The sequence below is a fragment of the Pontibacter burrus genome, assembly GCF_010686685.1.
GTDB classification, from domain to species: Bacteria; Bacteroidota; Bacteroidia; order Cytophagales; family Hymenobacteraceae; genus Pontibacter; species Pontibacter burrus.
This window is the reverse complement of the sequence record NZ_JAAGWD010000004.1, coordinates 173,014-287,345: the sequence shown is the minus strand read 5'-3', so window position 1 is coordinate 287,345 and position 114,332 is coordinate 173,014. Positions and strand designations below refer to the sequence as shown.

Sequence of the window (114,332 nt, the reverse complement as noted above, 5' to 3'; positions counted from 1 at the left end):
GATAGCCAGCGAGGCCAACGTAAAGCTCATAAAAAAGAGCCCTTTGTTACGAACACCCAGGTGCTCGCTGAAGTCGGGAACTACGGTAAGGATAATGCCAAAAGAGAAAACAGTAAAGAACAGTACGACTGATGGCGCTATCACACGCGGCTCAAATAACTCGCTCCGCGATATGCGCAGCAGCCCCATCCGGAAACGGTGCGTATCCTGCACGGTTTCCTTCATGCGCGCCACCACCGCCACCGATAAAAAAGCAGCCAGCGACGAAGTGTAGAACATCACATCCAGGGAGAACTGATTCGCGATAGCGCCGCCCACTGCCGGACCAGCCGCCATGCCCAGACTACCGCACAACCCTAGCAAACCGGTAGCTTCGCCGCGCCTTTGTACCGGTATAATATCGGCCACATAGGCGGCTGTGCCAGTAGGCGTAAACCCCGTAGAGAAGCCATGCACAAAACGCAGCAGCAGAAAAGCAGCTACCGAGCCGGTTACAGGATACAGGAAACCGCAGAGGATGCATACTGCCCCGCCTACTACCATTACCGGTATGCGGCCTACTTTATCGGCCAGTTGCCCGCTGAAAGGCCTGGAGAGCCCTGCTGTAAGGGTAAAAAGTGAAATGATAAGGCCTTTGTATTCTGCGCCGCCCAGGCTGGTGAGGTAATCGGGCAGCTCCGGAATGATCATATTAAAGCTGGCGAAGAACAGGAACGAACTCAGGCAAAGCAGCCCGAATTGCAACCCATAAACTTTAGTCTCCTGCTTTTCCATCCAGATTCAGATTCAGGACGCAAAGTTGGCAAACTATAGTATAGGAAACTATAGCAGGACAGGAAATGATACGGTGCAGCGTGCTAATATAAGATCGTATAAATGACGTTTAGATGTGGTTATAGTTGTTTTATTTCTTGCTTTTCCACTTTCTATATCCTACTACATCCTTCCTTACTTTTCTTTTCCATTCATTCCCGTAAGTCCTTTGTAGGTAGTCAAGGATAACGAAGTTATACTCTTCCGTTAAACTATAGTCGGGACCTGTACAGCCATCTTCAAAGTAGAAGACATTATACTTACTTTCAAAACTGCTGTCTTTATCATACACAACAGGTGCTATTCCACTTCGGAGCAATAGAAATGGCATCTCATTCTTAATATCTTTATCTGCAAGTTCCCGAGCTTCATTAACCGTAGTAACAAATACCAACTTAATGGCACCACTATTATTGATGTCAGCATCGGTAAACTTTCTTGATTGACTAAATACGACAAAAGGGATTAGGATTAATAAACCTGTTAGACCGAGGTATTTCATAATTTACATACGCTATAACTTATGCCATTTATAAGATGACCAGCCTCGGGATAATACAGGCTGATAAAGTCAGCTTCAGCAACTATAGCTATAGTTATGGCAGGGATATTAAGCTTGCTGCAACCGGGCTTTTCCTTGTGCCAGCACGCCGTTTACCTTTATGTTTTGCTCCATAGCTGCCAGGCTGATACTTGCCTGTATGTGGCGGGCTATTTTAGAATCCGGGATATGATGGAGCGGCATCACCAGTTCTTTCTCGTTGCGAAGCTCGAACACTACTTTCTCGTCGGTTAACATTACTGCCCGGATCTGTGTCCAGAACAGTTCCTGTTTGCGGCCAAAAAAGGTAAGCCGGTAGCCCAGCCTCGACGAGTTCATGGAAAAGTAAGTTTCCCGTAGCGGAATCAGGTTTGCACATATGGCCAGGCCTGCAGCGCCAGCCAGCACCAGCAAGGTTGCCGCTACCAGCCATCCCGGCCGCATTGCATCAAGCCACAGCATTTCCCGAACTATAGCAAATCCGCCACCGCCCAGCAAAAACAGACTGAGCAAAAACAGATTTCGCTTTATTTGGGCAAGTTGTCGCCTGCTATGTAGGGATACAAACATTTACAAAGCGCTCCGGGTAATGGAAATATTTTTATGAAAGGCTATTGCTTCAAGCTTTTGTTTTGCCTTTTTAAGTGCGGCCTCGTCGCGCAGTTTAGACAGTCGCACCAGGTGTTGCTCTTCGTTTTTAAGTATGAACAGCACATTGGTAGGCTCCAGGCGCATTACATCTACTTCGGCCCAGTCAAACTCCTGCTCCTTTTTAAAAAGACCTGTGCGGTAGCGCACGCCCTGGCCTGTAACCGTCACATGTCCTCGGAACTCCGGATGCCGGTAAAACCAGATACGCACCAACAGCAGTAAAAAAACTACCAGGTGTAATAAGTATAAACCAAGAAAACTATAGGTAAAGCCTTTTGTGATAACCAGGTAAGCAAATAAACCGAGCTGCAGCAGTAACAACAATACCGCCATTAAGGTAGTGCGCTGCTTTGCTTTCAGTTCGTCAGCGTGATTTACTTTAAATAATCTAAAATGTACTTCTTGCATAAATGATATGTAATCACGTTAAATATAGCTATTTTATAGTTTAGTACAAAATCGAAACCGCATTTAGAAGCATCGGTTACGAGCAGTTTCCGCTGATTTTAGTATATTCAGGCACTCAACAACAACACACATGAAAAGACTCTATGCGTTGAGCCTGGGCCTCTTACTGCTCAGCTCCTGCCAGTACCTGCCACAAAAAAGTGCTGAGCCTGCAGCCGGCCTGAATAAATTTGCTGACCCGCAACTGCAGCAACTGTATACCTTACAGGACGAACGCAAAACCGCCGACCTATTGCCTTACCTGCAACACGGCAAGTATACTTACCGACAGGAGGCAGCCCTTGCATTCGCATCGGTGCAGGACTCGCTGGCCCTTCCGCAACTGCTGAGCCTGCTTACCGATACATCTACTGCTGTGCGCTCTGCGGCTGCTTATGCCATTGGCCAAACCGGGAATTCGAAAGCGGAGCACGCACTTATAAGCCACATAGAACACGAACCAAAGCCAAAAGTGCAGGCCAGCATGCTGGAGGCACTCGGCAAAATAGCTACTCCGCCCGGCGTTTACTTTCTGGCAACGTACAAGGCAAACAACCCGATCGCCCAAAGCGGGCAGGCCTGGGGACTTTTCCGGGCCGGCATACGCCAGCAACACTCCGAACAGAGCCTTGCGCTGGGAGCAAAATTTCTATCTGAAGCATACCCTTACGAAACCCGCCTGGCCGCAGCAAACTTTCTGGCCCGTACCCCACGCGTTGACCTTACTTCGTTCCGCGACGAACTTCTGAATGCCGCTACTTCCGATTCGTCGGCAGATGTACGGATGGCTGCCACACAGGCACTGGCAAAGGTACGCGCCCTTGGCAAGGCCGGTCTTTTAAGTGGCATAGCCCAGAGCGATCCGGATTACCGTGTGCGGTTAAGCGCCATCCGTTCCATGACAGGCCTGGATTATGCCGACATCAAAACTGCCCTTCTTGCCGGGCTGCAGGATAAAAACATAAACACAGCAGTGGCAACATCGGAGTTTCTGGTAGCTAATTATGCGGGCATCAACACAACGGATATGCAGCAGATACTGCCAAAGCTGACTAATGCCCGTGTGCGTGGCAACGTGATCTGGGTGATTCTGCGCAACAGCCCGGCGCGGGGTATGCTGAGTGAGCGCTACAAGAGCTACTTCCAGAACGCAACCGACCCTTACGATAAAGCCCAGTTCCTGAAAGCGCTGGCAGGTGATTTCAACAACTATAAGTTTATTTCTGAGGCTATGTTTGCGGCTAAACAACCGGTTATCTCTACCACCGGCATGGATGCCCTGCTGCTGATGCGCACGCAGTCCGACTTCCCAACAGCGCTGGAAGCGGATTTTGCACAGATCTTCCGGAAGGCGGTAGGTTCGGGCGATGTGGCCCTGGTAGGTATGGCCGCCGGCGCTATCCGCGATCCGAAGCTGAACCTGCGCAGCCACTACAGCAACTATAGTTTCCTGACGGAGGCACAGCAAAAACTACAGCTGCCCCGCGACATGGAGACCAACATAGAACTGCAGCGAACCATAGATTTCCTGAACGATAAGGAAACCGCAACTCCTGAAAACCCTTTCACCCACCCTATTAACTGGGCACTGGTAACCAGCATACCAAAAGACCAGCAGGTAGAGATCCGTACAAGCAAAGGCGTGATCGTGTTGCAGCTGTTTGTAGAAGATGCCCCGGGCTCGGTGGCTAACTTTGTAGAGCTGCTTAACAAGAATTTCTTTGATGGCTTATTCTTCCACCGGGTAGTGCCAAACTTTGTGGCGCAGGGTGGTGATAAACGCGGCGACGGCTGGGGAAGCTCCGAATATTCTATCCGGTCTGAGTTTGCTCCTTTAAATTACCGCGAAGGCTATGTAGGCATGGCATCGGCAGGGAAAGATACCGAGAGCAACCAATGGTTTATTACGCACTCACCTACTCCGCACCTGGATGGCCGTTACACCATTTTTGCTAAAGTTGTGGAAGGCATGGATGTTGTGCACCAACTACAAATCGGTGACCGGATGGACTATGTAAAATTACGTACTCCGCTACTAGCAGCACCCGTTCAGTAACCGGGCATAAACAACTATAAAACAAAAAGGCGACACCAGTGTGTCGCCTTTTTGTTTTATAGTTGTGCGGTATTCTAGCTGTTTGCTATAGTTTCATCGGCTGTAGCCCAGGCTTTTATCAATGGAATAAACTCCTGCTGCAGTGTGCGGCTACGATCTTTGCCATACCAGCCATGCAGCTTTTCAGCCATTTCCTTAAAATCCATTTTCTGCTCCTTGGCATCCAGCACCAGTTGTTGTGCCGGTTCTGGTCGCGGCCCCCAGGTACCCAGTTCTTCCAGGGTCTCTGCATCCAGCGCGATTAGTTTTGGTATGGAGCGGCCACCGTTGGTCAGGTAGGCATCCATTACATCCAGGTGCTCATCGCGAAGCAGCAGTTTTACTTCTATCAGCGGGCTGGCATCGGCAATTTTAACAAGACCGGGCAGGTTTTGCGCGGCATCGCCACACCAGGCTTCGGTTATCACCAGCCACACCATTTTGCGGTTTACATTTTTCAGGGCATCCAGCATTTCGTCTGTCAGCACAGCGGTTTTTTCGCCGCGGCGCATGCGGTGTAGGTTCATGCGGGTATACTCTACCAGGTCGGGAGAATGGTTGGTACCTGTTGTTTTATTTTCGGCCAGCAGTTGTTCTGTTAAGGCTACGTAGGCACTATAGTCCATGGCCTGGGCCAGGTGTGCCGGCGTAATTACATTGGGTGTGTTTTCTGTTGTCATGTTTCTAATTCGTTCTGCACTGCCCGGTATTGCAGGCTAGCTGCAATACCGGGCTCACATACGAAACACGTATTTACCGGAAATGTTTCAACTGCACCATCGGGCGCGCCAACTATAGTTTAGTACCCGCTTTCGCTTTCAAAGGACTTCTCTCCGGCAGGCACTTCTACCTGCAGAAAGTTCTGTTTCGGAGGCAGCGGGCAGGTAGCATAGGTTACAAAGGCGCAGGGCGGGTTATAGGCCTTGTTAAAATCCACCATCACGTTTCCATTTTCGTCGGGCAGGTCGGTGTACAGGTAGCGGCCTGCGCCGTAGGTTTCGTGGCCGTTGGTTTTATCGGCAAAGATCACGAAAAGCTGATTACCTTCCTGCAGCACATCCAGTCTTTGCTCTTTTCCGTCAATTTTAAATACCAGTGTGCCCGGTGTTTCCTCCTGACTGGTCTGGCCAACTATGTTGGTAATGGTAATGGTACGACCGGTGTTATTCGGCTCTAGCTTGGCCTGTATGTTGTAAGCCGGGTTCACCTCATAACGGTTAATCCCTGCAAAGTTTTTCCGGATATCGCTTTCAGTATCGAGCAGGCGCACGCCGTATTTGTCGCCGCGTTTTATGACAAACCAGGTCAGCGAACCGTGTTTCAGCTTTGGAGCCTCTACAGTATCCGAACTATAAACTATAGCTTCCTGCACTGGTTTTCCGTCCAGCTGTACATCCACACCTTCCTTTAGTTTAACTTTTACCTGGTTATCGGCCAGCACAAAAGTACCTGCCTGCTCGGCTATCTTGCCTTCCGGAAAAACAAGGTCGTTGCCGGGTCCGCTACCAAAGGTATTCTCGCCGGGCTCCAGCCAGAACAAACCAACCAGTGCCAGCCAGCCATCTTCTTTCTTCAGGTTACCGATGCGCTGCTCATGCCACGCTTCTATAGTTGCTTTGTAAGCGGCCGCATCTTCGGTAGTGGCAGTTGCTTCGGATTCGGGCGAGCTGGTACAGCTGCTTATAGTTGCCACGCCAAACACAAGCGCCGCAGCGGTTATCAGGTTCTTGAGCATCCCTTATTATCTGCTTTTTTTACTAAGCCTGCAAGTTAACATGTTTTACCTGAACCACAGCTTTCAGTCTACTCCTGCAATGGCACTGGTAGCAACCAATAACCCGGCTTATCTTTTATTAAACGATGGCAACTCTTAAAAAGCATAAAAAACACAAACTATAGTTTGACTTTTACCATATTATTTAGATATTTGTCTAAATACCTAATCTTGATTGTGAACAAAGTTTTTAAAGCCCTGAACGATAATACCCGCCGCGAGATCCTGAACCTGCTAAAGCAAAAGGATATGACCGCCGGCGAGATTGCAGAGGCTTTTAATATTACCAAGCCCAGCATTTCGCACCACCTGGACATTCTGCACCAGGCCGAACTGGTAACTTCGGAAAAGCAGGGGCAGTTTGTTATTTACTCGCTCAACACCACCGTGCTTGATGATATTTTATCCTGGATGATAACGCTTAAGAAATAACCCGATGAAGCAAAGAAGCAACTTACTGGAGTTCCTGATCTGGGGCATGATGCTTGTGCCGCTCGCTTACCTGTTCCTTAACTGGGCTGAGTTGCCCGACCGCGTGCCCATCCATTTCAACTTTAAGGGCGAAGCAGATGACTGGGGAAGCAAAAATTTCCTGGCAGGGCTGATTCTTTTCATCACGCTGGGTGTAAACCTGCTGTTGCTGGCCATTCCCGCCATCGACCCGAAAGATAAGATTGCCAACATGGGTAGCAAGTACCACCAACTGCGGCTGATGATGGCTATTTTTATGGCGGCGCTGTCTGTGTTTATAGTTTACAGCGCAAAAGCAGGCAGCCTGGAGAACTCTAATTTTGTAAACCTGCTGGTAGGGTTCCTGTTCGTTTCGTTCGGCAATTACTTTCAGGCCATTAAACCAAATTACTTTATCGGCATCCGTACGCCCTGGACTTTGGAGAGCGAAACCGTGTGGCGCAAAACACACCGCATGGGCGGCAGGCTCTGGATAATTGGCGGTATTCTGGTATGCCTCACAGCGCTCCTGCCCGATCCTACATTCCGTTATGTGTCGTTCCTGGTGGTGGCAGCCCTGCTGGTACTGATTCCGGTGGTATATTCTTTTTTGCTGTCTCGCAGAGAGCGACAGGCAGCCCATTAACAAAAACATCAACTATAAACCCTCTGCTCAAATGAAAAAGTACCTGCTGTTTATATTTGCCCTTGTACTTACCGCCAGCCACGTGATAGCGCAGCAACGCGCCCAAACTATAGATGGCTCCTGGAACGGTGCCTTAACTGTAGGTGGTACCAAACTTAGGCTGGTCTTCAACATCAGCAATACCAACGGCACCCTCACCGCCACTATGGACAGCCCCGACCAGGGCGCGAAAGGCATTGCGGTCAGTTCGGTAAAACTGGTGCAGGACAGTGTGTTTCTGGATATCCCGATGATACGCGGGTCGTATGCCGGCAAAATAACCGGCGCCGAAACAATTGACGGACATATGAAGCAGGCTGGCCAATCCATGCACATTCCGCTTACAAAAGGGGAAGCCGCTGAAGCCAAACGCCCGCAGACTCCGGTAAAGCCATACCCTTACCAGGAGACCGAAGTAACTATAGCTAACAAAGCAGCTGGTTTTAACCTGGCAGGCACACTTACCCTGCCACAAGGCAAAGGTCCGTTTCCGGCTGTTATTCTGATCACCGGCTCAGGCCCCCAAGACCGCGACCAGACCATTATGGGGCACAAGCCGTTCCTGGTTATAGCCGATCACCTTACCCGCCAGGGCTTTGCTGTGCTTCGGCTTGATGACCGTGGTGTAGGTAAATCGGGCGGGAACTTTGCTACTGCCACCACCGCCGATTTTGCCACCGACCTGGAAGCAGCCTATAGTTACCTGAAAAACTATAAAGGCATCAACCCTAAAAAAGTGGGCCTGATCGGGCATTCGGAAGGTGCGCTGGTTGCCGCTAAAGTAGCTGCTAAATATCCTGATGTGGCTTTCGTAGTATTGATGGCCGGTAGTGCCGTGCCAGGTACAGAATTGCTGGTAGCCCAGAACGAGGCTTTACTTAAGACCGCCGGCATGCCGGAACCACAACTGCAAAAGTACCTGCAGCTACGCAAGGCGCAATTTGAGGTAACTACTACCGAAAAAGATGTATTCAGAGCAGCAACCGCTATCCGCGAACTGGAGCAGCAGGCTAAAAAAGACATGACGGAGCAGGAACAGCAACAACTGGGCCTTACCTCGCAAAACGAGCAGGCCATAGTAGCTCAGCTAAGCTCTCCCTGGATGCGCAATTTCCTAGCTTACAACCCGGCCCCTACCCTGCAGAAACTGAAAATGCCGGTACTGGCCCTGAACGGAACCAAAGACCTGCAGGTGCCTTATCAGCAAAACCTGCCAGCCACCGAAAAAGCCCTGACAGCTGCCGGAAATAAAAACTATACGATAAAAGAACTGCCCAACCTGAACCACCTTTTCCAGACGGCCACTACCGGTATGGTAAACGAATACGGGCTGCTGGAAGAAACGATAGCACCGGTAGCACTGGAAACTATAAATTCCTGGATGAAGCAGGTAGTAAAGTAAAGCCAAAGTATATTTTATAATCGGAGGAAAGGAATCAGCACAGGTGGTAGTTACCCCAACTATAATTGAAATACTTTGAAACCGGTAAATAAAAATCGGCGCTATAGTTTCAGAAACTATAGCGCCGATTTTTATTTAGATCGTTTGCTGTTTTATTTTAACTCAGCTGTCCATGGCAGGTCGCTCGGGCCGTGTGTAAACGTTCCGCTCATTTTATCTGCATTAAATGTACCCGTTAACACATAGTTTCTTGGATTGTCATCAGCAGCGTCCATGTCATAAGTCAATTGGTTTCCGGTCACTTTCCAGGTGCCATAAGTCAGGTACACGCCCGGCGCATCCGGCTCATCGTATACTGTGGTTCCATCAGCCTTAAAGGCAACATCAGCATACCATTCGATAGTTGCTGAGTATTTAAAAAGCATAGACCACGTGGTGCCTGCCAGACTTTTTGTTTTAAGCTGAACCTCATCGCTGTAATAAGTACCAGTGGGGGTTGTGGCATATACCTTTACAAAGTAGGTAGTGTTCGGGTGCAGCTCTTCGATGGTGGCAGAAAAGGAATTACTGCTTTCTGTTGTCTTAGAATTTGCGGTAGTGGGGTTGCTTGTCAGGCTCCATACAATACCACGTGCCGTAACATCTTTCCCAAGGTCATTTACTTCGCCTTTCACCTCAAGTGTTGTAAAGGTAGCCTTTACATTGCTTTGTGTGGTTGTCAGCGAGAGGGCTGGATTTGGCTTGGCTTCTTCTTCGTCGTCGCCCAGGCAACTAACGCACAAAAACAAAATAGAAAGAAGCGAAAAGAATTTAAGTACTCCTGATACTGTCATGCATTGAATGGTTATAGTTTTGCTTACTATAGTTTTAAGTCTTATTTCAGCTTGCTCCGACTACCCTAGCATTAAATCTGCACAAGTATAGTCAAAACAATCATATATATATGCATTAACCCATATATAGTTTAAATTATACTAGTTTTTGAGTGTCTTTTTCGGCTTACAGGTTGTGTGCGTGTACAATTTAGTTTTTCTCTGTGCCTGCCTGATTAGTGTATATTTGCCTGGCAAAGTAGAAGAAACGATTGCTTACCGGGTGAAACAGGTAGTGAAGTAAAGCTGCTTTATTTTGCCGGGCTCGCTATAGTTTGTTGCTGATGTTCGGATGGAAATGTGTAAGTTTATCAACACATTTATTTTTAAAACACATTTAATCTATCCAACAAACTTTTACAGAATGAAGAAGCTTTTTACCCTGCTCTTTTTGCTTACTTTTTCGGTTTCGGCTTTTGCTCAGAAATCCGGCTTAAGCCTGAACCTGCAGAAAGATCAGGTTTACAAACAAACTACTACCTCCAGCAGCACTATTGTGCAGGACATTAATGGCCAAAAGCTGAATATGGTCATGACCATGAACGGCACGATGTCTTACCGTGTGAAGGCTGTGAATGCAAACGGCTTCAACATGGAAGCCAGCTTCGATAACCTGAGTATGGCGATGCAGCTGCCGCAGGGTGCTGTAGAGTTTAGCTCAGAAAAGAATGACCCGAACGATGTCTTTTCAAGAATACTTGGCTCTATGAAGAATAAACCGTTCAGGTTGGTAATGAGCAAGAGCGGTAAGGTTACAGAGATACAGGATATAGATGCGCTTTGGGGTACGGCCATCAACCAGTTTAGCGAGCTGTCGGAGGCAGAGAAAGCCCAGATACAGGAGCAGATCATGAAATCGTATGGCGAAGCGGCCATGAAGGGAAGTATAGAATCGGCAACTGCTATTTACCCCGAAAAGCTTGTTAACAAAGGCGATAAATGGACAGTAAGCACAAAACTGGAAGCTGGCATGGCTGCTGATCTCACTACTGATTTCCAGTATGCCGAGAACAACGCAGATCATGCGCTTATCAAGGGAAATGCCACCATCGCGACGGCCAATAAAGATGCTTATATTGAGACCAACGGTATGCCGATGAAATATAACATGGCTGGATCGCAGGTTTCAGAAATAAAAGTAGATAAAAAGACCGGCTGGATTCTGGAAGCAACAATTAACCAGAACATGAAAGGCGATGCGCATATTAAAGATAATCCGCAAGTGCCAGGCGGCCTGACCATACCCATGACGGTCGCAACTGAGATGACCATCTCCGGTAAATAACTACCACTTTATAGTAGAACTATCTACTGCGCCTGATAATGTTATAGCTTTGTCAGGCGCGGTTTCAATTACGCATCTTCAAAAAAATATACCCCATTCATTCCAGGTCAATAACTATACTTTCGGGCGTATTGCCTTTATATTACGGATGTTATAAAACTACGGGGCACTATAAAAACAACGGTATGAGATATCTCAAATTATTAACGATACTTTCTGTTCTGGCAATAACCTTAACCGGATGCACCATTCTGACAAACTCTTTCGGTTACAAAGAAACTGCTGAAAATTTTGTGAATGCCATTATGGAGGAGAACTATGACGAAGCCGTCTCGCTTATGGCTATGGAACATGAGCTGGCAAAAGGGACAGACATAGAGAACCTGAAGCAGGGGCTCGGTAGTTTGCGTGAGATGGTAGCGAAGAATTTTGGCACGCAGCTTACCTATACCTTTGTTAAAACAGAGAAAACCTTTACAACAGGCGATAACAAGCAAATACCCAATACAACTGTACTTCACCTGCAGCTTGAAAACGAAAAGGAATTCGGTTATTTCATGGTGCTGTTCGACGACCATTCTCAGAAAATACTGAACATACAACTACAGGATGTAAAGCACGCCATACCAGGCATGGCTACCTTCTGGTTGTTTGGTGTATTGGTATTAGCGGTACTGGCTTTTAATATCTACATGGTGGTTAAAGTGAAGAAAAGCAACGTTACCAAAAAGTGGCGAAAGTACCTTGCTATCATCCTGCTCAATGTTCCAACTATAGGCTGGTCTGCTGTGGGCGGTTTCTTTTTTAAATTACTCAACTTCCAGTTCATGTTCGGTATAAGCTTTTCAATGATGGGATACCTGAACTCGGCGCTGGCATTCGGAATTCCGTTGGGATCGCTATATGAACTCTGGAAATTTAAGAACGGCCTTTACGAAACTACAGACTACACTGCAACAGAGGCGATTAGCTAAAAGACCGAAATACAATAGCCACCTTATTCAACTATAGCCTGAGTAATAGTTTATGCCAGCACAAACCCACACCATCCGAAACGCCAGGCCTGAAGAGTTTGCCGAACTTGGTAAACTGATGGTACAAGTATATGAGGCGCTCGAGGGTTTTCCGAAGCCACACGAGCAGCCTAACTACTATAGTATGTTAAGCAACATCGGAGACTTTACTCAAAAGCCGGGTGCAGAGCTTTTAGTAGCTATCGGTGATGATGGAAGGTTAGCAGGTGGCGTAGTATACTTCCGGGATATGCAATACTATGGCTCAGGCGGTACGGCTACGCAGGAGCAACAGGCATCCGGTTTCAGGTTACTGGCTGTTGCCCCCGGCATGCAGGGTTCGGGTATCGGGAAATTGTTAACGCAAGCCTGTATTGCCAAAGCCAAAGCACATGGAAACCGACAGGTCATTATCCACAGCACCAAAGCCATGCAAACTGCCTGGGGCATGTATGAGCGGCTGGGCTTTAAACGCTCCCTGGACCTGGATTTTATGCAGGGCGAGTTACCGGTTTTCGGCTTCAGGCTTATGTTATAACAACCCAACTATAGTTTTTAAAAGACTGGCTTTTAGCGCGGCATGATTATAGTTTCCAGCTTACATGCCAGGCTGTACTTTACCCGGTTTCTCAGGATTTTTACAGAACAAACTATAGTTGAACCAACAAATTAAGCCTCGGTTTACTTATCTTGGGCTGATAAACTATAGCCTGTAACTATAAACTGCTTCCAAAGCCTGAAACGCTTCCTGCTATAGTTGAGCGAACCACTTTACAACACATGAAAACAAAACTACCGGCAATTCTTATGATCGGCCTGCTTCTGTTGGCAGGCTGCAAAACACCAGTTCCTACCCTCTCCAAAAGCTACCAGCGCACGATAGAGCACAGTACCCAGGTGGATGTGCCTATCGTTTATGAGGCCATGCAGATAGCCTTAAGCCTGACAGACACCTACCAATCAGATCCGAACCTTGTAAGAAAGAACACGCCGTATTACCAGGCCATGATCAGCCATTTCGGGGCGCACAAATCTCACCAGCTTGTTCTGGAGCTGGAGAAAACACTGAAGAAGGCCGGCGCTTATGGCGAAATAAACACGCTGATCAGGCTGCAGGCGCTGAACTATGAGCTGCAAAACGGAAAGCTGCACAACAACCGCAACTATAGCATACCACTGGTTTACAACATAGCACCTTATCCTTTATTCCTGCTCCATAATAACAAACGACTGATTAACTCCTTTATTAAGGAAACTGGTTTCGAGGCTTTTTACCAGCAGCACAAAAACCAGTACGCCTCGCTTGTGCGCATCAACTATGCCCTCTGCAATTATGCCGGCATGCAACAGTGGCTGGCGCAGGAATTCCCTAATGTGCCGCATGAGTCTTTGCGCGTCGTTTTCTCGCCGCTAACAGGCGGGTTACATAATGTACGGGAGCTACGCAGCAGGAATGGAGCTACAAAGCAGACGATCATGTTTGTAAGCGCCCCGGACTACGAGATGAGCAGAACGGACTGGACATTCCCTGAAAAATCGGCTTACGCCAGCAGGGTTGTGTTTACCGAGATCAACCACACCTACATTAACCCGGTTACAGACCAGTATAAGGCACAACTAGCGGCAGCCATGCAAAATCTCAGCTACTGGAAAGCAGACAAAGTTACCGGCGGCTACAATTCCTTTATCCTCACCTTTAACGAGTACATGACCTGGGCCGCCTTTACTTTATATGCGCACGACACCTACCCTACCGATGTGTTTGAACGCGTAACAGCACAACAAGAGGTTTTTATGGTTAAGAGAGGATTCACCAGGTTCAAGGAGTTTAATCGTGAACTGCTGCATTTGTATAAGCAGCAACCCAAAGAAGGTAAAGTAGAAGACCTGTATCCCGCTATCATCAAATGGATGAAGACACACTATAACACGGCGCAACAGCAAAATACAGCATCCTGAGCGATACCCGGCTATAGGTGCCAACCTGCCTTTTGCTGTTCCGGATTTGTAATCCGGAACTTATTAACTGCGGATTTGCAATCCGCTTATTTGCCCGCTGCAAAGGCTGTGTAGTTCTCAAACTATAGTTACCAGCTATAAAACAAAAACTCCCGCTACAATACTGCAACGAGAGTTTTTGATATGAAACTATAGTTTATAGTTACTTCACATTGTTCAGTTTGGCGCGAACAGCTTCTACGGCTTTCTCCATTTCCTGCACCTGCTGTTTACTTAGCTCCTGCTGCTTCAGGTTGGTCTGTACATTCTGCTCCAGTTGCTTCAGTTCTTCAGCGTTCTTCACCAGTTCGGCTTCCAGTTGCAGTTTGCGCTGGCGGTTCTTTTCTATAGTTGTCTGTATGTCGTTTGCTTGCTTTACCACGCGTTCCTGCTCCAGTTTGGTGGCTCTCAGAACATCTTCGGCCTGATTTATCTGCCTGAAGATGTCTTCGCGGTAGGCTTTGCGGGCAAAAGCCATCAGGTAACCCTCGGCAGCGGCATACTCTTTTGGCGTTGCAGTTTTATCTACATATGCTACCCCCATGTCCAGCGACCACCAAACCTGGCTACCTTCCGGAGTTGTGTTTATAGTTGAGATAATGCGCATCGGGTTGCTGGAAATCGTATCGAGCACCACACCATCCAGGGTGTAAACGCCTTTGGTGTATTTAACTTTCAGCTTGCCGGCTTTCTCTGATAGTTGGTTCTTCCAGAGTTTTTCTACCATAGCCGGGTCCAGCTGAACGGTTAGTTGCTGGCCCCGCCTGTTTACCCCGTTCACGGTTTGCTCTTTCTCCTCTACCCGCCCGGTCTGGGCATAACTCAAACCTGCTGCAAAGCATAGCAGCACCAGTAGTAAAGCTTTCAGTCTCATAAAATAATGTTGGATTAGATAATTGGCTCGCTACAAAATGTAACGCTACGAAAATAAATAAATCAAATGAAAAACAGGACCGTGCCGATGAGTAATTTAGTTAAAATTTTAAACCGCATTATCAAATACTCCCTACCTTTGCAGGTTAATAGTAAAGAATACTGGTTCGGTATAGTTTAAAGTATAACATTTGCTTATAAAGGTTGTTAGGGAACTATGGAAGTAACAGTTTGCCGGAAAGAACATTTTAATGCAGCGCACCGCCTCTACAACGCTAACTGGAGCGATGAGCAGAACGCGGCCGTGTTTGATAAGTGCAGCAACCCGAACTACCATGGGCATAACTACGAAGTGATTGTAAAGTTAACGGGCCCTGTTGACCCTGACACCGGTTATGTTTACGACCTGAAGAAACTGAGTGAGCTGCTTAAATCAGAAGTGATAGAGCGCTTTGACCACAAGAACCTGAACCTGGATACCGAAGAATTTAAAAATTTGAACCCTACCGCCGAGAATATTGCTATAGTTATCTGGAACAAGCTCCGGGCAAAAATCAGCGATACTTACGCATTGGGCATTACCCTATATGAAACTGAACGAAACTTTGTTGAATATAATGGATAACCAGGACTTGGAGAACGACTTTGAAGCGATGGATGACCATATGATGAGCTCGCTGGATACGCCGCTCCGCCCTGATGCTTTTGACCTGACCGACCAGGAGAAGATTAAGATTATTGAAGGCCACTTCCGTGAAATAATGCATACCCTGGGCCTGGACCTGACAGACGACAGCCTGAAAGGGACGCCGCACCGTGTGGCTAAAATGTACGTGAAAGAGATTTTTCATGGGCTGAACCCAGACAACAAGCCGGCCATTCGCCGTTTCGAGAACAAGTATAACTATAACCGCATGCTGGTAGAGCGCGATATTACGCTATACTCTTCCTGCGAGCACCACTTTGTGCCGATCATTGGCAAAGCCCACGTAGCTTATATTCCGGGCGAGCATGTGATCGGTTTATCTAAACTGAACCGCATTGTGCAGTACTACGCCCGCCGCCCGCAGGTGCAGGAACGCATGACCATGCAGATTGCCAACGAACTGAAGCAGGCGCTTCAGACAGATGACGTTGCCGTACTGATTGAAGCCGACCACCTGTGCGTGATGAGCCGCGGCGTGAACGACGTGACCAGCAGCACCATTACGGCCGAGTACAGCGGCCTGTTTGAGCAGGACCAGTACCGCAACGAGTTTTTGAGCCACATCCGTAAAAAATAGAAAATCAGCGTATAAAACTGTAACTCTTAAGGTTAGCACAACGAAACTATACCCAGTTTACGTATAGGGTATCTTCTATATTGCAGCTATCTTAACAACGCACTATGCCCGAAAAAATACTCATTACAGGTGGTTCCGGTATGATTGGTACCCGCCTTTCCGAGATGCTCATTGACCAGGGTTATGAAGTGGCGCACCTTAGCAGGACCCCCAGCAAATTCTCGAAATACAAGACCTTCCGCTGGGATCTGAGAGAAAGCTACATTGATGAAAATGCCATTACCTACGCCGATTACATCATTCACCTGGCCGGTGCCGGTGTAGCCGACGAGAAATGGACCGAAGAGCGCAAGCGCGAGATCCTGAAAAGCCGCGTAGACAGCGCCCGGCTGCTATACGATTGCCTGCAAAAATCAGAGCACCACGTTAAAGGTTTTATCTCGGCCTCTGCCATCGGTATTTACGGCGACTCCGGCGACCAGCTAGTTTCTGAAGAAAGCATACTGGCCGATGATTTTCTGGCCGAAGTTTGCAAAGCCTGGGAAGCCTCGTCGTGGCAGGTAAGAGAGCTTGGCCTACGTACCGTTATTTTCAGGCTTGGTATTGTGCTCAGCAACCTGGGTGGTGCCTTACCACAACTCGCCCGACCAGTAAAACTGATGGCTGGCGCTCCTCTTGGTTCCGGTAAACAGTACATGTCCTGGATCCATATTGACGATGCCTGCCGTTTGTTTATAAAAGCCATAGAAGACACCCAGTTTGAAGGTGTATACAACGCTGTAGCGCCACACCCGGTAACTAACAAAGAATTTACCAGGGAGCTGGCCGATGTGATGCACAGACCGCTGGTGCTGCCTAAAGTACCTGAGTTTGCTTTAAACTTAATGCTAGGCCAGAAAAGCGGCGTAGTGCTGGATAGTCAGCGGGTAAGCGCCAACAAAGTACTGCAAACCGGCTTTACCTTCGAATACAACTACCTGGACGAAGCCTTGGAATCGTTTTACGACAAAAACCATAGTTAAACTATAGTTTATAAAAACAGAAAGGCCAGCTATAGTTGTAGCTGGCCTTTCTGTTTTTATAGTTTGCCGTTATTTAATCCGAACTATCGCCTGTTCCGGAGTTGAGCTGCTCCAGAATATCGAAGAGCTGCAGGTTCGGGTCCAGCATGGTAGAGTCGGTTTCTACTTTGCGTGGCAGTACAGTAGTACAGTTATACTTCTTGTTAATTTTCACGGTTGGCCCCGGGAAGCGTCCCATCGTATAACCCAGCTCCTTGTCTTTATAAATCCGCTCCATGTACAGGCCAAACACCGGCAATGCTGTCTTAGAGCCTTCGCCGAGGTTAGATGTACGGAAGTGTATGCTGCGGTCTTCGCCACCAACCCAAACACCTGTAACCAGGTCTTTGGTTACGCCCATAAACCAGCCATCGGAGTGGTTTGATGTGGTTCCTGTTTTACCGCCAATCTCGTTCCCTTTCCAGAGGTCGTATTCCCACAGCGCCTGCGATGTTCCGCCTGGCTCCTCAATACCACCTTTCAGCATGTGCATCATCAGGAATGCAGTTTCCTCGCTCAGCACTTTTTTCTGTTTCGGCACAAACTGGTGAATCAGGTTGCCATTGCGGTCTTCGATGCGGGTAATAAACATCGGCTTGGTATGGAAACCGTGGTTCGGGAACGTACTATAGGCGCCCACCATCTCATAAACAGAGACATCGCTCGGCCCCAGGCCAATAGAAGGCACCGACTCCAGCGGGCTGGTAATACCTAAACGGTGTGCGTATTTCACTACAGTCTCCCAGCCAATTTTTTCGGTTAGCTGCACCGTAACAGAGTTTACAGATTTACCCATACCCCGGCGTAAAGTCATTGGTGCACCGGTATACTGCCAGTCGGCGTTGGTTGGTGACCAGCTTTTCTTTTCGCCTTTCTCTACATAGTTTACGGTAATGCGCGTGTCTACAATCTTATCGCAGGGCGAGTAACCGTTATCGATTGCGGCCACATACACAAAAGGCTTGAAGGTAGAGCCCGGCTGACGGCGCGCCTGTTTTACGTGGTCGTATTTAAAATATTTATAGTTGATACCACCTACCCAGGCTTTAATATGACCTGTGAACGGGTCCATGGTCATCATCCCGCCGTGCAGAAAACGCTTATAGTAGCGCAGCGAGTCCATCGGACTCATGGTTACTTTTTTCTCCAGCGAGTCATTGTCCCAGGTAAATACCATCATCTCGCGCGGGGTGTTCAGTTCGCGGTTAATGGCCTCTGTATCATTGCCGTATTTCTGCTTCAGGCGCTGGTAGTAAGCGGTCCGCTTTATAGTTGTCTCAATAAAACCCGGAATCTCTTTGTTGTTTTCGTCTACCCACGGGTTTTTGCCCTGCCAGTGGTTGTTAAAACGACGCTGCAGCGTGCGCACGTGCTCTTCCATGGCATCCTCGGCGTGCTGCTGCATCCTAGAATCTATCGTGGTGTAGATCTTGAGGCCATCGCGGTACAGGTCGTAGCCATTCTGCTTACACCACTCCTTCAGGTAATCGGCTACGGCACCTCTGAAGTATGTGGCAGGTCCATCGTAATGATTTTCTACACTATAGTTCAGCGTTAGCGGCGTTTTGCTCAGCGAATCGGCCTCGGCTTGGGAAATATAGTTGTACTTGGCCATCTGCTCCAGCACTGTGTTGCGGCGACGTGTGGCGTTTTCAGGGTTAAAGCGTGGGCTATAGTATGTCGGGGCTTTCAGCAAACCAACCAGCACGGCTGCTTCTTCGGTCTTTAAACTATCCGGCGAAGTGGCAAAAAACGTCTTGGAAGCTACTTTTATACCGAACGAGTTACTACCGAAATCCACCGTGTTCAGGTACATGGCCAGGATCTCCTTTTTGGTATAACGCTGCTCCAGTTTTATAGCCGTAAGCCACTCTTTTGTTTTAGAAATAACCAGGTTAAGTCCAGGAATGTGGCCTAATACGCCTTTAGAGTCGTCGGTTCGGGTTTTGTACAGGTTTTTGGCCAGCTGCTGGGTTATGGTACTGGCTCCGCGCGGCGAGCCGGTTAAGCTACCGTATGCTGCCGAAACTATAGCCTGCGGGTCGATGCCGGCATGTTCGTAAAAGCGTACGTCTTCTGTCGCAATAAGTGCATTTAGCAGCACTGGCGACATTTTTTCGTACCCCACCGGGCTGCGGTTTTCCCTGAAGTATTTCCCGATCAGTTTTCCATCAGCCGTGTATAATTCAGATGCCTGATCGCTGCGCGGGTTCTCCAGTTTATCCAGACTCGGCGAAGAACCGAATAGGTAAAACAGGTTAAACTCTACGCTCAGCAAGTATAGCACCAGCACGGTTAACCCTATAAAAAAGCTTTTCCAGGCAAACCGGATAATTTTTCGGTATATAGATGGAGACTTAGGTTGTTCGATTTTGTCTTGCTCTTTCAGCATTGTATGCAAACAGGGCGTAAACCCATAAAATTCCAGTTGGCAGCTTCTCCCGAAACTACTGCAAATATACTTTATGCGCTTAACATACCTGTTAATTATGTATAAAACTTAGTAAAGTGATTTTTATACACTACTTAATAGGCCAGGCTGCCTATATTTGCCATTACTAACTGCTAATTACCTGTATCATATGCAAACTTCAGTTTCGGATGCTCTGAATAAGATCATCGGCCTGCCGCTCACTAAAACTACCCGCCACGATGTGGTACAATACCTGCACTTTGGAAAAACACATTACCGTACGCCGCAGGGCCTGGTTTTAGATGTGGGCGAGCTTACCCTTACCCTGAACTGCCCGTGGCAACTTTTATTGCCCAACGGCGACAGCATTAAGCATGATGAAGTTTTTATGCGCAGACGTGAAGCAGGTTTGCCAACTCCAAAGTTCGACTGGAAAGTGCCGGGTGCCAACCTGCGCGACCAGCGCCTGCAGGAGCTTGTAAACGCCGGCGGTACCATGTCGCCGCAAAGTTTTGAACTTACCGAGAACAACGGTTTCATTTTATCTTTTGAGTACGGTGCCAAACTCATAGTTACCCCGGACCCGGCAAAAGAGTTTGATGTTTACTGGCAGGTTTTCAGCAACACCGGCGATGGCTATACTGTAAGTGTGGCCAAAGACGGAGCTGAAGCGTTTTAACCGATACCGTTTTAAACTATAGTTGCTTCATTTTTTCAGAGCAGTAAAGCAACTATAGTTTAGCCTTCGCTCTTTCGGATTTGCCATCCGAAAGGCATACTAGCTGCGGATTTGTAATCCGCAACAAGCGGCTGGTTTGCCATAAACTATAGTTTATAGGTCGGGCCTGATACAACCAAACCAACCCCTGCAGAGTATGTGCTGAAAAAAAGCACGTGAACATAAGGCTACAACTTTTTGAGCTTGAAGACCAGCGTTGGTTTCCGCACGTAATCCGGCAGGGCATGCTGGATTTTCTACGTTTTATGATCACGAAGCTGCATGCCTACGAAGCAGCCGTTCCCCTGCTACAGGAGTTACTCACGCGTACAAACCAGCACCATATTACCGACCTTTGCTCCGGAGCAGGCGGCGGCATCGAGACCATACAACAGGACCTGAGCCACCGCATGGGGCAAACAATAGGCGTCACACTCACCGACCTGTATCCTAACCTGGCATCTTACCAATTCCTAAAAGCACAAACACACGGCACTATAGATTTTATTTCTGAGCCTATAGATGCTACAGCCGTACCAGAAACTATAGCTGGCGTGCGCACCATCTTCTCGTCTTTTCACCATTTTCCACCAACTATAGCCCGGCAAATTCTTCAGGATGCGGCTAGTAATCGCGCACCAATCGGCATTTTTGAAGGGTCCAAGAAAAGCTGGCTCGAGATGCTGCTGTTATGGCTGGTCTTCCCGTTTATTATATTGCTGGTCACACCCTTCATCAGACCATTTAAGCTAAGCAGACTCTTCTTTACCTACATCATTCCACTGATTCCGATTGGCATTATCTGGGATGGTACTGTATCCTTACTGCGCATCTATACACCCGGGCAACTACAGCAAATGCTGCAAACGATAGACGCACCCAACTATAGCTGGCGAACCGGCCGCGCCGGCGACAAACCCGGAAAACACATCATTTACCTGCTAGGATATCCGAGTTAGAAAGTTAAAAAAGTATAAGTTAGAAAGGTGTGAGTGCAGAGACGTAATATTTTGTGTCTTAAACTATAGGAGAGTCAACCATCAACAATTTAACAATCAGCAATTAACAATGAACAGCTACCGCGATTCGCTTACTTTAATGCGGATACCGTTTTCGGTTTATCTGATGCCGGTATTCTGGTTTGCGCTGAGCGTGCTGCAGCAGGTTGATGTGGGCCAGGCTATAGTTGTTTTTCTGATTCTGCATTTACTGGTTTACCCGGCCAGCAACGGCTACAACTCGTATTACGACCGCGACGAAGGCAGCATTGGAGGCCTTAAAAATCCACCTAAAGTAAACCGCCAGCTCATGCACCTTGTATTGTTGTTTGATACATTGGCTGTACTGCTGGCTATAGTTATTTCTCCACTCTTTGCGGCATTGGTAGCCTTATATCTGCTTGTCTCAAAAGCTTATAGTTATGAGGGCATCCGGTTAAAGAGATACCCGGTTATCAGTACTGTAGTTGTTACTTTTTTTCAGGGTGCTTTTACGTTTGCCATGGTGCAGGTAGGTGTTGGTTTAACTATAACTGAAGTGCTGCAGTGGCCTAATGTTGGCTTTGCTATAGTTAGTACGTTGTTTCTGTGTGGCTCCTATCCGCTTACACAGATCTACCAGCACGAAGAAGACAGCCGCCGTGGCGACAAAACCCTGAGCCTGCTGCTTGGCATTACGGGCACATATATTTTTGCAGCTATCAGTTTGCTGACAGGCACTGCTATTTTACTGTGGTTATACTTTGCTACAGGCCAGCTCATTAGTAGCCTGATTTTTCTGGTAGCCACTGCACCGGTGCTTTATTTTTTTACCAGTTGGGTGATTCGTGTCCGCCGGAACAGTGCCGAAGTTAACTATGACAACACCATGCGCATGAACAAAATATCTTCGGTTTGCATTAGCGTAGCCTTCATTATAATACTTGTGATCCACCACCTGCACTATAGTTAAACTACACTATATAACTATCTGGCAGTATTGCGTATAAGGTGTAAAAAACAGCTGCATTTTGTGAAACTTCTCTATGCGATTTTGGCGGGACTAGCCGGCACAGCCGCTATGAACCTGATTTTATACCTGCTCTCACTTGTTACGCACCGGGTACTTAATGTTCCACAGTTGTTGGGCACTATGTTACTTGGCCGCACCCACCCCGATGGTAGCCTTTCAAGATCATTCAGCACGAAGCTTTTTGGCAATGTGGCGCACTTTTTAGTGGGCATTTTATATATTATTGGTTACCTGGCGCTTTGGGAATCCGGTGTAGGCACTGTTACCGCATCATGGAGTCTGCTCATCGGTTTTGACAACGGCATCCTGGCCATGATCATCTGGTATTTTTTCTTCATGATCCACCCCAAACCACCGATCATCCAACTCGAAAAGTACCTTATTACCCTTGTGTTCAGCCATATCTTTTTCGGGTTCGCAGCCACCTATGTTTACTACCGCCTCAACCAGCCAGAGCATAGTTTCTGGCAATGAGCTATAGTTTAAGAGTTTGTGAGTTAGAAAGTTGGGAAGTTAGAAAGTTAGAAGGTTACATCGAATCCTGTCAATCCTTTAATCCTGAAAATCCTGATTCAGACAACCATTTAACAATTCAACAATATAGCAATCAAAAAGAACGGCCTGCAACTATAGCTGCAGGCCGTTCTTTTATAATTGGTGCTAAACTATAGTTTAGCCGTTCATCGAGATCAGGAACTCTTCGTTGCTCTTGGTGCCTACCATTCTGTCTTTCAGGAACTCCATAGCTTCTACCGAGTTCATATCCGACATAAACTTGCGCAGGATCCAAACACGGTTCAACTCGTCTCTGTCCATCAGCAGGTCTTCGCGGCGCGTACCAGATGCAGGCACGTCGATAGCCGGGTAGATACGCTTGTTAGCCAGCTTACGATCCAGCTGAAGTTCCATGTTACCGGTACCTTTAAATTCTTCAAAGATAACCTCGTCCATTTTAGAACCAGTGTCGATAAGCGCAGTAGCGATGATGGTAAGTGAACCACCGTTCTCTACGTTACGGGCAGCACCAAAGAAACGCTTCGGCTTGTGCAGCGCGTTGGCATCCACACCACCCGACAGGATCTTACCAGATGATGGAACTACGGTGTTATAAGCACGTGCCAGACGTGTGATAGAATCCAGTAGAATAACCACATCGTGGCCGCACTCTACCATACGCTTCGCTTTGTCCAGTACAATGCTCGATACCTTTACGTGGCGCTCGGCAGTCTCATCAAACGTAGAGGCAATTACTTCTGCCTTTACGCTGCGGGCCATGTCGGTTACCTCTTCAGGGCGCTCGTCAATCAGCAGGATCATCAGGTAAACTTCCGGGTGGTTTTCAGAAATAGCGTTGGCTATCTCTTTTAATAACACAGTTTTACCTGTTTTAGGCTGCGCCACAATCATACCACGCTGGCCTTTACCGATCGGGGCAAAAAGGTCCAATATACGGGTTGATAACTGGCTTGGCCTGGTAGTTAATTTTAAACGCTCTTCCGGGAAAAGCGGCGTTAAATGTTGGAACGGGATACGGTCACGGATTTCCTCAGTAGTACGGCCGTTTACAGAATCTACTTTAAGTAGTGCAAAATATTTCTCGCCTTCTTTTGGTGGGCGGATCTGGCCTTTTACAGTATCACCTGTTTTTAATCCAAATAGCTTTATCTGAGATGGCGATACATAAATATCATCCGGAGATGCCAGGTAGTTGTAGTGCGTAGAGCGCAGGAAACCATACCCGTCCTGCATCAGCTCCAGAACACCCTCGTTTAGGATAATTCCGTCAAACTCCTTGAAATTGCTGGTAGATGCATTAACCTGCTGTTGCTGCTGCTGATTGCGACGCTGGTTATTATCGTGGCGGTTGTCGTTTCTGTTTGACTGATCGCGGTTGTCAGGGCGTTGCTCACGGTTGTCCTGGCGTTGTTCGCGGTTGTCGTTGCGCTCAGGGCGCTGCTCTCTTGCCTGGTTCTCAACGCGTTCCGGTCTTGGCTCGCGGTTCTGATTCTCAGTACGCTCCGGTCTCGGTTCGCGTACTTCGGCGCGTGGCTCAGCTACGGCTTGCTCGCGGTTGTCGCGGCGTGGCTGTATGCGTTCGCGTTGCTGCTGCGGGCCATGGTCTTTGGCGGGCGCAGGGGCAGGTCGCGGTGCACGCTCCGGCCTTTCGGCACGAACTACAGGTTTGCTTTCTTCTAAAGCTGGTGCCTCGGCTGCAACTGGGGCTTCGGCAACTTCAGTAGTGATTTCAGAAGATGACTCTGGCGCTGGGGTCGCTGCGCCTACAGGCGTTTTGTATTTTTTAGGCAATTTTTCAGGCGGGGTTATAGCTTGCTGGTCCAGGATTTTGTAGATAAGATCCTGTTTGCTAAGCTTTTTAAAGTTTTTAACACCCAGGTCTTCTGCAATTTCCTTGAGTTCTGAAAGAAGCCGGTCTTTCAATTCTTCAATATTGTACATAAATGTGGTATGGTGGTTAATATATTGCCGGAAGCGTGTTGATACGCGAACGCAGCGAGAGTCTAAGTCTTAATTATAAAATCAGGAAACTGAATAGATAGCGTAGAATTTGTGAGGCTCAGGAAGGGCCTTCTATAAAATGCACTGCAATGTTATTGCAATAGCACCTAATTAACAAATATTACGGGTCATTTTATCTAAAATGTTTCATAAAAGATGTAAAAGATTCTGGAATTGCCACGTACTACGCAAAAAAGTATATTTTTGTACCTATACTTAACACTCTATTATGCTACAACTATCCGTTTTAAGAGAGCAGACAGACCTGGTAGTGGCAGGCCTAAACAAAAGAAACTATAAGAACGCAGCCCAGGAAGTTGCTGCCGTTCTGGACCTTGACCAGCGTCGCCGGCAGGTACAGAGCGAGCACGATGAGCTGCAGGCCAGGTCGAACAGCATCTCCAAAGAGATCGGAATTCTGATGAAGAACGGCGAGCGCGAAAAAGCCGAATCTTATAAAACACAGACTACAGAATTAAAGCAGCAGGCCAAGACACTTGCCGAGCAGCTAACCACGCTGGAAGAAGAACTACAGGCTGCCTTATATAAACTGCCTAACATACCACACGAAAGTGTGCCGCAGGGCAGGTCGGCTGAAGATAATGAAGTGGTGCTGCAGCACGGCGAAATACCAACGCTTCATGCAGGTGCGCTGCCTCACTGGGAGCTTATCCAGAAATACGACATCATTGATTTTGACCTGGGCAATAAGATAACAGGTGCCGGTTTCCCGGTTTATAAAAAGCAGGGAGCCCGTTTACAGCGCGCGCTTATCAACTTCTTTTTAGATGAAGCTCTGAAAGCCGGTTATGTGGAAGTGCAGCCGCCAATTCTGGTAAACGAGGCATCGGGTTACGGCACAGGCCAGTTGCCAGATAAAGATGGCCAGATGTACCACGCTACGGAAGATAACTATTACCTGATCCCAACAGCTGAGGTACCGATCACAAACCTGTACCGCGACGAAATTGTACCGGTTGAGAAACTGCCGATCAAAAATGCGGGCCATACACCATGCTTCAGAAGAGAAGCTGGCTCATGGGGTGCTGATGTACGCGGTCTGAACCGTCTGCACCAGTTTGATAAAGTAGAAATTGTACAGGTTACGCTGCCGGAGAAGTCGTATGAAACGCTGGAGGAAATGAGCAGCTACATACAGGGCCTGTTGCAGAAACTGGAACTGCCTTACCGTGTGCTGCGCCTGTGCGGTGGCGACATGGGCTTTACCTCTGCCCTTACCTACGACATGGAAGTGTACTCTACAGCGCAAGGTCGCTGGCTGGAAGTAAGCTCTTGCAGTAATTTTGAAACGTACCAGGCTAACCGCCTTAAGCTGCGCTACAAAAACGAGAGCGGTAAAACGCAGCTGCTGCACACGTTAAATGGTAGCGCCCTTGCCTTGCCGCGTATCGTTGCTGCTATTCTGGAAAATAACCAGACACCAGAAGGTATTAACATGCCAAAAGTGCTGCACCCATATTTAGGGTTTGAGAAGATTAGTTGATTTGGAGATTTGAGAATTTGAAGATGTGGAGATGAAGCTCCGCTGAAATATAAAAGCCGCTGATGTTCTCAGCGGCTTTTCTTTTATAGTTCGACACTCACAGGTCTGGAATACACTGTGAGGTCTATGCGGCTCAACTCTTTCTGGGATTTCCTGATCCTCAAATTACTACAAACGCGGATTAGTAAATCCGCTTCAGTTTTAGTCCCAGATTAAGAAATCCGGAACAGCGATCCTTTACTCATCTTCAAATTTCCAAGTTTATAACTACCCACCAAACTGCTCCTGGTATGCCTGGTAGTGGTTCTTGAGCTTATATTTCTTCAACTCGCCTTCTTTGGCGGTTTTTATAGTTTCTTCGGTTATAGTTTGCTGCTCCAACAGATGTAACAACACGCTGTTATTTTCGGTTAAGCCCTGCTGCAGGGTAGCAGCCTCGTAGCGTTGCAGGAACTCTGCAACTATAGCCAACTTATTTTTCTGTACCGTTATTACCTGCGCTGCCACCAGTTTTTCCAGCGCTTGCTCTACTTCTTTTAAGGTAAATACTGTACCATCTATAGCATCGGCCATAAGTAGTACTTCCTGCAGAGGCGCAGCACCTTCACCTCCGGTTGCCAGCAGCAGCGCTTCTAAAAATTGGGTTTCGGTTGGCTGCCAGGCCAGATTATAGTTGTGCATCTTATTTGTTATTCGGATTTTTACAGCGCAACGGCTGCTATAGTTTCGGCCTCAAAGTTCTGAATACTTTACCTTACTATCTATACTATTATTCATCTTTATCCTTACTAATGAATAACAAAAACAAAATTGCCTGCCTGTTCCTGATCGTTATTGCCTTCCTGTTTAACCCAGTAATTGGCGAGGCTCAGAAAGTAAAATCGCGCCAGTCAAAAACAAAAACAGCAGAAAAGAATGTTGCAGCCAAATCATTGCTCTGGGAAGTGAGCGGCAACGGGCTTAAACAACCTTCTTACCTGTATGGTACTTACCACCTGCTAAACGACAGCTACCTGAACACCGTGCCTGAAGTAAAAGCACGCTTTGAACAGAGCAAAGGGGTTGTGGTGGAAGTGGAATTAGACTCCGCTAAAATGATGCAGATGGGCGCCAAAATGGTTATGCCTGACAATAAAATTTCGTCTCTGCTAAGCGCTGAAGATTTTGCCCTGGTGGGCCAGGAAGTAAAGCAAACCCTGGGCTACGACCTGAGAATGCTCGACCAGATGAAACCGGTGACACTGATGCTGATGCTGAGCATGACCGAATATCAGAAACAGGAAGTGGTGAAGCAGTACACGGGCCAGGCGCTTGATGCTTACTTTGCTAATACCGGCCGCAAGAATGGCAAAAAAATCACATCGCTGGAAACACTGGAGCAGCAGTTTAACATTTTGTACGACCACTACCCTATAGACAAGCAGGCTACCCAACTGGTAGAATATGTGAAGAACAAAGAGAAAGTGATAGAAGCATCTAAAAACCTGTCTGCTTTGTACCTTGAGAAAGACCTGGCTGGCATGTGGGATGTATCAGTAGAATACAACAAACTGACAGGCGGAGAAGATATGGCCTACATAGTAGACGACCGTAACAAAAACTGGATGACACAGTTACCTGCTATCATGAAGGAGCAGTCGATGTTTATAGCGGTGGGGGCGATGCACTTACCAGGCCAGAACGGTTTGATAGAGTTGCTGCGTAGCGCTGGCTATACAGTAAAGCCATTGCAGTAGAAACTACTATAGTTAATAACCAGATCGGCCCCGCAGGAACTATAAACCTGCGGGGCCGATTTTTATGGGTTATAGCTTATAGTTGATGACCGACAAAACTATAGCTGACGCCAGATCAATTATTCACAAACCCAACTATAGCCTGCTCATCAATATCGCGCATGCATTTAAAGTGCCCGAGTGGACATTCTGATCTTCCGAACTTGGTGCATGGTCGGCATGGCAGCTCCACTCCAGCCTCGTAATGTTTGGTAACCTGGTATGGCTGCACGCCCAGTAACTCCGGCACGGTGCTTCCCCAGATCGTTACCAAGTTTTTATCAAAGGCTTCAGAAATGTGTGTAAGCCCGGTATCGAACCCGACTACTTTAGCTGCCTGTTTCACCACGTACACCGACTCGTTCATGTTCAGTTTGCCGCAGGCATTGTAAACGTTAGAGCCAGCCGCTTCGGCTATAATGGCACCGTTTTCTTCCACATCTTTGCCGCCCAGCAACACAACCGGCTTGTTCAGTGAGTTGCAGATACTAACTACCTGCTCGTTCGGCATGCGTTTGGTAAAGTGTGTGGCGCCAATTATAAAAGCGACATAATCCTGCTGGTGCGTTTCCGGTAGAAGCGTCCTCAAACTATAGTTGCCAGGCAGGAAGTAGTCTACCGGTTTCTGGTCGTTTACTACTCCCAGGAACTTTACCGTTTCGAGGTAGCGGTCTACCAGGTGGGTTGGCTTTACGGTATTTAGCTTAAACTTAAGCGCCAGAATTTTGCGGATGCGCTGCTTCTTGAACGTAGAGAATTTTACACCCAGCTTATACTTCACCAGCACAGAGCGCAGGCTGTTGTGCAGGTCTATTACATAGTCGTACTTTTCCGCGCGCAGGTCCTGAATGGTGTCGTTTAGTTTTTCCTTTAGCAGGTGGAGTTTATCCACGTAAGGGTTGTTGTCCAGTATAAACCGGAAACCGGGTTTGGTCAGGTAATGGATTTCCACGCCCGGAACCTGCTGCTTCAGGCAACGGACTACCGGCGTGGTGTAAATTATATCCCCGATCGAACTGAACCGGATGATGAGTATTTTAAGCTTCTTCTGTTGCAATGTGGGCTATATGATTTAAAGGATAACTAGATCGGGAAAACTATAGTTTATTTTCTCCTGCTGTAAACCCACCCCTACCCCTCCCAAGAGGGGATTTTCAGCCAAAGTATAATTCCCCTCTTGGGAGGGGCTAGGGGTGGGTTTATACTTTGGCCAAAGCTTTATAAAGTAAATTTAAACTATAGCCGAGTTAACAATCAGCAATTAACAACCAACAATTAAATCCCAGCCTTGCGCTTGTTAAAGTAAGCTTCTACTTCCTCAACTGGCTTGGCATTAAAGGTCATTTCTTTGGTTAATCCGCCTTTGCGGCCTACCAGCACGCCGTACTTCATATCGTCGTAGCCGCTGGTGTGATGGGCGTCTGGGTTTATGCTGAGCATTACTCCTTTTTCGAGAGCATATTGCACGTGACGCCAGTCCAGGTCTAAGCGCCAGGGGTTTGCGTTTATTTCGATGATGACGTTGTTGGCAGCGCAGGCATCAATGACCATTTTATGATTGATAGGATAGCCTTCGCGGCGCAGCAGCAGCCTGCCAGTCGGGTGACCGAGCATGGTGGTGTATGGGTTCTCGATGGCTGTGATCAGGCGCTGGGTTGCCTTTTTCTCATCCATGTTCAGCACACTATGGACGCTGGCAACTATAAAATCAAAGGTCTTCAGGATGTCTTCTTCATAGTCCAGCGAACCATCGGTCAGGATATCTGATTCAATGCCTTTGAAAATTTTGAATGGAGCCAGTTTCTGGTTCAGCTCATCTATCTCTTTTTGCTGGCGTAGCACATCGCCTTCACGCAAACCGCCGGCATACGAGGCTGTTTTGCTGTGATCGGAAATGCCCAAATACTGGTAGCCCATGTCACGGCAGAAAGTGGCCATTTGCTCTAAGGTATGCGCACCGTCGGAATAGGTACTGTGGTTGTGCAGAATACCTTTCAGGTCGGAGAGCTCAAGCAGTTTTGGTAGCTTGTTATCCATGGCCAGCTGCAGCTCATTGGTGCCTTCACGCAGTTCCGGAACTATAAAAGCCATACCAGCTGCGTTATACACATCTTCTTCGGTTTTGTGGTTCTCTTCGCGGAGCACGTTCAGCATGCATTTACCGGCAGCAAACACCTGCGTCAGATGGGCTTCCGAGGCTGATCGCAGTACTACTTCGTTGGCAAAGCAGGCATCATCTACCAGTCTAATTTCGACCGTCAGGCCATTTAAGCTATAGTTGCCGCGCCATACACGGGGACCGGAGTTGCGCACATCCTGCTCCAGCACGTCAATTTTGCTTAGCTTTTCGCAGGCGTCGGTATAGTTATCGGTGGCCACAACAAACTGCAGGCTTTCCACAATCTCCATGCGGCGGCGCACATCACCAACTACTTCTACTTTAGCATCGGGCAAAGCCTGTTTTATAGTTTGTAGCAGTTCTTCGGCAGCGGGCTCGGCTTCGGCATAAAGCAGCTTGCCGCGGTTTTGCTGGGTGAAGAGCAGCGCCTGTTTTATGTTTTCCTGGGTTTTAGCGCCAAAGCCTTTCAGTTTGCTCAGTTTGTCCTGCTCGCAGGCTTCCAGCAACTCTTCCACGGTTTCGGTGCCCAGTTCTTTCCAGATGGTACGTACTTTTTTAGGGCCAATGCCTTTAATGCGCAGCATCTCAACTACGCCGGGCGGAGTGGCCGCCAGCATCTGGTCCAGCTCGGCAAAAGAACCGGCCTCGTTTATCTCGATTATTTTAGCGGCAATGCCTTTACCAACCCCCTGTATACTTTCCAGTGTGGCCTGGCTCATGCCTGCGAGCGGTTCTTCTACCAGCTCCAGGGTAGCGGCGCCATTCACGTAAGAGCGTACCTTAAACGGGTTCTCATCGTGCAGCTCCATCAGCTCGGCAGCCAGCTTAAACAGTCGTATGATCTTTTTATTTTCCACGGCGCTATCTCGTATAGTTACAAAGATAGGAAAACCGCTTGAACCTTTCTTGCGGTCGTTTTATATTCATTTGTTTCTATATAAAACCAGAAATCCCTATCTTGGCTAAGTTAACAAACTGCCTTTGCAGCAATTTATAGTTTATGAGATACGCATCGTTTCTTTGTTTGGTATGCCTGTTGTTGCTTGCCAATACCTGTAAAAGAGCCAGTAAAGTGGAACAGCAACTTATTGGCAAAACCTGGCTGCACGCTTTTGAAGAAGATCAGGAAGACATCACCACCTATCGTCCCAACACCTACGACTTCCCTCCATCGCGCGGCCGCACAGGCTTTATGCTGGAGAAAGGCGGCATCCTGAAGAACTATAGCATTGCCCCTGCCGACGGGCTGGAAGAGCAACCCGGCACCTGGCAGTTTATGCAGGACGACGAAATTCTGATAACTATAAAGCCGGAAGGGCAGCCACAGCAACAGTACCTGATCAAGATCGTGTCGCTGGACCATGACCTGCTGAAGGTAAAACGCGAAGAAGTAGCCGAAAGCCCGATCAGGTAGTATGAAAAAGTATAACGAGTTCAGCCCTAAAACCCGACTACTGGTGCTTTTTATAGTTGCAGTGTCATTGGTTTCTGTCGTGATTTATAACGAAGACAATGAGCTTTTAAACTTTGCACAAGGTTTTATGGGTGGTCTTCTGTCCGTTTTTGTAATTGCCGAGATCGTATTCTTTTTAACAAACCGTAGCAAAGCAGATTAAACTATAGTTACAACTTTATGCAACAGCTTACACCTAAAACTAAAGCCATCTTATTTGCCATATTGCTTACATTTTCATTGGTCATGATATTCGCTGATCTAGACCTTCCTATCTGGCAAGGCATTTTTTATGCACTTTTCGGCGCCAGTGGTATGGGTCTGCTCATCGAAACAACCCGGCTAATTATAATGTCACGGGCCAAAAAATAAACCAACTATAAACAGCAGAAACTATGTTCAGATACGAAAACTTACCCCGGAGCAAGCGTTGGCTTATCTTCTCGGCTTTTTTCCTGGTATCAACAGTACTGAATGTTTTTGATGTTGCCCCTGATTTTGTGAAGGGAGTTTTGTTTGGCCTTACACTGGCTTTATTGCTACAGGAAGCCCTTATCTCGTTAAGTAAAAAGCAGTCTTAAATGCTGCAACACACCTGCATTAATTCTTTTTATAATACTTATACACTTACAAATTTCAAATGCATTACTGGTTAGTAAAATCGGAGCCTGAAACGTTTTCGTGGGCAGACTTAGTGAGAGACGGACGCACTTGTTGGGATGGAGTGCGCAATTTTCAGGCACGTAACAACCTGCAGCAGATGCAACCCGGCGACATGGTGCTGTTTTACCACAGCGTATCAGAAAAAGCTATAGTTGGCATTGCCAAAGTAGATAAAGCCGCTTACCCCGACCCGACCACCGACGATGCTAAATGGGTAGCTGTAGACCTGGTACCATTCCGCGACTTTAAAGACCCAGTAACACTGGAGCAGATTAAGAAAGACGAGCGCCTGCAGAACATTGCTTTGCTGCGTCAGTCGCGGTTATCTGTAATGCCATTACAAGCCGAAGAGTTTGACATACTGCTTGCCCTCGGCAACTAACTATAGCTATAGTTTAAATTTAGGGGCAACAAAACAACGATTGGCGGCTAAACTCAGTACAAAGCTTTAGCCGCCAATCCTCTATACTTTACCTGTACTGTTCTACACCTTGCCGATATGTACAAAGTATGCCTGTTGTTCCTGCTTGTACTTGTGCTTTTTGTTACACCCCTTTTTGCACAAGAGCCCGCTCAGCCTTACCGCATAGAGCTGGAGCTGGATATTTATAAAACCAACGCCGAGCTGATTACTGCCCCCGACAGCAGCCTGTTGCTATTTACCAAAACCGACGGTTCCTGGACAAGTGCCCCAACTTTTGAGTTTACGCGCTACAACTATCAGCTAAAGCCAACCTGGAAACAGAAAGTAGAGCTCCCAGCCCTTAGCAGGTACATGACGCATTACACCGATCTGCCGCATACCTATATCGCCATACAAGGCAAAGATCAGCATGATTTTCAATTTCTGAAGTTTCATTTGCAAAGCGGAAAAGTTACCAAACACGCTTTCAGGATTGAGAGCATTGATTCGGTTTATGTATTTAAGGTGATCGACAACAATTACTTCCTGGTATCTCGCTCAGATAAAGATGGTACCCCTATTCTGCTACACCTGAACGAGAAAACCGGTGAAACAAGGCCCTTGCCTGCTGTTTATGGGTCGGAGTCTACCTTCTCGGATATACTGGTGCACCAACCCGAAAAACAGGTAAGCGTGGTCATGTCGGAATCGAACGGGAGAATGTCGCGTCTGCAGACCAAACTTTTTGATACCCAGGGCAACCTGATCGACAACTACTTTATACTTCCACAACCCGACAAGCGCCCCCTGGCGGCAGAAATAACACCCGGCGACACGACCACCCGGCTCTTATTGGGCACTTATGCCAGCCGCAGCCAGCGCTATGCTGCCGGTTTTTTTTCGATGCCGATGGCAGAGGGCACCGATAACGCCCGCTACTATAGTTTCCAGGATTTGAAGAACTTCTTTAAATACTTAAAGCCAAATCGCGAAGAGCGCCTGCGCAAACGCGAAGCCGGCCGCATTTCATCAGGGAAGGAATCAGGTTTACAATACCGTGTCCTGCTCCACGACGTTTATCCTACCGAAAATGGTTATATACTGAGCGGCGAGGTATATTTTGCTGAGTCAGGTGGCGGCAATTTAGGGCGGATTTATAGTACAACAGGCACGTCGGGCACAAAAAAACTATACCATCGCACACAGGCCATTGCGCTAGGTTTCGATTATAACGGTGCACTGCTCTGGGACAATAGTTTTCCGCTGAAGGAAGTACAAAGCAACGAGTTGCGTCCAACTGTAGAAGTTGTTGCAAACCGGCATGGCAAGGTAGTTATCGCATATCCTATCAAGAGCAACGAAATTTACTACCAGTACATGGATCAGGATAAATACATTGAAGAAGAAACCAAATTTGAGATTCAGCCCGCCACAGATGGTGCAAAAATCACTTCTACCAGCCTTTCCGGTATCCTGAGTTGGTACGGGCTAAATTTTGTGGCCTATGGCTGGCACAACGTAAAAGCCCCCGGCTCCGATAGCCGCACCGTATTTTACATCAACAGGGTCTCGTTTTAAGGTTTAATTGCTGAATAGCTAAATTGTTGCGTGTCCTGGAGGCTCGATCTAACTATAGCTGATACATAAAACACTGATAAAACAGGAAACTATAGTTTAAATCTCATCAGTTAACAATTAAGCCACCAAACCATTTAGCAATTAAAAAGAACTCTCCTATATTTGCACCTATACTTCCGGTTATGCAGAAAAGACTCATTGTAAACCAACAGTTGCTCGATATTATGGTGATGCGCCTTTGCCACCAGCTAATTGAGAACCATGGCGACTTTTCTGATTCTGTTATACTAGGGCTGCAGCCACGCGGCAAATATGTAGCAGAGCGCATTCAACAAACGCTGGCCACCATTCTGGGCAAACAAGTACCAACCGGCTACCTCGACACCACTTTTCACCGCGATGATTTCCGCAGACGCGACACACCGCTTGCCGCCAATGCCACTAAAATCGATTTCCTGATTGAGGGCAAAAAGGTAATATTGGTGGATGATGTGCTGTATACTGGCCGTTCGGTAAGAGCCGCCATGGATGCCATGATTGCCTATGGCCGCCCTGCCAATGTGGAGCTGCTGGTTTTGATAGACCGCCTTTACACACGCCACCTGCCTATACAGGCTACTTATGTTGGCCGCAGAGTCAATTCGCTGCAAAGCCAGCGCGTGCTGGTAGAGTGGAAAGAGCATGATGCCCCGGAAGACAATATCTGGCTGATTACTAAATCCGAAGAATAACTTTTACCATGCAAGAGCTCAGTGTTAGGCACCTGTTAGGCATCAAAGACATTACCCCGCAAGATATTCAGCTTATTTTCGAGACGGCGGATAATTTTAAAGATGTTCTGAACAGGCCCATTAAAAAAGTGCCTTCGCTACGCGATATCACCATTGCTAACGTTTTCTTCGAGAACTCTACCCGCACCCGTTTATCATTTGAGCTGGCTGAGAAACGCCTTTCTGCCGATGTAATCAACTTCAGCAGCAGCGGCAGTTCCGTTAAAAAAGGTGAAACGCTGCTTGATACGGTAAACAACATCCTGGCCATGAAAGTGGACATGATCGTGATGCGCCACTCAAGCCCGGGTGCGCCGCACTTCCTGAGCCGCCACATCAATGCCAACATCGTAAACGCCGGCGACGGAACCCATGAACACCCAACCCAGGCATTGCTGGATAGCTTCTCTATAAGAGAAAAATATGGTGAAGTAGCCGGCAAAAAAGTAGTGATCATCGGCGACATTCTGCACTCGCGTGTGGCCTTGTCCAATATTTTTGCCTTACAGAAATTAGGTGCTGAGGTAATGGTTTGCGGCCCGATAACGCTGTTGCCAAAATATATTAAGGAGCTGGGCGTGAAAGTGGAATTGGATGTGCGCAAGGCTCTGCAATGGTGCGATGTAGCCAATGTGCTCCGCATACAGCTTGAGCGTCAGCAAATGAAGTACTTCCCATCTTTGCGCGAGTACACGCTATACTATGGCATCGACAAGAAAATGCTTGATAGCCTGGATAAAGAGATCACGCTGATGCACCCCGGCCCGATCAACCGCGGTGTAGAACTAAGCTCCGACGCTGCCGATTCACATCATTCTATTATTTTAAATCAGGTGGAGAATGGTGTTGCGATTCGTATGGCAGTGTTGTATCTACTTGCTTCTAAAACAGCGTAACAACTATAATTCTCGTTCTTCACCTCGTCACGAGTAATAGCCCAGGGATCTTATCTATCGGATAATTTCCCTTCTGTCATTTCGAACACAGTGAGAAATCTATCTTAGCTTATAGTTGTTTCTTTGCCATCCTGAGCGTTAGTCGAAGGATCTTATATGTTCTATAGCTAACTATAGTTGCCATTGGACACAAGCAGTCTGTTTCATAGTTACTACTGATCCTGGAAGCTCTACTTGCCTACTGTTTTATAGTTTGCTTTGGTGCGCTCACGGCCGCGGGGCCCCGTCTTTGGGATGAGCGCCTTGTACATTTCTTCTGCTCCTACGTCGCAATGGCTACGCCACCAGAAATCTACAAGGCGCTCATCCCAAAGACTGAGAACGCTCGATAGCTATAGTTATTATAGATAGAGATGTTATAGTTGCATCGCCTTTTCATGGTCATAATTCCTTGTGTCAGGCTGCGCCTGCCTGTTCATGGTCTGTAACTATAGATTGATGACTCAACTATAGTAAAGACTGAAATTCCCCTCTTGGGAGGGGCAGGGGTGGGTTAAAACGTCAACTATAGAACTTTTGTCTAAACTATAGCGAAGGCAGAAAAGTCCCCCTTTGAAGGGGGTAGGGGGATGACTAACAGGAGCTATAGAACTATAGCTTCCAACTATGGTAAAGGCAGAGATTATCCCCCTTGAGAGCAAGTGAGAACAGTTGTTTGAAGCTTGCGAGCACAGCTCACAGGGGTGTTAAATCAGTGGCTGCTAACTATAGCTCCAACTATAGCAAAAGCATAAAAGCTCCCTCTCCTGTTTTGGGGGTAGGGGCCCTCGATAAAAGGAGAGGGCTGGGGTGAGGTAAAACAAAAGCGCAAATCCTGAAAATCCTTTAATCCTGTAAATCCTGATTCAGACAAACTGAGCACGCCAACTATATTTAACAACCTCAATTCCACCAATCAATCAAATCCTCCTTAATCTGCGGTTCAGACATGAACCTATACCTGTATCAGCTCTTTCTCCTTTTTCCCGATCAAACGCTGCAGTATAAGCCCAAACAGGATGACAGCTACGCAGCCGATCACGTTGAACCACAGGAAAGCAATATCGGTGAAGTAGAAACAGTAGAGTACCACCAACTCAGCGAGTATAGCAGCAAAGAAAACTGCATTGCCTTTGATGCGCTTAAAGTAGAAGGCCACCAGGAAAATACCGAGTATAGTTCCGTAGAAAATAGACCCTATAATGTTTACGGCTTGTATCAGGTTATCGAGGAGCGAAGCGAATGTAGCAAACAGGATCGCTATAATTCCCCAGGCAACCGTGAATAACTTGGAGGCATTCAGGTAATGCGTATCGCTGCCATTGGGGTTAACTGAGCGTTTGTATATATCCACAACTGTAGTTGAGGCCAGCGCATTCAGCTCAGAGGCTACCGACGACATGGCTGCTGAAAAAATTACTGCCAGCAGCAAACCAACCAGGCCGGCCGGTAAATACTTCATCACAAAAGAGATAAACACGTAATCTGTGTCGCGGGTTTCTGCATCCGGAACGGCTGTTTTTATTAGGGTCTTTACTTCTTCGCGCACTTCCTTACCGGCGGCGCTTAGGTTCTCTACCCGCGCCTCGGCAGTGGCTATGGCAGTGGCATCGTCTGTTTTCAGGGCAGAGACAAGCCCCTGCATGGCCTGCTGTTTTTCCTCAAAAATAGAACTATAGTTTGCCTCCAAAGTGCGAAGCTCGTCGCCGTGTTCGGTGGCGTATACCTTGGTTTTGGTGCCTTCGTTAAAGAACACCGGCGGCTGGTTAAACTGGTAAAACACGAATACCATTACGCCTATAAACAGGATCAGGAACTGCATCGGTATCTTCAGTAAGCCATTAAATAACAAACCTAACCGGCTTTCGGCAATAGATTTACCACCTAAGTAACGGGCCACCTGGCTTTGGTCGGTCCCGAAATACGACAGCGCCAGAAACAAACCACCCGTCATCCCCGACCAGAAATTATAACGATCGTCCCAGCTGGTTTTCCAATCCCAGGAGAAGTCTACTACATTCATTTTACCGAGCTTTCCGGCCACCGCCACCGCATCCCCAAAACCCACATTATCCGGCAGGTAACGTACCACCATAATTCCGGCAATAATCATCCCGCCCATCATCACGCCCATTTGCTGCTTCTGGGTTACGCTTACCGCTTTCGTGCCACCCGACATGGTATAGATGATCACTACCACGCCCATAATCAGGTTGGTTATAGTTAAACTCCAGCCTAAAACGGTTGAAAGGATAATAGATGGCGCATAAATGGTAATACCTGATGCTAGACCACGCTGTATCAGAAACAAGAAGGCCGCCAACGAACGGGTTTTCAGGTCAAAACGGTTCTCGAGGAATTCGTAGGCCGTGTATACCTTCAGCCTATAGAAGATTGGAATAACGGTGATGGAGATAATGACCATCGCGATAGGCAGACCGAAGTAGAACTGCACAAAGCGCATTCCATCTTCGTAAGCCTGACCCGGCGTGGAAAGAAAAGTGATCGCACTGGCCTGCGTCGCCATAATAGACAAGCCGATGGTCCACCACTTCATGGAGTTGTCGCCTTTCAGATAGCCTTCTATGTCTTTACTGCCGCGGGTTTTCCAGATGCCGTAAATCACAATAAAGCCCATAGTGCCCAGCAGCACGATCCAGTCTAAGGTTCTCATTCGTAGAATTTAGTGATGGCGTAGAACAGAAGAATCATAAAAGCCAGGTTGCCCAGCACCAGCCAGTACCAGCCTTTCCAGCTTTTAAAAAATGGCGGCTTCTCAATTGCCGGCTCTTCGTCTACAGGGTGATCGTCTTTCATATTTTGTTTTGACAAAGGATTATGTGACAAAAGACAAAGAACACAACTATAGCTATAGTCTTTTGTCCTTTGTCTAAAAGTCTTTTGTCAGATTACTTCATACTCGATTTAGATGCATTTCCGGAGCCATCGTGTTTGCCCAGCGAGATCAGGTTAACGAACAGACGATAAGCGCCCGGTACACCTGCCGGCAACTCCCTGAACCACGAATAACCGGTATAAATGTAGTTGCCTTTACCATATTTGGCTACCAGCAGACCGCCATCGCGGGCTGGCTCACCCGGGTCGTTTGATGATAAAATAGCTTCGTACTCGCTACTCCACTCGTTCGGGAAGTACAAGCCTCGTTCCTGTACCCAGCCTTCAAAATCTTTTTTGGTAATCTTGTTTGGCGTGTTCAGCACCGGGTGGCCTGGCTTCAGGAAACGTACTTCAGCATCTTCCACCGTAACTCTGTCGCGAGAAAGCTTTAACGGATACGGCCCTACATTTGGCAGCACCAGCGCGTGATTGGTATTGTACTGCACAATCAGGTTGCCACCGTTCTTCACATACTCCATTAAAGTTGGCTGATGATGCTTTAACCTGTCTACAGTATTGTAGGCACGCACACCTAATATAATGGCATCGAACTGCTGCAGGTAATTCAGGCGCATGTCGCTGTCGCGGAGCATGGTTACATCGTAGCCAATCTGGCGCAGGCTGGTCGGGATGTCGTCGCCGGCACCCATAATGTAACCTATCTTTTCGCCATTTTTCTTCAGATCCAACTTTACAATTTTAGCCGTTGCATCCGGGAAGGTGGTTTGCGCCGGTATGTGGCTATAGTTGATCTCATCCAGGCTATTGCTATAGTTTTTGCCATCTATAGTTGCCACTGCCTGTAATTGGGTTTCGTGCTGGCCTTTTGGTGGCGTAACAGTAAATGTCACGTTTTGCTCTGCTCCTTTGGCCTGTAAGTTAAAAGCTATAGTTGCAGGTTCTGCTTTCCAGCCTTTCGGCAGATCCAGACTTACTTTACCGGCTACGTTTGCTTTGCCGGCTTTTACCCGCACATTTACCTGCTTCGGCTCCTGGTCAGCAAACATATACACCCCTTCGGCCACATTTACAAAAACGGGCGGCGTAACTATAAACGGGCGGTACACTTCGCCATCCACCGGGTCGGTGCGTTTATAAACAACCGGAACTGTCACCTGAAGTGGCTCGCCGGCTATAGTCAGTTTAAAGGTTACCTGTGCGGCAGGATCGTTTTCGGGCTTACCAATATCCTCGAAACCATCCACAGCAAACATGCCCAGCGTGCCCGGCTTGCGCAGCCAGTAAGGTTGCGCATAAGCCATAGTTGCAGGCAGTTTTATAGTTGTGCTGTACTTCACAGGATCGTTGTTCGCCAACTGTTTCTGCAGGGTAGTGTCTTTTTTAGCAAAACTATAGTTGATGGCATTTATAGTTACCGGTGTTGCCGAGCGGTTGATAGCCTCGATGTTAAAAGCCAGCGACTGCCCGGGTGCAGCTGAGAAATCAGAAGCGGCAACTTCCAGGTACAGGCCCATCGCATCCTGTATCAGCTCATTTATGGCTTCCGTTTTCAGATTTTTCCAGTAGCTGTCAGGTAGTTTCTGTAGTTCTTTTCTGGCAGCAAGTAGCGTCGGAACTATAGCTGCAGGCTCGGTTGGTTTATAGGTATCAATAGCTTTCTGGATGTGTTTCTCAACCTTGTCGCCACCTTTTACACGAGCCCAGGTAGTGTTCACGCCCTCAAGCAGTTCCTTATCCGCTTTGTCGCCTTTAGTGTGCTGCAGGTATTCCAGCGAGGTGCCACGTGACGCACCGGCGCCAAAACCCTGGCTTTTGTGCATGCTGCGGCTAGCTGCGGCAATTTCGCCATACGACTGACCCAGCAATGGATTGTAACCACCCACATCTACTTTCAGAAGCTTATCTACATATTTATCAAACTCGGCCTGACTGCCAAAAGACCACACACCGGTGTTCCAAAGCAAGCGCTTTGGCTGCCAAACCTGCACGTACTTCAGTTGCTCCGGAAAGCGTTTTGGGTCGGCGGCTGCGGTAAAGGCTTCTTCGGCTAAAATGGCGGAGGCTGTGTGTTGTCCATGTCCGGCACGCTCGTCGGGCGGAAAGCGCGTGATCATCACATCCGGCCTGAACTTACGGATCACCCAGACCATATCGGCCAGCACCTGCTCTTTGTCCCAGATATTAAAAGTCTCGTCGGCGTTTTTAGAGTAGCCAAAGTCGTTGGCGCGGGTGAAGAACTGCACTCCCCCATCGGTACAGCGGGCCTGCAGCAGCTCTTGTGTTCTGATAATACCCAGTTCTTCGCGTATTTCCGGACCGATCAGGTTTTGTCCACCATCGCCGCGCGTAATGGAAAGGTAACCGGTATTGTATAGTTTCTCGTTGCTGAGGTACGTTATCAGGCGGGTGTTTTCATCGTCGGGGTGGGCGGCAATGTATAAAACCGAGCCAAGCACATTCAGCTTTTTAAGTTTGTGCAGTACCTCGGCAGACGATACACTGGCAGGCGTTTGTGCGTATGTAGCTGGCAACATGGCAACTGCAACAGCAAATGCCAGCAAAAGCCGCACTTTTTTACAGAAGGAGATCATAGTTTAGGTAACAGGTAGATATAAACGTAACGTGGCTTTTGAGAAAGCGCAAAGTAAAACTAAACATTTTGAGTGATTTTTTTTGCTGCTGTAAAGGTTTTACCACCCGGATAGCATAGTTTAGCAGATACTCAACACTTTAAACTATACAATTCAATTCCTCGCTGCGAACATCAGCCACGCAAATACCATGTAATTATACAATTAATACTTACTTAAACCCACTATATCTATATATGTTTTTTTAAATATTAGATGTATTAAATCCTAAAATAAAATAGTCCATAATTTTGCAAGAATATATTTCAGAATATATATTTGTAGAACGCAAAGAAGTTTTGGAATTTTTTCTACTAATTCTGCGATTTATATCTTATAAACATAGGATACCGGTTACTATATTGCATGGCAGCACCTGAAACGAAAGTGCAGTATAATCCCTTACATCCGGCTAGTTAATAATTTATGGCAAACCAGCACAGCAACAAGATAGAGGATTTTGCATTCGACTATCTTCAAAAGCATTACTCCCAGCAATGTTCTCCTGCAAACGTATTGGTTAGCCACTCCGAGAGAGCGAAACGTGGGACATCGCCCGATGGTATTCTCACCTTTAAAAGAGACCTTAACAATGTTTTTGTTGCCAGCGTGAGTATGGCGCAGGCCGCAGATCTTACACAGGTGCTGACAAACTATAAAAAGAAGGGCCTGGGTTTACTGCGTTATGTTACGCCTATTATACTAGCCATTGCCTGTTTCTTTTTAGGCAAAAGCCTCAACAACCTGCTGGTCATGCTTATTTCTCCGGTTATAATGGCACCGCTGGGTTTTATGCTGCACTCTTACCTGCTTAAAAAACATTATGTAGGTAAAGTAGAGAAAATACTGGATACTGTTAAACACATTCCGGCTGATGAGCATTGGATCGGGCTATCAATCAGCAGCCTCACTTTCCGTAAAAACCCGATGGCTAACATCATGCTCGACCTTTGCAGCAAAAAAGGAATTGGTCTGATTACCGTAGGCCAGCGTGCCAAAGTGGTATTAATGAACAAACCTGAACGCGAGAACTGCCGCCGCAACGACTTCCTGTCATATTACGTGTCTGAAGAAAATATCCGCAAAGCTACGCTTGGTGACCATGTGCTGCGCGTAGCATAAAAAATACGTCTACCATAAAAAGCCCTGTGTTTCAAACTAATCTGAAACACAGGGCTTTTTATTTAGTACAATAACTATTACTCCTCTAAATAAGATAGTTATGACATTAATGATCATCATAATACTGGCCATTGCTCTGATCATCGGTATTATCTGGTTTAAAGCAAAAACCCCTAAGTAAGCAGCAGTGCCCATGAATTATATCAGGATTTGTACCTTGCTATACCTTGCCGTGCTTTTGCTCTCCTGCCGTGGCGATGAACCGAAGCGCATACCCGATACCTTACCTGATATAATAGGCTCTGTTATAACTATAAGCCAGCCTGCTACCCAAGACCAGAAAGAGCCTCTACAGCTACTCGTAAAAGCAGACGATGAACAGGCAACTAACTATAGCCAGGCTAGCGTAACCGTAAATAAAAACACGCTGATCGAATCAAAAGACGGCAAACACCTGAAGGCCGGGGCGCTGCAGGAAGGCCAGCTAATTGAAGTATGGTTTGAAGACGAGGTGATGGAGTCGATGCCGGTACAGGCAAGAGCCAAAGCAATACGAATAAACCTGCAACCTTAGATCAGACAATCAAAATCAGCTGCCCTAGGTATTACGGTTGTTGGCCCATGCAGCCCAAAAGGTGCAGCGTAGGACTATATCTAAATTCTCCCCTCTCCCGCTGCTTATTTGTAACACTTTAACCGATCTACAAATGGAGCATGTGTTTCAAGAAAAAGTCCGGTATACAAACGACCACGATGAGCATTACCTGGCTATTTCGCATCACAAGCAGTATCAGTATGTGTATGCAAAATGGGAAGGGCATGTTAGCCCCAAAGAAGTAATTACGGCTGCAACCACTTTCCTGGAAGACCTGCGCCAGCACCACTGCCCCAGATAGCTAAACGATAAATCAGAGGTAACTGGCGACTGGCAGGAAGCCAATGACTGGCTGGAATATGACTGGTTACCAAAAGCCTATGAAGCTGGTCTGCGCTGCATCGCGCACATTTACTCGCTTAGCATGTTTAACCAGTTAGCTGCCGTCGACCTGCGGCAGCGCATATCGCCGCCGCTTAAGATGAAGAATTTTGCTGAGATTGAATCAGCCCTTACGTGGATACAGGACTGCAATACAGAAGATGAGCAGGCACCGCTCCCGGAGCTATAATTGCCTATAGTCCGGCAAGCGGAACTGGTGCTTCATAAACTACTTCAATTGTATCCAGGTGAAAAGTAGCAACTGGTTCTTCAGATTCGACATACACTATTTTGGCAGGTGTAGCCGGTGCGGTTTGTTCCAAAGCATCCTGGATGATAAAACCAAAACCAAATAAAGAAGCGGATAAAAGGACTAGGATTTTCATAGTTTTAAGTATTTAAGTGTTAATTAATGTGTCAAAGATATTATATAGTACTATGTAATGCAAGCTACTGTTGCATACTTTACTACTAAACTATACCAACAACCTATATTTATCCGTGAACAGCCGTTTTAAGCAGATAAAAAAAATCATCAAAAATAGCCTTATGATCCTACCTGAAAGTGTAGAAAAGCATACGCTTTGCATTCGGTTTCTGCAATTATGTCGGGTAAATGCTCAACCTATACATATTCTGTTATATTTGTAGGCACCAAAAAAATATATGGAGCAGCAACAAACACAACAGACCATGGAAGCAGAGCAGAAAGGCACTGGTTTCAAGCGCGAAATCACTTTATTCGATGCGATCATGATCGTAACGGGTGGTATGATAGGTTCCGGTATCTTTATCGTAACCGCTGATATTTCAAGAACTGTGGTTTCGCCCGCTAACATGCTGCTCGTATGGGTGGTTTCGGGTTTCTTAACTATAGTTGGCGCCATAAGCTATGGCGAGCTTTCGTCTATGTTCCCGAAAGTAGGCGGACAGTACGTATACCTGAAAGAGGCATATAACAAGCTGGTGGCCTTCCTTTATGGCTGGACCTTATTCCTGGTGATACAAACCGGTATAATTGCTGCAGTATGTGTGGCATTTGCCAAGTTTACAGGCGTGCTCTTCCCTTGGTTTTCTGATAACAACGTGCTGTTTAGCATTGGCAGCTTCAACTTTAGTACGGTGCAGCTGTTGGCTATAGTTAGTATTGTGGCGCTTACCTACAACAACACTAGGGGCGTTAAAAACGGCAAGTTTATCCAGAACATTTTCAGCAGCACCAAACTGATCGCGCTGTTCGGCCTTATCTTGTTGGGTTTACTTTTCGGCGTAAATGAAACGGCTATTCAGGCTAACTTCTCAGATTTCTGGGGAACGCAAACAGCTACAGACGGCACTTCCCTTATACCACCGGTGGGCATAGCGCTTATTACTGCCATTGGCATGGCTATGGTTGGTGCACTTTTCTCTTCTGATGCCTGGAACAATATTGGCTTCTCAGGCGATGAGATCGTAAACCCGAAACGCACAATTGTTTTAAGTATGGTGATCGGTTCGGCGCTTGTAACCGGTATTTACCTGCTCATTAACTTGGTTTACCTGCTGGTGCTGCCAATGCACGGAAGCGCAGACGCCACCGACATTATGGGCCAGGGAATTACCTTTGCCAATAACGACCGTGTTGGTACTGCAGTAGCTGAGATTATTGGTGGTTATAAAGCGACTATAGCCATTGCCTTCCTTATTATGGTTTCTACTTTTGGCTGTAGCAACGGCGCCATTCTTTCCGGTGCAAGAGTTTACTACGCTATTGCAAAAGACGGCTTATTCTTCAAAAATATGGGGCGTCTGAACAAAAATGGCGTACCGGCAGCAGCGCTTTGGTTCCAGTGTATATGGGCTTGTCTACTTTGCCTTTCAGGTTCCTACAACCAGCTGCTCGACTATGTGATCTTTGCCGTTATGCTGTTTTACATCCTGACGATTATCGGGATATTTGTACTTCGCGTTAAACGTCCGGACCTGGCGCGCCCTTACAAAGCCTACGGTTATCCGGTGTTGCCTGCCATATACATCCTTTTTGCATCGACAATCTGCGTTATTCTGCTTATTTATAAACCAATGTACACCTGGCCTGGCCTTATTATAGTTGCATTAGGTATCCCGGTTTATTATTTCTTTAAAAAACGCTTTATCGCTGAAAACCCTGAAGCATAAGACTTCGGTAAATAGATAAGCAAGAGCCTGTTCTGTACAAGAGCAGGCTCTTTTGTTTTAAGCCTTTGCAACTATAAACCGGAACACTGCCTTGTTGCTCGCGTAGGAAATACATCATAAAATTAAAACCATGAGCAACACCACCGATGATGCTATTCCACCCGGCTGGAGCTACAACCCTGCCACCTTGACGCAGCGCCTCCCGATTGTAGCCATGGCTATAGTTGGTTTTACCATTGCCATGTACCTGGGCCTGTTTCAGTTAAAAGTGATTTCTACGGTTTGGGAGCCCTTTTTTGGCAACGGAAGTCAGAAGATTCTCACCTCGCCTACTTCACAGCTACTTCCGGTACCAGATGCCATATTAGGTGCCTTTGGTTATTTTATGGATGCAGTGGCCGGTATAATTGGTAGCACACGCCGCTGGCGCACCATGCCCTGGATCGTGGTCTTGTTTGGCGTGTTTGTTGGCCCCTTGGGGATGATCAGTGTGTTGCTTGTAATATTACAGCCGGTTTTATATGATGCCTGGTGCACGCTGTGCCTGGTAACTGCCGCCATTTCGGTAATCATGATCGGTCCGGCCATGGATGAGATGCTGGCCAGTTTGCAGTACATGAAACGGGCAAAAGACGCCAATGTATCGTTGTGGAAAGTTTTCTGGGGTTATAAAGAAGTACAAGGTAAAGTAATTTAATATGTGGGCACAGGTAATAAATGCACTGCTGGGTATCTGGCTGACGGCCTCACCGGCTATACTGGGCATAGAAGATAAAACCATCTCGAACAACGCGCATATTGTTGGCCCTGTTGTCGCCTCGCTTGCCGTGATAGCCTGGTGGGAAGCTACGCGTGTGGTACGCCTTTACAATATACCGCTGGGTTTATGGTTATTGCTTGCCCCGTGGGTATTAGGTTATGATCAAACGTCTGTCATTATAAACGACATGGTTATTGGAGCAGCTATAGTTGGGCTGAGCTTTGTAGAAGGCAAAATAGAAGGCACATACGGCGGTGGCTGGTCGGCCATCTGGAAAAAAGACTCGCTGCACACCACCGAAGCCCGCCGGACACCAAGAGTATAGTTAGTTTAGGAGTTTAAGCGTTTGGGAGTTTTAGAGTTAGAAAGTTGAGAAGTGTGGAAGTTAGAAAGTTGAAATACTTATGCTTGATATTGAATAAATTAGAGTAAATTATTCACTCATTCAGTATTCAGTTATTCAAAATTCTAACCTAAACTATGAAATTAAAGACCACGCACGTAGTGGCTGCGGCTGTAGGTTTGCTTATAGTTGGCACCGCCTTTCTTATCCGCTCCGACATTCCCGCCGAAGAGCTGCAGGCCAAGTACAGTTCGCCTGCTTCCCGCTACCTGACTATAGATGGTGCTAACCTACACTACCGCGACGAAGGTCAGGGAACGCCTATTATTCTGCTGCACGGCACAGCTGCTTCGCTCAACACCTGGGATGGCTGGACCGCAGAACTCAGCAAAAATTACCGCGTGCTGCGTCTCGACCTGCCCGGCTTCGGGCTAACAGGCCGCAACCAGACTGATACCTATAGTATAGACTACTATGCCAATTTGCTTCTGCACTTCATGGATAGCTTGAATATTGAAAAGGCACATATAGCCGGCAGTTCTTTAGGCGGCCAGATTGCGTTCGATTTTGCAGCTGATCATCCGGAGCGTGTGCAGAAGCTAATCCTGATATCGCCTACCGGTGTCACCAATGCCAACGACAAAAGCATTTCCATGCCATTCCTGATGGCGCAGACACCGCTTCTGAAACATTCGCTGAAGTACATTACGCCCCGGTTTATAGTGGAAAAGAGCCTGAAAGAAGTATACGGCGACGATAACAAGCTCAGTGACCAAACTATAGATTTGAGCCATGCTATGTTGCTTCGCGAAGGTAACCGCGAAGCGTTCATCGCCCGCATGAATACTATAGATACTGACAACCTACATAAACTGGCACAGGTACAGGCGCCAACTTTTATCCTTTGGGGCGAAGCTGATGCCTGGGTACCGGCCACTGATGCCACACATTTCCAGAAAACCATTAAAGGCGCACAGCTTAAACTATACCCGGGTGCCGGACACATACCCATGGAAGAGCTACCCGAAGAAACTGTACAGGATGTCTTACAGTTCCTGAACTCCGATCTTGCGCTTACCATCTAAAATTTAAAGCCCTGCCAACTATAGTTTTGGAACAAGTTATAGCTGGCGGGGTTATAGTTTATAGATGAGCAAAATATATTTTATCAGTGGGCTGGGTGCCGACTGGCGCATGTTTCAGTTCCTGAAATTGCCGGAACACCTGCCACAACAGCAAATAAACTGGATAGAACCCCTGTCTGTAGATGAGCCGCTGCAAGCCTATGTGCACCGCCTGAAAGAACAGATAACTGAGGCAGCTCCGATACTGGTAGGGTTGTCGTTTGGCGGAGTGGTAGCTATAGAACTGAACAAGATCCTGAAACCTCAGGCTACGATCATCATCTCCAGCCTTGCTACCCACCACGACTTGCCCTGGTACTACCGGTTGCTCGGCAAAACCAGGTTGCAAAAGTGGCTGCCCTTTGGCTTAATGAAATCCGTGCACCCGCTGGCGCCGCTCTTTTTTGGGGCACATACCAGGCCGGAACGTAAACTACTGAAACAGGTAATTTTAGAAATCGATGAGAAATTTTTGCGTTGGTCGTTGAGCCGTTTACTGGACTGGAAACAGGAGCAACCGATTCCGGGACTGATACAGATCCACGGTACTTCAGACATCGTGCTGCCCTGTTGCCCACGCCCGGATATGATCATTATTCCGAAAGGAGAACATTTAATGGTGATGCACCGCGCAGATGAAATTAGTGCTATCTTGAGCAAAATTTTAGAACAGCAATGGACAAAAGCAGATATATCGCCAGAACCGCAGACGGCCAGGAAGTAGAGCTAACGCAGGCAACCATCATTAAAAGCAATAACCTTTACCCATTCGGGCAGCACAACTACGCCATTTACGAAACGCCTGATGGCCAGTTTGTAAAAGGCATGAACAACGGCGAGCGCGAAATCATGCTTACCAGCTATGAGCTGATTGAAGAAAGCGAAGCCCGTAACTATAGCCACCCTTACTACCGCGAAGACTAAGCCAATGCAGTTCAGTTTCTGGGAGCAGGATACCTATTTTAGTAACATAGATGTGCTGGTTGTGGGCAGCGGTATAGTTGGCCTGAATGCTGCTTTGCATCTGAAAACTACGCAGCCTAAGTTAAAGGTAATGGTGGTGGAACGCGGTTTGTTACCCACAGGTGCCAGCTCAAAAAATGCCGGTTTCGCCTGCTTTGGCAGCCCCACCGAATTGCTGGAAGACCTGGCCCACCACACCGAAGACGAAGTATTCAGCCTGGTGGAACGCCGCTGGAAAGGCCTGCAACGCCTGCGAAAAAACCTGGGCGATATAACGATAGACTATAACCGCTGGGGTGGGTACGAGCTGTTTGAGCCCGCGCAGCAGGAACTATACGAGCAAAGCATCGCCCAACTTCCCTACCTGAACCAGCACCTGCAAACTATAGTTGGCGAACCCAACATCTATAGAACTGCCGATGAAAAGATCAACACGTTTGGGTTTGGAGGCATCAGCCACCTGATAGAAAGCACTGCCGAAGGGCAGATAGATACTGGCAAAATGATCTTGGCACTGACGCAAAAAGTACAGTTGCTGGGTGTGATTATCCTCAACAACCTGGAAGTACTGCAGCTTCACGACGATGGCCAAACTATAGTTGCTGCCACTGATAAAGGCGTAAACTTGAAGGCCCGCGCTGCTTTAGTTGCCACCAATGGTTTTGCAAGACAGCTTTTGCCAGACCTGCCTGTCGTCCCGGCACGCGCCCAGGTGCTCATTACCAAACCTATAGTTGGCCTCAAATTAAAAGGCACCTTCCATTTCGATAAGGGCTATTATTATTTCCGGAACATCGGCAACCGCGTACTGTTCGGCGGCGCCCGCAACCTCGATTCTAAAACCGAAGAGACTACCGAATTCGCCTTAACCGACCTGATACAAAACAGGTTAGACGAACTACTGCAACAGGTTATTATTCCGGATACTGCTTACGAGGTAGAACAACGCTGGAGCGGCATTATGGGCATGGGGCCAGCCAAAACAACTATAGTTCAGCCAATTTCAAAAAGGATCAGTTGCTCGGTAAGGTTAAGCGGAATGGGCATTGCTATCGGCTCGCTAGTTGGTGAAGAAGGCGCTGAGTTGGTGCTGCAGCAAATATAGTTTGCTCAATAGTTGTTTATCGAAATTCGATAATTTTTTATTGTTTTTATAAATATACCTGTTATATTTGGTTGAACCTATATAATAGCTATGGAAAAGAACAGACTACTCGCAATTGCTTTGATTACAGGCAATATTACTAAAGCCTTTTTTGTACTTCTGATTGCGGTAATGACCGTGGTACTGATTCACTGGCATGTATCTCCGGAAACTTACAACGACGTGGTTATAACTATAGATAGCTCGAACGAGGTTAGGTATGTATTTAAGCACAATGATAACCCTGCCAGCCCGGAAGCTAGCATCTCAATAGCAGATACCGGAGCAGTGCTCTCTCAAATTAGCAACGCTTCTTTTTACTTTCATTTTTTCCAGACAGTAGGGCATTTTATTATCTTAATCCTGATCCTGAACCAGGTTACCAGGATTATCCGGTCTGTAAAGGTGCTTGAAACTTTTAGAGGTGCTAACAGCCAGGCTTTCCGGAAAATTGGAATCTATTGCGTAGCCATGGCTTTCCTTGGCTGCATTAAATGGTTTGAAGTGGGTACCCATACGCGCATGAGCTTCTCTTTAGGAGCGACACCACTTGCTTTTGCCCTGGGAGCTTTTATAATGTCCGAGATACTTAAAGAAGGAAATAAACTATACGAAGCTGAGCAGCTTACCATATAATGCCAATAGTTGTAAACCTGGATGTGATGATGGCCCGCCGGAAAATGTCGCTGAATGAACTGTCGGAGCGCGTGGGACTTACGCTGGCGAACTTATCTATCCTTAAAACCGGCAAAGCCAAAGCAATTCGGTTCTCTACCCTTGAAGCCATTTGCGAGGTTTTAAACTGTCAGCCCGGCGATATACTGGAATACCAACCCGAAACCGAAATTAAAGACCAATAGCCACAAAAAAGGGAAGTTAATTTTTTAACTTCCCTTTTTAATAGGTGCTGATCGAACCTGTTAAGCTGTTATCCATTGTTGTTGTGTGGTTTGGTTAAGTGGCATTCGTTTCTGAGAAATCTCTTTCTCCGCTTTGTAAAATTGCTGGTACTCTTCTTCGCTTAATTCCTCCCGAAGGGCAATGTGAAAACTGGCAAGTTCAGGGTAAAGCTTGTTTCGCTCCAATCGCTCCTGCGGACTCTCAAGGTTAAAATCATAAAAGCTTTTCATTTGGTGCTAAAGATTTAAAATGTTGATTTTTAATTTGTTGAAAGAATTAATACTCCTTTAAAAAGAGTTTTGTTCTCTATATAGCTACCAATTAGCCACCAATTGCAATCCATCCTGAGTATAGTTCTAAAATCATACAAAATAAGTTTATCATAACTTGCTTATAAGTACTCTTGAATTCATTAATCCTACCCAAAATAAAAAACCCGGCCAAGAACGGCCGGGTTTTAATATGTTAATATAATAGCTATAGTTTAGTTCAGGTTTACGACATAAAAGAAGAGGAACATAATGACTATGAGCGCAATAGAACTGTCTGTCACCAATTTAAGATACAGGCTTGTAACAACCAGTACGTCTTTCAGTTGTTCCGGCAAACTATCAGCTACCATAATCTCTCCTTTACTGAAATTGAAAGCACCTTGCTTGAAATCAATAACCCGGTTGCCAGCCTGGTCCTGAACAGAGCGGTTGTTGGAGAAATATTCGCTGGTTAAACTATAGGTTTCGCCATTGGTAAACGAAACCTGTGTTTTGCCTAACAGAGAACTGGTAGCCACCCCAACCCGCTCACCTTGCTGCAGTATTTCTACCTCCTGCTCAAACCAGCCACATTTTTTAAACTGTGTGGTGGCAGCGCCCGAAGTATAAACCGCATCATGCGAAGACCATCCTTGGAAAGTAAGCTCTCCTGCCGGTAACCCAGCCGCACTTAATGAAATCTCGCGCCCCCAGGTGTCTTTTTGTCTCCAGTTCAGAATATCCATCAGTTATTGCTTTTTATTTAAGACCAAGTACATCTACGCCCTGCTCAAACACTACATCTACTGGTATGCTTGCTTTGCTCAGGCGATCCAGGTCGGCTTGCAGGTTGGCATCTACCAGGCCTTGTTCGTTTAGCAGTTTGCCTACACCAGCATAATCGCCGTTGCCTTGCAGCGTCAGTATCTTTTCAGATAGTTTGTTCATGGCTTCGCGCATTTTGGCATAGTTTACTCTGTACTTGCCACTTTGCTCGTCGCGCTCAAAAGCGCCATGCTCTTTAAAGAAATTGAAGCGAACCATGTTGGCCTTACCATGCGCACTGGCAGCACCAAAACGCACCGAACGGAAAATACCAGCCAGGAAAGTAGTATAGTAATCTTCCAGGCTACCTTCCAACTCACCTTTCTCGTGCAGCTGCGTGATCATGTATAAACCAAGAATATCGGCTTTCCCTTCTTCCAGGGCTGATGCATGTTCTTTCAGGGCTTCGCGTACAGTGCCTTTGCCATTTATCGTGTTTTTGATGCCGAGCCCGTGCGCTACTTCGTGGAACATAGTATTGGCAAAGAACGCATCAAAAGTTACGTGCTTCTGCTGCTCATCGGCAATCAGTTCATCTGCAATCGGCACCATGATTTTATCAAACTTAGCACGCATGGCATTTTTGAGTTGCAGACGGCGGGTACCTTTTTTCAGCTGCACCTCTTCGTCGTTTGGCAGGTTAATGGCTATCGTTTTGCTGCCTGCATTGCTGTCGCCACCATAAAATACCACATCGTAGGCATTCAGGTCAGAATCGGTGCCCGGGGTTTCTTTTTTATAGTTGGCCGCTACCGGCAGACCGCGCTGGAGTTCAGGTAAAAAGGCTGCATACTTGGCCAGGCGCTTGCTCCAGTCCTGGTCTTTTATCAGAACGTAGGCTTCGTGGGCAGCTTTGTAACCAAACAGGGCATCTTCGTAGGTTTCAATCGGGCCGATCACCACATCTATCGTGTTGTTCTTCATATCCATCCATGCCAAGTCGCTTGGCTGGTAGTTGTCGGTCAGCAGGGCATCAGCGCGCAGGGTCAGGTATTTTTTCAGACCAGCGTCTTCGGCCAGGGCAGCGGCTTGCTTCAGCAGGTCCGATGCGCGTTTCACATCATCTTTAAACTGCACATGGTAAGGCACCGTAATTAGGTTACCATTGGCATCGCGGCGCACAAACGTATACAGGCTGGCTTTGTCTTTCAGGTTCGCTTTTTCAAACTCTTCCTTGGTCATATCGGCCGGGTAAAAGTTAGCGCCTGCTGGTTTCGGGCCAGCACCCTCAATAAACGGTTCGTTGTTATTTAAGCGATCCCAGGGGCCATAGTTGATCTGCACAAACTGTTTGGCAGCATCGTTATCAAGCGCAGTCAGCAGCGAATCGCCTTTACCGTAAGCTTCGTACCAGAACAGTTTGTCCATAATTTTGCCTGCCTCAATCAGCAACGGTATCATCTGCCGCTCTTTTTCAGTCAGCTGGCTTAGGTCGGAGGTCAAACGTACAGTGGTATACATATCCAGTTTCTGCTGAAGCGGATTTGTTGTTTGTGCTGTTTCGGTAGTGGTTGTAGTTTCGTCGGTGGATTGGCTGGTGCAGCCTATCGTTGCTGTAGCCAAAGCGGTGGCCAGTATCAGGTGGTGTGGTTTCATCATAGTTTATTTGTTCTGATCCTGAAGGTACTAAATTAAGTGCTATAGTTAAAATGGTATAACTCAACTATAGTTCAACAAAAAAGAGATGAAACATACTTGTTCCATCTCTTTCAGTTTAAAGTTTATGTGTGCTTACTCAGCATCTCCGCATTTTATCGAATCGCCTATATAACCGGCAGCTGTTTTTGCGGCATCGTTGCCGGTAGGCAGATCGCTCAGGTCGTAGGTAGTGAGCTTATCCAACGTACTAAGGTATGCTTCTATAGCCGCCAGTTCAGCAGCATATGCGTTGCCTGATATCCAGCCAAATTTTCTGTTCATTAGTACAGTAACACCCTGCGCAAAGGCAGCTTTAGAGTCGGCTATACCTCCTTTGTTGTTTGAACCACCTTCTTTTTTATCGCTGGTAATAAGCGTTACAGCTTCTTCGGCGGTGTAGGTGTGGCCACCTATAGTTACTGTGTTGCCCTGCCAATTTGCAGACTTATGGAAATAACCCTGCCCTTCGCCACAAAGGTCTTCTACTTCGCAGGCCGGTCCGGCTATAGTTGTGCTGGAACAGGTATTGCTGACTCTGGCCCAAACGGTTGCAGATTTCACTCTTACAGCCTGATTTAGCGTTACGGTTACCGTATAAACTTTTCCGTCGGTCAGTTTTTCGGTGAAATCAGACAGGCGCAAGTAACCTGTTACTGCAGACATATCGCAGGCGCTGCCGTTTCCTTCTTTATAAGATGGCACAAGAGCTTGTGTAGTGGCGCCGGTAACTGTTGCAGAAACCACATTGGCAGCGGAAAGCGCAATCTGCGTATCGTCGCAATCTGTTAATGTAAGCAATAAAGCACCCACGTTGCCCAAGTTACCATCAACAGCTTTCTGAAGTGTAAAGCTCCAGGTTTTGCCATCAGCAGAGCCAATGCTCGAAAACGTTAATGGGTTAGTTGTAAGAGCAGCTTTTGCAGCGTTGGTTGCAGATGCATTTAACGCAGCCGATGGAGTAACGTCTTCCATGTCTTTTGAACATGAAACCATAAGTAGCATGGCACCTAGGCCGATACTTAGTTTTTTGAAAGTGTGCAGCATGTTTTTGCTTATTCTTTATAATGGAATATTACAACTAACCAATACCACAAAGCTATAAAATAGTTTCAATAAAATATTTATTTATTTACATAAATAAATCATTATGCTAACATCTATTTCCAGTTATAACTTACTGTTACAGCGGCCCTTAAAAAAGAAAACCGCTGCCTTCCTTATCAGAAAGCAGCGGTTTTATAGTTTAATAAAACTATAGTTAAAACAGGCCAAATAATTCTACTTGTATCTTTTCTATAATCTCGCCCAGGTCTTCAGGGTTTGCTACAAAGTCCAGGTTGTTAACATCTATTACCAGCAACTTACCCAGGTCATAATTCGCCATCCAGGTGTTGTAATGCTCGTTCAGGTTGCGCAGGTAATTTATGCTGATGTTGTTTTCGTAATCACGGTTACGCTTCTCTATCTGCCCGATCAGTTTCGGCAGGTCCGCTTTCAGGTAAATCATCAGGTCAGGCGCTTTCACCATACTGATCATCGACTGGAAAAGAGAAAAGTAATTTTCATAATCGCGGGTAGTCATCAGGCCCGAGTCGTGCAGGTTTTTAGCAAAGATGTGGGCATCTTCGTAAATGGTACGGTCCTGTATTACGCTGCGATCGGTTGCCTGTATCTGCTGCACCTGCCCAAAGCGGCTGTTCAGGAAAAACACCTGCAAATGAAAAGCCCAACGCTCCATGTCTTCATAAAAATCCTTCAGGTAAGGATTGTTCTCTACGGCTTCCAGGTACAGGTCCCACTTAAAATGCTGGGATAGTTTTGTGGCCAGTGTAGTTTTGCCGGCGCCAATGTTGCCAACGATCGCAATGTGCATATAAAACTAATAATTTGGTAAAAGCTGACTACAAAAGTAAGGTATTTTGCTTAGATACCACTTGTAAAATATAGCAGATTTATAGTACAAATCCCACAGCCAACTATAGCCCCATTCAGCCTTTTATTTAACCCCGCCTGCAAGCAGGCGTACAAGCAAGTATCACTAAAATACAGAAAGCTATGACGAAGGGACACAACCAAAGCCACCACAAGCAGAGCAGCACTTCCCCAACCAATGCCATAAAACAGGACGAGAACAGGCATCTGAAAGACAAGAACAAAGACAAAAGTTCGAACCAGGGCCGCAACAAAGAAACAGACCAGTCTGGCGGCACTAAGGGGCAGAACGCTATTTAAAACAAAGCGCCCGGCAATGCTATAGTTGCCGGGCGCTTTTAACTTTGTCAGTTATAGTTGCTTATCGTTGCTCGCGTCTTTCTTTATACTTTTCAGAGGCATCCCGGCTTTTCTTGAGCGTAGCCATCTCTACCTGCAGTGCAGCAATCTTAATTTTATCCCCGTTATTTAATTCATCCAGCACTTCGGCTTTCCGGCTGTTCAGCTCTCCAAATACGAACTCGGCATATTCCCAGTCGCGGAGTGTCCAGTTACGGCGGTGTGCACGGGTGTAGTCTATCATCCGGATGTAAGCGTTACGCATGTTTGCAGGTTTTATCTGTGCAATCTGCGTGGTGCCGGTCAGGGTTCGCTCCCACCGCTCCAACTCACGGCCATCCAGATTCACGGTTTCAGCTTCGTTGCGCTCTTCCCATGTATTGTACTGGCTCTTAATTTCCGCATACTCCTGCTTCGACTCCTTTGATAGTTTATCCGTATTCCGGTCAAGTCCTGAACTCAGTCTTTTAAACTCCTGCTTTACATGCGGCCATTCTGCGCGGGTAACGCTGTCTGCCTGCGACGTTTTTTTACGCATCCAGGTTCTCAGGTCTGCCAAGTCGCGTTCTAACTGTGAGCTGCTTTGTGCCTGCGCTCCAACTATAATCCCGGTAAGTAGAAATGTAAGGAAGTATCTTTTTATAGTTCTCATATCACCAAATGTAACCAATGTAATAACACCGGTCTACTATTAAATATTATGCCAAACCTATATAACAGCCGCTAAAAATATGAATTCGGTTGAATATTGCCTTTCGGGCAGCGTAAACATTCCTTAACACAAATTGTACTATCCTTTAATCGGCAAATACGTTAAATGAAGTAAAACAAACTTACCCAGACCTGTAAAAACCTGCCAATATGGCTGTCAGGCCATTAAAAACAACTATCGCCCTATGAGCAACCCAAGGAGTAGCTTTCATGAAACCGTTGTATCCATTACCAACAAAGATGATATTATTCTGAGCACGGACAAATTTCCGTTCAGAACAACCCTTAGTCTGCACCCACTCATCGAGTACTGGGAAAACAAAGCAAACACCGACCCCAGCTGTAACATTGCGCGTGTGCAGGAACTGGCTGGCCTGTTGCGTAACAACCCTGCCCTGCTCCAGCCTGTTGAGGATAACAGCCTGATAGACGACCATATCAGCACCATCGATATCCTGATGGAGGACATTTTTCCGAGTGCGCTGTGGGAGAACGACCTGCGGGCAGCGGTACTGCCTTTCCATTTCGATAGTTTTTATGCCACTCCCCGCATGGAGGAGCTGCAGCTGCTTGGCGGCGGCAATTACCCAGAAAAGCTAAACCTGAACCCTAAAACGCTGCTCTTCCGCTTAACTTTACAGGCATATACCATCATTCTTGAGAAGTACTATAAAGCAAACTTCAGGGTAGATCAGCCCCTTATTTTTACCAGAAAAGATAAATTTACCCAGCTGGAACGTCACTACAAACTCAGCACCGATCTAAAGTTTATGGATGTGAAGGTGAAGGGAGAGCTGAAGCAACTTAAACCGCAGGAGATAAACTTCCTGATAAACCGCTACAACAACCTGGACCTGTGGATGCAAAAGCTACCACCGGATAATTTCGAATTCTCGGGCTTCGTGATCTACGATTTTACGGAAGTGACGATAGAAGAAACCATGTCGTCGTTGCGCAACGACCTGTTGGAGCAACATGCCGTTACTGCCGAAGAAAGCTTTAAAACCCTGCAACAAAAATTACGTGTCTTGTTCGAACTTCCGGGCATCCGTTTTGGTCTGGCCTCTTGCCCCGGTGTCCATGAATTTGACACCAGCTACTCCCGCAAGATCTGGTATGGACTGGTCCTGAATCAGGATGCTGAGTTCAGCATGAAAGATATAAAAGGTTCGATTTACGAACCGGTTATAAAGCACGGCTACACGATTATAGTTGAAGACCTGAAACTCTTTACTAGCCCTACTAAAGTTGAGCAGGCTTTACTTGATAAAGGCATCCAGAACCTGATCATCGCTCCGCTACAGTATGAGGGCCAGCAGATCGGGTTATTTGAGCTGGCATCTCCTATACCAGGGGAACTGAACGCCCTCTCTATGATCCGGCTTAAGGAAGTGTTGCCGTTGTTTGCGCTGGCCATGCACCGTGGACTGGAAGAGCTCCGCAGCAGCATCCAGAACATTATTAAGGAAAAATACACGGCCATACACCCTGTTGTAGAATGGCGTTTTACACAGGCCGCCATGAACTTTCTGGAACGACAGGAGCGGAATGCCAGTGCTGAAGTAGAACCTATAGTTTTCCGGGATGTATTTCCGCTTTATGGGGTGTCGGATGTGCGCAACTCTGCCATAGAACGAAACAAGGCCATACAAGGCGACCTTCTGGAACAACTGGTACTGGCAAAAGAGGTAATACTTGCTGCAAAAGATAACCTGTCTTTGCCTATTCTGGATGAGCTTATTTTTAAGATCGATAAGTTTTCTCAGAACATTGTAGCAGAACTGGCATCCGACGATGAAGCGCAGGTGCTGGACTTCCTTCGCCTGGAGGTTGAAAGTCTGTTCGATCATTTTCTGCAAAATAATCCGCAGACTGAGGGCGCGATTAAGCGGTACAAAGATGCGATTACGAACCCTCACCGGGTAGTTTATAACAAGCGCCGTGCATACGAAGAGAGCCTGTTTATGATAAACGAGACCATCTCTACCTTTCTGGACCGCGAAGAAGAAAAGGCGCAGCAAATATTTCCGCATTATTTTGAGAAGTATAAAACCGACGGGCTGGAATACAACATATACATAGGTGCATCGCTGCTGAGCAACGGCCACTTTGAACGTATTTATTTAAAGAACATGCGCCTGTGGCAACTCATGCTGACCTGCGAAATTGCGCGACGCATCCAGAACCTGCGCGCCACCTTAAAGTTGCCACTCGAGATTGCTCAGCTTATTCTGGTTCACAGCGACCCTATCTCGATCCGGTTCAGGCTGGACGAGCGCAAATTTGATGTGGAAGGCGCCAGCAACATCCGGTATGAGATCATCAAGAAAAGACTGGATAAGGCAACTGTACATGATGAAACAGAACGCCTGACCCAGCCAGGCAAAATTGCTATAGTTTACACCCAACAAAAAGAAGCGGCCGAATACATGCGGTACATTGAGTTCCTGCAGTCCGAAGGATATATTGAAAAAGAGGTGGAGATGCTGGAAGTGGATGACTTGCAGGGCGTGCAGGGCTTACGGGCCATTCGTATAACGGTAAGCTTTAAAGAGCAGCTTCGACACGATATAAACTCCGGCGACGAGCTTTTAAGCATTGCCCAAAGTGCAAGCCTGAATTAATATAACCCAAACCAAACAAATAGGTAAAATCATATATTAATTGCATTATAAAAAACTTTGCAACTTTTCATTCTTTGCATAAATAGAACTATAAACGCTATAAATCAGAACATTACACATTTATATACCATAACAAAACACCGTTCCGCAAGCTGATTTTTATTATTTTTTCTATACAAGTGCAATTATTCTTCTAAGTTTGTCGTTTTCAAACCAACACCAGCATACAGAACTGGTTATTTTTTAGTTTTTACGTTTTCAACTTTTAGCCAAATGAAATTGAAAAACAGATTTATGCCTGCCATGCTGCTTGCTGGCGTGCTGGCGTTCGCGTCTTGTGACGAAAAGGAAAAAATCGCACTTCAGCCAACTATGGAGCAGGGTGCAATCTCTCACGTAATGGCTGACTCATCAGAAGTTACATCTTACAACTACACAGGTAAGCAATTAAGCCAGGTTAACCATTACAATAAAGAAACAGGTGAACTGGAGTCTTTCGAAAAGTTTATCTACGACAGCAAAGGTAGAGTTATTAAATCAAGTACTCATGCTGGCGCTAACCACGCGCTGCTAACGGATCAGGAGCACGCCTATAACGACAAAGGTTTGCTTTCTGAAACTAAAACTGCCTACTACAACGGCAGCAAGCTGGAATACAATGCCATAACTACCTATGAGTACAACGCTCAGAAGCAGTTGGAGAAAAAATCAGTATTGGAAGGATCTGACAAAGAAGCTGCTAAGCCTAAGTCATATACAACATATGAGGCACTTCCGAATGGCAACATTGGCCAGGAAAAACAATATGTGGTAGATGGTAAGGGCACAGGTAAATTGTTCTCTACAACTACGTATTCTTACGATTCCAGCAACAACCCATTCTTTAATCATGCTGAGCCAGGTGCTGAAGCCAGCCCGAACAACATTACAGCAGCTTCTACGCTGGTACACAGCAGCGAAAAGACATACCGTTACAGCTACACTTACAAGTATGATGAGCGCGGCTACCCAACAAGCCAGACTGTAACATCGCCTTCAGGTAAGTCTGAAACATTTACGTACCTGTACGGCAACTAAGTATAGCCTTACATTAGTTTAAACAACAGCGGCTGTAAGTATAAAACTTGCAGCCGCTGTTGTTTTATAAGGGGCTACAGGGCTCAAAACCGAGTTAAATCACTATATTTGTTGATACACCTATAGTACAAACAATGTCTAAAACTAAAATTACAGTAAACAGCAACGGTTCGCTGCGCATTGAAGGCGATTTTGAAATAACCGATAAGGAAGGCAACATTTACGGACTGGGTGGACGCACCCTGGTATCGATCTGCCGCTGCGGCCTTTCCAAAAACAAACCCTTTTGCGACGGCTCCCACAAAGGTCACTTTGAGCACGATGCCACCGCTTTTGATCTGCCAGAGAAAAAGCAGTAACCTAACTTACCTTAACTACAATGGCAGAACGCTTAGTAACTATAGCCAGCTTTAACGAACCTACCGAGGCGCACATTATGAAAGGCCGCCTGGAAGCAGAAGGCATTTTGTGTTTCCTGAGCGATGAACATATTGTTGGAGCACAGCCTTTTTATTCGGTAGCAGTCGGAGGCGTAAAGCTAAAAGTAACTGAGCGTGATGCAGAAGAAGCACGCGTGGTGCTGGAGCGCATCCAAACCGGGAAAAGTGAATTCCTGCTGGATGATAACATAGAACTGGCCCCTCCTATGCAGGAGCATGTAGTTGCTTCCACCTGTCCTGTTTGTGGCTCAGACCATATTGCCGAAGAGAAATACAACAAAACGGTATTCTCGCTGAGCTACCTGCTATTTGGGTTTCCGTTGCCCTTTCTCAGCCACAAGTACAGATGCTACAACTGCGGTCACACCTGGAAAATAAAATAAAATAAAAAAGGAGCCTTAACGGCTCCTTTTTTATTTCAACTATAGCTACGTTAAAATGCTTCCTCTATAAATGGTTTCGGAAAAGTTGTCCAGACATCATCTCCTGCGCGGTCTATAGGCAATTCGCTTAATTTGTTGTATCGGCGCATATCTACCCAACGGTGCCCTTCAAAATAGAGTGAAAACCTGCGCTGCTCCAACATTTCATCAATCAGAGCAGCTTCGGATAATGAACCTGCATACGGTCCGAGGCCATGTCCTTGCCTGATAATGTTCAGTGCTCTTACAGCTTCCAGCGTATTGCCAGTCCGGATGTTAGCCTCTGCGTAAATCAGAATCAACTCCTCATTCCGGATGATCGGGATAGGGTCGGTGTTGGTCTTATATAAAGCCACATCGTACCTGCCGGTCAAACCATCCAGAGATGCCGCTTCGTCCCGTTCCAGCACTTTCGATCTTCTGTCATCATTAGGGGCAATATCCGCAATAAAACTTGGATGGGCGATGCGTATCTCACCAGAGGAGTTAGGCGCTACAAACACCGGATTAAGCACGTCTCCGGAAGAGGCACTGAATACGTAATAAACACCTTTGTTAAAGTTGGTATTTAATTCCAGGAAAGAGCCTTGCAGAAAGGTTAGTGCTTCGCCAAATTCTTCGCGGTATACAGCCACACGGGCCGCAAGCGCACGGTTAAACTGCAGAAAACCTGCCGGATTATTAAACCCGGCGAAGCCTTGAGACAATGTAAAAGGGAACGTTGCGCCGGCAGCTGCAAGGTGTGCCGCACCTTCATTCAGCAACAGCGCAATAGAATCCAGCGCAGCCCCTCTCTCTACAAAAGGACCCAGGTTATCTGGGTCATCCACATCCAGTCGTATGCCAGGCTCCCACATCATGGTCAGGTTCAGGAGTAATTGGTGCGCTTTTATAGTTTTGGCAAATCCAAGGTACCCCTGCCGTTGCTCTTCTGTAATCAGTGTGGTGTTAAATACCGAAGCGATCAGGATGTTGGTATTTTTAACAACACGGTAGCGGCCGGCCCAGGGGTTAGTGGTGTAAAATGTGTTGTTATCCAATACAGAACTACCTTTACCTAACAGATCGGCAGTGAACCGTGGGTCAGCACTGGAAAAACGGTAATGCTCACGCCCGATCACGCCCATATTATCATAATATGTTCCCAGAAAGTTGCGCATTCCAGCTTCTGTGCCCACTACCAGGTTATTCAGGTCGTCTACGGTAGCGTTGTTCAGCACCGACTCTACAGTTGGGTTATTCGGGTCCGGAATATTATCTACTTCGCAGCCCTGCAGTACAAGCCCGGTTGCCAGCAAAACCAGCACTGCCTGATACTTTATCTTATATATGTAACTTTTCATAAAAATCAGATTTAGAATTAGAAGCCGATTGTAAAGTGCAGGAAGTATCGTTTAGAGGACGGGAATGGTGTTACATCTACACCAGTGGACAACCCGTTGCCACCAAAGTTCGATACCTCCGGGTCGTAGCCATCATATTCTGTGATAGTAAACAGGTTAGTTGCCGATGCACCAATCCTGATCTGGCGTACAACTCCTTTAAATGCGCCTTCCAGCAAAGCGGTTGGGAAGGTGTAGTATAGCCCAAGCTCGCGCAGGCGCAGGTATGATGCTTCCTGCACAAATGGTTCAGCACTAACGCCCAGTGCTCCGGTTCGTTCTGCCGCATTCGACACGCCGTCTCCGTCATCGTCATCGTCATAATCAAAAGAGGTACCTCCGAGGTCTGTCAGCAATTGGGTCAGGTTTATGTTATCGCCGCCTTGCTTCCAGTGCAGCAGGAACGAGAGTGTCAGGTTATCCTTAATGGTAAAGAAGTTTTGGAAGTTCATCTGGAAATCTGGTGCAGCATCGCCCAGAACCACAACCCCTTCATCTCCTTTTATACCTTTAATCTGGGTAGCTGATTTTCCTTTCTCTATAAAAAAGGTACCGAGCGTGTTACCGAAACCACCCAGCGGGAAAGGTGGCACATCCAGTTCAGTAATCTCGGAGTTGTTTACCCAGTAGCTTGTTCTGGAATTCCACTTAAAACCTGGCAGGTCGAATGGTGTGGCGCTTAAGGCGAGTTCTACCCCACGGTTGCGGAGCTCACCACCGTTTACCACTCTGGTTGAAAAACCGGAAGAACCCGGAACGTTCTGCACAAGAATAAGATCCGACACTGTTTTTACATAGTAGGTTGCTTCCAGAATCACCTTATCTTCCAGTATGCCTATATCCAGACCGGTTTCAAACTCTTTCTGACGCTCCTGTTTTATGTCAGCGTTGCCGCGCTGGATCGGAACTATAATGCCCGGGCTGCCCCCTATGTTAAACGGCGAAAACGAGGTATACTTGGCTCCGAATGGAGGGAAACCACCTGCTTCGCCATAAGCTGCACGCAGTTTTAGCATGTTCACGCTTTCCTTGGTCCAGAAGTCGAAGTTAGCCAGGTTTACAGCCAGCGAGAATTTAGGGAAGGCTACAAATTCGTTTACATCGGCGTTATTGGAAGATTTATCGAGGCGCAGGCCGGCAGTGGCAATAATGCGGTCTCTGAAGTTTACCTCCTCCTGGAAGAACAAACCTTTATTGCGCACAGGCAGCTGGGTCTGGTCTACAGTGACGGCACTTGACTGGTCGAGGTTGGTTTGGGAGCCGATCAGCTGGGTAGCTATAGTTAGCACCTGGTCCTGATTAAAGTTCTCGCGGGTCGCGCCAATGGTAGTTGTAAAATTCAGATTATCATCGTTAAAGCTCAGGTTGTTTACCAGAAATGCAGCAAAGTTTGTGTTAAGGTTATAGTTGTTACCCTGTATAGAGGTACCCTGGTTACCATTGCGCTCAAACTGCAGTATTCTCGGAAAGATAGCAACAGTTTTCAGGTTATAGAAGTCGAGCCCTGCCCTGATTACCAGTTTTGTGCTGCTTCTATCGGTATTATACAGATTGGTATTTAAAGTTAAACCGCCCAAAAAACGGTCTACGTTTTCCTCGTTTGTCATCAGGTCGCGCGTCTGCAGGAAATTGGAGGCTGCAAATGGGTTGTCCGGATACAGGCCGCTCTCATCCCGAAACAGATCTGCAAAGCTTGGCGTGCTCGATAGTGCTACCCCAAAGGAAACACCAGCGTTATCGTTGTTGGTAAGCCCCCGTCTCGCTATGGAGTTAACATAGTTTGTGCTCAGGCTAAAATTAAAACGTTCAGATATTTCGTGGTCGAGATTAAAGCGGAGGGATTTTTTCTCATAACCGGTACGCTTCACTATACCTTCTTCGTCCTGTATCAGGCCACCTACATAAAACTGTGTTCGCTCGCTGCCGCCGCTAACATTCAGGCGGGTGTTATAGAGCATGCCCTTATTGCCATACAGTTCCTTTTCGTAATCTATCAGGCGGCCAGCATCACGGGCAGCAATAAACTGTTCAACAAGGTCAGGCCGGTCTTTATAGGTTGATCTTACACGTTCTTCCGTAAATGTGCGCACACCTAGTAAATGTGCCGCTTCAGTGAAGCCAACATCCTGCGAAATATCCACCAGCGTTTTACCAGAAGCACCGCGTTTAGTAGTGATAATTACCACACCAGCTGCGGCCAGCGAACCGTAAATGGCAGCTGCCGAAGCACCTTTCAGCACTTCTATAGTTTCAATGTCGTCGGGGTTTATATCGGCAATGCGGTTAGAGGCATTATCCTGGTTAGAAGCATTTCCCTGGTTGGCTGCAGCGGTTACCACGTTCAATCCACCTGAAATAGAAGAGTTATCAACTATAATCCCATCTATCACATACAGGGGTTGCGCATTACCAAAAACCGACGTTACACCGCGCAACCTCATGGCGATACCACCACCCGGCGCACCTGAGTTGGCTACTACGTTAGCCCCAACCAGTTTTCCACTTATAGCAGCATCCATTGTTTGCGGCGAAGTAGTTCCGGTTAGTTCGCGCGTGTTTAAAGTTGATACCGCGTTGGCAGCGTTGGTACGTTTTACCGTTGTAGCCAGACCGGTTACTACTACTTCGCTCAGGCTGGTTGTTTTTTCTGTTAGCTGTACGTCGAGGGTAGTTACAGCTGGTGTTACAGATATGGTTCTGGATTCGTAGCCAAGGAAGGAAAAAGTCAGCCTACCCTGAGCTGTGGGGAGTGTAATAGAATAGTTACCTTCTACATCGGTGCTGGTACCGGTAGTGGTACCAACTACTACAACGGCTACACCAGGCAAAGCCATACCGGAGCCGGCATCCGTTACCTTACCGCTTACAGTTGTTTGCCCATAAACAGTTACGGACATAAACCAAAACAGTAAAGCCAGAAGCTTTAATGGGTAATGTTTTTTCATAATAAATAAATTAATAGTGAAAGTTTTAAGGCAATAGGGAGAGGGAGATGCAGCGCATGCCTTATGCCAGCATAGTGATTATACGATAAGTACTGCTTAAAGTATAATTATCCTAATAATAATACACTATAATAAACTTATTTATATGATTATATATATATCCTAAACTTAATGAGTTAAGCATACACAGTAGTTGAGGCGTATAAAAAGTGCAATCAGGAATTGAAACAGAAAGTATCGGCAACAAAAAAGCCGTAACCCTGAGGTTACGGCTTCCATAGTTCGGTAAAAATTAAACTGCTTAGTTGCCTGCCAGTCCGTTTACAAGCTGTACATACTCTGCGCGGGCTTCCTCCTGGCTCTTGCCCTCCAGCTTTTTCCATGCATCCCACTTAGCTATATTCTTAAAATCGAAACCGCCTGGGCGCTCAGTATTTACATCCCCTTCAGTTGCCTGTTTAAAAAGTGAGTACAGCTTCAGGAGCACGTCATTTGATGGGCGTTCGGTTAAGGTTTTAGAGCGCTCTACTGCACTTTCAAATTCCTGTTGTGTAGCCATAAGTATAGATTTATAGTTAGTTTACAGACACAAGTTAACCAAAAGTAGTATGCAAGCATACAGCTTTTGCTATTTTATTTATTTGCGATTCTGCGTACATTTAATATTGCGCTGCACAAGCTGCGGCAGTTAACCATAAACAGATCGTAAACTATGAAAAACCTGAAACCTGCGGCTGCCTGTGTAGGCACGCTGCTATCGGCTTCGCTGGCAGTAATAGGTACGGGTTGCTCATCGGGCAACACCCCTAATGCTACCACTACGAACACCGATACCACCGAGCAAATCATCACTGCTCCGTCCACTGTTGCTACTCCGCTGCCGCCAGTTGCTAAAAAAGTACCTAAAGAGCTTACCACGCACGGCCATACCCGCACCGATAACTACTACTGGCTAAACCAGCGCGAAGATCCGGAAGTGATCAATTATCTGAATGCTGAAAATGCCTATACCAAGCAGATGCTGGCACACACCGAGGAGTTGCAGGAAAAACTCTACAACGAGATTGTAGGCCGCATCAAGCAAAACGACGAATCGGTTCCGTTTAAAGATAATGGTTACTGGTACTATACGCGCTTTGAAGCTGGCATGGAATACCCGATCTATGCTCGCAAGAAGGGCACTCTGCAGGCACCGGAAGAAGTAATGGTAGATGCGAATGAACGTGCCCAGGGACTAAACTATTATGCTGCTGCCGGCATGAACGTGAGTCCTAATAACCAGCTGCTTGCCTTTGCGGAAGATACGGTGAGTCGCCGTAAATACACGATCCGTTTTAAGGACCTGAAAACAGGCAAATTACTGCCGGACCATATTCCGAACACTACAGGCGGTGCCGTTTGGGCCAACGACAACAAAACGGTATACTATACCATGAAAGACCCTGCCCTCCGCTCTTTTAAGATCTTTAAGCACACGCTGGGCACACCTTCCTCACAGGACAAAGAAGTGTACCACGAAGCCGACGAGACCTTCAGCACGTTTGTATACAAAACCAAGTCCGATAAATATATTATTATAGGCAGCGGCAGTACAGTGGCAAACGAATACCGCTACCTGGATGCCAGTAATCCAAATGGCGCATTTAAGGTGATCCAGCCTCGCGAGCGTGGCCTGGAGTACAGCATCGATCATTTTGGCGACAAGTTTTACATTGTTACAAACAAGGATGGTGCTACCAACTTTAAGCTGATGCAGGCCCCTGTTACCAACCCGGGCAAAGCAAACTGGAAAGATGTGATTCCACACCGCCCGGATGTGTTGCTGGAAGGCATTGAAATCTTTAAAGACTACCTGGCACTACAGGAGCGCAAAAACGGCCTTACTCAAATACGGGTTACGAAATGGAATGATCCTAAAACAGATTACTATATTGATTTCGGTGAAGAGACCTACGCGGCCAGCATAGGCAATAACCCTGACTTTGACAGCAAAGAACTACGCTACGAGTATAGTTCGCTTACTACACCAAACTCTACCTACGACTTTAACATGCAGACCAAAGAGAAGGAACTGCTGAAGCGCCAGGAAGTGGTTGGTGGTTTTGACCCGACTCGCTACGAAGCACGTCGCATTTACGCTACAGCTGATGATGGCACCAAAATCCCGATCTCGCTGGTATACCGCAAAGGTTTGGAACGCCATGGCAACAACCCTACACTGCTTTACGCTTATGGTTCGTATGGCATCAGCATGAACCCGAGCTTCAGCTCTGTACGCCTCAGCCTGCTGGACCGTGGCTTTGTATATGCCATTGCGCACATACGTGGTGGTCAGGAAATGGGCCGCCAGTGGTACGAAGACGGTAAAATGCTGAAAAAGAAAAATACCTTTACCGACTTTATAGATGCATCCGAATTCCTGATCGAGCAGAAATACACCAACCCTGATAAGCTGTTCGCTATGGGAGGCAGCGCGGGCGGCCTTTTGATGGGTGCTGTGATAAACATGCGTCCGGAGCTGTACAAAGGCGTAATTGCAGGTGTTCCTTTTGTGGATGTGGTTACAACCATGCTCGATACCAGTATTCCGCTAACAACCGGAGAGTTTGACGAGTGGGGTAACCCGGCTGAAAAGCAGTACTATGATTATATGCTGTCTTACTCGCCATACGATAACATTCAGGCCAAAGCATACCCGAATATGCTGGTTACTACCGGCCTTCACGACTCGCAGGTGCAATATTGGGAGCCAGCTAAATGGGTTGCCAAACTCCGCGACATGAAGACGGATGACAACATGCTGTTGTTGCATACTAACATGGAAGCAGGTCACGGCGGTGCATCCGGTCGTTTCCAGCGTTACAGAGAGACTGCCTTACAATATGCGTTTTTGTTAAATCTGATTAACCAGCATCAATAATGACCAGTGATTAAAGGGATTTCTCTGATTAAATAAGATTATCTCCTAGTATTTAAATAGCCGCTGCCAAACTATAGCAGCGGCTGTTTTTATTACCTATAGCTTCTCTTTTGTCATGTCGAGCGTCAGCCGAGACATCTTATGTGTTCTATAGCTAACGATAGTTACTACTCGACACTTAGCAGTTCGTGCTATAGTTACCTCAAATCCTGGGAGCTCTAAGAGCCTACAGTTTCAACTCTTGCTTTGGTGCGCTCACGGCCACGGGGCCTCGTCTTCGGGCATCGCGCGGTGTACATTTCTTTTGCTCCTGCGTCGCCATGCCTGACGGCACCAGAAATCTACAAGGCGCTCAACCCAAAGACTGAAATCGCTCGATAGCTAATGTTCTTATAGCTTTGATAAGCTGTAGTTCTTGGCCTTTCCGTGGTTGTAGTTCTATGGGGCAGGCTGCGCCTGCCTGTTCATGATCTGCAACTATAGAACCATAAGCACCAATAGCTATAGCCGGAATTCCCCTCTTGGGAGGGGAAGGGGTGGGTTAATTGCCAACTATAGAAACACAGCTCAAACTATAACCATCAACTATAGCAAAGGCAGAAACTGTCCCCTTGAGGACAAGTGAGAACGGGAGTTCGAAACTTGCGAGCGTAGCTCACAGGGGTGTTAAATCAGCAACTATAAAATTATATTCCACAATTATAGCAAGAACATAAGAGCTCCCCTCCTTGGACTACCGAGAACGAGAGTTCGAAGGTAGTCCAAGGAGGGGCAGGGGTGGTTGGACCTGCACTAACTATAGAAGGATAGCGCAAACTATATCATCAGCAGAAAATCTCCCTCTCCTGTTTTGGGGGTAGGGGCCCTCGATAACAAGAGAGGGCTGGGGTGAGCCAAACAGTCCACCTTTGCTAATCCCTCAAATCACCCTTATACTGCAGTTCAGACAAACTACTGATTTACGCTAATCACGATCTTACCGAACTGTTTGCCGGCTTCCATGTAGCGCATGGCTTCTTCGGTTTGCTCTAATGTAAATACGCTGTCAACTACAGGCCTTACTTCTTTCTCGCGCACAAAGGAAATCATTTCAGCAAAGTCGTCGTTGGTGCCCATGGTGCTACCGAAAATTGCCAGCTGCTTCCAGAAAATTTCTGCCGGGTTTAGCGCTCCAATTCTGCCGGTTGTGCCGCCATACATACCAATTCTTCCACCTGGGTTAGCCAGCTTTACCAACTGAACAAAACCCTCGCCAGCAGCGCCATCAATGCTTACATCAAAACCACCGGCCAGACTCTTGAGCTCTTTGCCCCAGTTCTCGTTCTTATAGTTTACGCCCCCGGTTGCACCCAATCGTTTTGCAGCTTCAATTTTCTCATCAGAGCCGGATGTAACCCATACTTCGGCACCTGCTGCTACGGCAAACTGTACGGCAAACAGCGCTACGCCCCCACCTGCACCGGTTACCAGTACTTTCTCTCCTTGCTTTAGTCCGCACTTGGTAAACATGGCACGGTAAGCGGTTACACCCGCTAATGGCAGGGCAGCAGCTTCTTCCCAGCTCATGTGTTTTGGCTTTTCGTGCAGGTTTGTGGCACGTACTTTTACATACTCGGCAAAGGCACCGTCTTCGGGCATGCCCAGCACTTTAAAATCCAAACCCTGTGCATGTGGGTTATCGCCCCAGTCGCTCGATGGGTCCAGTATCACTTCTTTTCCTATCCAGCTTTTACCTACGCCTTCGCCCACTTCGGTAACTATACCAGCACCATCCGAGCCAAGTATTGCGGGGTAATCTTTGGTGAAATACTTGCCATACTGAATCCAAACGTCGCGGTGGTTAAGAGCGGCTGCTTTTACCTGCACTATGGCTTCGCCGGGTCCAGCAACTGGTATTTCTTTCTCTATTAATACAAACGAGGAGTTTATCGCTTCAAGGTATATCGCTTTCATGTTCAATCTACAGTTAGATGTTAATACAAAGTTATCATTTATAGGACAAGCGCAAAGTAAGGGTGAGGTTGCCATTTATAAGAGCAGCCCGTAAATTGCAACTATAGCCAAAGCACCATTATGACCAACTATACCTTCCGCACAGCCACTATAGCCGACATCTCAACTATAGAAAAACTGGCACTTGCTACCTGGGAGCCAACCTATAAACCGATACTCAGCAAAGAGCAGATCGATTATATGTTTGGCGTGATTTATACACCAGAGGCACTACAGAAACAGATGCAGGAAGACCAGACCTTTATATTACTCTTCCAGCAGGAGGAGCCACTCGGTTTTGCCAGTTATAGTTTAATAAATACCAATGAGCAGGGATATAAACTCAACAAGATTTACCTGTTGCCAGCATGCCAGGGCAAAGGTTTAGGCAGACTGTTGCTCTCGCACATTGAGGAGGAAGTACGAAAGCTTGGCGGCCGGGTGCTGGACCTGAACGTGAACAAGTACAACAAAGCGAAGGCTTTTTACGAAACCTGCGGCTATCACGTCCACCGCGAAGAAGACATTCCCATTGGCCCTTACTGGATGAATGATTATGTAATGCGGAAACAACTATAAAAGAAAAGGCAGCCATACGGCTGCCTCTCACAAACTTTAAACTTAAGCAAACAAATTCTCTCCCGTACAGCAGGCAAATTTTCAAAACCTCCTGTTTTTCATTAAGATACAAAATTTTAAACTATATACCTAAATTAAAGTACAGTAGTTATCCAGCATAAGCATTTACCAACTATAGCACGTTATAGTATTGCTCCAACAGCAAGGCATTTGTACGGCTTATACTTGGTTTAAGGGCATCTTAGTTACAAACAATGCTGGCATGGTACCAGAAGTTGCTTCTAACTAACTAAATGCTTAAATTTTATATCTTTGATCTGATCAGCAACTATAATTATACCTGAAAGTGAAGCACCTGACAACATCTTTTAGAAGTATAGCACTAGGCCTGAGCCTTTTGCTGGCAGTTGGCTGCAACAAGCAGCAGGAGCAGCAAGCCGAAACCACACCTGAAGCACCGGAAGAACCAACCCTGGAGCCACTTACTTCCGAAAATGCGGTAGAAAAATTAACCGCCTTTGGCAAGGAGAACCCTGATACGATAGCTATTATCAGTACCCGACACGGCGATATAAAAGTGCGCCTCTATAAAGACACGCCGCTTCACCGCGCTAATTTTGTACGGTTGGCTAAAGCTGGCTTTTACGACCAAGGCGAGTTCTACAGGGTAGTAAAAGATTTTGCCATACAAGGCGGCGATTCTGATAACCGCACCATGAAGCAAGGGGCCTACAAAATACCGCAGGAGTTTAACCGTAAATACATCCATAAGAAAGGCGCGCTTGCACAGGCACGATACGGCGATGAACGAAACCCGGACAAGGAATCATCATCCCACAACTTTTACATCGTGCAGGGCAACCCTGTACCGCTTGAGCAGCTCCGCTCCTGGGAGGCTACCCACGGCATAAAATACACCCCAGAAGAGATCAGAATTTATACCACAATCGGCGGAGAACCTTCGCTGGATACGGAGTACACTGTTTTCGGGGAGGTGATTGAGGGGCTGGATGTGGTAGATAAAATAGCCGATGAACCGGTAGACGGCAGCAAATGGCCAAAAAATATAGTGACGCACAAGATTAAAGTGCAATAAACAAAAAAGCTGCAGTACATATCTACTGCAGCTTTTTTGTTTATTGGTTAGCCTGTTACCAGATCTTTGCCCGCTCGTTTTCGACCCGAAACAGCTCGTCGCCTTGCTTACAGCCAAAGGCTTCGTAAAACTGCGGCATGTTTGAAACCGGCCCGTTTGTTCGGAACCTGCCCGGCGAGTGCGGGTCTGTGAGTATCTGCTGGTTCTGAGCTTCGTCGCGCATGTTGATGCGCCAGATCTGTGCCCAGGCCAGGAAGAAACGCTGCTCCGGTGTAAAGCCGGCTATCAGTCCCGGGTTTTTCTTCTTCAAAGCCTTTTGCAGGGCTGTATACGCAATGTTAAGGCCCCCAATATCGGCAATGTTCTCGCCCATAGTTAGTTTTCCGTTTACGTTCAGGTTATCGAGCACTGAGTAGGAACTATACTGCTGGTCTACCATAGAAGCGCGGGCATTAAACTTATCCAGGTCTTCTTTACTCCACCAGTCTTTCAGGTTTCCTTCAAAGTCATACTTGGCACCCTGGTCGTCGAAGCCGTGCGTTAGCTCGTGGCCAATTACGGCACCCATACCGCCATAGTTTACTGCATCATCAGCTTCCGGATCGAAGAAAGGCGGCTGCAGGATACCGGCCGGAAATACAATTTCGTTCATGCTCGGGTTATAGTAGGCGTTTACAGTTGGCGGTGACATAAACCATTCGGTGCGGTCTACGGGCTTTCCTATTTTGCCTACGTTCTCACGGAACTCAAACTGGCTGGCGCGCATCACATTTTCGGCGTAGGAGTTTCGGTTTATCTCCAGGTCTTTGTATTCCTTCCACTTCTCCGGGTAGCCGATTTTTACAGCAAAAGCATCCAGCTTCTGTAGGGCACGCTGTTTGGTTTCGTCACCCATCCAGTCCAGGTCGCGTACGTGCTCCTTAAACGACTCCTGCAGGTTGTTCACCATCTCCATAGCTCTCAGTTTTGCCTGCGGCGAGAAGGTTTTCTGCACATACAACTGGCCCAGCGCTTCGCCAAGGGCAGCATCTGTTGCACGCAGCACACGTTTCCAGCGCGGCTGCATTTCTTTTGCACCACTCAGTACTTTGCCATAAAAATTGAAATTCTCCTGCACAAATTCCTGGCTCAGGAAAGGTGCTGCGGTGCGCGCCACATGCCATTGGGTGTAGGCTTTCCAGTCGGCAACAGGTACACTCTTCAGCATTGCATTTAACTCTTTAAAGAAAGCCGGCTGACCAACTATAACTTCTTTTGCGGTATGTGCTCCCAATGCGGTGAGCAATTGCGTAGCCATCAGGTTCGGATTCTGTTTTGAGAAATCCTGAACGGTCATTTTGTTATAGTTTGCGTAGGGGTCGCGCAGCTCTACACGGGTTCGGGATGCTTTGGCAAGCCGTGTTTCCAGGTTCATTACTGTCCTGGCTTTTTTCTGAGCTGTGGTGGCATCATCTCCGATCAACTGGAACATATTCTGCAGGTGCTTCAGGTATTCAGTCCGGATGGTTTTGGAACGTTCATCTTCTTTCAGGTAAAAATCCCGATCAGGCAAACCTAAACCGCCCTGCATAGCCCAGAGTGCATACTGTGTGCTGATCTTATCGTCCTGGGTAACATACATGGAAAAATACCCGCTGATGCCTTTGGTCTTCAGGTCGGCTACTGTGCGGAGTAATTCATTGGTGGTTTTGGCAGCTGCTATGCGGTCCAACTCAGGTTTTATAGGCTTCATGCCTGCCTGGTTAACTGCTGCGGAGTCCATGCCGGAAGCATAAAAGTCGCCTACCAACTGAGCGGCTGTACCTTTTGCAGCTGTGGTGTTGGATGCAGCTTCGGTGAGAAGCTCCCGCAATATGGCATTGTTCTTTTCGGCCAGTTCGTTAAAAGAACCCCAACTGCTTTCAGATGCCGGAATCGGGTTATTCTTGAGCCAGCCACCATTAGCATACTGGTAAAAGTCTTCGCAGGGGTTTACGGTAGTATCCAGGTTTGCCAGGTTCAGGCCGTGGCCCATTTCCATTTCGGCGCTTTCTGTTGTAGTGGTCGTGGTAGCGGTATCCTCAGGCGATGTGGTAGAAGAACTGCAGCCAGACAGCAGCAGGCTGGCAATGGCAGCAGATGAAAGTAATAGATTTCTTTTTTTCATATTGCTGTTGTTTGGTTTCAGGTTCAGGCTTATGCTCAGATTATACCTTTATACTCTATAGTTGCTTTTGCAGATGCAACTATAGCCTATAGCTTTACTAATTTAATACTATAGTTTCTTTAAATTGGTGTAGTAACTTGATACCTTTAGCTAAACTTCCGGCTCGTGCTCTTAATCGTTAGACCTATTATACTGGTAACGCTGCTTTGCCTGACTTTCTCACCTGGTGTGTCGGCGGCTGACTTACTGTTTGCAGCTGTAGTGTTTTATGGACTTGATTTTCTGCTCCGGCGCTGGTTGCAGGCAAATAAGAGAAAAGAAGAAGCGGCACATATTCGTCTGGTATTACAGCTTCACCCTACGCCCTATTATAAAGCCCTTAACCAACAGCAGCAACTGGAGTTTGAGGACCGTCTGGTCCGGTTTATACAACTGAAACAGTTTGTGCCGCGTGGCAAGGGCATGGAGGTTACCACCGAAATGAAAGTAAAAATTGCGGCCTGTGCCGTGCAACTTACCTTAGGCCTGCGTGAGATTCACTTTGCACACTTTAAAACCTTCATCATTTACCCCGACCGTTACTACTCCACTATTTACAAACAGTACCATTGCGGCGAAGTAAACATGCGCGGCCTTATTGTGCTCTCCTGGCGCGACTTTGAAATAGGAAACTATAACCCAAAGGACGGTCTTAATCTCGGACTACACGAAATGGCACATGCCCTGCACCTGGAAAACAGTATCCGAAACCAAGAATATGATTTCCTGAACCGTGCGTATCTGCAACACTGGACTGTGTTATCCGAATCGGAGCGGCAGCGGATGCAACTGGAGAAGAGCATCTTCAGGAGGCTTTGCACTGCCCCCGACGAACATGAGTTTTTTGCCGTAGCGGTCGAACTCTTTTTTGAGCTGCCGCAGCTTTTAAAACAGGAACACCCCGAAATCTATAGTTCGCTGGCCAGGCTATTGAACCAGGACCCGGCAGCAAAAGTTACGCATCAGATTATACAGACAGCTTAATTACCAGAGCTCAAACTATAAACTATAGTTTAGCTATAAAGCAAAGGCCCCGGCTAAACTATAGTCGGGGCCTTTTGTAACACTACAGGGTTATAGTTATTGCACCTGTCGGTTCTTCACGTAAGTGTTCAGCCAGGTATCCATTTCCCAAAGCATGTGCAGGATAGATTCTTTAGCAGTGTAGCCATGGCTCTCGTGTGGCAGGAACACCAGACGCGTAGTGGCACCGTGGCCTTTCAGGGCGTTATAGAAACGCTCGCTCTGCATCGGGAAAGTACCGGAGTTGTTATCAGCCTCACCGTGGATCAGCAGAATTGGCTCCTTAATTTTATCTGCAAATGAGAACGGAGACATTCTGTGATACACATCCGGCGCCTGCCAGTAAGTACGCTCCTCCTGCTGGAAACCAAACGGCGTGAGCGTACGGTTATAGGCACCGCTACGGGCTATACCAGCGGCAAACAGATCAGAGTGAGCCAACAAGTTAGCCGTCATGAAAGCGCCGTATGAGTGGCCACCTACTGCTATGCGTTTCGGATCTGCAACACCCATGCCTACTACCTTGTCGATTGCGGCTTTGGCACTGGCTACCAGCTGCTCGTTGTAGGTATCGTTTGGCTGTGCATCGCCTTCGCCAACTATAGGCATATCGGTTCTGTCTAATACAGCATAGCCTTGTGTTACCCAGAACAGCGGCGAGCCCGAGCTGATACGTGTAAACTCATAAGGAGAGCTTTTGACCTGGCCTGCGGTAGCTGCATTCTTAAACTCACGCGGGTAAGCCCACATCAGCATCGGAAGCGGCGCATCACCTTTTTTATAGTCTTTTGGTAGGTATAAAACGGCATTCAACTTCACACCATCGTTACGCTCGTACTGTAACAGCTCTTTCTGCACGCCTTCCAGTTGCGGGGTTGGGTGCGGGAATGCGGTTACCTGCGTCATCTGTTTTTTGTTCAGATCGCGTACGAAGTAGTTCGGCACATCTTTCTCAGACTCTCTTCTGGTGATGATCTTTTTGCTGTTCAGGTCGATGATATCTACCGGGCGCTCATAGTAAGGTGCCTCAGAGCGGAACAGGATATTCGCTTTGCCTGATTTCAGGTTAAATTCGCTTAGGAACGGACGGTTGCCTTCCGGTGACCCACCTTCCGAGATCATGTAAATATGCTGGCCTTTTTTGTCCATCAGCAGCACACTACGGCCAAACTTGTTTCTGGTAAACACAGGTGAGCCCGGGTCGTTGTAACCGTCTTCGTAAGAGCGCTCGATCAGTACGGTTGGCTTGGCAGGTTTAGCTGTATTAACCAGGCTTACACGTTCTGTACGGTTTTTCCACCAGCGCTCGTTTACCAGTGCCACATCATTACCCCACTGCACACCACGGTATCTGTATTTGGTAGCTGCCAGCTTAGTTGGTTTTGCGGCAAAAGGAGCATCTAAGGTATAAACTACGTCACGTTCGGCTACTTCCTTGTTGGCATCACCGCCGTCCTGAGCTTCGGCCCAGTAAAGTGTAGCAGGCTTATCAGGGCGCCAGTTGTAGCTGCGCGGGCCTTTAGCCACAGCATCAAACGCGATCGGAATATCTTCGGCTAAGGGTAATTGTGCCAGTTGTTTTACTACTTTGCCTTCGCGGCTCCATACTTCTACGTTGTACGGGAAGTAGTAGTGCGGCACCAGGTAAGAGTAAGGCTTCTGTATAGTTTGCACCAGCAGGTACTGACCGTCCGGCGACAGGTCCATGCTCTTTACAATGCCCGGCTTACCAATGTTCTGTTGCTGGCCGTCTATCGTTACCAGTTTCAGTTGGGTTTGCATAAAATAATCAAACAGCTGCTCGTCGTAGCGATTCTTCAGCAGGTCCTGGTAGGTGCGCGATGGTTTTGCTTTACCTATGTTCTCCTGAATAACCGGTCCGACTGGTGCCAGTGCAGGCTTCGGCATTTCGCCTCTGTTCTCGTCAATAAACTTCACTACCAGCGACTTGCTGTCCGGTGTCCAGTCGAACGGACGGCCACTGTAGGCGTCGTTTATAGTTGCGCTGGTTAGTTTTTTTGCCTGTTTCGTGCTGATGTCGGCAATCCATAGTTCGATGCCGTTGGCAACGGTGTTTGTAAAGGCAATGTACTTTTCGTCCGGTGACCAGGTAATGTAAGACAGGCGTGCATTTTGTGGCAGACCGGCGATCTGGCTTTCCTGCCCACCATTAACCTGCTTTACCTTTATATTGCTGAACGAGGAACTACGGCTCTGCCCGTTTGTAGCCGGGTTAATACGTAGTCCGGCCAGTCGGCTTTCCGGCTGTGCCAGTTCTTCTATGCCTGCATATCCGGGGCGCTCCATCAACAGCATCAGGTTGCCGGTGGAGTTAATGCTTACCGATGGCGTTCCAGGCGCTTCAATTATATCGGCTATGGCCTGAGGTGGCCGCTGATAGGTCAGGTTCAGATCCTGGCCACCTTGCGCAAGCGCCACAGGAGCAGGAGAACCACCCAACAGCAACAAGCCCAGCAGTGCCAGGCCTGCAGTTTTGGTTTTGTAGAGGTTCATGTCAGTTTATGGGTATAAGATTAGTTTGTATTGCTTAGATGAAATATACTGAGAATAGTTTAATTTGAGGGGACGTCACTCTATAGAAATCAGAATATTCAGATTTGGCAATATTATTGCTATGAATATTACACATTTAGACCTACTCTATGAAGACAAACTCTACCCTCTCACTTCTTTGCTTCTCGTTGTTGCTCAGTGCACCAGCGCTGTCACAAAACAATAGAATCTCAAAACTGGAACTCAAAGGAAAGGAAATATTTATAGTTGGCCCTACCAACATGCTGCTGGTCGATACATTGATCATGCACGATAAATCAACTATAAAATTCTCACCAGCCACACAAAGTATACTACAGGCAAATGTGGCGTACATCGGCAATAAATGTACTTTTTCATCAAGAGGCATGAACGGTGAAGATGCCAATAAGGAGAGCTCAGGTTCTCCCGGGCAGGATGGTGGCGACCTGGTTTTAATTATGTATCTAAACGAGGTAGGTAGCTTAACAATTGACACAAGGGGTGGTAAAGGCGGAAACGGCAAAAATGGTAGTAATGGGGCCAAAGGCGAGCCTGAACGTACTGAGCAACGAGCTGTGAAAGGCCCGGACGGCAAATACACTATCGAAACAGTGTTTATTCCTCCAAAGCTTGGCACGGATGGCACAAATGCAACCACTGGTTTTGCAGGAGGCTTTGGCGGCAATATCCAGCTAATTTACAGCACTAATGGCTTCGTTCCAATCTTTAATAACTCAAAAGGGAAGAACAGGATAATGATAGAAAATAGTGCGGGCAATCCTGGGAGGAATGGTAGACCAGGTAAAGGTGGACTTGGAAGCATGGATGGCAGACTGATTGAAGTAGCTACTTATAAAACATTTGATGGGGAGTTAAGAATAGAGAAAGTAGAAAGCATTACTTTATAGAGAGCAGATTTGTCAATTTTATTACCTCACGCAAACACAGCAGCTTATGAAAACCAGGATCTCATTACCCGCTATTATTTTACTGTTTCTGAGCCTGCAGGCGGGTGCACAAACTACAAAACTTACCAGACTCGAAATTAAAGAGAAGGAGGTTTATATAGTTGGGCCTGAGAATTCGCTGATCGTTGATACACTCATTATGCAAGACAAGGCTACGATTCGGTTCTCTCCGGAGAAGGCAGGGATACTCAATGCGGATATGGCTATCATTGGTGAAAACTGCACAATATCCTCAAAAGGTGCAGATGGTTTAGATGCGAATGAAAAGATTTCCGGCAGCGCAGGGCAGAATGGAGGGGATTTAAAAATAACCATACATTTTGATAAAGTCGGAAGTCTGACTATTGACACTCGGGGTGGGCAAGGTGGAAACGGGTTACAAGGAAAGAATGGCGCAAAAGGTATAAAAGAGTATAGCAAAGTAAGTTTTATTAAAGAGCCGGACGGTAAAACAATCAGAGTTGTTGAAAATAGTCCCGAACAATTGGGCACAGATGGCACAAATGCTACCACCGGCTTTAACGGCGGCAATGGTGGGGACATCGAATTGGAATACAGCACGAATAACTTCATACCTATTTTTAATAATTCAAAGGGCAAAAACAACATCTTTATCGTTACAAAGGGCGGTATTTATGGTAGAGATGGCAAACCGGGCAAGGGAGGTATTGGTAAAAGAGATGGCAAGCTGATCCAGACCAATAAGGTAAAATCTGTAGACGGGCAGATAAAATTGAAAAATGTAGGTAGCGTGCCGGAACAGGAAAAGTAGTGCAACTGGTAAACTATAGATTTTTATCCTTTTCTGCCGTAATTGTGTATAGAGACATTACAAGAACTTAAACTACTACATGAGCAAAGACTTTCAGACACCCGAAAAAGTGATTTATGTGTGCACGGGGAGCAAATGCAAAAAGAAGGGCGGTAAAGAAAACGGAAAAGCACTGCGTGAACTTATAAAAGATATGGGCTTGAAAGGGCGCGTAGAAGTAGTTAAAACCGAATGCACCGACCGCTGCGATTTTGCTCCTGTCATGTGTTTTCAGCCAGACAACTACTGGATGCACCACACCACCGAACATATGGCCAAGCAGGCTTTTAAAGATCATATTTTAAACAATCCTGATAATCCAGCCTAAATAAAAGAAGCAGCGCCTTTGGTTTATCTCCAAAGGCGCTGCTTTTATAATTAGTTCTAAATAATGGTTTAGCCTTCGTATGTGTCTTCGTAGGTAATTTTTGGTATACGCTTATCAATTTCATACTGGCCGGTACCTTCTTCGCCAATCACATCGAACAGTTCCAGCGCGCGGCGTGCTACATATTCTTCTTCTATCTGTTCTTTCAGGAACCACTGCAGGAACGTGAACGTCACATAATCCTTCGATTTCTGACAGCGGTCGGCAATACGGTTAAACGACTGCGTTACGGCAATTTCCTGCTGCAGGGCCTGCTCAAATACGCTTCTGAACGATTCGAACTCGATCTGCACACCGGTTACGTCCGGCGACACAGCACGGCCGCCCATATCCGATACATATTTGAATAAACGTAGCATATGCTCACGCTCTTCGTCTGATTGTTTTTTAAAATATCCGGCGCTAAAGTCGAAACCATTGCGGTCGCACCAGGCACTCATGGCCAGGTACATGGCCGAGGCATCTGCTTCCATTTTGATCTGCTCGTTAAGCACTTTTTCAATTTCCTCGGTAAGTGAGGTTCTTAGTCGCAATAAGTCCTTCATAGGGTTTAGGGCTATTTATCTGATGTTATATGCACTGGGGCATCCTTTATTCATACTTAAAATAGCACAATATGTTCAGATATGGAAGCCTGCGCAGGAAATATGGAAGCAGTCTAAATAAAAAAGCACAGGTAAACCTGTGCTTATCAACTAGCTATAACTATAGCTTGTGTTATGCAACCTGTGCGTACAGGCATTCGTGCAGCATGCTATTCAATTCCAGCACAAAGCGGGCACCGCTCAGCAACTCCTTAAAATTGTAAACTTCAGGCAGGCTTAACACATACATTCTGTCGCAACCGCAAAGTGTAATCAACTCATAATCAGAGCAACGATCGGTATTGTTCGCCATAGAGCTCAGGTCGATGCTGTCTACTGCTTTTTTCAGACGAAGAAAGGCATCTATTTTATAGGCGGTAACAGATCCGGCAAAATCAACAAATATTCTGTTGCGCTTATCGCATTGGTATACAGCACCGCTTTCAGTCGTAAAAATCTCCTGCATCGTTTGTGTTTTCTGCACCGTTCCCCCTGGGTTCACTTGTGGCTGATTCATGATGACACAAATGTAATTACTATTTAGAATCAGTCCAAATAAATTTTAATGATCTTTATCATGATGTGCTGAAGGAGAGTTAAAAAGTTGTTCTGGAAAGTGATTTAGGAGGTTTTTAGATTTGTCTGGACTGCAGATTAGTAAATTATATGTGTTTTCGGGTTATGCTATAGTTGGAACTATCGTTTTATAGTAGGGGTGAGTTATCCTCCTTCGCCCCCTTCAAAGGGGGACTTTTTGCTACTACTATAGTATGAGCTGTCGTTCTATAGTTACTGAATTGACACCCCTGTAGTCCCCTCAAGGGGACAATCTTTGTCTCTGCTCATAGTATGAGCTGTCGTTCTATAGTTACAGACCACGAACAGGCGGGCGCAGCCTGCCCCTCGGAACTATGACCACGGAAAAGCAATGCAACTATAGCCACTCAACAAACTATAGATTAGCTATCGAAGGATCTCAGTCTTTGGGTTGAGCGCCTTTGACTTGTTGCGGTGGCGTCAGGCAACACGAGCACAGCGAGGGTAGCAAGAAGGCAGCAGCGCGATGCCCGAAGACGGGGCCTCGCGGCCGTGAGCGCTCCAAAGCAACTATAAAACGGTAGGCTGGTTGAGCTCCCAGGATCAGAGGTAACTATAGCACAAGCTGCTAGTGGCAAGTGGAAATTATAACCAACAATAGAACTATAGCTACAACTTTAATTTGAGATAGATTTCTTACTGCGTTCGAAATGACAATAAAGTGGAGGATATATAAGATGTCTCGACTAGGCTCGTCATGACGAAGGATGAACAATAAAAAAGGATACAACTATAGCTGTATCCCTTCCATATTCTTAAATTAAAACTTACGCTCTACCGTAAGCAGTTCTTTCAACTATACTTCGGCCTAAGGTAATCTCATCAGTATACTCCAACTCACCACCAACCGGTACACCACGAGCAATTGTTGTGATCTTCAGGTTCTGGTGATCGCGTAGTTTGCGGGTCAGGTAAAAGGCGGTGGTGTCGCCTTCCATCGTCGGACTGATCGCCATCAGCACTTCTTTTACCTCTGTGTTTGGCAGCAAGCGTTCCAGCAAACTATCTATGTGCAGATCCGATGGACCAACACCTTCTAAAGGCGAAATAACACCACCCAACACATGGTACAAACCTTTGTACTGAGCCGTATTCTCAATCGCAATCACATCCCGAATATCGCTTACCACACAAAGCAGGCTACGATCACGCAATGGATTAGAGCAGATACCGCAAACTTCGGTATCCGAGATGTTATGGCACTGCTTGCAATGTTTTACTTCAGTACGCATCTTCACCAGCGACTCGGCTAGCAGAAACGTGTCTTCCGATTCATGTTTGAGCAGGTGCAGCGCTAAGCGCAGGGCCGTTTTTTTTCCTACACCGGGCAGCTTGGCCAGCTCTTCCACGGCATTTTCTATCAGCTTCGACGGAAACTCCATTTAACCTCCTTACTGAATATCCGCAGAAAGCGATTTTTGGTGCAGCGTAGTGCACATACCTGCCAACTCCTCGTACGAGCCCATTTTAACCGTACACTTGCCTTTGTAGTGGATCAGTAGCGTACATTGCTCTGCTTGTTCCGCCGTGTGGCCGCATACTTTTATAAGGGTCTCGATCACGTGGTCGAAAGTATTCACGTCATCATTAAAAACGATCAGCTGGCGCAGGTCGGTATTTTCTTCCAGCACCGCAACATCTTCCTGATGTAAAATTTCTCTCTCCGTATTCATAGCACAAAATTACGAACTATACAGCACTTTATGAAGCAGATTCTCAAGTATAAATCCACTTATGCCGGCTGCTTAAACTATAGTTTTTAACAATCCGGAACAGTTTATAATTCCTGCAAAAGCAACAACCTGAACTATAGTTTCAGCACCTTGTTAAGCATAAAAGGCTCTATTTTTGCTCTTTAGCCAGAATACTGTTTTCTTGCATATTATTACGATTTCACAACCAACCAATTCACTCTGATGATCCTTTATAACCGCTTAAAAGGTCTGGTCTTTACCCTTCTGCTGGCTGTAGTTTCGCTGCAGTTGCAGGCCCAGGACAAAATGCTGACCATGGAAGATGCCATTATTAACCCGGCGCTTCAACCAGAAAACCTCCGTCAGCTTAACTGGGTAGCAGGCTCCGACGACTTTACCTATGTTAAAGACAATGCACTCGTACGTGGCAACGCGAAATCGACGAAGCACAACACTATACTTACTGTTGATAAGCTGAGCTCGGCAATTCAGGCGGCAGGCGGAAAAGAAGTGAAAAGCTTCCCGATGGTGCAGTGGAGCGATGCCAACACACTAGTGCTGAACATGCAAGGCAAAATCTTTAACTATAACCTGAAAACCGGCAAAGCAACTATCGTTACCACGTATGCTGCTGATGCTGAGAATGCAGAACTGGACCCAACCAAACAGCGCGTGGCTTATACCAAAGGTAACAACTTGTATATTTCGCTTCCGGGTGCTGCAGATGTAGCCGTTACAAATGAAAAGAACGAAGGGATAGTTAATGGCCAGGCAGCACACCGCTCTGAGTTTGGTATTTCAAAAGGTACGTTCTGGTCGCCTACCGGCAAGAACCTGGCATTTTACCGCATGGACCAGACCATGGTAACGGATTACCCACTGGTAGATGTTGCCCCGCTTCCTGCCAAGTTGAACAACATTAAATACCCGATGGCTGGCGGCAAAAGTCACCACGTAACAGTTGGTGTTTACAACACGGCTACCAAGCAGACTACCTTCCTGAAAACCGGCGAACCTGCCGAGCAATACCTGACTAACATTACCTGGAGCCCCGACGAAAAGCACATTTACATTGCTGTCGTTAACCGCGACCAGAACCATATGAAATTAAACCAGTACGATGCAACTACTGGCGAATTTGTGAAGACGCTGCTGGAAGAGAAACACGCCAAGTATGTGGAGCCTGAGAAAGGTTTGTACTTCGTGCCTGGCAAGCCGAACCAGTTTGTAAGAGTAAGCGAGCGAACCGGTTTCGACCACCTGTACTTATATGATGTTAATGGCAAAGAGATCAGAACGCTTACAAAAGGCGACTGGATGATTACGGATGTACTTGGTTTCAGTAAAGATGGCAAGAAACTATACTATAGCTCAACTGGCGAAGGCCCACTGGAGCGCCACTTTTATAGCGTTGACCTGAGCAATGGCAAGAGCACACGCTTATCGCAAGGAAGCGGTACCCACAATGCTACGCTTAGCCCGAACGGCAACTATATCCTGGACAACTATAGCAGCCAGGTAACGCCACGCAAGATCTGGGTGATCAGCAGCAAAGATGGGAAAGTAGCGCAAACACTGCTGAATGCCAAGAACCCGGTAGCTGATTATGCACTTGGCGAAGTTACTATTTTCCCGATTAAAGCTGAAGACGGCACCGACCTGTATACCCGCATGATTACGCCTCCAAACTTTGACAAAAACAAGAAATACCCGGTAGTGGTGTATGTGTATGGCGGTCCGCACCTGCAACTGGTAACTAACAGCTGGATGGGTGGCGCTAACCTTTGGATGCAGTTAATGGCGCAGAAAGGCTACATCGTGTTTACCTTAGACCCACGTGGAACTTCCGGTCGCGGCCTTGAATTCGAACAGGCTACGTTCCGCCAGCTGGGCACTGTAGAAATGGCAGACCAGCTGCGCGGTGTGGAGTACCTGAAATCGTTGCCGTATGTTGATGCCAACCGCTTAGGCATACATGGCTGGAGCTTCGGTGGCTTTATGACTACTACGCTGATGCTGAAATCGCCAGAGACTTTTAAAGTAGGCGTGGCCGGTGGTCCGGTTATCGACTGGAATTACTACGAAATAATGTACACCGAGCGCTACATGGACTCACCGGAGCAAAACCCGGAAGGCTATAAAAATGCCAACCTGCTGAACCACGTAAAGAACCTGAAAGGTAAACTACTGATGATACATGGTACCGTAGATGACGTAGTAGTATGGCAGCACAGCTTGGCGTTCCTGAAAAAAGCGGTGGATGAAGGTGTATTGCTGGATTACTTTGTGTATCCGGGACATGCGCATAACGTACGTGGCAAAGACCGCGTGCACCTGATGCGAAAAGTAACTCAATACCTGGAAGATAACCTGAAACCAGCTACGCAACAATAACTATAAAAAAGGCGCTGAGATCATCAGCGCCTTTTTTGTTACCTGAACTATAGTTTATTCAGATGGAGCAAGAACGCCCGCGCCATAGGTATGGTCGGCAATGTAAACTATAGATTTACCTTAACCCCCTGAATTGCGTACCTTTGCAGCACATCCATAGTTTATAGTTTTATGCCTGCACCTTCTGCATCCTTTAAGAAAGCAATTAAACAGTTAACTGATACCGAAAAGGAAGCGCTTCTTTTAAAAGCCGTTCGCCGCGATGCCGAACTATACGATATGTTCTCGTACGAGCTGGGTGAACTGACACTGGAGGAATTGCAGGAACGAAGCCAGGATGTGATACATGAGCTATTACTGAACGCTACGGGCCGCAGCCTGACCAAAGCGCTGGCCAAGGCTTTGCGTAAAGCCATAAAAGAGATTGCCCGCTTCAAGCGCATCACCAAAGACAAAAAAGCCGAAGTTGAGCTGCACCTGTATACCCTGGATATTATCTTCCGGAACTATACCGGCCAATTCGATAGCTACTATAAAGTATTTTATACTTCTACGGCTAGGCTCTTGCTTAAAACCATTCAGCTCATCCGCAAAAACCTGCACGAAGATTACCACCTGGAGTATAAGGATACTGTAGATGATTACCTGAGCCAGATCCGGAACCGCAATAAACCGCTGCCAGTAGAGCTGCCACAAGAGTTTGAAGTAGATTAATCGTCTGAACCTGGATCAGAGGATTAATAAATATTCGGAATTGGCTCTCTATGATTTATAGCTGGCGTTGGTCCAACCACCTCTAACTCCTCCTTGTCTAAGGCGGGGAGTTTTATGGCTACTACTGTAGTTGAGGTATAGTTTATAGTTAACATTTTAACCCACCCCTACCCCTCCCAAGAGGGGAATTCTGCTATTGCTATAGTTGGAGTTATAGTTTTATAGTTGATGTTAGTCCAACCACCCCTGCCCCTCCTTATCCAAGGAGGGGAACTTTGACATTGCTATAGTTACTTTGTTGTGACATAGTTACAGCATGAGAGCAGGACAGGTTTACCTGGCCCCATGGAGTTACTACCACGGAAAGGCGATGTAACTATAACCACACAACAAACTATAGCTGTAGCTATCGAGTGATTTCAGTCTTTGGGTTGAGCGCCTTTGACTTGTTGCGGTGGCGTAAGCCAATCCGAGGGACGAGGAGAGCAAGAAGGCAGCAGCGCGATGCCCGAAGACGGGGCCTCGCGGCCGGGAGCGCACCAAAGCAACTATGACAACAGTAGGCTGGTAAAGCTCCCAGGATCAGTAGTCGCTATGAAAGAAACTGCTTGTGGCATGTAGTAACTATAGTTAGCTAAAGGACATATAAGATTTCTCGACTGCGCTCGAAATGACAATAATGTAATGGACATATAAGATGTCTTGACTACGCTTACCATGATTAAAATTACTCAGGCAACTCACTTACCTGTATCTCTTCTAAATTTATTTCAGATAGTTGCTTCAGTTTGCCTGCTTCAAAAGCCTTGTCGTAGTTCTGGATCGGGAAGTTTTTGTCTGCTACGGTATAGTTGATGTAGTCCTGGAAACGAATACCGCCTATCGTTCGTGGGTTTACAGCCTCGCGGAAACGGGTGCCGCTGCCATCCACTATAAACGAGTAAGCCAGGTAATCCATCGTGTAGTTCTTTTGATGGAACCAGTATACGTACTCATCTTCGTGGTCTTCGCCGCCGCCTTCTTCGGCAAACGTAACCTTCACTTTGTAATAAGGCTCTCCTTTTATAGTTGCTTCGCCGAGGTACTCTTTCTGCACGGCAGCATCATTTAAAAAATAAGGCAGCAACGCGAAGTAGATCACAGAGTTTACAGAGTTGCTAAATGCCTGCTTACGCTCGTCCGGTAGGTCGACTACTTCATCGTTTATAGTTCGGGTAAAGCCACTGTTGCGCAGCACGTCGTGCACGTGCTGGCCCGTAGAGTCGGTAAAGGAGCGGCTGTATACAAAAGCGCCATTATCACGGAGCGAACGGTACACTTTATCGCGGAGTCTGAACTGGATGATGCCTTTATCGAACTTGCTGCCGCCGTGTGCAACTATAGCTTTGTCTACAATCTGCTGGGCAGAGGGAGCTTCGGGCTTGCAGGCTGCCAGTAAACAGATGAATAAAAGAAGGGCTAGGGAAGTACGGATCAGGCGCATGAGGTTAAACAATTTTGGTACTGAAACTATAAAGGTAGCGCATATCTTATAAAAAAACCGCCCCGGCACTACAAAGAGCACCGGGGCGGAATCAAAACCTTAATTATCTACGAGAGATTACTGCTTTGCAGTTACATTGAATGATACAGTGAAATCATCCATGATCACGTTATCACCTAAGTTATCGAAGAAGCTCTTAGAGCCATACTTCACATCATACTTAGAGCGGTCAACTTTTACATCAGCTTTAGCAGATACCACACCATTTTTAGTTGTGATAGTAGCCGGGAACTGAACTGGCTTCGTAATGCCTTTGATTGTAAGCAAGCCATTTACGTTATAGTTTGGCTTGCCGGCAGCAGCCTTCGCAATCGGAGCTAAAGACTTAATTTCGAAAGTAGCGGTTGGGTGCTTTTCTACGCCAAAGAAATCATCAGACTTCAGGTGACCTACCAGTTTGCCGTTGTACTCAGCATCTTTAATATCTTCTACAGAGATAGAGTTCATGTCAATTACGAACTTACCGCCTGTTACTTTGTTTTTATCTACAGTAAGGTTACCGCTCTTCAGGGCAATAGCGCCATAGTGCTCGCCACCAATTTTCTTACCATTCCATTTTACTTCGCTCTGCTCAACAACAGCATTATAAACACGTCCTTTAGATGAGCTTACTACTTCTGTAGTTGACGCAATCGTGTTATCAGTTTTTGTTGTATTACCAGCGTAAGCCGTTAGCATAAGGGCACCGGCAAGTGAGGCAAGAATTGCTACTTTTTTCATCGTACTTAAATTTAATTTATTGTTAGGTATTGGTTACTTTATTAGTCTCTAATCTTATCGAGCAGGGTATTAAGGGTTTCGGCTTCCTGTTCTGTCAGGTTGCGCAATCCTGATTTGGTGCCACCATCCAGTTCATCCATCTGCTTCAGCAGCGCCAGTGCCTTGTCTGTGATCAGCACATCTACTGTGCGGCGGTCTTCGGGGCACTGCTTGCGTGTTACCAGCTCTTTAGCTTCCAGCTTATCTACAATGCGCGATGCGTTGGAAGTTTTATCCAGCATGCGCTCTATAATCATGCTGATGGTTGCCGGCTTTGGGTGTTGCCCGCGCAGGATGCGCAGCACATTATATTGCGGCAACGTTACACCAAAAGGTTTGAACTGCTTGCTCTGCTCCTGCTCCAGCCAGTTAGAAGTATACAGTACATTAATGTATGCTTTGTGATACTCGCTTTTGAAGGCGCTCTGCTTTATTTCTTCTTCAATTTTCATTTACACTACTGAATGATGATGCAAATTTAGTGTACATACATTTAATGTACAAACATATTACACATTTTTTTTCGGATTGGTTTCAAAAAGGTAGAAATTAATTGCTGGTGGTTGAATTGTTGATGGTTAACAAGCTGTCAGAGCTGCTCCATTAAGCTATAGTTGCCGCATCTTTTTCAGATCATCCTGATAAAACGCTCCTGCTTTTCCCTAGCGCACCTTGCGTGAGCCTTTACGCCCTCTGCGGTTAATCTAAATCCTTCATGAACGCAAAGAAGGCGCTATAAGTCAATAGTTATGCGTAATACAAACCACAAACAATTAACCATCAACAACCAACAATTAAACCTATAGTTAGAAATAAAGTACCCCCCGCTCTTCGCGCACCAATTTAAACGGCTCATCTTCCACAATCAGAAAACCGTCCAGGTCGGCAAAATCGAAGCCGGCGCTCAGCTGCATAGCACACCAGATACCCAGGCTTGTTTCAACCATGCACCCGATCATACCAATAAGGCCATGTTTGCGCACTTCCTTCAACAATCGTACCGCATTCAGGTAGCCGCCAGCTTTCATCAGCTTTATGTTCACCCCATGGAATTCCTGTCGCAGCAAGGCAAAATCAGCATCATCGGTTACAGATTCGTCTGCTATAAGCGGCAACGGGCTGAGTGGTTTAAGGTGGGCATAAGCCGCTGCTTCGGAGGCTGGCATAGGTTGCTCTATAAATAGTACCCGTTGTTTATCTATGGTTTTCAGAAAACCCAGCAGCGTGTCAGGGTCTTTCCAGCTCTCGTTGCCATCTATTACCACCGGTTTTTGCACCACATCCAGCACTTCCTGCAGCAGATCTGGGCCTTGCTCACTGTTTACTTTGATCTTTAAACATGGGAAACGCTGTAAATTGTGCTGCAGTATAAAATCCTTAACCTGCCCCGGCTCCATTATGGGCAACGAAAAACAGGTGGCCTGCTGATGTGGCAATGGCTGGCCCAGCAACTGGTAAATTGGTATTTGTTTCACCTGACAGTAGTAATGCAGATAGGCAGCCTCTACGGCAAAGCGCAGCGAGTTTACAGGCGGGTGCTCAGTAAGCAGCTGCAGCAGGTCTTCCATCGATTTTATAGTTGCCAGCCCTGCCATCAGCAGCACCTGGTACTGCTGCAGCAACAGATCAGGAGTTTCGCCATAGCGAATGTTGGGAGCAGCTTCGCCAAAACCACTAAAAGTACCATCCGATACCTGAACCAGAAAATTCAGCTTCTCGTCGCTTGAATTGCGCGCAATACGCCAGGTGTACTTTAATTTGAGGTGCAGCGCCTCAATGCGCCATGTCAGCATATCGTTTCCTTATGTAGATATTCTCCAATATACTGATTACGATCTATATAAGATGCAGCCTCGCCATAAGTACCTAGAAGCAAAATTCTGCAACTTTTAGCCTTGGCATTAAGCTCCTTCTGATTATATTTGCTAAATATCACGTAGTGTTCCGGAAGCTGAAAACCGGTTTTGTTGCCTTTAAACACATTTAAACAGCTGGCAGGCTACCAACAGACGCTTGCTAAACTTTACTCTTTTCATGAAAAAACTCTCCTTTATTCCATTGGCTGCGCTGCTAAGCATCACGCTGGCAGCAATTGTTACGGTACTGCAGCATTATGGCATCATTAACTTATCTACCGATGTACTGCGTGCCGTGCGCTGGGCTTGTATTGGTGTAGTGCTGGTTTACGGTATCAAGAAAAAGTCGCTTACCACCTGGATCCTGATCAGTATGATCGTGGGTGCTAACATAGGATATGATTTCCCGGAAGTAGGGCAAAGTCTGAATGTACTGAGTAAAGTTTTCCTGAAGCTGATCAAAACCATTATTGCGCCGCTTATTTTCGCTACACTGGTAGTTGGTATTGCCGGACACTCTAACCTGAAACAGGTGGGCAGTATGGGCTGGAAAGCCTTGGTGTACTTTGAGGTAGTGACAACTATAGCCCTGTTTATTGGTCTGGCTGCCATTAACCTGAGCAAAGCCGGCGAAGGCGTAGACATGAACCTGGCAGAAGTAAACGAGGAAATTACAGCCCCTGAAAAGCAATCTGCCGCCGATATTATCCTGCATACATTCCCGGAAAACATTGCCAAATCGGTCGCGGAAGGTCAGGTTTTACAAATTGTAGTGTTCAGTGTGTTGTTTGCTATTGGCCTTGCTATGGTAACCGAGAAGAAGCGTAAGCCAATGCTCGATTTCTGCGAGAGCTTATCTGAGACCATGTTCAAGTTCACGAACGTCATCATGTACTTTGCGCCGGTTGGTGTGGGTGCTGCTATTGCTTATACTGTGGGGCACATGGGGCTCGGTATTCTGGTCAACCTGTTCCAGTTACTTGCTACATTGTATGTAGCGCTGCTTGCGTTTGTGTTGCTGGTACTGCTACCTGTTGCTTTAATCGCCCGCGTTCCGGTTATCCGTTTCCTGAAAGCTATCTCGGGTCCGGTTTCAATTGCCTTTGCTACTACAAGCTCAGAAGCTGCCCTACCACGTGCCATGGAAGAAATGGAGAAATTAGGTGTGCCGCGTAAGATCGTAGCTTTCGTAATGCCAACCGGCTATAGTTTTAACCTGGATGGTACAACGCTATACCTGTCGTTAGCTGCAGTGTTTGTGGCGCAGGCTGCTGGCATTCCGCTTAGCTGGGATCAGCAATTGGTAATGGTATTTACCCTGATGCTAACCAGTAAAGGGGTGGCCGGTGTACCAAGAGCCTCATTGGTAATCCTGCTAGGAACTGTAGCATCTTTCGATCTGCCTGTTTGGCCTGTGTTTGCCATCCTGGGTATAGATGAGCTGATGGACATGGCACGTACTTCGGTTAACGTAACCGGTAACTGCCTTGCTACCGCTGTAGTTGCCCGCTGGGAAGGTGAGCTGAACATACAACCAGAAACTGGTATTGTAGCAACTACAAACCCTGAGCTGGCCGCCGAACTTCCGGAAGCTGAGCAGGAAAAATCAAAAGAACTGGTATAACTATAGTTCATAAATAGCTGAAATCCCCGCCCATACCAGGCGGGGATTTTTTATGCATCTGCTCACCGATAAATCCTTCAGGTTAATAGACACAAACCTGCTTTATATCTGATAACTTGAGCAAAAAAAGGTATTCTGCTATATTTAAGCATCCGGATTACCGTACATACATAAACTTTAACCTACTAAAACTATAAAACATGAGAAACAAGATAGTAGCGATGCTGCTGCTCATGCTATGCACCATTTCGGCTGTGATAGCGCAAAACCAGCAAAGCAGTAAGATTCTGCCCTACCCTATCCACCAGAAAAAGCTAGATAATGGCCTGAACGTGGTAACAGTACCCTACAACAGTCCGGGCATTGCTGCCTTTTATATAGTTGTAAGAGCCGGCTCGCGCGAAGAAGTGGAGAAAGGCAAAACCGGTTTTGCACACTTTTTTGAGCACATGATGTTCCGGGGCACTGACAAATACAGCACTGAAGCTTATGGCGATATTATGAAGGAAATGGGCGCTGCCGCCAACGCCAACACCAGCATCGACCGCACCCTGTACCACATGACCGGTAACGCCGATATGCTGGACAAGATGTTCGAGATCGAAGCAGACCGTTTCCAGAACCTGAAATACAGCGTGCACGATTTTAAAACTGAAGCCGGCGCCGTGAAAGGCGAGTATACCAAGAACTCCGCCAGCCCATACCAGCACCTATACGAAAAACTGGTAGGCACTGCCTTTACCAAGCATACCTACGCGCATACCACCATGGGCTTTTTTGAAGACGTGGTAGATATGCCTAACCAGTACGATTACTCCCTTACCTTCTTCGACCGCTTTTACCGCCCGGAATACACCACCATACTGGTAGTAGGCGATGTAACACCGGAGCGTGTAAACAACCTGGCGCAGCAATACTTTGGCAACTGGAAGCGCGGCAACTATAAGCCTAACATTGCAACAGAGCCAAAACAAACTCAAACACGCTATGCGCACGTGCAGCAGCAAGGTTTTCCGCCATATTTAACACTGGCCTTTAAAGGACCTGCTTTCTCTGACAACAGCAAAGACCTGCCGGCACTGAGCATTCTTTCCAACATCCTTTTCTCGCAGAACTCCGACCTGTACCGCAAACTGGTAGTGCAGGAGCAGAAGGCACGTTTCATCGGTGGCGGCCCGCAGTTCTCCCGCGACCCGAACCTGATTTCTTACTCGGCATCAATAGTAAATGCAAACGATATGCAGTATGTGAAAGACGAGATGATGCGCGTGCTGAACGAAGCCAAAACCAAGCCGATAGACGCAAAGAAGATCGCCGACACCAAATCGCGCATCAAGTATAGCTTTGCCATGAGTATGGACAGCCCCGACGCCATTGCCAATTCGCTGTCGCAGTACATCTGGCTGACAGGCAACCCGGAAGCACTCAATAACATGTATGCAGTGTTCGACACCGTTACGGCCAAAGACCTGATGGATGTAGCCAAAAAGTACTTTACACCAACTACGCTCACGGTAGGTACCATTGCCCCGACAGAGAAATCGCCTGTAAAGTAATTTTATAGTTAACCAGATTTAGAAAGAGAAACGATGAAAAAGATAGCTGCTTATATATTGCCTGTTGCCCTGTTGGCTGCCTCCTGCACCAAACAGCCGCAGGCATCTCAGCAAACCACCACTACTGATACCGCCACAACCACCGAGACAGCTCCTGTAGCCTTTGATGCCAACACGGCTTTTGGTCCGGGCAAAGTAGTAGAATTACAGAATCCACAGTCGAACAAGGTTATTATTAAACTGATGTTCAAAAACGGCTCTATGGCTGACCCAAAGGGCAAAGAAGGTTTGACCTATGCTACTGCCCAGATGATCGCTAACTCCGGTACACAGGACATGACCGTTACCCAGATTCGCGACAAGATTTACCCGTGGGCGGCTGGTTATGGCGCCAGCACCGATAAAGAAGTTACTACTTTTACTTTTATAGTGCACCGCGATTTCCTGAATGATTTTTATCCGATCGTGCGTGGACTGATGCTGCAGCCAGCTTTTGCCGAAGACGACTTTAAACGTGTAAAATCGAACCAGCAGAACTTTGTTGACCAGGTGATTCGTGCTTCATCAGATGAAGAGTACAGCAAAAAAGCTCTGGAAGACCTGTTGTTCCGGGGCACCAACTACCAGCACATGGTTGAAGGCACTTCGGCCAGCGTACCAAATATTACCCTGGAGGATGTGAAGAACCACTGGCGCAGCCTGTTTACCCGCAACAACCTGATGATAGGCGTGGCCGGCAACTATAGCGCTGACTTCCTGAACAAACTGAAGGCTGATATGGCGCAGTTATCAGAAGTGAAGCCAACTATACCACTGGCTGGTCAGCCTAACAAACCGAACGGCGTACAGGTAGAGATCATTCAGAAATCTGATGCGTTGGGCTCGGCTATCTTTACTGGTACACCGATGCCGGTAACGCGCTCTGCCGATGATTTTGCTGCGCTGATGGTAGCTAACTCGTTCCTGGGTGAGCACCGTAAGAGCTACGGCAAACTATACGACAAAATCCGCTCTGTGCGCTCCATGAACTATGGCGATTACTCTTACATTGAGTGGTACGACCAGGGCGGTAGCTTCCAGTTGCCAAACCCGGGCGTGCCGCGTACATCCAACTACTTTGCCCTCTGGATTCGCCCGGTACAGATTGCCGAAGGTTTGAAGCAGCAGTATGCCGAACTAAAGGACATCAATGTAGGCCATGCACACTTTGCCCTGCGCCTGGCCATGCGCGAAGTGGATAACCTGATCAAGAATGGCATGACGGAGCAGGAGTTTGAATTGACCCGTAAGTTCCTGCGCTCTTACATGAAGCTATATGCCCAGACCGAAGAGAAGCAGTTAGGCTTTATGATGGACTCACGCTTTTATGGCCGCGAAGACTACCTGAAAGAGATGGACCAGTTATTGGCTAACCTGACGGTGCAGCAGGTGAATGATGCCGTAAAAAAGTACTGGAATGTGCAGAACATGTACGTAACTATAGTTACCGACGACAGCGAAGCTGAGCCACTGAAGCAGGCGCTACTGAACAACACGCCCTCGCCGATGAGCTACTCTAACCTGGTAAAAGAAGGCCTGCCGAAAGAAGTACTGGCCGAAGACGACATCATTGCCAACTATAAGCTGAACGTGAAAGACGTGAAGATTGTAGACAGCAAGGATACCTTTAAATAAACTATAGTTTATAGTTCCGGAAGCCGGAGTTCTGATCTGCAGGGCTCCGGCTTTTTTATAGCTGGCATTATTTTGGTTATAGCAAAATCAGAATATAGTTTTCCATTAATCTACAATTAGATACTTTTGCAGACTTTTAGATTGTAATTTATGAAACAAACTTACACCCTTCTGTTTGTGCTTGTTATGTTATGCGCGGGTTGCTCTGAGCCGGAAGATTACTCCCCGGTTTTGCGTGGCACTATTAGCGGGAAAGTAATAGCCTACAACGAGTACCAGGAACCTGAATCTGCGGAAGGTGCTACTGTAACTATAACCGGTTACAAAATAAACATGCAGGCCACTACTGATGCCGCTGGCAACTATAGCATTGAAAATGTACCGCACACAGACCTAATAATTACTGCCCAGAAGCCCGGCTTTAAAGGCAGTCAGCGTGCAGAACTCAATTTCTTTACCGAGAAAGAGGAAATAGATATCCGGATGTCGAAAGCGCCCTCTGTTTATGTAAAACAGGCTGAGCTGTTCTGGCACCAGAACGATGCCTTGAGAGCAAACTTTATATTAAGTGCTGCTGTGCCTGCTGGTAAAGATTATAAGATAGCCACATTTGTAGGTAAAACACCCGATGTATCAGACACAAACTATGCGGTTAAAAGTGTAAACGGCTTTACGTCACTTGGCGAAGATAGCAACCTGGTACTTCCATCAATCTCTGTTGAAAGCCTTAAAAACAGGCACGGCTTTAAGGCCGGCGATGTGGCATATGTAAAGATATACACAGGCGCAACTGTAATTTATGGCTACTGGGAAGGCGATAAGTATTTCGAGGGGCCGGGGCTTAACACCAGCAACGCGCAAACCTTCACGATCAGGATACCATAAAACTGCAGGCAGCATAGCCTATAGTTTAAAAGCACAAAAGCCGCAGCGTAACACCTGCGGCTTTTTTATTTCAGTCTACCAATTAAAATCATCTTTCCACAAAAAATATAGTATTAACAGTATGTTTCATTTGCATAAATCATATTTTATAATAAAATTACACAAATAAATCTATCTATATTTCCAAATCATGATCACTAACTGAACTATATGAAAAAGGTATTCAAATTTATTGGCTACGCATTGGTAGGCATCCTGGCCATTATTGCTGCCGGTATAATCTACATGCAGTATGCTTTTCCGAACGTGGATGCGGCTCCTGCCATAACAGTAAAGGCAACACCTGAGTTACTGGAAAAGGGTGAGTACCTGGCAAACCACGTAGCTGTGTGTATAGACTGCCACTCGGAACGTGACTGGACTCGGTTTGCAGGGCCTGTAGTGCCGGGCACCGAAGGCAAAGGCGGCGACCGCTTCGACCATTCAATGGGTTTTCCGGGTGTGTTTTATGCCAAAAATATTACCTCTGATAAAGAAACCGGTCTTGGCAGCTGGACCGATGGCGAAATTTACCGCGCCATTACATCCGGCGTAAACAAAGAGGGCGACCCGCTCTTCCCGGTAATGCCCTACAAATCTTTCAGCCAGATGCAGGAGCAGGATGTTTATGCCATTATTGCCTACCTGCGCACCCTTGACCCGATCAAAAACAATATCCCGAAGTCGGATGCGGACTTCCCGATGAACCTGATCCTGCGCACCATGCCATCTACTCCTGAAAACAACATGAAAGCGGTGCTCGACGACGATCAAGTCTCAAGAGGGAAATACCTTGTTACCATTGCTTCGTGCAACGAATGCCACACCCCTGCTGACAAAGGCACACCAATAGCGGGCAAAGAACTGGCTGGTGGTTTCGAGTTTAAGCTGCCGAGCGGTACACTGCGCTCAGCCAATATTACGCCAGATGAAGAAACCGGCATTGGTGCCTGGAGCGAAGAGGCTTTTGTTGCCCGCTTTAAGCAACACGAGAACCCTGAGATGGCAAACCAGAAGCTTGCTCCCAACGATTTTAATACTATTATGCCATGGGGTATGTATGCAGGTATGACGGAAAAAGACCTGCGTGCCATTTACCAGTACCTGCGCACCGTAGAGCCAAAGAAGAACAAAGTAGAAAGATATACACCGGCAACTCCTAAATCATAATCTATAGCTTTAACCTTATCTGCCAGAGAGCCTTTTGTTGTTGCAAAAGGCTCTTTTTTATATCTTTAATAGGCTCTAACAAGCTAAAACAGACACGTATAACCGATCAGAACTATAGCTCCTCACCTATGAAACTACTTATAACAATAGCCCTTGTATTTGTAACAGCACTCAGCACCACGGCGCAGAGTCAGACACACGAGCTGCATGATTTTGTAAAGCGGTTTGATTACTTCCTGAAAACCAACACGGCCAAACTGAGCTGGTCTGCCAAAGATTCTGCCAACACCATGCCCGTGCCCATGCCCAACGCTATGGACGCCAGCAGAACCCGCATCCCCGACCCCACAACCGGCCTTTGGCATTACCCGAACCTGCACAAAGTATATGACCCCAAAACCGGCTTTTACATGGATTATGAAGGTTACAAATACTATAGTTATAAAGCTGATACTATAACAGGCAGCATTTATAAAGGAAAAGAGCCTGTGCAGATTAAGCGTACCGAAAAGGTGAAGCAATAACTATAGTTCAGTTATCAGCTTCTCATATTGCGCATGGGTGAGCTGCCAAAGGTTTACTTCCTGCTCAAAATTTATAGTTCCGGGTATGGTTGTGTGCCGCTTTACAAACTCGAAACCTGTTTTAGCCAGTGTTTTATTCGGAGCAGGATTATGTGCATAAGGCTCACAGTAAAGGGTTTTAAGCTGCAGCTTCTCGAAGTAGAATGGGAGTGATTTCTTAACCAGTTCCGTACCAACTCCTCTTTGCCTGAGCGCCGGTTGCCACAAATGCAGGTGCATATAGGCTGAATCACCAAACACGATCTTGTTCACGTTGCTGTGCCCTACAGGTGTGTTATCTTCCTCCCAAATCAGGGCATAACTCTTCCGTTCGTTAACCGGCAAACTTAGCTGTTGCGTGAGCATGGCAGCCCATTCCTCCCTGTTTGGTAACTTAGCCAGGTCTACACCCATGCCAATTAAAAAGTCAGGTTCGGCGTTAAGCCAGTAATCTGCTAATAGCGGGATGTCTTTTGTCTCAAGTTCGCGTAAACTTAGGTGTGGCATAATGCTATAGTTGTTTGCTATAGTTAAGGTAACTATAATTCCGATTACTCCAGCTCCCGGATAACTTTGCAGGGATTGCCTGCCGCAAACACATCAGCAGGTATGTCTTTGGTAACTACGCTGCCTGCACCTATCACAGTCCTGTCGCCAATGGTTACGCCGGGGCAAATTACCACGCTGCCGCCTACCCAGACGTCTTCGCCTATCGTAATGGGCTTGGCAGATTCCAGTCCGGTGGCGCGTTCTTTATAGTTGAGCGGGTGCGTGGCGGTATAGATCTGTACATTCGGCCCGAAAAGCGTGCGGCTGCCAATTGTTACCGGCATCACATCCAGCACTACGCAGTTAAAATTGAAAAACACCTTTTCGCCGATAATCATATTATAGCCATAATCGCAGTAAAACGGGGGTTGCAGCCACAGGCCTTCGCCGGCATAGGGTATCAGTTCTCTTAAAATGCGGGCACGTTCGATGGGGTAATCTTCGCGGGAGTTATTAAGTTGTTGCAGCAGCAGCCTTGTCTTCGTCCGCTCTTCTGATAGTTGTGGGTCCAGTGCATCGTACAGCTCTCCAGCCAGCATTTTTTCTTTTTCGGTTTTCATCGGGTGTTAATTGGTTTATAGTTAGCAACTATAGTATGCTGGTGAATACTCTACTCACTGGCTTTAGTTATGTTAATGTTTAAATCATGTTTTGAGCAGTTTGCCATAAATCAAACAATATTTATTGTTTATCAATAAATATTGTTTATACTTACAACATAAACTATAAAACCCGACAACTATGGAAAAGCATACCAAAACCCAGACGCAGACGATCCTGACTATCATGCACGTACTGGCCTGGATTGTATTTATAGGTTTACTGATAAAAACAGGCGCTATACTTTTCACTTTTATATTCAGCTACTTTAAGCCAACTGTGGCGCAGGACCTCTACCGCGGCCTCGACCTGTATGACCTGCGTCAGGCGAGTTTTTACAACTATAGTTTACATTATTCATTTATAGTTGCTTTGTCTGCCATGAAAGCCTACATCGCTTACCTGGTTATCCAGACATTGTCTAAGGTTAATTTGCAAAACCCGTTTACAGCTGAAGTGGCCGGCAGAGTAGCAGCCATTAGTTATGTTTTGCTGGGCAGTTGGATTGTGCTGCAGCTAAGCAGTGCGCACAGCAAATGGCTGGCAAAAAGCACAGGCGAATTGCTGAGCAGCGGCAATGGAGGCGAATATTTATTTATAGCCGGGCTGGTATTTATAATTGCCCAGATCTTTAAGCGCGGCGTTGAAATTCAGTCTGAACAAGAGTTAACCGTTTAAACCATGCCTATAGTTGTGAACTTGGATGTGATGATGGCTAAACGGAAAATGTCGCTGAACGAGCTGTCGGAGAAAGTGGATATTACGCTCTCAAACCTGTCCATCCTTAAAACCGGCAAAGCCAAAGCCGTTCGTTTTAGTACCCTGGAAGCGATCTGTAAAGCCCTGGATTGCCAGCCGGGAGATTTACTGGAGTATGCCGAAGATTGATGAACGTAGCGTTCTTCTATTTAGTTTGGATTCAGGTTTTACGTCGGTTGCAGGTCTGTAACCATATCTTCAAGCATATGCGCTAATATAGGAGCACATTTTTCCTGGCATGAAGGATAAAAATGGCTGTGTTTCCAGGTAGCTGATTTAGGGGATTGCCCCCACCAGAACTCTGCCAAAGCTAAGGGCTGCATCTGGTGCCGGAAGGCGTAGTGTAATAGTTTAGGAGCAGCGCATTCACCGGCCCCGGCAGGCGGGTTATTGTTAAATTGTTTTTGAAAGATGGTGCGCAGGCTTTTTTCTTGCCCGGCCTGGTTCAGGAAATGATATTGGTCAAAAAGTTTAGCCTGTAACGCAACAGATGTCGTTTTTCGCAACTGCTGAAGCGCACCGATCATCTCCTTGTTGTCTGCCAGTTCTTCCTGTAGTTCCTTTATCTGCTTGCTTATCTGTGTAAGCTCCTGCATTCCGATGTTTAGAAAACTGCCTTCTTTAAGGGCATCATATACCGGGGGAACGAACTTTGCATGATGATAACCTCCCGCCAATTTACCCGAAAAGGCTGCCAGGTATCCGACCTCATGCTGGGCAGTTCTGACGACCAACACCCCAAACATTTTACCAATGATCCTGCCTTCACTGCTATCGTTCAGCCCGAAGTTATGCTCCCACTCCTTCTGCTCGCTTAGGTAATCCTGCAATTCTCTGGATGCCAGTAAGCTGATAGGGTGAGGTTTATAGTTAAAAGGATCGGTAAACGTATCAGGTAAAGCAAAATGCTCTATTGATTCATTAAACGGGATAAAGAAGTTATTTCGGGGAGGTAAGGAAGGCGGCAAGCTGATACTTTTACTATTAATAGGGTGCAAAAGTAGCAAGAATAGCCAAGAGTTTGTCCGGTTTAGCAGAATTGCATTATATATTCTAACCAACCAGTAAGTATAGCCTTAGAACTACTATCAGAAACACGCATTGATTTGTAAAGCATAAGCTCGCCAACTGGAATACTTGCTGATGTTTGCCGAAGAGTAACCATACCGCCAGTTTGAGCGCAGCGGTAACTGGTGGTTGTGCATGGCAGCAGTTTGCAACTGGCGAAACTATAGTTAGCTACTAGTATTAACGCCTATCAATTTCTCTCCACCATGAAAAGTTGTCAGAAATTATTATTTCATTCTTTTCATAGTGTAATGTTGTTTTCATTGGTATTGTTCTATACTGCAAATTATACTTGTCTGCAAGATGACGTATCTCTGGAGTATCATCATAAGTTAACATATACTTTCCCTTTAATAGAGACGTCAGCCTAAATAGGTTTTCGTGGTCAATGTTGTAGTGAGTATATAGTCGCTTACCCGCAATTGTGTATGGTGGATCTATAAAAAAGTAAGCATTTCCGTTATCCAAATTTTGTTCTAAAACATGAAAAGCGTCGCCTTTTAGAAATTCTATTTTATCTTTCACATAACCAATTGCTAATATTCTATCACGTAGTGTTTTAGGATACCAACGAGAAGTAATTCCTTTTCCCTTCTCTCCATTTTTAATCATTCCTGAACCTTTAGCTAATATACCACCGTGAAAAACCCTATTTTTAAGAATTGTACAGAAAGCAATATCGCGAAGCTCTTTGTTCGGATTCTCTAATTCTGCTTTTACATTTGCATGGGTCAAATCATATGTATAGATTTTATCTGCAAGCCATTTGTTACTACCATTCAAAATAACTTCCCAGACGGCAGCAACTTCTTCGTCCAATTCAACCATAGTAATTTTGTCAGCCAGTTTTTCAAATGCTGCTGTCAAACTTACGATACCGCCACCTGCAAAGGGTTCTAGTAATTCATCTACCGTTCTGTTTTCCTGTTTTAACCATTGCCTAACTGTTGGGACCAACCATGTCTTACCACCTGGGTACCTGAAAGGGCTTCGCTGGGGCACAGACGCAACATTAATAATAGATTGGGTATTACTTGCTTCGCCAATATCAAATAAGGTCATTTGATTCTTCATTCTACCACTATGCTTTCAATGTTATTAATATCAGATGTACCCGCTCTTTTATTGTCGAGTTTCTTTTGCAATATTTCGGTGAATTCATTTATTGCACCCGCTTCAAACTTAGCAATTTGTTCCAAAGCATTCGCAAACTTTGTATAAACAACCCGCTGCAGTTTAAGCGATAGTGTTTTAGCCTCTTCATCAGCTACAAGATCATAAAGAAAAAAAGCAAAATCTGACTCAGCTTTATCAAATTCAGGCAGCGCTGGGAGTGTATCATAGAAACTTGTCTGTAATGCTACGACCTGCTTTTTGCCCCATTGCTTTAAAATCGAACCTTTAGCAATTATTTGTGGAATTAAACGCTTTCTTGACGAAGAAAGATAATCTGGCTTAGGATATTTGAAAGCCTGTGTCCAAGTAAAGTCAGGCGTTGGTTGTTCCATGTATGCAGAGAACGGACCAGTTAAATTTCCTGAAATATAGACAGCCTGAACTTCAAGTGAACCAAAATCTATTATTCTGCCTTTATCATCATAAGACACTAAAACATAGTCGATATTACCTGCTGACTTTCCATGTTTATCTTTTAATCTTATCTCTCCAATATGGGTCCAGGTAGCCTTATTATTGAAAATAAAACTTGCAGCATCACTAATGATACTCCAGTCTTCTCGGAACCTTATAGGACAAATTACTACTTGCTTGCCTTTATGATTTAGACTACAAACACCTAAAGGGAACTCAATACTATTCTTAGTGCAATTGGAAACGATATTATTGAAGGGGCAAAGTTTATTACTCTGATAACGTTTAGCTCTTTCGCTTTCATTATCTATAGGAAAGCCAAAAACTTCACCTAGGGGTTGTAAATCTTTATTTGAGCTCATATTACCAAAAATAATAAAATTAGCTAACTATAGTTTATAGCTCAAAATATAAATATAACCCCTACCCCTTCAAATAATCCACCATTAATTCAGCGGCGCGTTCGGCGGTGCGGTATTCTCCTATTTTCTCACGCACCAAGGCATAACCTTCTTTCTGTCTTTTGATGAAAACCTTATCGAAGAGGATGCTTTTGAGTTCGGCGGTTACCTGTTTGCCTGTAAAGTCGTCTTGGATGAGTTCGGTAACGACAGGTTTGTTGGCGATCAGGTTTACGAGGGAGATGTAAGGCACTTTGATCACCATTTTACCAATGGTGTAAGATATTTTGCTGGTTTTGTAGCATACTACCTGCGGCACGTTAAACAGGGCTGTCTCGAGGGTGGCTGTGCCGGACGTAACCAGGGCCGCTACCGAGTGCGAGAGCAGGTCGTAGGTCTGGTCGTATACTATTTTAATGTTCTTGTCTTTGTTGTACTGCTCGTAATACTCCTTCCCGAACGTTGACACACCGGCCACTACAAATTGGTAATCGCGGAACGAAGGGAGCACGCTCAGCATCACATCCAGCATGTTCTCAATTTCCTGGGCGCGGCTGCCGGGCAGTATGGCAACGATAGGTTTGTTGTTCAGCAGCCGGTTTTTCAACCTGAAGTCCGGGTTCGCCACGTGGTCGGTTACTGAATCTGATACCGGGTTACCGATGTAATCCACGTCGTAATCAAAGCGCTTGTAGAAATCCTTCTCAAACGGCATGATCACAAACATGCGGTCTACTACTTTTTTGATTTTGTGTGCACGACCCTGGTTCCAGGCCCAGATCTTCGGGGATATGTAATAGAAAACCTTCAGCCCTTTACTTTTGGCAAACTTGGCAATGCGCATGTTAAAACCGGCATAATCCACCAGTATCACCACATCAGGTTTATAGTTGGCGATGTCGGCTTTCGCTTCTTTCAGGTAACCGAAAATCTTGCGCAGGTTCTTAATTACTTCGGCAAAGCCCATAAAAGCCATGTCCTGGTAATGGCGCACCAGCTCCATTCCGGCTTCCTGCATCATATCGCCGCCCCAGCCACGTATCTGAGCCTCGGGATCTTTCTTCCTGAGTTCTTTTATAAGATTGGAACCATGCAAATCACCTGATCGCTCGCCAGCTATAATGTAGTATTTCATGTAATGCAGAAACGTAATGGGCTACCTGAACAGGTATAAGCGCACTAAAATTAAAAAAGGAAATTATTCTCCGAAGTACTCCACGTAGTTACGCGGCGTTTCGTAAAGCTTGAGGCTGTGTAGTTTAGCGCTGGATATCTTTTCTATTTGCGGAGCCAGGATGTTCCAGAACTCTACGATCAGGTTCTCGGTGCTGGCCAGTTTGCCTTCCATAAACGCCACATCCAGGTTCAGGTTCTTGTGGTCTACCTTCTCGATGATGTGGGTACGGATAAGCGTGCTCAGTTTTTTCAGGTCGATCACGAAGCCGGTGTCAGGGTCCGGCTTGCCTTTTACGGTAACAATAAGCTCGTAATTATGCCCATGCCAGTTGGTATTCGCACACGGCCCGAAAACCTCCTTGTTCTTCGCCATCGACCAATTCGGGTTGTGCAGCTTGTGGGCTGCATTAAAATGCTCTAATCTGCTAACGTAAATCATTTAACTGCTAAACTTGTAATTTTTTCTGGACAGCAAATATACAAAGAAAGGAACACCAAAGAACGATGTAATAATTCCGATTGGCAGTCCGGTTGGCGGATAAATTATTCGGGAGAGCAGATCGCAGAGCAGCATGAACAAGCCACCCACAAAAGCACAGAAAAGCAGGTTACTTTTACCCGTGGTTCCCAGCAGCCCGCGCGTTACATGCGGCACTATCAGCCCCACAAACCCAATAGGCCCCGACGTAGCTACGGCAAAGCCCGTAACTATAGAAACAGTAGCCAATATAGCCCAGCGCGTATGCGACACCTGCACACCCAGCGCCTGCGCCCTTTCGGAGCCCAGCATCAGTATATTTAATTGCTTTTGCAGGAAGGCAAAAAGTAGAAGCGCCATGATAAGCGCCACCGCAGGGTAAGGCAGCAGGGTCCAGCTGGCCCGCTCGAAACTGCCCATACTCCAGAAAATAACCGACTTTAGTTTAGATTCGGAATCAGACAGGAAAGTTAGCAAACCCACCATAGCTGTGCAAAGTGAGCTGATCGCAATACCGGCCAATAACAATTGTGCAGGAATGAGCTGACGTTTGCGGTAGCCGAGTATCACCACCACCAGCGTAACTATAAAAGCACCTGCCATGGCCAGCACCGGCGGCATGTAAAAGCTCCCTATCGTTATCTCCACAAAGCCAAAGAAAACCAACACCGCGCCTAACGATGCTCCCGAAGCCGTACCCAGCAAATAAGGGTCTGCCAGCCCATTGTTTACCATTGCCTGCATTAAGTACCCGCAAAAAGCCAGCGATGCACCAACTACCAACGCCAGCAGCAAGCGCGGCAAACGCAGATGCACGATAGCGTAATGCGTGGTATTATCTGGGTTATAGTTGAGGAAAGCTTCGGCTATAGTTGAAAGATCCGATTCAAACGAACCGACCTGCAGGCCCAATACTATAACTATAGCTATCAGCAGCAGGGCCAATATAAAGTACAGGCTGCGCATCATGGGTACAGAAATCCTTCCAGTTCTCTGAGAGATTCCACAATTCTCGGGCCCGGCCGCTCGATCAGGTTGCCGGTTGGCGCGTAAATTCTGCCGTCTTTATAGGCTTTTATCTTGCGCAGCTCCGGGTATTGGCTGAAAAAGGTCTGCTCCAGTTTTTCTTTGGTACCACCCATCAAAATATCCGGATTCAGCTTTAGAATGTATTCGCGGGTAAGGGCCGGGTAAGGCTGGTCAAACGTTTCCTTCACAGCATTCTCTGCTCCTAAAATGCGAAGTTTATCAGTCAGCAGCGTGTTCTGGCCATACACATAGATCGGGTCGGTCCAGGTAATCGTCAGCACCTGCAGCGGATTTGGTCGGTTTCTATAGTTGGTTTCGAGCTGCTGCACTTCTTTTCTCAGCGAATCGGCCAAGTGGTTAGCTACCTGTTCGCGGCCCATAATGCGGCCAATGTCCTCTATCCCGCGCAGCACATCCTCAACGGTTCGGTATTTCTGGTAATACACCGGTATGCCCAGTTCCTGCAGGCGGGCGGCATCTTCCAGGGGCGTCATGCCTTCGCTGGTAAAGATCAGGTCGGGTTTCAGGGCGAGTACCTGTTCCAGGTCTACGGGGTAATTACTGACCAACGGTTTGGTGTAAACGGCCGCTGGGTAATCGCAGTCAGGAGTCCGGGCAATAATATTGGCGGTATCAACTATAGCAAACAGCATTTCGGCCATAGCGGATGTAAAGCCGAAAACTCGCACCGGTTGCTTTGGTAAGTGAAGTTCGCGGCCCAGGTCATCGGTTATAGTTATGCCCTGATCCTGATTTTGCGGTTCCTGCTTCTGCTGGCAGCCGGCTATAGTTGCAACTATGAAGCTCAGGAGATATAAACTATAAACTATGGCTTTGTTCTTCATCGGGGCAGGACCTGCTCTTGATATTTTCGTAAATTTAAGCAAAATCTAACATAGCCCTAATTCTATGATCGTAGTTACCGGTGCTGCCGGGTTTATTGCCAGTTGCCTGGTAAGCCGATTGAATGCAGCGAACTTTAATGACATTGTAGTGGTGGATAATTTTTCTGTCGCTAAAAAAGAAGATAACCTGAAAGGCAAAAAGATAAAGGAGTTTGTAGACCGCGACAACTTTATAAAGTGGCTGGACAAGCACTACGAAGAGGTAGAATTCATCTTCCACTTGGGCGCACGCACCGATACCACCGAGTTCAACAAAGATGTATTTGACCTGCTGAACCTGAACTATTCCAAAGCCATCTGGAACGCCTGCTGCGAATACCAGATTCCGTTGGTTTATGCATCTTCGGCTGCTACTTACGGCGCTGGTACGCTGGGTTATGACGATGACGAAGCGACTATTCCGTTACTGAAACCACTTAACCCATACGGCGAATCAAAGAACGATTTCGATATCTGGGCACTGCAACAAACGGCGAAGCCATTCTTCTGGGCTGGCCTAAAATTCTTTAACGTGTATGGCCCCAACGAGTACCACAAAGGCAAAATGGCATCGGTTATTTTCCATGCCTACAACCAGATAAAGGCCCACGGCAGCATGAAACTTTTCCGCTCGCACCACCCCGACTTTGCCGATGGCGAGCAGATGCGCGATTTTGTATATGTGAAAGATGTAGTGGAAGTGTGTATGTTCCTGATGCACCACCGCAAAAATTCCGGCATCTATAACTTAGGCTCCGGTAAAGCACGCACGTTTATGGCTTTGGCGTTAAATACCTTCGAAGCTATGGGTGTGGAACCGAATATTGACTTTATGGACACCCCCGAAAATCTGCGCGATAACTATCAGTACTTCACCGAGGCCAACATGAGCAAACTCCGCTCTATCGGTTACGACAAGCCATTCTATAGTTTGGAAGAAGGTGTGAAGGACTATGTGCAGAATTATCTGATGGAGAGGAAGTTTTACTAGGAATTAAGTATTCTGAATGCTGAATTATGAATTGAGTTTCTTGTTCAGCGGAATTACCAACAGGTACAGCTATAGTTCAGATACTATAGTTGCACCTTTACTTTGAATATGTAACTTGTTAGCCGCATTTAACGGATGATCATGAAATACTTCTTTGCCCTTGCCATACTTTGCTGCCTTAGCTTCACAGCTATTGCGCAGTCGCAGAACCCGAACTATAACAAAGCCCTCGCCGACTCGCTGGGTGCCGACGATTATGGCATGAAGCAGTATGTACTGGCTATACTGAAGACCGGATCAAACACTACTACCGATAAAGATAAACTGAACCAGTACTTCCGTGGACACATGGAGAACATCGGCAAACTGGTAAAAGAAGGAAAACTGGTTGTAGCAGGCCCACTGGGCAAAAACGACAAGAACTACCGCGGCATCTTTATTCTAAATGCTAAAACCGTTGAAGAAGCCAGGAAAATGGTAGAGACAGACCCGGCTGTACAAGCGAAGGTTTTTGATGTGGAGTTATATCCGTGGTATGGCTCTGCTGCTTTGCCTGTGTATCTGGATACGCACAGCATAATATCGAAGGAGAATCCTTAAAGCAGTAAACACTTGGTTTTGCAGGTGTAGTTGTAGGCCTGCTTCCAATGCCGTTGACTTAAAGAGTTTGATCTACTAAACTGTCATTTCGAACTTAGTGAGAAATCTATTTAAGGTAGGTTTACGAGTGTTCAAAATAAATCTTTCCTATCGTCGAGATGACAATAAACTTAAGTTGACGGCATTGGAATTGATACTATAAAGGCCCCTTACTCCCTGTCAAAAATTTCTTCGTCGTTTTTAAAGGATTTAAACTCCAGCGGATTGCCGCTATAGTCCAGCACAAACATGGTAAGCTGCTCCCCCTTTTTGCCTTCGTAGCGGGTGTATGGTTTTACCACGAACTTAACTCCGGCATTTGCCAGGTTTTCCTGTATTCTCATAAAATCTTCGTACTGCAGAATGCAACCAAAGTGCGGAATGGGTACACTGATACCATCCACCTTACCACAATAATCCAGAGGAGGTATATCTGCGCTGATGTGGGCCGACAACTGGTTACCAAAGAAATCAAAATCGATCCAGTGCTCAGTAAAGTCGCCGAGCTTGCAGCCTAAAATGCCGTTGTAAAAATCGCGGGTGCTTTGTATGTCTTTTACTTTAAAAGCGTAATGGAATGCACTCATCTTAATAGCCTAATTCAGGTGAAACAACATTTTTAAGTGGCTCCCTTCGCTGAAGCCTGTCATAGTTATCTAAAATTTGCGAAACTGCCGATGCCGGATCGGTAATGCTGGCAATGTGTGGTGTAATGTTGATCTTAGGGTGGCTCCAGAAAGGATGGTCTTCGGGCAATGGCTCCTCCCGGAATACGTCCAGGCTGGCACCTGCCAGGTGTCCGTTATCCAGTAACGCTATCAGGTCCTCGTCTACCAGATGCCGTCCTCTTGCAACATTTATCACAAAAGCATTTTTGGGCAGCTTACTCAGTGTTTGCCTGTTTAGAATATTCTCGGTTTGCGACGTTAAAGGCAGCAGGCAGATCAGGATATCAGACTTCGCCAGGAAACTATTTAACTCTTCTGCTCCCTTATATACTTTTATAGTTGCCAGCTGTTTTTCTGTGCGTGCCCAACCATTTACCTTAAAGCCTAATTTGGTGAGTTCTGCAGCGGCATGTGCACCCAGCGTCCCCATCCCCATTATGCCTATAGTTGTGTTATCGGTGGTGAGGTAGCGTTTGTGGCTCCAGTTGTGCTGCTGTTGATTCTGCTTATAGAACGTTAGGTCCCGCATGTGGTTCAGCACCAGTGCCACTACAAACAAGCCCATATCCCTGGTCAGGTTCGGGTCTTCCAGTTTGGTGATGATCGCTGAAACAGGTAGTTCCGGGTCGCGGAGAATATGATCTACGCCAGCGCCCATCGAGGCAATGCATCTGATGTTAGGATATTCTTTGAACACCCCCAACGGATGCCCCCACGTTAGGGCAAACTCTACTTTATCTTTAGCCGCTACATCCGGATGAACCAGCACTTCCAGCTCAGGCCGCTTCGCCTTCAGCGCCTTTTCCCAGCCGATTGTTTCTTTTCCTGCTGTGATGATAACTATAGACATGGTTGGTGATTGGTAATGCAGTGTTCGTTGGTTTTATAAAGGGCTTGTTTAAGGCAAGTGGCGGATTTCAAAGCAAATTCTTGTCAACTAAGACAATGAAAACTATGAGAATTGTAGCGCCTGAATAAAATGTACATCGTGCAATTTGCTATAGCTTTTGTTAGCCAATAGTGTTATTTTACTCTTGTAGCTGTAAAATTCCGTCATTAATTCGATTTAATATAGTTTCATAAACTTCCTTACCCAAAATCTTTTCAAAGACTGAATTGATATCTAAATCTATATTGTTTATTCTAAATACTTGGTCTTCCAAGAAGGGACTCTTCATTATAAAAAAACACTCTGTTTTAGACTTTACTATTCCTAAAAACTGGGGCTCATTTTTAAGATCAGATATTTTGATAATTCTAGTACTTTGTGTCTCTGTGAGCTTTTCAACAAAGCTTTTGAATTCTGAGGAATCTTTATCAATAATAATCTTATTCTTTTTTGTTAAAGTCCTCAATTCACTTGTAACGTCGCTATATTGTTCGATTTTATAAATTGTAAAGTCTTCACTATTACATTTAGATTCCTCAAAATTAGATAAGACAAAAACTGATTTTTTGATCTTAACCAATAGAATCGGTAAAACCTCATAGATATTTTGGTGAGAGATTTCTAGAACTGTATAATGCTCGCCCTTGCTATTCGTTAAATGTAGATCAAAAATTCCCGACTTGTTTCCAAATGAAAATGTATAGTGAAACCCTTTACTTAGGAATGAATATCCAAATACTAATTTATTCCCAAGGATCGTAAACCACAGGTTATTATTTAATTTTATTCTGTTAGCAATTTTATTCATGAATTCCACTTTAAGCTAACGTTACTCGTGCAGCCGATGGACGAGGCGAAGCCGAGCATAAAGGCTGCACTTTGTTGTATGATGTTTTACCTTATTTCTTTTAAATCTGTCTTTAAAATCCATAAAGAATTAGGCTTCTCATTATGGCATTCAAGTCCACGAGCTTTTACATCACAGTCAAACTGTAACAAAACTCTATTCTTGTAAGGGAAACCCAAATCGTCAGCAAAATTTACTACAGTTCCTTCTTCTTGGATTAACTTCCAATAGTTCTCTTTCTCTTCACATTCTTTACTAGGGGTTGTTGCTCCATTGAATGTTTTGAGTATGAATCTTTCCCCCTTTTCCATAATTAAAAATGACATACAACTATAGTATACAAGGAGTTACTTCGGTTATTATCCTGTTAGTTGGAAGTTCTTTCTAACTATAGGACTACAAGCAACAAACAATATAGAAATTTATAAATTAAAACAGTACCGATACTTGCGTGCGGCCTGTATGCACCGCATTTATGCCATTGGCTTTGCGGCCGTCGTAATTCAGGGAAATGTTAAGGCCATTGCTTAGGCGTTGCTGCACGTTCAGGCTCCAGGTAATGTTATTGCCGGGGCGCAGGGCGTTTAATATCTCATAGCCTACAAATGAGTTTTCTTCTCCGGTAAAGCCGATGTTTACATATTTGAGTGTAGCAGTGGCAGCTCGTTTGTTTACCTGGCTTAATCGGGTTTCCAAGCCTAGTTCATGAAAATTTGCTTGTTGCTCTCCTTCTTTTGTGTTCAGTTCATTCTCGCGGCGTGAGAATTGGTACGTTCCGGTAAAACGCAGGCGAGTGTTTGGCTGATAAGCCAGCTCCGGCATAACCTCAGCAGACCGAATTCGGAAGTTCTTTGATTCCAGGAAATTAGACTGATTCTCGCGCACATTAGTCCCAAGCGTAAGTTTAGAGCTGAGCACCTCGTTCAGGTTTACCCGCCCGATCAAACTATGGCTGCCTATATTGCGGGTTTCCGTACCGTTAGCCAGCAACGACTTCTGCTGATTCTGCTGAAAAGTATATTCCAGGCCATAAAGCGGATTGCTGCGGTTAAAGTATACCGAGTTACGCAGTGTGCGTGCCATCGAAATCAGGAATTCATCTTCGATGTCCTGGCTGAAGGGGTTGAAACGGTTCTGCAGGTCATTGTCTGTAGTCTTCTTATCGATACTGACAAAAGATAGAATAGCAAATTTGGCCGCAAAGCCTTTCACCCCATTGGCTGTGCGCCAGCTGCGCGGCGCATTGGTATTGAGCCTGTAGGTAAAGCGGTTAGTATAGGCGTTAATGTATTCGTCAGTCGGCAGAAAAATCTTGATGTAGCGTTGTTGGTCTACGGTCTGGGCTTCCAGGTAATCATTCAGGTCGTTAGGGTTACCGCCTTCGCGCAAGTAGTGCGTGCCCTGCCCCGGCAGCGTTTCGCGGAACACGAACACCTTCTTCAGCTCACGACCTGTGGCTACTTCATAAGTTAATTCTGAGCGGAGGCTTCCTTCCAGCATCGTGGCATTCCAATCGGCGCGGCTTTGGATGGTCTCTTCCAGCTTCCCATCCGACAGTTTCATTTTACGGTAAGTAGCCTGCAGGGCCAGGTCGCTTTCTACACCAATGGGTGTGCTGAGTGCGGCATTATAAGTCTGGCCTACTTCCGGTGACCCAAACTCGCCGGCTATAGTTGGACGCAGGTCGGTGCGGTGGCTATAGTCTACTCTGAAACGGGTGCGGGCAGTGTCGCTGCTTTCCACGTAAAACAGGTGCTCATCAAAATACTGTGCTGATCCTACCAAAGAGTCTGAACCTATAGTTTCAATCCGATTCTTGTCGAAGCGATACAGGTAACCCGGCGAAAAACTCCTGAACTTATAATTTGCACCTACATCGCCACGGTACCAGGTAGACTTATTCTTGTTCTGCTCGCTATTGAGCATGAAAAGGTTATTGCGGAGCTCTACTCTGCCAATCTGCTTCAACAAATCCATGTAATGTTGCACGCCCTGCAACTGGTCTTCGCGGTTACGGCTACTGATCCTATAGTTAAATAAGTTTAGCTGATCTTTTACAGCACCTACCGAGAAGTTAAAAATATGGTCTTCTGCTTTTGTATCAGGGTTCTGGAGGCTCCAGTCGCGGTCAAACTCTATAGGGCGGTAACGGTCTATTGGCTCAAAATTCTGATCGGTATACTCATAGTTAAGTGTGCTGTTCAGTTTGTATTCGCCAAGAAAAGCCACTTCCCTGTCCTGCACCTGGTATCCAACGCGCAGCGCTTTTCCATTGTCGTCGGCAGCATCTAAGGCAGAAAAACGGTTCAAGTCGTTTTGCGAAGCCGCTCCTTCAACAAAAACATTTACTCCTTTCTGCAGCTCGTAACCGGCGCCCATAGTTACCAGCTGTTTTTTGCGCGGCGTTGGTATAATGCGGAGCGGGGCATAGCTTCCCTGCTGAACTCCGTTTACCGGCGCCACCCAGCGGTACACGCGCCCATTTACAGTGGTATTCGCTACCACATAATCGCCGCGCCCCTGCCCTACTTCCGTAAACCGCACGTTAAAGTGTGCGGTAGCCGGGTCTGTAGTATACACATAAATCTCATTCGGGAAACCACCAACTATCGTATCGCGCCGGGCATATAAAACCTGGTTCGGATCAAAAGCCACGCTGTCAATACCCGGAATAACGGCACGGTTAAGGTCATCGCCTATTCCCGCCAACAGCACTTTGTCTTCGTCGCGCAAGTCCAGGTTCAGGAGGTTGTTCGGGTTGTCCTGCTCGTTATAGTAGTTGCCGTAAATGCTCAGTTTATCCAGCTGCTGGTAATGGCTGGCGTGGTAAATGGCCCGGCTATAGTTCTGTTCCGAGTATTCAAAATCAACCTTTATGCGGGAATTTCGGGTAATAACATGACGCGTAGTAAACGTGATCTCAGCCTGGTTATAGTCTATCGTATAATCGTAATCATAGCCACGCAGCAACAGCTTGCCATCTAAAAAAACTCGCTCCGAGTTAGCCAAAATTATAATGAAGCGTTCGTTATTGGGTCCGCGCAAACGGTATGGCCCCAGCACCCCTTCCTGTGGTTGTATCTCCTGCGAGGTAAATTTTCCCTTCGATGCCGACGCGGCTATAGTTGTGGTTCCCTGCCGTTCTGGTGTGTTACCGAAAGTGGTCTCGAAAGCAGCGCCCTGTACGTTTTTGTAGAACTGCAGAAAATATGAGGGTTTGTTACGCAGCACTACATCGCCGGCCGTAAGTTGCCATAGTTTGTGCTTGAGCGTAATGTATACTTTATCAAACTCCTGAAGCTGCTGCGTATTTCCTTCCGGCTGAAACGGGATGTTCTGGTCTGTAATAGCGGCGGTAATGCTTATCTCGTCGGTTAGCTTTCCATCTAATTGTAAGTTTAAGGCAGAGTTTACGAACACGTTCTGGGTATTACCAAACGAGATGCCCCGGCTTATGCTACCGGTCTTGTTCAGCCCCGGCGTTTTGAAAATCTCTTCGCGTTGGGTAATGTCTTCCTGGTAAACGCCTTTGTTGAAAGAGCTCATATCCAGCTGGTTTATATCTCTCCGGAAGGCCGGTTTGGTCAGGTTAAGTGGCAGCACCCGGTAGCAGATCAGCACCGAATCCGGTAAGGCCCTCATCGTTCCAAGTGTATCAATAGCTACCGAATCCGGGGCAGGGAAGCGGGTAAAGGTAAACTGGTTGGTGCTATAGTTGTAATCAAAGGCGTACTGATCTTTTTTTGGCCCGAAGAACTCTATAGTTGATGGCAGGATCGACATAGAGTCCAGTACTATTGGCTCTGAGGTTACGCGCAACCATTGGCAACGTTTGTTACTCAGGGGCGTTTGGGCCAGCAACGGAAGGCAAACTATAGTTAGTAATAAAGTAAGTATAAGCTTTTGGCTACGCATGGTTCGCCAGCGGTAACGTAATCTTAAAGGTAGTG

The 114,332-nt window shown here is 46.6% G+C and carries 113 protein-coding genes (2 of these 113 only partly in view); 61 read left to right on the top strand and 52 right to left on the bottom strand.

Annotated elements, in window-relative coordinates:
* The 4 genes from GXP69_RS10815 to GXP69_RS10800 form a co-directional block, all read right to left on the bottom strand.
* Positions 1 to 774, bottom strand: the 5' portion of a protein-coding gene (locus GXP69_RS10815) for an MFS transporter (RefSeq protein ID WP_163915077.1). 402 nt of this gene lie to the left of the window's left edge; only the first 774 of its 1,176 coding nucleotides appear in the window; its start codon is at positions 772 to 774; its stop codon lies off the left edge, out of view.
* Positions 775 to 904: 130 nt separating this feature from the next.
* The gene (locus GXP69_RS10810) at positions 905 to 1,315 is read right to left on the bottom strand and encodes an FEKKY domain-containing protein (protein ID WP_163915076.1); all 411 of its coding nucleotides are present in this window, start codon (positions 1,313 to 1,315) and stop codon (positions 905 to 907) included.
* A gap of 108 nt (positions 1,316 to 1,423) precedes the next feature.
* Positions 1,424 to 1,867 carry a hypothetical protein gene (locus GXP69_RS10805; protein ID WP_163915075.1) on the bottom strand — a complete coding sequence of 148 codons (444 nt, stop codon included), beginning with the start codon at positions 1,865 to 1,867 and terminating at the stop codon, positions 1,424 to 1,426.
* Between the two features lie 57 nt (positions 1,868 to 1,924).
* Complete coding sequence (locus tag GXP69_RS10800) at positions 1,925 to 2,413, bottom strand: hypothetical protein (protein ID WP_163915074.1); 489 nt, start codon at positions 2,411 to 2,413, stop codon at positions 1,925 to 1,927.
* Positions 2,414 to 2,543: 130 nt separating this feature from the next.
* Between GXP69_RS10800 and GXP69_RS10795 the strand changes: the two genes are divergently transcribed.
* Positions 2,544 to 4,508, top strand: coding sequence for a peptidylprolyl isomerase (locus GXP69_RS10795; RefSeq protein ID WP_163915073.1), 1,965 nt, complete (start codon positions 2,544 to 2,546; stop codon positions 4,506 to 4,508).
* 74 nt (positions 4,509 to 4,582) lie between these two features.
* On the opposite strand, the gene GXP69_RS10790 is transcribed toward GXP69_RS10795, so the two are convergent.
* Together GXP69_RS10790 and GXP69_RS10785 are read right to left on the bottom strand one after the other, a co-directional pair.
* A complete protein-coding gene (locus GXP69_RS10790) occupies positions 4,583 to 5,227 on the bottom strand; it encodes a thioredoxin family protein (protein WP_163915072.1) in 645 nt (214 codons plus the stop codon).
* Positions 5,228 to 5,346: 119 nt separating this feature from the next.
* Complete coding sequence (locus GXP69_RS10785; RefSeq protein ID WP_163915071.1) at positions 5,347 to 6,282, bottom strand: DUF1684 domain-containing protein; 936 nt, start codon at positions 6,280 to 6,282, stop codon at positions 5,347 to 5,349.
* A gap of 216 nt (positions 6,283 to 6,498) precedes the next feature.
* Here GXP69_RS10785 and GXP69_RS10780 point away from each other — a divergent pair, with 216 nt between their 5' ends.
* The 3 genes from GXP69_RS10780 to GXP69_RS10770 are packed head-to-tail and all read left to right on the top strand — an operon-like array spanning position 6,499 to position 8,858.
* Positions 6,499 to 6,753, top strand: coding sequence for an autorepressor SdpR family transcription factor (locus GXP69_RS10780; protein WP_163915070.1), 255 nt, complete (start codon positions 6,499 to 6,501; stop codon positions 6,751 to 6,753).
* 4 nt (positions 6,754 to 6,757) lie between these two features.
* Complete coding sequence (locus GXP69_RS10775; RefSeq protein WP_163915069.1) at positions 6,758 to 7,417, top strand: SdpI family protein; 660 nt, start codon at positions 6,758 to 6,760, stop codon at positions 7,415 to 7,417.
* Positions 7,418 to 7,448: 31 nt separating this feature from the next.
* A complete protein-coding gene (locus GXP69_RS10770; protein ID WP_163915068.1) occupies positions 7,449 to 8,858 on the top strand; it encodes an alpha/beta hydrolase family protein in 1,410 nt (469 codons plus the stop codon).
* A gap of 152 nt (positions 8,859 to 9,010) precedes the next feature.
* On the opposite strand, the gene GXP69_RS10765 is transcribed toward GXP69_RS10770, so the two are convergent.
* Positions 9,011 to 9,691: a hypothetical protein gene (locus GXP69_RS10765; protein WP_163915067.1), complete on the bottom strand. Its 681-nt coding sequence runs from the start codon at positions 9,689 to 9,691 to the stop codon at positions 9,011 to 9,013.
* A gap of 403 nt (positions 9,692 to 10,094) precedes the next feature.
* Here GXP69_RS10765 and GXP69_RS10760 point away from each other — a divergent pair, with 403 nt between their 5' ends.
* The 4 genes from GXP69_RS10760 to GXP69_RS10745 all read left to right on the top strand — a co-directional run bounded on the left by GXP69_RS10760 (position 10,095) and on the right by GXP69_RS10745 (position 13,987).
* On the top strand, positions 10,095 to 11,015 hold the full coding sequence (locus GXP69_RS10760) for a DUF6263 family protein (protein WP_163915066.1): 921 nt from the start codon (positions 10,095 to 10,097) through the stop codon (positions 11,013 to 11,015).
* A 185-nt stretch (positions 11,016 to 11,200) separates the two neighbouring features.
* On the top strand, positions 11,201 to 11,989 hold the full coding sequence (locus GXP69_RS10755) for a hypothetical protein (protein WP_163915065.1): 789 nt from the start codon (positions 11,201 to 11,203) through the stop codon (positions 11,987 to 11,989).
* Between the two features lie 52 nt (positions 11,990 to 12,041).
* On the top strand, positions 12,042 to 12,566 hold the full coding sequence (locus tag GXP69_RS10750; protein WP_163915064.1) for a GNAT family N-acetyltransferase: 525 nt from the start codon (positions 12,042 to 12,044) through the stop codon (positions 12,564 to 12,566).
* A 242-nt stretch (positions 12,567 to 12,808) separates the two neighbouring features.
* The gene (locus tag GXP69_RS10745) at positions 12,809 to 13,987 is read left to right on the top strand and encodes a DUF4932 domain-containing protein (protein ID WP_163915063.1); all 1,179 of its coding nucleotides are present in this window, start codon (positions 12,809 to 12,811) and stop codon (positions 13,985 to 13,987) included.
* A 202-nt stretch (positions 13,988 to 14,189) separates the two neighbouring features.
* Here the strand turns inward: GXP69_RS10745 and GXP69_RS10740 are convergent, their stop codons facing one another.
* Complete coding sequence (locus GXP69_RS10740; protein ID WP_204281992.1) at positions 14,190 to 14,900, bottom strand: DNA repair ATPase; 711 nt, start codon at positions 14,898 to 14,900, stop codon at positions 14,190 to 14,192.
* Between the two features lie 216 nt (positions 14,901 to 15,116).
* On the opposite strand from GXP69_RS10740, the gene GXP69_RS10735 reads away from it, so the two are divergent.
* The 3 genes from GXP69_RS10735 (at position 15,117) to GXP69_RS10725 (ending at position 17,204) form a co-directional block, all read left to right on the top strand.
* Positions 15,117 to 15,524 (top strand): 6-pyruvoyl trahydropterin synthase family protein, encoded by a 408-nt coding sequence (locus GXP69_RS10735; protein WP_163915062.1) that lies wholly within the window; start codon positions 15,117 to 15,119, stop codon positions 15,522 to 15,524.
* Complete coding sequence (folE, locus tag GXP69_RS10730) at positions 15,517 to 16,182, top strand: GTP cyclohydrolase I FolE (RefSeq protein ID WP_163915246.1); 666 nt, start codon at positions 15,517 to 15,519, stop codon at positions 16,180 to 16,182. The genes GXP69_RS10735 and folE overlap by 8 nt, the downstream gene beginning before the upstream one ends.
* Before the next feature lie 104 nt (positions 16,183 to 16,286).
* Entirely contained in the window at positions 16,287 to 17,204 is a 918-nt protein-coding gene (locus GXP69_RS10725; protein ID WP_163915061.1) for a TIGR01777 family oxidoreductase, read from the top strand.
* Positions 17,205 to 17,277: 73 nt separating this feature from the next.
* Here GXP69_RS10725 and GXP69_RS10720 read toward each other — a convergent pair whose 3' ends face one another.
* The gene (locus GXP69_RS10720; protein WP_163915060.1) at positions 17,278 to 19,635 is read right to left on the bottom strand and encodes a penicillin-binding protein 1A; all 2,358 of its coding nucleotides are present in this window, start codon (positions 19,633 to 19,635) and stop codon (positions 17,278 to 17,280) included.
* A gap of 190 nt (positions 19,636 to 19,825) precedes the next feature.
* Between GXP69_RS10720 and GXP69_RS10715 the strand changes: the two genes are divergently transcribed.
* From GXP69_RS10715 to GXP69_RS10700, 4 genes are all read left to right on the top strand, one after another.
* A complete protein-coding gene (locus GXP69_RS10715; protein WP_163915059.1) occupies positions 19,826 to 20,335 on the top strand; it encodes a hypothetical protein in 510 nt (169 codons plus the stop codon).
* Between the two features lie 215 nt (positions 20,336 to 20,550).
* Positions 20,551 to 21,333, top strand: coding sequence for a class I SAM-dependent methyltransferase (locus GXP69_RS10710; protein WP_163915058.1), 783 nt, complete (start codon positions 20,551 to 20,553; stop codon positions 21,331 to 21,333).
* 109 nt (positions 21,334 to 21,442) lie between these two features.
* Positions 21,443 to 22,324, top strand: a complete 882-nt coding sequence (locus tag GXP69_RS10705; RefSeq protein ID WP_163915057.1) for a UbiA family prenyltransferase — start codon at positions 21,443 to 21,445, stop codon at positions 22,322 to 22,324.
* 108 nt (positions 22,325 to 22,432) lie between these two features.
* Positions 22,433 to 22,858 carry a hypothetical protein gene (locus GXP69_RS10700; RefSeq protein ID WP_204281990.1) on the top strand — a complete coding sequence of 142 codons (426 nt, stop codon included), beginning with the start codon at positions 22,433 to 22,435 and terminating at the stop codon, positions 22,856 to 22,858.
* 198 nt (positions 22,859 to 23,056) lie between these two features.
* On the opposite strand, the gene rho is transcribed toward GXP69_RS10700, so the two are convergent.
* Positions 23,057 to 24,841: a transcription termination factor Rho gene (gene rho / locus GXP69_RS10690; protein ID WP_163915055.1), complete on the bottom strand. Its 1,785-nt coding sequence runs from the start codon at positions 24,839 to 24,841 to the stop codon at positions 23,057 to 23,059.
* Positions 24,842 to 25,130: 289 nt separating this feature from the next.
* On the opposite strand from rho, the gene serS reads away from it, so the two are divergent.
* A complete protein-coding gene (gene serS, locus GXP69_RS10685; protein ID WP_163915054.1) occupies positions 25,131 to 26,405 on the top strand; it encodes a serine--tRNA ligase in 1,275 nt (424 codons plus the stop codon).
* A gap of 267 nt (positions 26,406 to 26,672) precedes the next feature.
* Here the strand turns inward: serS and GXP69_RS10680 are convergent, their stop codons facing one another.
* Complete coding sequence (locus GXP69_RS10680) at positions 26,673 to 27,086, bottom strand: hypothetical protein (RefSeq protein WP_163915053.1); 414 nt, start codon at positions 27,084 to 27,086, stop codon at positions 26,673 to 26,675.
* A 110-nt stretch (positions 27,087 to 27,196) separates the two neighbouring features.
* Between GXP69_RS10680 and GXP69_RS10675 the strand changes: the two genes are divergently transcribed.
* Positions 27,197 to 28,141, top strand: a complete 945-nt coding sequence (locus GXP69_RS10675) for a TraB/GumN family protein (RefSeq protein ID WP_163915052.1) — start codon at positions 27,197 to 27,199, stop codon at positions 28,139 to 28,141.
* A gap of 115 nt (positions 28,142 to 28,256) precedes the next feature.
* On the opposite strand, the gene GXP69_RS10670 is transcribed toward GXP69_RS10675, so the two are convergent.
* Both GXP69_RS10670 and polX read right to left on the bottom strand, forming a co-directional pair.
* A complete protein-coding gene (locus tag GXP69_RS10670) occupies positions 28,257 to 29,237 on the bottom strand; it encodes a glycosyltransferase family 9 protein (RefSeq protein WP_163915051.1) in 981 nt (326 codons plus the stop codon).
* 218 nt (positions 29,238 to 29,455) lie between these two features.
* Positions 29,456 to 31,156 carry a DNA polymerase/3'-5' exonuclease PolX gene (polX, locus tag GXP69_RS10665; RefSeq protein ID WP_163915050.1) on the bottom strand — a complete coding sequence of 567 codons (1,701 nt, stop codon included), beginning with the start codon at positions 31,154 to 31,156 and terminating at the stop codon, positions 29,456 to 29,458.
* Between the two features lie 143 nt (positions 31,157 to 31,299).
* Between polX and GXP69_RS10660 the strand changes: the two genes are divergently transcribed.
* The 7 genes from GXP69_RS10660 (at position 31,300) to GXP69_RS10630 (ending at position 36,062) form a co-directional block, all read left to right on the top strand.
* Complete coding sequence (locus tag GXP69_RS10660; RefSeq protein WP_163915049.1) at positions 31,300 to 31,713, top strand: hypothetical protein; 414 nt, start codon at positions 31,300 to 31,302, stop codon at positions 31,711 to 31,713.
* A gap of 1 nt (position 31,714) precedes the next feature.
* On the top strand, positions 31,715 to 31,915 hold the full coding sequence (locus GXP69_RS10655) for a hypothetical protein (RefSeq protein ID WP_163915048.1): 201 nt from the start codon (positions 31,715 to 31,717) through the stop codon (positions 31,913 to 31,915).
* A 232-nt stretch (positions 31,916 to 32,147) separates the two neighbouring features.
* Positions 32,148 to 32,333: a hypothetical protein gene (locus GXP69_RS10650; protein WP_163915047.1), complete on the top strand. Its 186-nt coding sequence runs from the start codon at positions 32,148 to 32,150 to the stop codon at positions 32,331 to 32,333.
* 59 nt (positions 32,334 to 32,392) lie between these two features.
* Positions 32,393 to 32,797 carry an EVE domain-containing protein gene (locus GXP69_RS10645; RefSeq protein WP_163915046.1) on the top strand — a complete coding sequence of 135 codons (405 nt, stop codon included), beginning with the start codon at positions 32,393 to 32,395 and terminating at the stop codon, positions 32,795 to 32,797.
* A gap of 117 nt (positions 32,798 to 32,914) precedes the next feature.
* Positions 32,915 to 34,396: a hypothetical protein gene (locus tag GXP69_RS10640; protein WP_163915045.1), complete on the top strand. Its 1,482-nt coding sequence runs from the start codon at positions 32,915 to 32,917 to the stop codon at positions 34,394 to 34,396.
* 182 nt (positions 34,397 to 34,578) lie between these two features.
* Complete coding sequence (gene pyrR / locus GXP69_RS10635) at positions 34,579 to 35,127, top strand: bifunctional pyr operon transcriptional regulator/uracil phosphoribosyltransferase PyrR (protein ID WP_163915044.1); 549 nt, start codon at positions 34,579 to 34,581, stop codon at positions 35,125 to 35,127.
* Positions 35,128 to 35,135: 8 nt separating this feature from the next.
* Positions 35,136 to 36,062: an aspartate carbamoyltransferase catalytic subunit gene (locus GXP69_RS10630; RefSeq protein WP_163915043.1), complete on the top strand. Its 927-nt coding sequence runs from the start codon at positions 35,136 to 35,138 to the stop codon at positions 36,060 to 36,062.
* 994 nt (positions 36,063 to 37,056) lie between these two features.
* Here the strand turns inward: GXP69_RS10630 and GXP69_RS10625 are convergent.
* The 3 genes from GXP69_RS10625 to GXP69_RS10620 form a co-directional block, all read right to left on the bottom strand.
* Positions 37,057 to 38,775: a sodium:solute symporter gene (locus GXP69_RS10625; protein ID WP_163915042.1), complete on the bottom strand. Its 1,719-nt coding sequence runs from the start codon at positions 38,773 to 38,775 to the stop codon at positions 37,057 to 37,059.
* Positions 38,772 to 38,918, bottom strand: a complete 147-nt coding sequence (locus GXP69_RS18960; RefSeq protein WP_204281989.1) for a hypothetical protein — start codon at positions 38,916 to 38,918, stop codon at positions 38,772 to 38,774. The genes GXP69_RS10625 and GXP69_RS18960 overlap by 4 nt, the downstream gene beginning before the upstream one ends.
* 92 nt (positions 38,919 to 39,010) lie before the next feature.
* On the bottom strand, positions 39,011 to 41,551 hold the full coding sequence (locus tag GXP69_RS10620) for a PIG-L family deacetylase (RefSeq protein ID WP_235925665.1): 2,541 nt from the start codon (positions 41,549 to 41,551) through the stop codon (positions 39,011 to 39,013).
* Between the two features lie 465 nt (positions 41,552 to 42,016).
* Between GXP69_RS10620 and GXP69_RS10615 the strand changes: the two genes are divergently transcribed.
* From GXP69_RS10615 to GXP69_RS10600, 4 genes are all read left to right on the top strand, one after another.
* Positions 42,017 to 42,712, top strand: coding sequence for a hypothetical protein (locus GXP69_RS10615; RefSeq protein WP_163915041.1), 696 nt, complete (start codon positions 42,017 to 42,019; stop codon positions 42,710 to 42,712).
* Between the two features lie 193 nt (positions 42,713 to 42,905).
* Complete coding sequence (locus tag GXP69_RS10610; protein ID WP_163915040.1) at positions 42,906 to 43,286, top strand: DUF3221 domain-containing protein; 381 nt, start codon at positions 42,906 to 42,908, stop codon at positions 43,284 to 43,286.
* Between the two features lie 133 nt (positions 43,287 to 43,419).
* Complete coding sequence (locus GXP69_RS10605; RefSeq protein WP_163915039.1) at positions 43,420 to 43,608, top strand: hypothetical protein; 189 nt, start codon at positions 43,420 to 43,422, stop codon at positions 43,606 to 43,608.
* A gap of 123 nt (positions 43,609 to 43,731) precedes the next feature.
* Positions 43,732 to 43,878, top strand: coding sequence for a hypothetical protein (locus GXP69_RS10600; protein ID WP_163915038.1), 147 nt, complete (start codon positions 43,732 to 43,734; stop codon positions 43,876 to 43,878).
* A gap of 4 nt (positions 43,879 to 43,882) precedes the next feature.
* Here the strand turns inward: GXP69_RS10600 and GXP69_RS10595 are convergent, their stop codons facing one another.
* Positions 43,883 to 44,074 carry a hypothetical protein gene (locus GXP69_RS10595; RefSeq protein WP_163915037.1) on the bottom strand — a complete coding sequence of 64 codons (192 nt, stop codon included), beginning with the start codon at positions 44,072 to 44,074 and terminating at the stop codon, positions 43,883 to 43,885.
* Positions 44,075 to 44,354: 280 nt separating this feature from the next.
* Here GXP69_RS10595 and GXP69_RS10590 point away from each other — a divergent pair, with 280 nt between their 5' ends.
* From GXP69_RS10590 to GXP69_RS10550, 9 genes are all read left to right on the top strand, one after another.
* Positions 44,355 to 45,845 (top strand): APC family permease, encoded by a 1,491-nt coding sequence (locus GXP69_RS10590; protein WP_163915036.1) that lies wholly within the window; start codon positions 44,355 to 44,357, stop codon positions 45,843 to 45,845.
* 130 nt (positions 45,846 to 45,975) lie between these two features.
* A complete protein-coding gene (locus GXP69_RS10585; protein WP_163915035.1) occupies positions 45,976 to 46,542 on the top strand; it encodes a vitamin K epoxide reductase family protein in 567 nt (188 codons plus the stop codon).
* 1 nt (position 46,543) lies between these two features.
* Complete coding sequence (locus GXP69_RS10580) at positions 46,544 to 46,930, top strand: SPW repeat protein (protein ID WP_163915034.1); 387 nt, start codon at positions 46,544 to 46,546, stop codon at positions 46,928 to 46,930.
* Positions 46,931 to 47,085: 155 nt separating this feature from the next.
* Entirely contained in the window at positions 47,086 to 48,033 is a 948-nt protein-coding gene (locus GXP69_RS10575; RefSeq protein WP_163915033.1) for an alpha/beta fold hydrolase, read from the top strand.
* Between the two features lie 64 nt (positions 48,034 to 48,097).
* Positions 48,098 to 48,796, top strand: a complete 699-nt coding sequence (locus GXP69_RS10570) for an alpha/beta hydrolase (protein ID WP_163915032.1) — start codon at positions 48,098 to 48,100, stop codon at positions 48,794 to 48,796.
* The gene (locus tag GXP69_RS10565) at positions 48,748 to 48,996 is read left to right on the top strand and encodes a hypothetical protein (protein WP_163915031.1); all 249 of its coding nucleotides are present in this window, start codon (positions 48,748 to 48,750) and stop codon (positions 48,994 to 48,996) included. The genes GXP69_RS10570 and GXP69_RS10565 overlap by 49 nt, the downstream gene beginning before the upstream one ends.
* On the top strand, positions 48,944 to 50,140 hold the full coding sequence (locus GXP69_RS10560) for an NAD(P)/FAD-dependent oxidoreductase (protein WP_235925664.1): 1,197 nt from the start codon (positions 48,944 to 48,946) through the stop codon (positions 50,138 to 50,140). The genes GXP69_RS10565 and GXP69_RS10560 overlap by 53 nt, the downstream gene beginning before the upstream one ends.
* A 90-nt stretch (positions 50,141 to 50,230) precedes the next feature.
* Complete coding sequence (locus GXP69_RS10555; RefSeq protein WP_163915030.1) at positions 50,231 to 50,815, top strand: DUF2975 domain-containing protein; 585 nt, start codon at positions 50,231 to 50,233, stop codon at positions 50,813 to 50,815.
* Entirely contained in the window at positions 50,815 to 51,039 is a 225-nt protein-coding gene (locus tag GXP69_RS10550) for a helix-turn-helix domain-containing protein (protein WP_163915029.1), read from the top strand. Before GXP69_RS10555 ends, GXP69_RS10550 begins: the two co-directional genes overlap by 1 nt.
* A 60-nt stretch (positions 51,040 to 51,099) precedes the next feature.
* On the opposite strand, the gene GXP69_RS10545 is transcribed toward GXP69_RS10550, so the two are convergent.
* The 5 genes from GXP69_RS10545 to GXP69_RS10525 all read right to left on the bottom strand — a co-directional run bounded on the left by GXP69_RS10545 (position 51,100) and on the right by GXP69_RS10525 (position 55,666).
* Positions 51,100 to 51,309, bottom strand: coding sequence for a hypothetical protein (locus GXP69_RS10545; RefSeq protein ID WP_163915028.1), 210 nt, complete (start codon positions 51,307 to 51,309; stop codon positions 51,100 to 51,102).
* 254 nt (positions 51,310 to 51,563) lie between these two features.
* Positions 51,564 to 52,076 carry a hypothetical protein gene (locus GXP69_RS10540; protein WP_163915027.1) on the bottom strand — a complete coding sequence of 171 codons (513 nt, stop codon included), beginning with the start codon at positions 52,074 to 52,076 and terminating at the stop codon, positions 51,564 to 51,566.
* 13 nt (positions 52,077 to 52,089) lie between these two features.
* Positions 52,090 to 53,751 carry a dipeptidyl-peptidase 3 family protein gene (locus GXP69_RS10535; RefSeq protein WP_163915243.1) on the bottom strand — a complete coding sequence of 554 codons (1,662 nt, stop codon included), beginning with the start codon at positions 53,749 to 53,751 and terminating at the stop codon, positions 52,090 to 52,092.
* A gap of 135 nt (positions 53,752 to 53,886) precedes the next feature.
* A complete protein-coding gene (locus tag GXP69_RS10530; RefSeq protein WP_163915026.1) occupies positions 53,887 to 54,837 on the bottom strand; it encodes a hypothetical protein in 951 nt (316 codons plus the stop codon).
* A 214-nt stretch (positions 54,838 to 55,051) separates the two neighbouring features.
* Positions 55,052 to 55,666, bottom strand: a complete 615-nt coding sequence (locus GXP69_RS10525; RefSeq protein WP_163915025.1) for a deoxynucleoside kinase — start codon at positions 55,664 to 55,666, stop codon at positions 55,052 to 55,054.
* A gap of 182 nt (positions 55,667 to 55,848) precedes the next feature.
* Here GXP69_RS10525 and GXP69_RS18955 point away from each other — a divergent pair, with 182 nt between their 5' ends.
* Entirely contained in the window at positions 55,849 to 56,025 is a 177-nt protein-coding gene (locus GXP69_RS18955) for a hypothetical protein (RefSeq protein ID WP_204281988.1), read from the top strand.
* Between the two features lie 61 nt (positions 56,026 to 56,086).
* On the opposite strand, the gene GXP69_RS10520 is transcribed toward GXP69_RS18955, so the two are convergent.
* Complete coding sequence (locus GXP69_RS10520) at positions 56,087 to 56,716, bottom strand: hypothetical protein (protein ID WP_163915024.1); 630 nt, start codon at positions 56,714 to 56,716, stop codon at positions 56,087 to 56,089.
* Between the two features lie 244 nt (positions 56,717 to 56,960).
* Between GXP69_RS10520 and GXP69_RS10515 the strand changes: the two genes are divergently transcribed.
* From GXP69_RS10515 to GXP69_RS10500, 4 genes are all read left to right on the top strand, one after another.
* Positions 56,961 to 59,399 (top strand): GAF domain-containing protein, encoded by a 2,439-nt coding sequence (locus GXP69_RS10515; RefSeq protein WP_163915023.1) that lies wholly within the window; start codon positions 56,961 to 56,963, stop codon positions 59,397 to 59,399.
* Between the two features lie 273 nt (positions 59,400 to 59,672).
* On the top strand, positions 59,673 to 60,476 hold the full coding sequence (locus GXP69_RS10510; RefSeq protein ID WP_163915022.1) for a hypothetical protein: 804 nt from the start codon (positions 59,673 to 59,675) through the stop codon (positions 60,474 to 60,476).
* Positions 60,477 to 60,610: 134 nt separating this feature from the next.
* A complete protein-coding gene (locus GXP69_RS10505; protein ID WP_163915021.1) occupies positions 60,611 to 60,835 on the top strand; it encodes a CDGSH iron-sulfur domain-containing protein in 225 nt (74 codons plus the stop codon).
* 20 nt (positions 60,836 to 60,855) lie between these two features.
* Positions 60,856 to 61,299, top strand: a complete 444-nt coding sequence (locus GXP69_RS10500; protein ID WP_163915020.1) for a putative signal transducing protein — start codon at positions 60,856 to 60,858, stop codon at positions 61,297 to 61,299.
* A gap of 50 nt (positions 61,300 to 61,349) precedes the next feature.
* Here the strand turns inward: GXP69_RS10500 and GXP69_RS10495 are convergent, their stop codons facing one another.
* From GXP69_RS10495 to GXP69_RS10485, 3 genes are all read right to left on the bottom strand, one after another.
* Complete coding sequence (locus GXP69_RS10495) at positions 61,350 to 62,681, bottom strand: RagB/SusD family nutrient uptake outer membrane protein (RefSeq protein ID WP_163915019.1); 1,332 nt, start codon at positions 62,679 to 62,681, stop codon at positions 61,350 to 61,352.
* Positions 62,682 to 62,698: 17 nt separating this feature from the next.
* On the bottom strand, positions 62,699 to 65,665 hold the full coding sequence (locus GXP69_RS10490) for a SusC/RagA family TonB-linked outer membrane protein (protein WP_163915018.1): 2,967 nt from the start codon (positions 65,663 to 65,665) through the stop codon (positions 62,699 to 62,701).
* Positions 65,666 to 65,966: 301 nt separating this feature from the next.
* Positions 65,967 to 66,224, bottom strand: a complete 258-nt coding sequence (locus GXP69_RS10485; protein WP_163915017.1) for an acyl-CoA-binding protein — start codon at positions 66,222 to 66,224, stop codon at positions 65,967 to 65,969.
* Positions 66,225 to 66,377: 153 nt separating this feature from the next.
* On the opposite strand from GXP69_RS10485, the gene GXP69_RS10480 reads away from it, so the two are divergent.
* The gene (locus GXP69_RS10480) at positions 66,378 to 68,585 is read left to right on the top strand and encodes a S9 family peptidase (RefSeq protein ID WP_163915016.1); all 2,208 of its coding nucleotides are present in this window, start codon (positions 66,378 to 66,380) and stop codon (positions 68,583 to 68,585) included.
* Between the two features lie 951 nt (positions 68,586 to 69,536).
* Here GXP69_RS10480 and GXP69_RS10475 read toward each other — a convergent pair.
* Entirely contained in the window at positions 69,537 to 70,538 is a 1,002-nt protein-coding gene (locus GXP69_RS10475) for a quinone oxidoreductase family protein (RefSeq protein ID WP_163915015.1), read from the bottom strand.
* A gap of 120 nt (positions 70,539 to 70,658) precedes the next feature.
* Here GXP69_RS10475 and GXP69_RS10470 point away from each other — a divergent pair, with 120 nt between their 5' ends.
* Both GXP69_RS10470 and GXP69_RS10465 read left to right on the top strand, forming a co-directional pair.
* Positions 70,659 to 71,156 carry a GNAT family N-acetyltransferase gene (locus GXP69_RS10470; protein WP_204281987.1) on the top strand — a complete coding sequence of 166 codons (498 nt, stop codon included), beginning with the start codon at positions 70,659 to 70,661 and terminating at the stop codon, positions 71,154 to 71,156.
* A 346-nt stretch (positions 71,157 to 71,502) separates the two neighbouring features.
* Positions 71,503 to 72,252 (top strand): peptidylprolyl isomerase, encoded by a 750-nt coding sequence (locus GXP69_RS10465; protein ID WP_317164584.1) that lies wholly within the window; start codon positions 71,503 to 71,505, stop codon positions 72,250 to 72,252.
* Between the two features lie 55 nt (positions 72,253 to 72,307).
* Here the strand turns inward: GXP69_RS10465 and GXP69_RS10460 are convergent, their stop codons facing one another.
* Entirely contained in the window at positions 72,308 to 74,398 is a 2,091-nt protein-coding gene (locus tag GXP69_RS10460) for a M13 family metallopeptidase (protein WP_163915014.1), read from the bottom strand.
* A gap of 165 nt (positions 74,399 to 74,563) precedes the next feature.
* Between GXP69_RS10460 and GXP69_RS10455 the strand changes: the two genes are divergently transcribed.
* The gene (locus GXP69_RS10455) at positions 74,564 to 75,421 is read left to right on the top strand and encodes a zinc-dependent peptidase (protein ID WP_317164583.1); all 858 of its coding nucleotides are present in this window, start codon (positions 74,564 to 74,566) and stop codon (positions 75,419 to 75,421) included.
* A 96-nt stretch (positions 75,422 to 75,517) separates the two neighbouring features.
* Here the strand turns inward: GXP69_RS10455 and GXP69_RS10450 are convergent, their stop codons facing one another.
* The gene (locus tag GXP69_RS10450) at positions 75,518 to 77,974 is read right to left on the bottom strand and encodes an alpha/beta hydrolase family protein (RefSeq protein ID WP_163915013.1); all 2,457 of its coding nucleotides are present in this window, start codon (positions 77,972 to 77,974) and stop codon (positions 75,518 to 75,520) included.
* A gap of 149 nt (positions 77,975 to 78,123) precedes the next feature.
* Here GXP69_RS10450 and GXP69_RS10445 point away from each other — a divergent pair, with 149 nt between their 5' ends.
* From GXP69_RS10445 to GXP69_RS10435, 3 genes are all read left to right on the top strand, one after another.
* Positions 78,124 to 78,903, top strand: coding sequence for a hypothetical protein (locus tag GXP69_RS10445; RefSeq protein ID WP_163915012.1), 780 nt, complete (start codon positions 78,124 to 78,126; stop codon positions 78,901 to 78,903).
* Between the two features lie 46 nt (positions 78,904 to 78,949).
* Positions 78,950 to 79,735, top strand: a complete 786-nt coding sequence (locus GXP69_RS10440; protein ID WP_163915011.1) for a hypothetical protein — start codon at positions 78,950 to 78,952, stop codon at positions 79,733 to 79,735.
* 79 nt (positions 79,736 to 79,814) lie between these two features.
* A complete protein-coding gene (locus GXP69_RS10435; protein WP_163915010.1) occupies positions 79,815 to 80,102 on the top strand; it encodes a (2Fe-2S) ferredoxin domain-containing protein in 288 nt (95 codons plus the stop codon).
* Positions 80,103 to 80,170: 68 nt separating this feature from the next.
* On the opposite strand, the gene GXP69_RS10430 is transcribed toward GXP69_RS10435, so the two are convergent.
* The 4 genes from GXP69_RS10430 to GXP69_RS10415 form a co-directional block, all read right to left on the bottom strand.
* Entirely contained in the window at positions 80,171 to 80,707 is a 537-nt protein-coding gene (locus GXP69_RS10430; protein WP_163915009.1) for a ferritin, read from the bottom strand.
* Between the two features lie 172 nt (positions 80,708 to 80,879).
* Positions 80,880 to 81,263 carry a hypothetical protein gene (locus GXP69_RS10425; protein WP_163915008.1) on the bottom strand — a complete coding sequence of 128 codons (384 nt, stop codon included), beginning with the start codon at positions 81,261 to 81,263 and terminating at the stop codon, positions 80,880 to 80,882.
* 847 nt (positions 81,264 to 82,110) lie between these two features.
* The gene (gene recR, locus GXP69_RS10420; protein ID WP_163915007.1) at positions 82,111 to 82,725 is read right to left on the bottom strand and encodes a recombination mediator RecR; all 615 of its coding nucleotides are present in this window, start codon (positions 82,723 to 82,725) and stop codon (positions 82,111 to 82,113) included.
* A gap of 9 nt (positions 82,726 to 82,734) precedes the next feature.
* Positions 82,735 to 83,016 carry an ATP-dependent Clp protease adaptor ClpS gene (locus GXP69_RS10415; protein WP_163915006.1) on the bottom strand — a complete coding sequence of 94 codons (282 nt, stop codon included), beginning with the start codon at positions 83,014 to 83,016 and terminating at the stop codon, positions 82,735 to 82,737.
* A gap of 243 nt (positions 83,017 to 83,259) precedes the next feature.
* Here GXP69_RS10415 and GXP69_RS10410 point away from each other — a divergent pair, with 243 nt between their 5' ends.
* Together GXP69_RS10410 and GXP69_RS10405 are read left to right on the top strand one after the other, a co-directional pair.
* Positions 83,260 to 85,431 (top strand): S9 family peptidase, encoded by a 2,172-nt coding sequence (locus tag GXP69_RS10410; protein ID WP_163915005.1) that lies wholly within the window; start codon positions 83,260 to 83,262, stop codon positions 85,429 to 85,431.
* Positions 85,432 to 85,602: 171 nt separating this feature from the next.
* Positions 85,603 to 86,145 carry a hypothetical protein gene (locus GXP69_RS10405; RefSeq protein ID WP_163915004.1) on the top strand — a complete coding sequence of 181 codons (543 nt, stop codon included), beginning with the start codon at positions 85,603 to 85,605 and terminating at the stop codon, positions 86,143 to 86,145.
* A 727-nt stretch (positions 86,146 to 86,872) separates the two neighbouring features.
* Here GXP69_RS10405 and GXP69_RS10400 read toward each other — a convergent pair.
* From GXP69_RS10400 to GXP69_RS10385, 4 genes are all read right to left on the bottom strand, one after another.
* On the bottom strand, positions 86,873 to 87,628 hold the full coding sequence (locus GXP69_RS10400; protein ID WP_163915003.1) for a DUF6503 family protein: 756 nt from the start codon (positions 87,626 to 87,628) through the stop codon (positions 86,873 to 86,875).
* Between the two features lie 117 nt (positions 87,629 to 87,745).
* The gene (locus GXP69_RS10395) at positions 87,746 to 88,408 is read right to left on the bottom strand and encodes a YceI family protein (protein ID WP_163915002.1); all 663 of its coding nucleotides are present in this window, start codon (positions 88,406 to 88,408) and stop codon (positions 87,746 to 87,748) included.
* Between the two features lie 41 nt (positions 88,409 to 88,449).
* On the bottom strand, positions 88,450 to 88,899 hold the full coding sequence (locus GXP69_RS10390) for a MarR family winged helix-turn-helix transcriptional regulator (protein ID WP_163915001.1): 450 nt from the start codon (positions 88,897 to 88,899) through the stop codon (positions 88,450 to 88,452).
* Between the two features lie 354 nt (positions 88,900 to 89,253).
* Positions 89,254 to 90,240 (bottom strand): enolase C-terminal domain-like protein, encoded by a 987-nt coding sequence (locus GXP69_RS10385; RefSeq protein ID WP_163915000.1) that lies wholly within the window; start codon positions 90,238 to 90,240, stop codon positions 89,254 to 89,256.
* Between the two features lie 241 nt (positions 90,241 to 90,481).
* Here GXP69_RS10385 and GXP69_RS10380 point away from each other — a divergent pair, with 241 nt between their 5' ends.
* The 6 genes from GXP69_RS10380 (at position 90,482) to GXP69_RS10355 (ending at position 97,775) form a co-directional block, all read left to right on the top strand.
* The gene (locus tag GXP69_RS10380) at positions 90,482 to 91,927 is read left to right on the top strand and encodes a dicarboxylate/amino acid:cation symporter (protein WP_163914999.1); all 1,446 of its coding nucleotides are present in this window, start codon (positions 90,482 to 90,484) and stop codon (positions 91,925 to 91,927) included.
* A 200-nt stretch (positions 91,928 to 92,127) separates the two neighbouring features.
* The gene (locus tag GXP69_RS10375; protein WP_163914998.1) at positions 92,128 to 93,483 is read left to right on the top strand and encodes a M16 family metallopeptidase; all 1,356 of its coding nucleotides are present in this window, start codon (positions 92,128 to 92,130) and stop codon (positions 93,481 to 93,483) included.
* A gap of 33 nt (positions 93,484 to 93,516) precedes the next feature.
* Positions 93,517 to 95,157: a M16 family metallopeptidase gene (locus tag GXP69_RS10370; RefSeq protein WP_163914997.1), complete on the top strand. Its 1,641-nt coding sequence runs from the start codon at positions 93,517 to 93,519 to the stop codon at positions 95,155 to 95,157.
* Positions 95,158 to 95,307: 150 nt separating this feature from the next.
* Positions 95,308 to 96,042 (top strand): carboxypeptidase-like regulatory domain-containing protein, encoded by a 735-nt coding sequence (locus GXP69_RS10365; RefSeq protein ID WP_163914996.1) that lies wholly within the window; start codon positions 95,308 to 95,310, stop codon positions 96,040 to 96,042.
* A gap of 210 nt (positions 96,043 to 96,252) precedes the next feature.
* A complete protein-coding gene (locus tag GXP69_RS10360; protein WP_163914995.1) occupies positions 96,253 to 97,251 on the top strand; it encodes a c-type cytochrome in 999 nt (332 codons plus the stop codon).
* A 128-nt stretch (positions 97,252 to 97,379) separates the two neighbouring features.
* Positions 97,380 to 97,775, top strand: coding sequence for a hypothetical protein (locus GXP69_RS10355; RefSeq protein WP_163914994.1), 396 nt, complete (start codon positions 97,380 to 97,382; stop codon positions 97,773 to 97,775).
* Here GXP69_RS10355 and GXP69_RS10350 read toward each other — a convergent pair whose 3' ends face one another.
* Complete coding sequence (locus tag GXP69_RS10350) at positions 97,776 to 98,321, bottom strand: GNAT family N-acetyltransferase (RefSeq protein WP_204281986.1); 546 nt, start codon at positions 98,319 to 98,321, stop codon at positions 97,776 to 97,778.
* 44 nt (positions 98,322 to 98,365) lie between these two features.
* Positions 98,366 to 98,923 (bottom strand): sugar O-acetyltransferase, encoded by a 558-nt coding sequence (locus GXP69_RS10345; protein WP_163914993.1) that lies wholly within the window; start codon positions 98,921 to 98,923, stop codon positions 98,366 to 98,368.
* Positions 98,924 to 99,104: 181 nt separating this feature from the next.
* Between GXP69_RS10345 and GXP69_RS10340 the strand changes: the two genes are divergently transcribed.
* Together GXP69_RS10340 and GXP69_RS10335 are read left to right on the top strand one after the other, a co-directional pair.
* A complete protein-coding gene (locus tag GXP69_RS10340) occupies positions 99,105 to 99,641 on the top strand; it encodes a DUF2975 domain-containing protein (protein ID WP_163914992.1) in 537 nt (178 codons plus the stop codon).
* A 3-nt stretch (positions 99,642 to 99,644) separates the two neighbouring features.
* The gene (locus tag GXP69_RS10335) at positions 99,645 to 99,851 is read left to right on the top strand and encodes a helix-turn-helix domain-containing protein (RefSeq protein ID WP_163914991.1); all 207 of its coding nucleotides are present in this window, start codon (positions 99,645 to 99,647) and stop codon (positions 99,849 to 99,851) included.
* A 38-nt stretch (positions 99,852 to 99,889) separates the two neighbouring features.
* On the opposite strand, the gene GXP69_RS10330 is transcribed toward GXP69_RS10335, so the two are convergent.
* The 7 genes from GXP69_RS10330 to GXP69_RS10300 form a co-directional block, all read right to left on the bottom strand.
* Positions 99,890 to 100,690, bottom strand: a complete 801-nt coding sequence (locus GXP69_RS10330) for a pseudouridylate synthase (RefSeq protein ID WP_204281985.1) — start codon at positions 100,688 to 100,690, stop codon at positions 99,890 to 99,892.
* Positions 100,691 to 100,970: 280 nt separating this feature from the next.
* The gene (locus GXP69_RS10325; protein WP_163914990.1) at positions 100,971 to 101,864 is read right to left on the bottom strand and encodes a DNA adenine methylase; all 894 of its coding nucleotides are present in this window, start codon (positions 101,862 to 101,864) and stop codon (positions 100,971 to 100,973) included.
* Positions 101,861 to 102,742, bottom strand: coding sequence for a NotI family restriction endonuclease (locus GXP69_RS10320; protein ID WP_163914989.1), 882 nt, complete (start codon positions 102,740 to 102,742; stop codon positions 101,861 to 101,863). The genes GXP69_RS10325 and GXP69_RS10320 overlap by 4 nt, the downstream gene beginning before the upstream one ends.
* Positions 102,743 to 102,803: 61 nt before the next feature.
* Positions 102,804 to 103,916, bottom strand: coding sequence for a lipid-A-disaccharide synthase (gene lpxB / locus GXP69_RS10315; RefSeq protein ID WP_163914988.1), 1,113 nt, complete (start codon positions 103,914 to 103,916; stop codon positions 102,804 to 102,806).
* A 63-nt stretch (positions 103,917 to 103,979) separates the two neighbouring features.
* Positions 103,980 to 104,396 (bottom strand): 6-pyruvoyl trahydropterin synthase family protein, encoded by a 417-nt coding sequence (locus GXP69_RS10310; protein ID WP_163914987.1) that lies wholly within the window; start codon positions 104,394 to 104,396, stop codon positions 103,980 to 103,982.
* Positions 104,397 to 105,404, bottom strand: coding sequence for a FecCD family ABC transporter permease (locus tag GXP69_RS10305; RefSeq protein WP_163914986.1), 1,008 nt, complete (start codon positions 105,402 to 105,404; stop codon positions 104,397 to 104,399). It abuts the gene before it with no gap.
* A complete protein-coding gene (locus GXP69_RS10300) occupies positions 105,401 to 106,309 on the bottom strand; it encodes an ABC transporter substrate-binding protein (RefSeq protein WP_163914985.1) in 909 nt (302 codons plus the stop codon). The genes GXP69_RS10305 and GXP69_RS10300 overlap by 4 nt, the downstream gene beginning before the upstream one ends.
* A 64-nt stretch (positions 106,310 to 106,373) precedes the next feature.
* Here GXP69_RS10300 and rfaD point away from each other — a divergent pair, with 64 nt between their 5' ends.
* Positions 106,374 to 107,339 carry an ADP-glyceromanno-heptose 6-epimerase gene (gene rfaD, locus GXP69_RS10295; RefSeq protein WP_163914984.1) on the top strand — a complete coding sequence of 322 codons (966 nt, stop codon included), beginning with the start codon at positions 106,374 to 106,376 and terminating at the stop codon, positions 107,337 to 107,339.
* Between the two features lie 141 nt (positions 107,340 to 107,480).
* Entirely contained in the window at positions 107,481 to 107,939 is a 459-nt protein-coding gene (locus GXP69_RS10290; RefSeq protein ID WP_235925662.1) for a YciI family protein, read from the top strand.
* A gap of 209 nt (positions 107,940 to 108,148) precedes the next feature.
* Here GXP69_RS10290 and GXP69_RS10285 read toward each other — a convergent pair whose 3' ends face one another.
* The 6 genes from GXP69_RS10285 to GXP69_RS10260 all read right to left on the bottom strand — a co-directional run.
* Positions 108,149 to 108,565 carry a VOC family protein gene (locus GXP69_RS10285; RefSeq protein ID WP_163914982.1) on the bottom strand — a complete coding sequence of 139 codons (417 nt, stop codon included), beginning with the start codon at positions 108,563 to 108,565 and terminating at the stop codon, positions 108,149 to 108,151.
* 1 nt (position 108,566) lies between these two features.
* Positions 108,567 to 109,496: a 2-hydroxyacid dehydrogenase gene (locus GXP69_RS10280; protein ID WP_163914981.1), complete on the bottom strand. Its 930-nt coding sequence runs from the start codon at positions 109,494 to 109,496 to the stop codon at positions 108,567 to 108,569.
* Positions 109,497 to 109,674: 178 nt separating this feature from the next.
* A complete protein-coding gene (locus tag GXP69_RS10275) occupies positions 109,675 to 110,343 on the bottom strand; it encodes a hypothetical protein (RefSeq protein ID WP_163914980.1) in 669 nt (222 codons plus the stop codon).
* A gap of 86 nt (positions 110,344 to 110,429) precedes the next feature.
* Positions 110,430 to 110,708, bottom strand: coding sequence for a hypothetical protein (locus tag GXP69_RS10270; RefSeq protein WP_163914979.1), 279 nt, complete (start codon positions 110,706 to 110,708; stop codon positions 110,430 to 110,432).
* Positions 110,709 to 110,811: 103 nt separating this feature from the next.
* Positions 110,812 to 114,297 (bottom strand): hypothetical protein, encoded by a 3,486-nt coding sequence (locus GXP69_RS10265; protein WP_163914978.1) that lies wholly within the window; start codon positions 114,295 to 114,297, stop codon positions 110,812 to 110,814.
* Positions 114,290 to 114,332 carry the 3' end of a sensor histidine kinase gene (locus GXP69_RS10260; RefSeq protein WP_235925660.1) on the bottom strand. It continues 3,662 nt past the right edge of the window, so the window shows 43 of its 3,705 coding nt (coding positions 3,663-3,705); its start codon lies off the right edge, out of view — the gene reads right to left on this strand; its stop codon occupies positions 114,290 to 114,292. Before GXP69_RS10260 ends, GXP69_RS10265 begins: the two co-directional genes overlap by 8 nt.

What these genes read in the sequence shown, in the direction of transcription:
- GXP69_RS10810 (WP_163915076.1), bottom strand. Translation starts at nt 1,315, where the DNA reads ATGAAATACCTCGGTCTAACAGGTTTATTAATCCTAATCCCTTTTGTC.
- GXP69_RS10800 (WP_163915074.1), bottom strand. Translation starts at nt 2,413, where the DNA reads ATGCAAGAAGTACATTTTAGATTATTTAAAGTAAATCACGCTGACGAA.
- GXP69_RS10795 (WP_163915073.1), top strand. Translation starts at nt 2,544, where the DNA reads ATGAAAAGACTCTATGCGTTGAGCCTGGGCCTCTTACTGCTCAGCTCC.
- GXP69_RS10790 (WP_163915072.1), bottom strand. Translation starts at nt 5,227, where the DNA reads ATGACAACAGAAAACACACCCAATGTAATTACGCCGGCACACCTGGCC.
- GXP69_RS10785 (WP_163915071.1), bottom strand. Translation starts at nt 6,282, where the DNA reads ATGCTCAAGAACCTGATAACCGCTGCGGCGCTTGTGTTTGGCGTGGCA.
- GXP69_RS10775 (WP_163915069.1), top strand. Translation starts at nt 6,758, where the DNA reads ATGAAGCAAAGAAGCAACTTACTGGAGTTCCTGATCTGGGGCATGATG.
- GXP69_RS10770 (WP_163915068.1), top strand. Translation starts at nt 7,449, where the DNA reads ATGAAAAAGTACCTGCTGTTTATATTTGCCCTTGTACTTACCGCCAGC.
- GXP69_RS10765 (WP_163915067.1), bottom strand. Translation starts at nt 9,691, where the DNA reads ATGACAGTATCAGGAGTACTTAAATTCTTTTCGCTTCTTTCTATTTTG.
- GXP69_RS10760 (WP_163915066.1), top strand. Translation starts at nt 10,095, where the DNA reads ATGAAGAAGCTTTTTACCCTGCTCTTTTTGCTTACTTTTTCGGTTTCG.
- GXP69_RS10755 (WP_163915065.1), top strand. Translation starts at nt 11,201, where the DNA reads ATGAGATATCTCAAATTATTAACGATACTTTCTGTTCTGGCAATAACC.
- GXP69_RS10750 (WP_163915064.1), top strand. Translation starts at nt 12,042, where the DNA reads ATGCCAGCACAAACCCACACCATCCGAAACGCCAGGCCTGAAGAGTTT.
- GXP69_RS10745 (WP_163915063.1), top strand. Translation starts at nt 12,809, where the DNA reads ATGAAAACAAAACTACCGGCAATTCTTATGATCGGCCTGCTTCTGTTG.
- GXP69_RS10740 (WP_204281992.1), bottom strand. Translation starts at nt 14,900, where the DNA reads ATGAGACTGAAAGCTTTACTACTGGTGCTGCTATGCTTTGCAGCAGGT.
- GXP69_RS10735 (WP_163915062.1), top strand. Translation starts at nt 15,117, where the DNA reads ATGGAAGTAACAGTTTGCCGGAAAGAACATTTTAATGCAGCGCACCGC.
- folE (WP_163915246.1), top strand. Translation starts at nt 15,517, where the DNA reads ATGGATAACCAGGACTTGGAGAACGACTTTGAAGCGATGGATGACCAT.
- GXP69_RS10725 (WP_163915061.1), top strand. Translation starts at nt 16,287, where the DNA reads ATGCCCGAAAAAATACTCATTACAGGTGGTTCCGGTATGATTGGTACC.
- GXP69_RS10720 (WP_163915060.1), bottom strand. Translation starts at nt 19,635, where the DNA reads ATGCTGAAAGAGCAAGACAAAATCGAACAACCTAAGTCTCCATCTATA.
- GXP69_RS10715 (WP_163915059.1), top strand. Translation starts at nt 19,826, where the DNA reads ATGCAAACTTCAGTTTCGGATGCTCTGAATAAGATCATCGGCCTGCCG.
- GXP69_RS10705 (WP_163915057.1), top strand. Translation starts at nt 21,443, where the DNA reads ATGAACAGCTACCGCGATTCGCTTACTTTAATGCGGATACCGTTTTCG.
- GXP69_RS10700 (WP_204281990.1), top strand. Translation starts at nt 22,433, where the DNA reads ATGAACCTGATTTTATACCTGCTCTCACTTGTTACGCACCGGGTACTT.
- rho (WP_163915055.1), bottom strand. Translation starts at nt 24,841, where the DNA reads ATGTACAATATTGAAGAATTGAAAGACCGGCTTCTTTCAGAACTCAAG.
- serS (WP_163915054.1), top strand. Translation starts at nt 25,131, where the DNA reads ATGCTACAACTATCCGTTTTAAGAGAGCAGACAGACCTGGTAGTGGCA.
- GXP69_RS10680 (WP_163915053.1), bottom strand. Translation starts at nt 27,086, where the DNA reads ATGCACAACTATAATCTGGCCTGGCAGCCAACCGAAACCCAATTTTTA.
- GXP69_RS10675 (WP_163915052.1), top strand. Translation starts at nt 27,197, where the DNA reads ATGAATAACAAAAACAAAATTGCCTGCCTGTTCCTGATCGTTATTGCC.
- GXP69_RS10660 (WP_163915049.1), top strand. Translation starts at nt 31,300, where the DNA reads ATGAGATACGCATCGTTTCTTTGTTTGGTATGCCTGTTGTTGCTTGCC.
- GXP69_RS10655 (WP_163915048.1), top strand. Translation starts at nt 31,715, where the DNA reads ATGAAAAAGTATAACGAGTTCAGCCCTAAAACCCGACTACTGGTGCTT.
- GXP69_RS10650 (WP_163915047.1), top strand. Translation starts at nt 32,148, where the DNA reads ATGTTCAGATACGAAAACTTACCCCGGAGCAAGCGTTGGCTTATCTTC.
- GXP69_RS10645 (WP_163915046.1), top strand. Translation starts at nt 32,393, where the DNA reads ATGCATTACTGGTTAGTAAAATCGGAGCCTGAAACGTTTTCGTGGGCA.
- GXP69_RS10640 (WP_163915045.1), top strand. Translation starts at nt 32,915, where the DNA reads ATGTACAAAGTATGCCTGTTGTTCCTGCTTGTACTTGTGCTTTTTGTT.
- pyrR (WP_163915044.1), top strand. Translation starts at nt 34,579, where the DNA reads ATGCAGAAAAGACTCATTGTAAACCAACAGTTGCTCGATATTATGGTG.
- GXP69_RS10630 (WP_163915043.1), top strand. Translation starts at nt 35,136, where the DNA reads ATGCAAGAGCTCAGTGTTAGGCACCTGTTAGGCATCAAAGACATTACC.
- GXP69_RS10625 (WP_163915042.1), bottom strand. Translation starts at nt 38,775, where the DNA reads ATGAGAACCTTAGACTGGATCGTGCTGCTGGGCACTATGGGCTTTATT.
- GXP69_RS18960 (WP_204281989.1), bottom strand. Translation starts at nt 38,918, where the DNA reads ATGAAAGACGATCACCCTGTAGACGAAGAGCCGGCAATTGAGAAGCCG.
- GXP69_RS10620 (WP_235925665.1), bottom strand. Translation starts at nt 41,551, where the DNA reads ATGATCTCCTTCTGTAAAAAAGTGCGGCTTTTGCTGGCATTTGCTGTT.
- GXP69_RS10615 (WP_163915041.1), top strand. Translation starts at nt 42,017, where the DNA reads ATGGCAAACCAGCACAGCAACAAGATAGAGGATTTTGCATTCGACTAT.
- GXP69_RS10610 (WP_163915040.1), top strand. Translation starts at nt 42,906, where the DNA reads ATGAATTATATCAGGATTTGTACCTTGCTATACCTTGCCGTGCTTTTG.
- GXP69_RS10605 (WP_163915039.1), top strand. Translation starts at nt 43,420, where the DNA reads ATGGAGCATGTGTTTCAAGAAAAAGTCCGGTATACAAACGACCACGAT.
- GXP69_RS10600 (WP_163915038.1), top strand. Translation starts at nt 43,732, where the DNA reads ATGTTTAACCAGTTAGCTGCCGTCGACCTGCGGCAGCGCATATCGCCG.
- GXP69_RS10595 (WP_163915037.1), bottom strand. Translation starts at nt 44,074, where the DNA reads ATGAAAATCCTAGTCCTTTTATCCGCTTCTTTATTTGGTTTTGGTTTT.
- GXP69_RS10590 (WP_163915036.1), top strand. Translation starts at nt 44,355, where the DNA reads ATGGAGCAGCAACAAACACAACAGACCATGGAAGCAGAGCAGAAAGGC.
- GXP69_RS10585 (WP_163915035.1), top strand. Translation starts at nt 45,976, where the DNA reads ATGAGCAACACCACCGATGATGCTATTCCACCCGGCTGGAGCTACAAC.
- GXP69_RS10580 (WP_163915034.1), top strand. Translation starts at nt 46,544, where the DNA reads ATGTGGGCACAGGTAATAAATGCACTGCTGGGTATCTGGCTGACGGCC.
- GXP69_RS10575 (WP_163915033.1), top strand. Translation starts at nt 47,086, where the DNA reads ATGAAATTAAAGACCACGCACGTAGTGGCTGCGGCTGTAGGTTTGCTT.
- GXP69_RS10570 (WP_163915032.1), top strand. Translation starts at nt 48,098, where the DNA reads ATGAGCAAAATATATTTTATCAGTGGGCTGGGTGCCGACTGGCGCATG.
- GXP69_RS10565 (WP_163915031.1), top strand. Translation starts at nt 48,748, where the DNA reads ATGGACAAAAGCAGATATATCGCCAGAACCGCAGACGGCCAGGAAGTA.
- GXP69_RS10555 (WP_163915030.1), top strand. Translation starts at nt 50,231, where the DNA reads ATGGAAAAGAACAGACTACTCGCAATTGCTTTGATTACAGGCAATATT.
- GXP69_RS10550 (WP_163915029.1), top strand. Translation starts at nt 50,815, where the DNA reads ATGCCAATAGTTGTAAACCTGGATGTGATGATGGCCCGCCGGAAAATG.
- GXP69_RS10545 (WP_163915028.1), bottom strand. Translation starts at nt 51,309, where the DNA reads ATGAAAAGCTTTTATGATTTTAACCTTGAGAGTCCGCAGGAGCGATTG.
- GXP69_RS10540 (WP_163915027.1), bottom strand. Translation starts at nt 52,076, where the DNA reads ATGGATATTCTGAACTGGAGACAAAAAGACACCTGGGGGCGCGAGATT.
- GXP69_RS10535 (WP_163915243.1), bottom strand. Translation starts at nt 53,751, where the DNA reads ATGAAACCACACCACCTGATACTGGCCACCGCTTTGGCTACAGCAACG.
- GXP69_RS10530 (WP_163915026.1), bottom strand. Translation starts at nt 54,837, where the DNA reads ATGCTGCACACTTTCAAAAAACTAAGTATCGGCCTAGGTGCCATGCTA.
- GXP69_RS10525 (WP_163915025.1), bottom strand. Translation starts at nt 55,666, where the DNA reads ATGCACATTGCGATCGTTGGCAACATTGGCGCCGGCAAAACTACACTG.
- GXP69_RS18955 (WP_204281988.1), top strand. Translation starts at nt 55,849, where the DNA reads ATGACGAAGGGACACAACCAAAGCCACCACAAGCAGAGCAGCACTTCC.
- GXP69_RS10520 (WP_163915024.1), bottom strand. Translation starts at nt 56,716, where the DNA reads ATGAGAACTATAAAAAGATACTTCCTTACATTTCTACTTACCGGGATT.
- GXP69_RS10515 (WP_163915023.1), top strand. Translation starts at nt 56,961, where the DNA reads ATGAGCAACCCAAGGAGTAGCTTTCATGAAACCGTTGTATCCATTACC.
- GXP69_RS10510 (WP_163915022.1), top strand. Translation starts at nt 59,673, where the DNA reads ATGAAATTGAAAAACAGATTTATGCCTGCCATGCTGCTTGCTGGCGTG.
- GXP69_RS10505 (WP_163915021.1), top strand. Translation starts at nt 60,611, where the DNA reads ATGTCTAAAACTAAAATTACAGTAAACAGCAACGGTTCGCTGCGCATT.
- GXP69_RS10500 (WP_163915020.1), top strand. Translation starts at nt 60,856, where the DNA reads ATGGCAGAACGCTTAGTAACTATAGCCAGCTTTAACGAACCTACCGAG.
- GXP69_RS10495 (WP_163915019.1), bottom strand. Translation starts at nt 62,681, where the DNA reads ATGAAAAGTTACATATATAAGATAAAGTATCAGGCAGTGCTGGTTTTG.
- GXP69_RS10490 (WP_163915018.1), bottom strand. Translation starts at nt 65,665, where the DNA reads ATGAAAAAACATTACCCATTAAAGCTTCTGGCTTTACTGTTTTGGTTT.
- GXP69_RS10485 (WP_163915017.1), bottom strand. Translation starts at nt 66,224, where the DNA reads ATGGCTACACAACAGGAATTTGAAAGTGCAGTAGAGCGCTCTAAAACC.
- GXP69_RS10480 (WP_163915016.1), top strand. Translation starts at nt 66,378, where the DNA reads ATGAAAAACCTGAAACCTGCGGCTGCCTGTGTAGGCACGCTGCTATCG.
- GXP69_RS10475 (WP_163915015.1), bottom strand. Translation starts at nt 70,538, where the DNA reads ATGAAAGCGATATACCTTGAAGCGATAAACTCCTCGTTTGTATTAATA.
- GXP69_RS10470 (WP_204281987.1), top strand. Translation starts at nt 70,659, where the DNA reads ATGACCAACTATACCTTCCGCACAGCCACTATAGCCGACATCTCAACT.
- GXP69_RS10460 (WP_163915014.1), bottom strand. Translation starts at nt 74,398, where the DNA reads ATGAAAAAAAGAAATCTATTACTTTCATCTGCTGCCATTGCCAGCCTG.
- GXP69_RS10450 (WP_163915013.1), bottom strand. Translation starts at nt 77,974, where the DNA reads ATGAACCTCTACAAAACCAAAACTGCAGGCCTGGCACTGCTGGGCTTG.
- GXP69_RS10445 (WP_163915012.1), top strand. Translation starts at nt 78,124, where the DNA reads ATGAAGACAAACTCTACCCTCTCACTTCTTTGCTTCTCGTTGTTGCTC.
- GXP69_RS10440 (WP_163915011.1), top strand. Translation starts at nt 78,950, where the DNA reads ATGAAAACCAGGATCTCATTACCCGCTATTATTTTACTGTTTCTGAGC.
- GXP69_RS10435 (WP_163915010.1), top strand. Translation starts at nt 79,815, where the DNA reads ATGAGCAAAGACTTTCAGACACCCGAAAAAGTGATTTATGTGTGCACG.
- GXP69_RS10430 (WP_163915009.1), bottom strand. Translation starts at nt 80,707, where the DNA reads ATGAAGGACTTATTGCGACTAAGAACCTCACTTACCGAGGAAATTGAA.
- GXP69_RS10425 (WP_163915008.1), bottom strand. Translation starts at nt 81,263, where the DNA reads ATGAATCAGCCACAAGTGAACCCAGGGGGAACGGTGCAGAAAACACAA.
- recR (WP_163915007.1), bottom strand. Translation starts at nt 82,725, where the DNA reads ATGGAGTTTCCGTCGAAGCTGATAGAAAATGCCGTGGAAGAGCTGGCC.
- GXP69_RS10415 (WP_163915006.1), bottom strand. Translation starts at nt 83,016, where the DNA reads ATGAATACGGAGAGAGAAATTTTACATCAGGAAGATGTTGCGGTGCTG.
- GXP69_RS10410 (WP_163915005.1), top strand. Translation starts at nt 83,260, where the DNA reads ATGATCCTTTATAACCGCTTAAAAGGTCTGGTCTTTACCCTTCTGCTG.
- GXP69_RS10405 (WP_163915004.1), top strand. Translation starts at nt 85,603, where the DNA reads ATGCCTGCACCTTCTGCATCCTTTAAGAAAGCAATTAAACAGTTAACT.
- GXP69_RS10400 (WP_163915003.1), bottom strand. Translation starts at nt 87,628, where the DNA reads ATGCGCCTGATCCGTACTTCCCTAGCCCTTCTTTTATTCATCTGTTTA.
- GXP69_RS10395 (WP_163915002.1), bottom strand. Translation starts at nt 88,408, where the DNA reads ATGAAAAAAGTAGCAATTCTTGCCTCACTTGCCGGTGCCCTTATGCTA.
- GXP69_RS10390 (WP_163915001.1), bottom strand. Translation starts at nt 88,899, where the DNA reads ATGAAAATTGAAGAAGAAATAAAGCAGAGCGCCTTCAAAAGCGAGTAT.
- GXP69_RS10385 (WP_163915000.1), bottom strand. Translation starts at nt 90,240, where the DNA reads ATGCTGACATGGCGCATTGAGGCGCTGCACCTCAAATTAAAGTACACC.
- GXP69_RS10380 (WP_163914999.1), top strand. Translation starts at nt 90,482, where the DNA reads ATGAAAAAACTCTCCTTTATTCCATTGGCTGCGCTGCTAAGCATCACG.
- GXP69_RS10375 (WP_163914998.1), top strand. Translation starts at nt 92,128, where the DNA reads ATGAGAAACAAGATAGTAGCGATGCTGCTGCTCATGCTATGCACCATT.
- GXP69_RS10370 (WP_163914997.1), top strand. Translation starts at nt 93,517, where the DNA reads ATGAAAAAGATAGCTGCTTATATATTGCCTGTTGCCCTGTTGGCTGCC.
- GXP69_RS10365 (WP_163914996.1), top strand. Translation starts at nt 95,308, where the DNA reads ATGAAACAAACTTACACCCTTCTGTTTGTGCTTGTTATGTTATGCGCG.
- GXP69_RS10360 (WP_163914995.1), top strand. Translation starts at nt 96,253, where the DNA reads ATGAAAAAGGTATTCAAATTTATTGGCTACGCATTGGTAGGCATCCTG.
- GXP69_RS10355 (WP_163914994.1), top strand. Translation starts at nt 97,380, where the DNA reads ATGAAACTACTTATAACAATAGCCCTTGTATTTGTAACAGCACTCAGC.
- GXP69_RS10350 (WP_204281986.1), bottom strand. Translation starts at nt 98,321, where the DNA reads ATGCCACACCTAAGTTTACGCGAACTTGAGACAAAAGACATCCCGCTA.
- GXP69_RS10345 (WP_163914993.1), bottom strand. Translation starts at nt 98,923, where the DNA reads ATGAAAACCGAAAAAGAAAAAATGCTGGCTGGAGAGCTGTACGATGCA.
- GXP69_RS10340 (WP_163914992.1), top strand. Translation starts at nt 99,105, where the DNA reads ATGGAAAAGCATACCAAAACCCAGACGCAGACGATCCTGACTATCATG.
- GXP69_RS10335 (WP_163914991.1), top strand. Translation starts at nt 99,645, where the DNA reads ATGCCTATAGTTGTGAACTTGGATGTGATGATGGCTAAACGGAAAATG.
- GXP69_RS10325 (WP_163914990.1), bottom strand. Translation starts at nt 101,864, where the DNA reads ATGAAGAATCAAATGACCTTATTTGATATTGGCGAAGCAAGTAATACC.
- GXP69_RS10320 (WP_163914989.1), bottom strand. Translation starts at nt 102,742, where the DNA reads ATGAGCTCAAATAAAGATTTACAACCCCTAGGTGAAGTTTTTGGCTTT.
- lpxB (WP_163914988.1), bottom strand. Translation starts at nt 103,916, where the DNA reads ATGAAATACTACATTATAGCTGGCGAGCGATCAGGTGATTTGCATGGT.
- GXP69_RS10310 (WP_163914987.1), bottom strand. Translation starts at nt 104,396, where the DNA reads ATGATTTACGTTAGCAGATTAGAGCATTTTAATGCAGCCCACAAGCTG.
- GXP69_RS10305 (WP_163914986.1), bottom strand. Translation starts at nt 105,404, where the DNA reads ATGATGCGCAGCCTGTACTTTATATTGGCCCTGCTGCTGATAGCTATA.
- GXP69_RS10300 (WP_163914985.1), bottom strand. Translation starts at nt 106,309, where the DNA reads ATGAAGAACAAAGCCATAGTTTATAGTTTATATCTCCTGAGCTTCATA.
- rfaD (WP_163914984.1), top strand. Translation starts at nt 106,374, where the DNA reads ATGATCGTAGTTACCGGTGCTGCCGGGTTTATTGCCAGTTGCCTGGTA.
- GXP69_RS10290 (WP_235925662.1), top strand. Translation starts at nt 107,481, where the DNA reads ATGAAATACTTCTTTGCCCTTGCCATACTTTGCTGCCTTAGCTTCACA.
- GXP69_RS10285 (WP_163914982.1), bottom strand. Translation starts at nt 108,565, where the DNA reads ATGAGTGCATTCCATTACGCTTTTAAAGTAAAAGACATACAAAGCACC.
- GXP69_RS10280 (WP_163914981.1), bottom strand. Translation starts at nt 109,496, where the DNA reads ATGTCTATAGTTATCATCACAGCAGGAAAAGAAACAATCGGCTGGGAA.
- GXP69_RS10275 (WP_163914980.1), bottom strand. Translation starts at nt 110,343, where the DNA reads ATGAATAAAATTGCTAACAGAATAAAATTAAATAATAACCTGTGGTTT.
- GXP69_RS10270 (WP_163914979.1), bottom strand. Translation starts at nt 110,708, where the DNA reads ATGTCATTTTTAATTATGGAAAAGGGGGAAAGATTCATACTCAAAACA.
- GXP69_RS10265 (WP_163914978.1), bottom strand. Translation starts at nt 114,297, where the DNA reads ATGCGTAGCCAAAAGCTTATACTTACTTTATTACTAACTATAGTTTGC.